Source organism: Buchnera aphidicola (Nurudea yanoniella), assembly GCA_039829995.1.
Classification (GTDB): domain Bacteria; phylum Pseudomonadota; class Gammaproteobacteria; order Enterobacterales; family Enterobacteriaceae; genus Buchnera_B; species Buchnera_B aphidicola_AV.
The window spans coordinates 403,700-519,042 of sequence record CP140036.1 but is presented as its reverse complement, the minus strand read 5'-3'; the positions used below and the strand labels follow the sequence as shown (position 1 = coordinate 519,042).

The 115,343-nt window shown below is 23.9% G+C and carries 102 protein-coding genes, 8 tRNA genes, 1 rRNA gene, 1 other RNA gene, 1 pseudogene and 1 other annotated feature (2 of these 114 running past the window's edge); of the genes and pseudogenes, 52 read left to right on the top strand and 61 right to left on the bottom strand.

The genetic code is table 11. From position 1 onward, the window contains the following. The 14 genes from rpsN to rplQ all read left to right on the top strand — a co-directional run. Window positions 1–35, top strand: the 3' portion of a protein-coding gene (rpsN, locus tag U0T64_02345) for a 30S ribosomal protein S14 (protein ID XBC41191.1). Its footprint begins 271 nt before the window's first position; the window shows 35 of its 306 coding nt (coding positions 272–306); its start codon lies beyond the left edge, outside the window; its stop codon occupies window positions 33–35. A gap of 32 nt (window positions 36–67) precedes the next feature. Further along, on the top strand, window positions 68–463 hold the full coding sequence (gene rpsH / locus U0T64_02340; protein ID XBC41190.1) for a 30S ribosomal protein S8: 396 nt from the start codon (window positions 68–70) through the stop codon (window positions 461–463). A gap of 11 nt (window positions 464–474) precedes the next feature. Next, window positions 475–1,011 carry a 50S ribosomal protein L6 gene (gene rplF / locus U0T64_02335; GenBank protein XBC41189.1) on the top strand — a complete coding sequence of 179 codons (537 nt, stop codon included), beginning with the start codon at window positions 475–477 and terminating at the stop codon, window positions 1,009–1,011. A gap of 4 nt (window positions 1,012–1,015) precedes the next feature. After that, complete coding sequence (gene rplR / locus U0T64_02330; GenBank protein XBC41528.1) at window positions 1,016–1,378, top strand: 50S ribosomal protein L18; 363 nt, start codon at window positions 1,016–1,018, stop codon at window positions 1,376–1,378. Window positions 1,379–1,391: 13 nt separating this feature from the next. Further along, window positions 1,392–1,901, top strand: coding sequence for a 30S ribosomal protein S5 (rpsE, locus tag U0T64_02325; GenBank protein XBC41188.1), 510 nt, complete (start codon window positions 1,392–1,394; stop codon window positions 1,899–1,901). Between the two features lies 1 nt (window position 1,902). Beyond that, a complete protein-coding gene (gene rpmD, locus U0T64_02320) occupies window positions 1,903–2,079 on the top strand; it encodes a 50S ribosomal protein L30 (GenBank protein XBC41187.1) in 177 nt (58 codons plus the stop codon). Window positions 2,080–2,104: 25 nt separating this feature from the next. After that, window positions 2,105–2,542 (top strand): 50S ribosomal protein L15, encoded by a 438-nt coding sequence (rplO, locus tag U0T64_02315; protein XBC41186.1) that lies wholly within the window; start codon window positions 2,105–2,107, stop codon window positions 2,540–2,542. A 12-nt stretch (window positions 2,543–2,554) separates the two neighbouring features. Continuing rightward, window positions 2,555–3,880 (top strand): preprotein translocase subunit SecY, encoded by a 1,326-nt coding sequence (gene secY / locus U0T64_02310; GenBank protein XBC41185.1) that lies wholly within the window; start codon window positions 2,555–2,557, stop codon window positions 3,878–3,880. A gap of 38 nt (window positions 3,881–3,918) precedes the next feature. Continuing rightward, window positions 3,919–4,035, top strand: a complete 117-nt coding sequence (gene rpmJ, locus U0T64_02305; protein ID XBC41184.1) for a 50S ribosomal protein L36 — start codon at window positions 3,919–3,921, stop codon at window positions 4,033–4,035. 104 nt (window positions 4,036–4,139) lie between these two features. Next, complete coding sequence (rpsM, locus tag U0T64_02300; GenBank protein ID XBC41183.1) at window positions 4,140–4,496, top strand: 30S ribosomal protein S13; 357 nt, start codon at window positions 4,140–4,142, stop codon at window positions 4,494–4,496. A gap of 18 nt (window positions 4,497–4,514) precedes the next feature. Further along, window positions 4,515–4,904 carry a 30S ribosomal protein S11 gene (rpsK, locus tag U0T64_02295; GenBank protein ID XBC41182.1) on the top strand — a complete coding sequence of 130 codons (390 nt, stop codon included), beginning with the start codon at window positions 4,515–4,517 and terminating at the stop codon, window positions 4,902–4,904. Between the two features lie 42 nt (window positions 4,905–4,946). Continuing rightward, window positions 4,947–5,567, top strand: a complete 621-nt coding sequence (gene rpsD, locus U0T64_02290; protein ID XBC41181.1) for a 30S ribosomal protein S4 — start codon at window positions 4,947–4,949, stop codon at window positions 5,565–5,567. Window positions 5,568–5,592: 25 nt separating this feature from the next. Beyond that, window positions 5,593–6,582: a DNA-directed RNA polymerase subunit alpha gene (gene rpoA, locus U0T64_02285; protein XBC41180.1), complete on the top strand. Its 990-nt coding sequence runs from the start codon at window positions 5,593–5,595 to the stop codon at window positions 6,580–6,582. A gap of 52 nt (window positions 6,583–6,634) precedes the next feature. Continuing rightward, window positions 6,635–7,039: a 50S ribosomal protein L17 gene (rplQ, locus tag U0T64_02280; protein ID XBC41179.1), complete on the top strand. Its 405-nt coding sequence runs from the start codon at window positions 6,635–6,637 to the stop codon at window positions 7,037–7,039. Window positions 7,040–7,552: 513 nt separating this feature from the next. Here rplQ and fmt read toward each other — a convergent pair. After that, complete coding sequence (gene fmt, locus U0T64_02275) at window positions 7,553–8,503, bottom strand: methionyl-tRNA formyltransferase (GenBank protein XBC41178.1); 951 nt, start codon at window positions 8,501–8,503, stop codon at window positions 7,553–7,555. Window positions 8,504–8,533: 30 nt separating this feature from the next. Further along, window positions 8,534–9,019, bottom strand: a complete 486-nt coding sequence (gene def, locus U0T64_02270) for a peptide deformylase (GenBank protein XBC41177.1) — start codon at window positions 9,017–9,019, stop codon at window positions 8,534–8,536. Window positions 9,020–9,189: 170 nt separating this feature from the next. Here def and U0T64_02265 point away from each other — a divergent pair, with 170 nt between their 5' ends. From U0T64_02265 to cspE, 5 genes are all read left to right on the top strand, one after another. Continuing rightward, entirely contained in the window at window positions 9,190–9,753 is a 564-nt protein-coding gene (locus U0T64_02265) for a Sua5/YciO/YrdC/YwlC family protein (protein ID XBC41527.1), read from the top strand. After that, window positions 9,746–10,573 carry a shikimate dehydrogenase gene (gene aroE / locus U0T64_02260; protein ID XBC41176.1) on the top strand — a complete coding sequence of 276 codons (828 nt, stop codon included), beginning with the start codon at window positions 9,746–9,748 and terminating at the stop codon, window positions 10,571–10,573. Before U0T64_02265 ends, aroE begins: the two co-directional genes overlap by 8 nt. A gap of 131 nt (window positions 10,574–10,704) precedes the next feature. Then, a tRNA-Glu gene (locus tag U0T64_02255) sits at window positions 10,705–10,777 on the top strand. 175 nt (window positions 10,778–10,952) lie between these two features. Further along, window positions 10,953–12,199, top strand: a sequence feature (23S ribosomal RNA rRNA prediction is too short). A 99-nt stretch (window positions 12,200–12,298) separates the two neighbouring features. Further along, window positions 12,299–12,414: ribosomal RNA gene (gene rrf / locus U0T64_02250) — 5S ribosomal RNA — on the top strand. Window positions 12,415–12,667: 253 nt separating this feature from the next. Next, window positions 12,668–12,877: a transcription antiterminator/RNA stability regulator CspE gene (gene cspE, locus U0T64_02245; GenBank protein XBC41175.1), complete on the top strand. Its 210-nt coding sequence runs from the start codon at window positions 12,668–12,670 to the stop codon at window positions 12,875–12,877. Window positions 12,878–13,030: 153 nt separating this feature from the next. Here cspE and ybeD read toward each other — a convergent pair whose 3' ends face one another. After that, window positions 13,031–13,294, bottom strand: a complete 264-nt coding sequence (gene ybeD / locus U0T64_02240; GenBank protein ID XBC41174.1) for a DUF493 family protein YbeD — start codon at window positions 13,292–13,294, stop codon at window positions 13,031–13,033. A 523-nt stretch (window positions 13,295–13,817) separates the two neighbouring features. On the opposite strand from ybeD, the gene cysS reads away from it, so the two are divergent. Beyond that, window positions 13,818–15,218: a cysteine--tRNA ligase gene (cysS, locus tag U0T64_02235; protein XBC41526.1), complete on the top strand. Its 1,401-nt coding sequence runs from the start codon at window positions 13,818–13,820 to the stop codon at window positions 15,216–15,218. A 70-nt stretch (window positions 15,219–15,288) separates the two neighbouring features. Here the strand turns inward: cysS and folD are convergent, their stop codons facing one another. After that, window positions 15,289–16,143: a bifunctional methylenetetrahydrofolate dehydrogenase/methenyltetrahydrofolate cyclohydrolase FolD gene (gene folD / locus U0T64_02230; protein XBC41173.1), complete on the bottom strand. Its 855-nt coding sequence runs from the start codon at window positions 16,141–16,143 to the stop codon at window positions 15,289–15,291. Window positions 16,144–16,364: 221 nt separating this feature from the next. On the opposite strand from folD, the gene U0T64_02225 reads away from it, so the two are divergent. Continuing rightward, a tRNA-Arg gene (locus U0T64_02225) sits at window positions 16,365–16,438 on the top strand. Window positions 16,439–16,469: 31 nt separating this feature from the next. On the opposite strand, the gene U0T64_02220 is transcribed toward U0T64_02225, so the two are convergent. The 4 genes from U0T64_02220 to dnaX form a co-directional block, all read right to left on the bottom strand. Then, complete coding sequence (locus U0T64_02220) at window positions 16,470–17,117, bottom strand: nucleoside monophosphate kinase (GenBank protein XBC41172.1); 648 nt, start codon at window positions 17,115–17,117, stop codon at window positions 16,470–16,472. Window positions 17,118–17,210: 93 nt separating this feature from the next. Beyond that, the gene (gene htpG / locus U0T64_02215; protein ID XBC41171.1) at window positions 17,211–19,088 is read right to left on the bottom strand and encodes a molecular chaperone HtpG; all 1,878 of its coding nucleotides are present in this window, start codon (window positions 19,086–19,088) and stop codon (window positions 17,211–17,213) included. Between the two features lie 245 nt (window positions 19,089–19,333). Continuing rightward, window positions 19,334–19,666, bottom strand: coding sequence for a YbaB/EbfC family nucleoid-associated protein (locus U0T64_02210; protein ID XBC41170.1), 333 nt, complete (start codon window positions 19,664–19,666; stop codon window positions 19,334–19,336). 115 nt (window positions 19,667–19,781) lie between these two features. Then, window positions 19,782–20,945 carry a DNA polymerase III subunit gamma/tau gene (dnaX, locus tag U0T64_02205; protein XBC41169.1) on the bottom strand — a complete coding sequence of 388 codons (1,164 nt, stop codon included), beginning with the start codon at window positions 20,943–20,945 and terminating at the stop codon, window positions 19,782–19,784. Window positions 20,946–21,129: 184 nt separating this feature from the next. Here dnaX and ffs point away from each other — a divergent pair. Beyond that, window positions 21,130–21,228: signal recognition particle sRNA small type (gene ffs / locus U0T64_02200), an RNA gene on the top strand. A gap of 35 nt (window positions 21,229–21,263) precedes the next feature. Here the strand turns inward: ffs and U0T64_02195 are convergent. From U0T64_02195 to U0T64_02160, 8 genes are all read right to left on the bottom strand, one after another. After that, entirely contained in the window at window positions 21,264–23,018 is a 1,755-nt protein-coding gene (locus U0T64_02195; protein ID XBC41168.1) for an ABC transporter transmembrane domain-containing protein, read from the bottom strand. A gap of 1 nt (window position 23,019) precedes the next feature. Continuing rightward, window positions 23,020–24,780 carry an ABC transporter transmembrane domain-containing protein gene (locus tag U0T64_02190; GenBank protein ID XBC41167.1) on the bottom strand — a complete coding sequence of 587 codons (1,761 nt, stop codon included), beginning with the start codon at window positions 24,778–24,780 and terminating at the stop codon, window positions 23,020–23,022. A 261-nt stretch (window positions 24,781–25,041) separates the two neighbouring features. Further along, window positions 25,042–26,115 (bottom strand): SurA N-terminal domain-containing protein, encoded by a 1,074-nt coding sequence (locus tag U0T64_02185; GenBank protein ID XBC41166.1) that lies wholly within the window; start codon window positions 26,113–26,115, stop codon window positions 25,042–25,044. Window positions 26,116–26,240: 125 nt separating this feature from the next. Next, a complete protein-coding gene (gene lon, locus U0T64_02180) occupies window positions 26,241–28,583 on the bottom strand; it encodes an endopeptidase La (GenBank protein ID XBC41165.1) in 2,343 nt (780 codons plus the stop codon). A 194-nt stretch (window positions 28,584–28,777) separates the two neighbouring features. Next, window positions 28,778–30,040 carry an ATP-dependent Clp protease ATP-binding subunit ClpX gene (gene clpX, locus U0T64_02175; protein ID XBC41164.1) on the bottom strand — a complete coding sequence of 421 codons (1,263 nt, stop codon included), beginning with the start codon at window positions 30,038–30,040 and terminating at the stop codon, window positions 28,778–28,780. A 107-nt stretch (window positions 30,041–30,147) separates the two neighbouring features. Then, window positions 30,148–30,771: an ATP-dependent Clp endopeptidase proteolytic subunit ClpP gene (clpP, locus tag U0T64_02170; protein ID XBC41163.1), complete on the bottom strand. Its 624-nt coding sequence runs from the start codon at window positions 30,769–30,771 to the stop codon at window positions 30,148–30,150. Window positions 30,772–30,971: 200 nt separating this feature from the next. After that, complete coding sequence (gene tig / locus U0T64_02165) at window positions 30,972–32,276, bottom strand: trigger factor (protein XBC41162.1); 1,305 nt, start codon at window positions 32,274–32,276, stop codon at window positions 30,972–30,974. A gap of 277 nt (window positions 32,277–32,553) precedes the next feature. Beyond that, entirely contained in the window at window positions 32,554–32,868 is a 315-nt protein-coding gene (locus U0T64_02160; GenBank protein ID XBC41161.1) for a BolA/IbaG family iron-sulfur metabolism protein, read from the bottom strand. Between the two features lie 384 nt (window positions 32,869–33,252). On the opposite strand from U0T64_02160, the gene cyoA reads away from it, so the two are divergent. From cyoA to cyoE, 4 genes are all read left to right on the top strand, one after another. After that, window positions 33,253–34,113, top strand: a complete 861-nt coding sequence (gene cyoA, locus U0T64_02155; protein ID XBC41160.1) for a ubiquinol oxidase subunit II — start codon at window positions 33,253–33,255, stop codon at window positions 34,111–34,113. A 52-nt stretch (window positions 34,114–34,165) separates the two neighbouring features. Next, window positions 34,166–36,157: a cytochrome o ubiquinol oxidase subunit I gene (cyoB, locus tag U0T64_02150; GenBank protein XBC41159.1), complete on the top strand. Its 1,992-nt coding sequence runs from the start codon at window positions 34,166–34,168 to the stop codon at window positions 36,155–36,157. A gap of 2 nt (window positions 36,158–36,159) precedes the next feature. Next, window positions 36,160–36,768: a cytochrome c oxidase subunit 3 gene (locus tag U0T64_02145; GenBank protein XBC41158.1), complete on the top strand. Its 609-nt coding sequence runs from the start codon at window positions 36,160–36,162 to the stop codon at window positions 36,766–36,768. A 350-nt stretch (window positions 36,769–37,118) separates the two neighbouring features. Further along, complete coding sequence (gene cyoE, locus U0T64_02140; protein ID XBC41157.1) at window positions 37,119–37,961, top strand: heme o synthase; 843 nt, start codon at window positions 37,119–37,121, stop codon at window positions 37,959–37,961. A 6-nt stretch (window positions 37,962–37,967) separates the two neighbouring features. Here the strand turns inward: cyoE and U0T64_02135 are convergent, their stop codons facing one another. Continuing rightward, the gene (locus U0T64_02135) at window positions 37,968–38,258 is read right to left on the bottom strand and encodes a TusE/DsrC/DsvC family sulfur relay protein (GenBank protein ID XBC41156.1); all 291 of its coding nucleotides are present in this window, start codon (window positions 38,256–38,258) and stop codon (window positions 37,968–37,970) included. 134 nt (window positions 38,259–38,392) lie between these two features. On the opposite strand from U0T64_02135, the gene U0T64_02130 reads away from it, so the two are divergent. The 3 genes from U0T64_02130 (at window position 38,393) to dxs (ending at window position 42,634) form a co-directional block, all read left to right on the top strand. After that, window positions 38,393–39,565, top strand: coding sequence for an MFS transporter (locus U0T64_02130; GenBank protein XBC41155.1), 1,173 nt, complete (start codon window positions 38,393–38,395; stop codon window positions 39,563–39,565). 281 nt (window positions 39,566–39,846) lie between these two features. Beyond that, complete coding sequence (locus U0T64_02125) at window positions 39,847–40,746, top strand: polyprenyl synthetase family protein (GenBank protein ID XBC41154.1); 900 nt, start codon at window positions 39,847–39,849, stop codon at window positions 40,744–40,746. Window positions 40,747–40,765: 19 nt separating this feature from the next. Continuing rightward, window positions 40,766–42,634: a 1-deoxy-D-xylulose-5-phosphate synthase gene (gene dxs, locus U0T64_02120; protein ID XBC41153.1), complete on the top strand. Its 1,869-nt coding sequence runs from the start codon at window positions 40,766–40,768 to the stop codon at window positions 42,632–42,634. Window positions 42,635–42,639: 5 nt separating this feature from the next. Here dxs and nusB read toward each other — a convergent pair whose 3' ends face one another. The 4 genes from nusB to ribE all read right to left on the bottom strand — a co-directional run bounded on the left by nusB (window position 42,640) and on the right by ribE (window position 45,842). Further along, on the bottom strand, window positions 42,640–43,077 hold the full coding sequence (gene nusB / locus U0T64_02115; protein XBC41152.1) for a transcription antitermination factor NusB: 438 nt from the start codon (window positions 43,075–43,077) through the stop codon (window positions 42,640–42,642). A 49-nt stretch (window positions 43,078–43,126) separates the two neighbouring features. Then, on the bottom strand, window positions 43,127–44,227 hold the full coding sequence (gene ribD, locus U0T64_02110) for a bifunctional diaminohydroxyphosphoribosylaminopyrimidine deaminase/5-amino-6-(5-phosphoribosylamino)uracil reductase RibD (protein ID XBC41151.1): 1,101 nt from the start codon (window positions 44,225–44,227) through the stop codon (window positions 43,127–43,129). A gap of 65 nt (window positions 44,228–44,292) precedes the next feature. Further along, complete coding sequence (gene thiL, locus U0T64_02105) at window positions 44,293–45,279, bottom strand: thiamine-phosphate kinase (GenBank protein ID XBC41150.1); 987 nt, start codon at window positions 45,277–45,279, stop codon at window positions 44,293–44,295. A 98-nt stretch (window positions 45,280–45,377) separates the two neighbouring features. Next, entirely contained in the window at window positions 45,378–45,842 is a 465-nt protein-coding gene (ribE, locus tag U0T64_02100; protein XBC41149.1) for a 6,7-dimethyl-8-ribityllumazine synthase, read from the bottom strand. Between the two features lie 632 nt (window positions 45,843–46,474). Here ribE and U0T64_02095 point away from each other — a divergent pair. After that, window positions 46,475–46,551 (top strand) — tRNA-Met (locus tag U0T64_02095). A gap of 68 nt (window positions 46,552–46,619) precedes the next feature. On the opposite strand, the gene recD is transcribed toward U0T64_02095, so the two are convergent. From recD to U0T64_02060, 7 genes are all read right to left on the bottom strand, one after another. Beyond that, window positions 46,620–48,464, bottom strand: a complete 1,845-nt coding sequence (gene recD, locus U0T64_02090) for an exodeoxyribonuclease V subunit alpha (protein XBC41148.1) — start codon at window positions 48,462–48,464, stop codon at window positions 46,620–46,622. A gap of 16 nt (window positions 48,465–48,480) precedes the next feature. Then, a complete protein-coding gene (gene recB / locus U0T64_02085) occupies window positions 48,481–51,984 on the bottom strand; it encodes an exodeoxyribonuclease V subunit beta (protein ID XBC41147.1) in 3,504 nt (1,167 codons plus the stop codon). Between the two features lie 54 nt (window positions 51,985–52,038). Further along, a complete protein-coding gene (locus U0T64_02080) occupies window positions 52,039–55,365 on the bottom strand; it encodes an exodeoxyribonuclease V subunit gamma (protein ID XBC41146.1) in 3,327 nt (1,108 codons plus the stop codon). Between the two features lie 33 nt (window positions 55,366–55,398). Then, the gene (gene mscS, locus U0T64_02075; protein ID XBC41145.1) at window positions 55,399–56,241 is read right to left on the bottom strand and encodes a small-conductance mechanosensitive channel MscS; all 843 of its coding nucleotides are present in this window, start codon (window positions 56,239–56,241) and stop codon (window positions 55,399–55,401) included. Between the two features lie 144 nt (window positions 56,242–56,385). Then, window positions 56,386–57,465, bottom strand: coding sequence for a class II fructose-bisphosphate aldolase (gene fbaA / locus U0T64_02070; protein XBC41144.1), 1,080 nt, complete (start codon window positions 57,463–57,465; stop codon window positions 56,386–56,388). A 45-nt stretch (window positions 57,466–57,510) separates the two neighbouring features. Further along, complete coding sequence (locus U0T64_02065) at window positions 57,511–58,671, bottom strand: phosphoglycerate kinase (GenBank protein ID XBC41143.1); 1,161 nt, start codon at window positions 58,669–58,671, stop codon at window positions 57,511–57,513. A gap of 373 nt (window positions 58,672–59,044) precedes the next feature. Further along, entirely contained in the window at window positions 59,045–59,638 is a 594-nt protein-coding gene (locus U0T64_02060) for a YhgN family NAAT transporter (protein XBC41142.1), read from the bottom strand. A 497-nt stretch (window positions 59,639–60,135) separates the two neighbouring features. On the opposite strand from U0T64_02060, the gene asd reads away from it, so the two are divergent. Continuing rightward, window positions 60,136–61,251, top strand: coding sequence for an aspartate-semialdehyde dehydrogenase (asd, locus tag U0T64_02055; GenBank protein XBC41141.1), 1,116 nt, complete (start codon window positions 60,136–60,138; stop codon window positions 61,249–61,251). Between the two features lie 140 nt (window positions 61,252–61,391). On the opposite strand, the gene tusA is transcribed toward asd, so the two are convergent. From tusA to ygfZ, 9 genes are all read right to left on the bottom strand, one after another. Next, complete coding sequence (gene tusA / locus U0T64_02050) at window positions 61,392–61,652, bottom strand: sulfurtransferase TusA (protein ID XBC41140.1); 261 nt, start codon at window positions 61,650–61,652, stop codon at window positions 61,392–61,394. A gap of 23 nt (window positions 61,653–61,675) precedes the next feature. After that, window positions 61,676–62,314: a nicotinate-nucleotide adenylyltransferase gene (nadD, locus tag U0T64_02045; protein ID XBC41139.1), complete on the bottom strand. Its 639-nt coding sequence runs from the start codon at window positions 62,312–62,314 to the stop codon at window positions 61,676–61,678. A gap of 22 nt (window positions 62,315–62,336) precedes the next feature. Beyond that, entirely contained in the window at window positions 62,337–63,338 is a 1,002-nt protein-coding gene (gene holA, locus U0T64_02040) for a DNA polymerase III subunit delta (GenBank protein XBC41138.1), read from the bottom strand. A 208-nt stretch (window positions 63,339–63,546) separates the two neighbouring features. Then, on the bottom strand, window positions 63,547–66,138 hold the full coding sequence (leuS, locus tag U0T64_02035; protein ID XBC41137.1) for a leucine--tRNA ligase: 2,592 nt from the start codon (window positions 66,136–66,138) through the stop codon (window positions 63,547–63,549). Next, window positions 66,135–67,643 carry an apolipoprotein N-acyltransferase gene (lnt, locus tag U0T64_02030; GenBank protein XBC41136.1) on the bottom strand — a complete coding sequence of 503 codons (1,509 nt, stop codon included), beginning with the start codon at window positions 67,641–67,643 and terminating at the stop codon, window positions 66,135–66,137. Before lnt ends, leuS begins: the two co-directional genes overlap by 4 nt. A gap of 35 nt (window positions 67,644–67,678) precedes the next feature. Then, the gene (gene corC, locus U0T64_02025) at window positions 67,679–68,554 is read right to left on the bottom strand and encodes a CNNM family magnesium/cobalt transport protein CorC (GenBank protein XBC41135.1); all 876 of its coding nucleotides are present in this window, start codon (window positions 68,552–68,554) and stop codon (window positions 67,679–67,681) included. Window positions 68,555–68,612: 58 nt separating this feature from the next. Continuing rightward, window positions 68,613–69,041 carry an rRNA maturation RNase YbeY gene (gene ybeY, locus U0T64_02020; GenBank protein ID XBC41134.1) on the bottom strand — a complete coding sequence of 143 codons (429 nt, stop codon included), beginning with the start codon at window positions 69,039–69,041 and terminating at the stop codon, window positions 68,613–68,615. Window positions 69,042–69,166: 125 nt separating this feature from the next. Then, window positions 69,167–70,507, bottom strand: coding sequence for a tRNA (N6-isopentenyl adenosine(37)-C2)-methylthiotransferase MiaB (miaB, locus tag U0T64_02015; GenBank protein XBC41133.1), 1,341 nt, complete (start codon window positions 70,505–70,507; stop codon window positions 69,167–69,169). 128 nt (window positions 70,508–70,635) lie between these two features. Beyond that, window positions 70,636–71,595 carry a tRNA-modifying protein YgfZ gene (ygfZ, locus tag U0T64_02010; protein XBC41132.1) on the bottom strand — a complete coding sequence of 320 codons (960 nt, stop codon included), beginning with the start codon at window positions 71,593–71,595 and terminating at the stop codon, window positions 70,636–70,638. A 117-nt stretch (window positions 71,596–71,712) separates the two neighbouring features. Between ygfZ and prfB the strand changes: the two genes are divergently transcribed. The 6 genes from prfB to gmk all read left to right on the top strand — a co-directional run bounded on the left by prfB (window position 71,713) and on the right by gmk (window position 78,274). Beyond that, complete coding sequence (prfB, locus tag U0T64_02005) at window positions 71,713–72,810, top strand: peptide chain release factor 2 (protein XBC41131.1); 1,098 nt, start codon at window positions 71,713–71,715, stop codon at window positions 72,808–72,810. A gap of 40 nt (window positions 72,811–72,850) precedes the next feature. Next, entirely contained in the window at window positions 72,851–74,347 is a 1,497-nt protein-coding gene (gene lysS, locus U0T64_02000; GenBank protein ID XBC41130.1) for a lysine--tRNA ligase, read from the top strand. 126 nt (window positions 74,348–74,473) lie between these two features. Next, window positions 74,474–75,730, top strand: a complete 1,257-nt coding sequence (gene lysA / locus U0T64_01995; GenBank protein XBC41129.1) for a diaminopimelate decarboxylase — start codon at window positions 74,474–74,476, stop codon at window positions 75,728–75,730. Window positions 75,731–75,908: 178 nt separating this feature from the next. Next, complete coding sequence (gene lgt, locus U0T64_01990) at window positions 75,909–76,772, top strand: prolipoprotein diacylglyceryl transferase (protein XBC41128.1); 864 nt, start codon at window positions 75,909–75,911, stop codon at window positions 76,770–76,772. A 4-nt stretch (window positions 76,773–76,776) separates the two neighbouring features. Next, window positions 76,777–77,571, top strand: a complete 795-nt coding sequence (thyA, locus tag U0T64_01985) for a thymidylate synthase (GenBank protein ID XBC41127.1) — start codon at window positions 76,777–76,779, stop codon at window positions 77,569–77,571. Window positions 77,572–77,653: 82 nt separating this feature from the next. Then, a complete protein-coding gene (gene gmk / locus U0T64_01980; protein XBC41126.1) occupies window positions 77,654–78,274 on the top strand; it encodes a guanylate kinase in 621 nt (206 codons plus the stop codon). 161 nt (window positions 78,275–78,435) lie between these two features. Here gmk and typA read toward each other — a convergent pair whose 3' ends face one another. Beyond that, entirely contained in the window at window positions 78,436–80,250 is a 1,815-nt protein-coding gene (gene typA, locus U0T64_01975; GenBank protein XBC41125.1) for a translational GTPase TypA, read from the bottom strand. 279 nt (window positions 80,251–80,529) lie between these two features. Between typA and yihA the strand changes: the two genes are divergently transcribed. After that, on the top strand, window positions 80,530–81,135 hold the full coding sequence (gene yihA, locus U0T64_01970; GenBank protein ID XBC41124.1) for a ribosome biogenesis GTP-binding protein YihA/YsxC: 606 nt from the start codon (window positions 80,530–80,532) through the stop codon (window positions 81,133–81,135). A gap of 20 nt (window positions 81,136–81,155) precedes the next feature. On the opposite strand, the gene U0T64_01965 is transcribed toward yihA, so the two are convergent. The 3 genes from U0T64_01965 to U0T64_01955 all read right to left on the bottom strand — a co-directional run bounded on the left by U0T64_01965 (window position 81,156) and on the right by U0T64_01955 (window position 84,602). After that, a complete protein-coding gene (locus U0T64_01965; protein ID XBC41123.1) occupies window positions 81,156–82,913 on the bottom strand; it encodes a DNA polymerase in 1,758 nt (585 codons plus the stop codon). 11 nt (window positions 82,914–82,924) lie between these two features. Beyond that, window positions 82,925–83,848: a 5'-3' exonuclease H3TH domain-containing protein gene (locus U0T64_01960; GenBank protein ID XBC41122.1), complete on the bottom strand. Its 924-nt coding sequence runs from the start codon at window positions 83,846–83,848 to the stop codon at window positions 82,925–82,927. Window positions 83,849–83,975: 127 nt separating this feature from the next. Beyond that, window positions 83,976–84,602, bottom strand: coding sequence for a thioredoxin domain-containing protein (locus U0T64_01955; GenBank protein XBC41121.1), 627 nt, complete (start codon window positions 84,600–84,602; stop codon window positions 83,976–83,978). Between the two features lie 172 nt (window positions 84,603–84,774). On the opposite strand from U0T64_01955, the gene mutS reads away from it, so the two are divergent. The 4 genes from mutS to ispF all read left to right on the top strand — a co-directional run bounded on the left by mutS (window position 84,775) and on the right by ispF (window position 88,969). After that, window positions 84,775–87,192 (top strand): DNA mismatch repair protein MutS, encoded by a 2,418-nt coding sequence (mutS, locus tag U0T64_01950; protein XBC41120.1) that lies wholly within the window; start codon window positions 84,775–84,777, stop codon window positions 87,190–87,192. Window positions 87,193–87,438: 246 nt separating this feature from the next. Next, window positions 87,439–87,735, top strand: a complete 297-nt coding sequence (locus tag U0T64_01945; GenBank protein XBC41119.1) for a septum formation initiator family protein — start codon at window positions 87,439–87,441, stop codon at window positions 87,733–87,735. 26 nt (window positions 87,736–87,761) lie between these two features. After that, entirely contained in the window at window positions 87,762–88,481 is a 720-nt protein-coding gene (gene ispD / locus U0T64_01940; GenBank protein XBC41118.1) for a 2-C-methyl-D-erythritol 4-phosphate cytidylyltransferase, read from the top strand. Continuing rightward, entirely contained in the window at window positions 88,478–88,969 is a 492-nt protein-coding gene (gene ispF / locus U0T64_01935; protein XBC41117.1) for a 2-C-methyl-D-erythritol 2,4-cyclodiphosphate synthase, read from the top strand. Before ispD ends, ispF begins: the two co-directional genes overlap by 4 nt. A 141-nt stretch (window positions 88,970–89,110) precedes the next feature. On the opposite strand, the gene eno is transcribed toward ispF, so the two are convergent. From eno to glnS, 3 genes are all read right to left on the bottom strand, one after another. Then, window positions 89,111–90,385, bottom strand: a complete 1,275-nt coding sequence (gene eno, locus U0T64_01930; protein XBC41116.1) for a phosphopyruvate hydratase — start codon at window positions 90,383–90,385, stop codon at window positions 89,111–89,113. A 63-nt stretch (window positions 90,386–90,448) separates the two neighbouring features. Continuing rightward, window positions 90,449–92,086, bottom strand: coding sequence for a CTP synthase (locus tag U0T64_01925; protein ID XBC41525.1), 1,638 nt, complete (start codon window positions 92,084–92,086; stop codon window positions 90,449–90,451). A 256-nt stretch (window positions 92,087–92,342) separates the two neighbouring features. Continuing rightward, complete coding sequence (gene glnS / locus U0T64_01920; GenBank protein XBC41115.1) at window positions 92,343–93,998, bottom strand: glutamine--tRNA ligase; 1,656 nt, start codon at window positions 93,996–93,998, stop codon at window positions 92,343–92,345. A 178-nt stretch (window positions 93,999–94,176) separates the two neighbouring features. Between glnS and U0T64_01915 the strand changes: the two genes are divergently transcribed. The 6 genes and pseudogenes from U0T64_01915 to U0T64_01890 all read left to right on the top strand — a co-directional run bounded on the left by U0T64_01915 (window position 94,177) and on the right by U0T64_01890 (window position 96,472). Further along, a tRNA-Met gene (locus tag U0T64_01915) sits at window positions 94,177–94,250 on the top strand. 30 nt (window positions 94,251–94,280) lie between these two features. After that, window positions 94,281–94,363: transfer RNA gene (locus tag U0T64_01910), tRNA-Leu, on the top strand. 31 nt (window positions 94,364–94,394) lie between these two features. Next, window positions 94,395–94,465, top strand: a tRNA-Gln gene (locus U0T64_01905). Between the two features lie 146 nt (window positions 94,466–94,611). Further along, complete coding sequence (rpiA, locus tag U0T64_01900; GenBank protein XBC41114.1) at window positions 94,612–95,289, top strand: ribose-5-phosphate isomerase RpiA; 678 nt, start codon at window positions 94,612–94,614, stop codon at window positions 95,287–95,289. A 257-nt stretch (window positions 95,290–95,546) separates the two neighbouring features. Continuing rightward, a pseudogene (gene zapA, locus U0T64_01895) lies at window positions 95,547–95,765 on the top strand (cell division protein ZapA). 104 nt (window positions 95,766–95,869) lie between these two features. After that, on the top strand, window positions 95,870–96,472 hold the full coding sequence (locus tag U0T64_01890) for a 5-formyltetrahydrofolate cyclo-ligase (protein XBC41113.1): 603 nt from the start codon (window positions 95,870–95,872) through the stop codon (window positions 96,470–96,472). Between the two features lie 110 nt (window positions 96,473–96,582). On the opposite strand, the gene U0T64_01885 is transcribed toward U0T64_01890, so the two are convergent. From U0T64_01885 to alaS, 6 genes are all read right to left on the bottom strand, one after another. Next, window positions 96,583–97,302 (bottom strand): endonuclease, encoded by a 720-nt coding sequence (locus U0T64_01885; protein ID XBC41112.1) that lies wholly within the window; start codon window positions 97,300–97,302, stop codon window positions 96,583–96,585. Window positions 97,303–97,559: 257 nt separating this feature from the next. After that, a complete protein-coding gene (gene gshA, locus U0T64_01880) occupies window positions 97,560–99,080 on the bottom strand; it encodes a glutamate--cysteine ligase (protein ID XBC41111.1) in 1,521 nt (506 codons plus the stop codon). Window positions 99,081–99,197: 117 nt separating this feature from the next. Beyond that, window positions 99,198–99,271, bottom strand: a tRNA-Arg gene (locus U0T64_01875). An 18-nt stretch (window positions 99,272–99,289) separates the two neighbouring features. After that, window positions 99,290–99,377 (bottom strand) — tRNA-Ser (locus tag U0T64_01870). A 228-nt stretch (window positions 99,378–99,605) separates the two neighbouring features. Next, window positions 99,606–99,791, bottom strand: coding sequence for a carbon storage regulator CsrA (gene csrA, locus U0T64_01865; GenBank protein XBC41110.1), 186 nt, complete (start codon window positions 99,789–99,791; stop codon window positions 99,606–99,608). A gap of 148 nt (window positions 99,792–99,939) precedes the next feature. Further along, entirely contained in the window at window positions 99,940–102,579 is a 2,640-nt protein-coding gene (gene alaS, locus U0T64_01860) for an alanine--tRNA ligase (protein XBC41109.1), read from the bottom strand. Window positions 102,580–102,911: 332 nt separating this feature from the next. On the opposite strand from alaS, the gene rluD reads away from it, so the two are divergent. Then, window positions 102,912–103,865, top strand: coding sequence for a 23S rRNA pseudouridine(1911/1915/1917) synthase RluD (gene rluD / locus U0T64_01855; protein ID XBC41108.1), 954 nt, complete (start codon window positions 102,912–102,914; stop codon window positions 103,863–103,865). Between the two features lie 223 nt (window positions 103,866–104,088). Here the strand turns inward: rluD and aroQ are convergent, their stop codons facing one another. Continuing rightward, window positions 104,089–104,550 carry a type II 3-dehydroquinate dehydratase gene (gene aroQ, locus U0T64_01850; GenBank protein XBC41107.1) on the bottom strand — a complete coding sequence of 154 codons (462 nt, stop codon included), beginning with the start codon at window positions 104,548–104,550 and terminating at the stop codon, window positions 104,089–104,091. A gap of 399 nt (window positions 104,551–104,949) precedes the next feature. Between aroQ and tldD the strand changes: the two genes are divergently transcribed. Then, window positions 104,950–106,401: a metalloprotease TldD gene (gene tldD, locus U0T64_01845; protein ID XBC41106.1), complete on the top strand. Its 1,452-nt coding sequence runs from the start codon at window positions 104,950–104,952 to the stop codon at window positions 106,399–106,401. 161 nt (window positions 106,402–106,562) lie between these two features. Here the strand turns inward: tldD and rplS are convergent, their stop codons facing one another. From rplS to U0T64_01815, 6 genes are all read right to left on the bottom strand, one after another. Further along, window positions 106,563–106,916, bottom strand: coding sequence for a 50S ribosomal protein L19 (gene rplS / locus U0T64_01840; GenBank protein ID XBC41524.1), 354 nt, complete (start codon window positions 106,914–106,916; stop codon window positions 106,563–106,565). 36 nt (window positions 106,917–106,952) lie between these two features. Next, complete coding sequence (trmD, locus tag U0T64_01835) at window positions 106,953–107,669, bottom strand: tRNA (guanosine(37)-N1)-methyltransferase TrmD (protein XBC41523.1); 717 nt, start codon at window positions 107,667–107,669, stop codon at window positions 106,953–106,955. 58 nt (window positions 107,670–107,727) lie between these two features. After that, window positions 107,728–108,183 carry a ribosome maturation factor RimM gene (gene rimM, locus U0T64_01830; protein ID XBC41522.1) on the bottom strand — a complete coding sequence of 152 codons (456 nt, stop codon included), beginning with the start codon at window positions 108,181–108,183 and terminating at the stop codon, window positions 107,728–107,730. Window positions 108,184–108,260: 77 nt separating this feature from the next. Continuing rightward, window positions 108,261–108,536, bottom strand: a complete 276-nt coding sequence (rpsP, locus tag U0T64_01825) for a 30S ribosomal protein S16 (GenBank protein ID XBC41105.1) — start codon at window positions 108,534–108,536, stop codon at window positions 108,261–108,263. Between the two features lie 99 nt (window positions 108,537–108,635). Then, on the bottom strand, window positions 108,636–109,979 hold the full coding sequence (gene ffh, locus U0T64_01820) for a signal recognition particle protein (GenBank protein ID XBC41104.1): 1,344 nt from the start codon (window positions 109,977–109,979) through the stop codon (window positions 108,636–108,638). Window positions 109,980–110,339: 360 nt separating this feature from the next. Then, window positions 110,340–111,482, bottom strand: a complete 1,143-nt coding sequence (locus U0T64_01815; GenBank protein ID XBC41103.1) for a chorismate mutase — start codon at window positions 111,480–111,482, stop codon at window positions 110,340–110,342. Between the two features lie 366 nt (window positions 111,483–111,848). Between U0T64_01815 and rplM the strand changes: the two genes are divergently transcribed. Beyond that, a complete protein-coding gene (rplM, locus tag U0T64_01810; GenBank protein XBC41102.1) occupies window positions 111,849–112,277 on the top strand; it encodes a 50S ribosomal protein L13 in 429 nt (142 codons plus the stop codon). Between the two features lie 17 nt (window positions 112,278–112,294). Continuing rightward, on the top strand, window positions 112,295–112,687 hold the full coding sequence (gene rpsI / locus U0T64_01805; GenBank protein ID XBC41101.1) for a 30S ribosomal protein S9: 393 nt from the start codon (window positions 112,295–112,297) through the stop codon (window positions 112,685–112,687). Window positions 112,688–112,916: 229 nt separating this feature from the next. Here rpsI and cgtA read toward each other — a convergent pair whose 3' ends face one another. The 4 genes from cgtA to murA all read right to left on the bottom strand — a co-directional run. Beyond that, entirely contained in the window at window positions 112,917–113,918 is a 1,002-nt protein-coding gene (gene cgtA / locus U0T64_01800) for an Obg family GTPase CgtA (GenBank protein ID XBC41100.1), read from the bottom strand. A 152-nt stretch (window positions 113,919–114,070) separates the two neighbouring features. Continuing rightward, a complete protein-coding gene (rpmA, locus tag U0T64_01795; GenBank protein ID XBC41099.1) occupies window positions 114,071–114,331 on the bottom strand; it encodes a 50S ribosomal protein L27 in 261 nt (86 codons plus the stop codon). Between the two features lie 3 nt (window positions 114,332–114,334). Continuing rightward, the gene (rplU, locus tag U0T64_01790; GenBank protein XBC41098.1) at window positions 114,335–114,655 is read right to left on the bottom strand and encodes a 50S ribosomal protein L21; all 321 of its coding nucleotides are present in this window, start codon (window positions 114,653–114,655) and stop codon (window positions 114,335–114,337) included. Between the two features lie 299 nt (window positions 114,656–114,954). Next, window positions 114,955–115,343: the final stretch of a UDP-N-acetylglucosamine 1-carboxyvinyltransferase gene (gene murA / locus U0T64_01785; protein XBC41097.1), read on the bottom strand. 862 nt of this gene lie beyond the right edge of the window; only the last 389 of its 1,251 coding nucleotides appear in the window; its start codon lies off the right edge, out of view; it ends in the stop codon at window positions 114,955–114,957.

The following is a 115,343-nucleotide window of genomic DNA, read 5'->3' as shown; positions in this document are numbered from 1 at the left end:
GAGAAATTCCTGGCTTAAAAAAAGCTAGTTGGTAAAATTGTAAACGTTTTTTTTTGGAGTTATATATATGACCATACAAGATCCTGTAGCAGACATGTTGACAAGAATTCGAAACAGTCAATTAGCTAATAAAATTTCGGTAATCATGCCTTCTTCCAAATTGAAAGTAGCTATTAGTATTATCCTAAAAAAGGAAGGATATATTAAAGATTATTTTATAAAAAAAAATATTTCTAAACCTAAATTAGAGTTAGTTTTAAAATATTTTAATGGAAAACCTGTAATTGAAAATATAAAAAGAATTAGTTCTCCTAGTTTACGAGTATATAGTAGAAAAAACAAATTACCAAAAATTATGGCTGGTTTAGGTATAGCTATAATTTCTACTTCCAAAGGAGTTATGACTGATAAATTAGCTCGTTATTCTGGTTTAGGTGGCGAAATTATTTGTCATGTGACTTAATTGGAGGGAATATGTCGCGGATTGCAAAAAAAATAGTTATTGTCCCATCTTGTGTTGATATTAAATTATCTGGACAGAAAATAACAGTAACAAATGAAAAAAAAATTCTTGATCGAATTTTAAATAATAATGTAATAGTAAGTTATATCAATGGACATTTAAGTTTTAAAAGTAAAATTAGTTCTTATAAGGGTTGGGCACAAGCTGGTACTGCTCGATCTTTAGTGTTTTCTATGATTGTTGGTGTGACAACAGGATTTTTAAAAAAATTACAATTGTTAGGAGTAGGTTTTAGGATTTCTTTAGTTAATGAAAATGCTTTGCATTTATATTTAGGGTATTCTCATATAATTAAATATTTTATTCCTAAAGGTATTTCTATAGAATGTCCATCTCAAACAGAAATAATTATTAAAGGATATGATAAACAATTAGTTGGTCAAGTAGCTGCTGATATAAGATCTTATCGAACTCCAGAAGCATATAAAGGAAAAGGTATTCGTTATGATAATGAAATTGTACGAATAAAAGAGGCTAAAAAGAAATAATATGATGGTTTTTTTTAATAAAAAACGAGCTCGTATTCGAAGAGCTACAAACACACGGTATAAATTAAAAACGTTACAATCTATTCGTTTGGTTGTTCATCGTACTTCTAGACATATTTATGCACAAATTATTTCTTTTAATAATTCTTCGGTTTTGGCGGTTGCTTCTACTCTTGAAAAAAATTTTTCAAAATTAATTAAATATACAGGAAATAAAGAAGCTGCTTCTATTATTGGAAAAACTATTGCTGAACGAGCTTTAAAAAAAGGTATTGAACATGTTGCATTTGATCGTTCTGGTTTTAAATATCATGGTCGTATTCAAGCTTTAGCACATGCAGCAAGAAAAGTAGGATTGAAATTTTAAGAGACAAAATTTTATGGCAATTTATATTGATAAAAAAAATACTTTAGATTTAAAGGAAAAGTTAATTTCAGTTAATCGAGTTTCAAAGACAGTAAAAGGTGGTCGAGTTTTTTCATTTACTGCTTTAACAGTAGTAGGAAATGGCAATGGAAAAGTTGGTTTTGGATATGGAAAAGCACGTGAGGTTCCGTCTGCTATTCAGAAAGCAATGGAAAAAGCTCGTAGAAACATGATTAGTATAACTTTAAAGAAAAATACTTTACAATATCCTATTTTTGGAACTTTTACGGGTTCAAACATTTTTATGAAACCAGCTTCAGAAGGAACTGGTATTATTGCTGGTGGTGCTATGAGAGCTGTTTTAGAAGTAGCAGGTGTTTATGATGTTTTAGCAAAAGCTTATGGATCTACTAATCCTATTAATGTAGTACGAGCTACTATGTCAGGATTAGAAAATATGAAATCTCCTGAAATGATAGCTGCTAAACGTAATAAGTCAGTCAGAGAGATTATGGTAAAATAACATGGTTAAATATTTAGAAATAACTCAGATAAAAAGTGCAATAGGGAGATTGCCTAAGCATAAAGCAACTTTAACAGGATTGGGATTACGTCGTATTGGACATACAGTAAAGCGTAAAAATACTGCTTCTATTCAAGGAATGATTAAAAAGATATCTTATATGTTAAAAGTTGTTTGAGTATTATAAATGAGGATTTATTAAAATGTATTTGAATACTATCTTTCCATCTTTTGGTTCTCATAAGATACGTAAGAGAAAAGGGCGCGGAATTGGATCAGGTTTTGGAAAAACAGCAGGAAGAGGGCATAAAGGTCAAAAGTCTAGATCTGGTGGAATAGTAAATAAAGGATTTGAAGGTGGTCAAACTCCTTTATATAGACGTATTCCAAAATATGGATTTACTTCTTGTAAGTCACGAAATAAGTCTGAAATAAAATTATCATCATTACTTAAATTTTCCAAACAAGTGATTAATTTGGATTTATTAAAAAATTTTAAGATAGTAAAAAAACACGTTAAGTTTGTTAAAATAATTTTATCAGGAACGGTGGTTACTGCGCCATTAACGATTCGTGGATTATATGTTACAAAAGGAGTTCGTAATATAGTAAAAATTTCTGGTGGAACAGTTCAGGAGTAATCAGTAGGTGTTATGATAAAAAAAAAAATTGTAAAGCATATTAAACCATTTAATACTAAATTATATGAATTAAAAAAAAGAATTTTTTTTGTTTTAATATCGTTAGTAATTTTTAGAATAGGATCATTTATTCCTATTCCTGGAATTGATACTGTTGTTTTATCGCAATTATTACAAAATCAGAAAGGTACTCTTGTTGAAATGTTTAACATGTTTTCTGGTGGTGCTCTAAGTCGAGCGTCAATTTTTGCATTAGGTATTATGCCTTTTATATCAGCATCAATTATTATACAAATGTTAACTTTAGTATATCCAAAATTTATTGAAATGAAAAAAGATGGAGAGGCTGGTCGAAGAAAAATTAATATATACATAAGATATACCACTTTAGTTCTAGCTGGTTTTCAATCATTTGGTATCGCTATAAGTTTGCCAAATATATCAGGGTTGAAACATTTGGTAATTAATCCTGATATATATTTTTATTGTACTTCTATTGTTAGTTTAGTTACAGGAACTGTTTTTTTAATGTGGTTAGGTGAGTTAATTACTAAAAGAGGTATTGGAAATGGAATTTCAATAATTATATTTTCTGGAATTGTTTCTGGTTTACCTGTTTCTATTGAGCATACTTTTGAGAAATTACGGCAAGGAAGTTTAAGTGTTTTTTTATTTTTTTTAATTTCAATAATTATTATTTTAGTGATATTTTTTGTTGTATTTATCGAAAGAAGTTATAGAAAAATTAATGTTAATTATGCTAGAAATTATCAGAATCGTCGTATTCACTCTAAAAACTATACGCACTTACCTTTGAAGTTAAATATGTCAGGAGTTATACCAGCTATTTTTGCTTCAAGTGTTATGTTGTTTCCTATTTCTGTGGCTTCTTGGTTAGGCGGTGGAGATAATTGGCAGTGGCTAATAAATATTTCTTTCTATTTACAACCTACTCAACCAATATATATATTTTTTTATGCAGTAGCTATCATGTTTTTTTGTTTTTTTTATACTGGATTAATTTTTAATTCCAAAGAAACAGCTGATAATTTAAAAAAATCTGGAGCTTTTATTTCAGGAATTCGTCCTGGAATACAAACATCTAAATATATTAATAGGATAATGTTACGATTAACATTAATTGGTTCTTTTTATATGATGTTTATATGTTTGGTACCAGAATTTTTACATATTTTTATGGAAGTTCCCTTTTATTTTGGTGGTACATCTTTGCTTATTGTAGTCGTTGTGATTATAGATTTCATTTCTCAAATTCAAACACATATTATGTCTACTCAATATGAATCTGTTTTAAAAAAATCTAATTTAAATCTTTGAAAATATTAATTTTATACTTTTATTTTTAGGTGATAGTAATGAAAGTCCGTGCTTCAGTAAAAAAGTTTTGTAGAAACTGTAAAATTATTCGTAGAAATAATGTGGTTAGGGTGATTTGTAGTATTGATCCTAAACATAAACAACGTCAAGGTTAAAAATTTTTAATAGAAGTATAATGTTTGGAAAATGTGTATTAAACAACAATTATTTTAACATTTTTTGTTCGTATAATATTAATATATTTATGGGAGATTTTGTAGTGGCGCGTATAGCAGGAATTAATATTCCTAATAATAAACATGTTGTTATTGCGTTAATGAGTATATATGGTGTAGGAAAAAAACGATCGAAATTAATTTGTGGTTCATCGGGTATTTCAGAAAACATAAAAATCTGTAATTTAACAGAAAGTCAAATAGATATTCTTAGAATTGAAGTATCTAAATTTATTGTAGAAGGTGATCTTAGAAGAGAAGTCAATTTAAATATAAAACGCTTAGTAGATCTTAATTGTTATCGTGGATTACGTCATCGCAAAAATCTTCCAGTGCATGGCCAAAGAACTAAAACAAATGCTCGTACTAGAAAAGGTTTTCGTAAATTAATTAAAAAATAATAAGAGGATTTAAAAATTATGATAAAAGAACCAGTTCGTACGAAAAAACGTGTTAAGCAACAAATATTAGATGGTATAGCACATATTCACGCTTCTTTTAATAATACTATCGTTTCTATTAGTGATCGACAAGGAAATATTTTAGGTTGGGCAACAGCTGGTGGTTCTGGATTTAGAGGATCAAGAAAATCTACTCCTTTTGCTGCACAAGTAGCTGCTGAGCGTTGTTCGGAGATTGTTAAAGATTACGGTATTAAAAATTTAGAAGTTATGGTAAATGGTCCTGGCCCAGGAAGAGAATCAACTATTAGAGCTTTAAATTCTGCTGGATTTCGGATCACTAATATTACTGATGTTACTCCTATTCCTCATAATGGTTGTCGATCTCCTAAAAAACGTCGAGTATAAATTAAAATTAGTTATATTTTTTATGTTAGGAAAAATTTCAATATGGCAAAATATTTGGGTCCTAAATTAAAGTTATCTCGAAGAGAGGGAACAGATTTATTTCTAAAGTCTGGAATTCGTTCAATTGATTCGAAATGTAAATTAGATAAATTACCTGGCCAACATGGTTCTAGAAAACCTCGTTTATCAGATTATGGTATTCAGTTACGAGAAAAACAAAAAGTTCGTAGATTATATGGAATATTAGAATCGCAATTTCATAATTATTATAAACGTTCTGTTAGATTGAAAGGAAATACAGGAGAGAACTTATTAATTTTATTAGAAAAACGTTTAGATAATATAGTTTATCGAATGGGATTTGGTGCTACACGATTTGAATCTCGTCAATTAATAAGTCATAAATCAATTTCAGTAAATGGAAGGTTGGTTAGTATTCCTTCGTATCAAGTTACTATTGGAGATACAGTGTGTATTCGGGAGAAATTTCGAAAACATACTCGTATAAAAGCAGCTTTAGAATTACTTGAACATCGCGAATTATCAGATTGGATAGAAGTAAATGTTTCTAAAATGGAAGGTATATTTAAGCGTATTCCTGAACGTTCGGATTTATCTGCAGAAATTAACGAACATTTAATTGTCGAACTTTATTCTAAGTAAAATGTAGATTTTAAAAGGAGACACGATGCAGGGTTCTATGAATGATTTTTTAAAACCGAGATTAGTAGATGTTCAACATATTAATGTAAAACATTCTAAAATTACTCTTGAACCATTAGAACGCGGTTTTGGCCATACTCTTGGAAATGCTTTACGAAGAATTTTATTATCTTCTATGCCAGGTTGTGCGGTAACAGAAGTTGAAATTGAAGGAGTTCTCCATGAATATAGTACTAAAGAAGGAATAAAAGAAGATATTATTGAAATTTTACTAAATTTAAAAGGATTAGCAGTAAAATTATATGGAAAAGATCAAATTGTTTTAACATTACATAAGTCCGGTATAGGAGTAGTAAGAGCTTCTGATATCATTCATAATAGTGATGTAGAATTTGTAGATCCTGAACATGTAATTTGTAATTTGACATATGAAAATGTTTCGATAATTATGCGAATTAAAATAGAACGAGGTCGAGGTTATGTCACGGCGGCTTCTAGAATAAATCTGATAGATAGGGAACATTCTATAGGAAAATTATTAATCGATGCCTGTTATAGTCCAATAGAGCGTATTGTATATAACGTAGAAGCAGCTCGTGTTGCTCAAAGAACAGATTTAGATAAATTAGTAATTGAAATTGAAACTAATGGTACGATTGATCCAGAAGAAGCGATTCGTCGTGCTGCTACCATATTATCAAGTCAATTAGAAGCATTTGTAGATTTAAAAGATATTCATGAACCGGAAGTAACAGAAGAAAAGCCTGAATTTGAACCTATTTTACTTCGTTTGGTTGATGATTTAGAATTGACAGTAAGATCTGCTAATTGTTTAAAAGCAGAATCTATACATTATATTGGAGACTTAGTCCAAAAAACAGAAGTTGAACTATTAAAAACTCCTAATTTGGGAAAAAAATCTTTAACTGAAATTAAAGATGTATTATCAGCAAGAGGTTTATCTCTAGGTATGCGGCTAGAAAATTGGCCTCCTATAAGTATTGTAAATGATTGATTAGTTTATTACTTGTAAATTTAAGAAATTATATATAAAAGGTTATTTTTACATGAGACATAGAAAAATTGGTCGTAAATTTAATAGGAACAATGTTCATGTCAAAGCAATGTTAAATAATATGGTATGTTCATTATTAAATTATGAAATTATAAAAACTACAGTAGCTAGAGCTAAAGAATTACGCCGCATTGTAGAACCATTAATAACTCGGTCTAAAACCAATTCAGTTTCTAATAGACGTTTAGTTTTTTCTAAAATTAGAAATAATTTCATAGTGTCTAAGTTGTTTAATGATCTTGGACCTTATTTTTTAGATAGGCCTGGTGGATATACTCGAGTATTAAAATGTGGTTACCGATTCGGTGATAAAGCGCCTATGGCATATATTCAACTTGTAGATAGATTACAATCTAAAAATAAGTCTAAAACGAAAAATATTGTTAAAAAGACTTAACTATCATATTTTACAATGTTTTTCTTAGTATTTTAAGTAAAATACTTATATTTTTTTATAACAAACGGCATTGCATGCCGTTCTGTTTTTAATTATTTAAAATTTTTTTATTAGTAGTTTAAATATTAAAAATTTTAAATAAGTAAATTTTTTGAACAATATAATATATTTTATTTTTATATATTTTAATGTTTTGATTTGTAGATTTTTTTAATTTTAATATTATTATTTAATATAGATTAATGAAAGGAATATTAGTGGTCCAATATTATATTGATAAATTACTTTATTTTTCTAACAAATTTGTAAGTAAAAGCAATAATTAAAGTATGTATTTTTTATTTTTAGTATTATATTTAACAAAAATTTAAATAAATTAATCATAATTATTATACAATATAATTGGTTTATAAGTCAACAGTAAGAATATTGAATATATAAATTTTAATTTTTACATTTTAGTAACTTTTATAATTCAATATTGCTTAATTGTTTTCAATATTTTATATTACATTAGTCTAATTTTATTTTTGGAATACACCAATATTTTGAAAATTTATTTAAAGCATATATATCTGTTATTTTCTTCCCAGGGAGTTGAATTTTTGTGATGTTTAGTATATTTTTTCCAGTTTGTATTTGTAATCCGTTTTTATTAAACGATATTATTTCTCCTATTTCATATGTATTGATGTTATATTGCATAATAACGTTAGCTTCCCAAACTTTTATATTTTTATGGCATATTGTAAAATAGCTTGTTGGCCAAGGATTAAATGCCCTTATGCATTTTTCTAATTGTGTTGCATCCTGAGACCAATTTATTTGTGCATCAGTTTTTTTTATTTTTTTAGAATAAGTTGTTAATGTACTTTGAATAACAGTGTTATTTGTTTTTAATTCGATTTTTTTTAATGCTAATAACATTGCTTTACATCCTAATTTTATTAATTGTTTTTTTAAGCTGCTACTTGTATCAGATTTTTTTATTTTATAAGTTAATGAGTGCAATATTTTTCCAGAATCTATTGCTTCTTCCATTTTTATAATAGTTATTCCTGTTATTGAATCTCCATGTAATATAGCTGATTGTATAGGAGAAGAACCTCTCCATCTAGGAAGTAAAGAAGCATGTATATTAATACAGCCTATTTTAAATGAATTAAGTATATGTTTTGGAAATATTAAACCGTATGAAACTACGATCATTAAGTCAGCACGTAATTCATGTAGTTTGTTGTATAATTTATAACATTGTAAAGATTTAGGTTGTAATATTAGGATATCATGTTTTTTAGCCGTTTTTTTTACTAAAGATTCAACAATGTGTTGGCCTCTTCCAGAAGCTCGATCAGGTTGAGTAAGTATTCCAATAATATTATATTTACAAGAGATTAATGTTTGTAAATGTTTTTCTGAAAATTCAGATGTTCCGGCAAAAATAATTTTTAAAGGTTTATTCATTTTTATGAGAAGATGATTAGAAGTCATTTTTTATTTTTTTAAAAAAATTTTTATATTTTTTTTGTCGATATCTGATAAATAGTCGATTAGTAATTTTCCAATTAAATGATCTATTTCATGTTGAATACAAATTGACAAAAGCGAAGTTGCTTCAAATTTTATTGTTTTTCCAAAATAATTTAATGCAGTTACTATGATTTTATATGATCGAGGAATCAGAACTTGACAATTAGGAATAGATAAACATCCTTCTTTTATACTAGTATTCCCGTATGTTTTAATGATTTTAGGGTTAATTAGTGTTAGTGGATTCTTTAATGTTGAAATGTTATCGATAACTATGATTTGTAAAGGAATGTTAACTTGAGGAGCAGCTAATCCTATACCATTTTCATAAAACATTGTTTCAAACATATTGTCAACAATTTTTTGAATTGATTTATTTATATTGCAAATAGGTTTTGCAATAATTCGTAAGTTTTCATTAGGATACTTTAATATTTTAAGAATAGACATAGTTTTTTGAAAATTTACTGTGTTAAATTATAATTTATTATAGACGTTTTTTTGATTGAAAAATAAGGATTTTCCCTAATTTTGTAGAAATAAAATAAAAATATTTTTAAAATCAGTAAATAATTTTTAATTTTAAACGATAGTTTTTTAAGTTTCAGGAACATTTAATGATGGTGAAAAGTATATCATTGACTGAGTGTGTAGAAAATTTGAAAAATGATGGTGTTGTAATTTATCCTACAGAGTCAGTGTTTGGACTAGGATGCGATCCAGATAAAAAATGTGTTGTTAAAAAATTACTCAATTTAAAAAAAAGACAATGGAATAAAGGATTAATATTAGTAGCATCTAATTATAGTCAAATTCAAAAATATATTTCTGAAAGTATGATATCTGTTAAAAATAAAAATTTTATGTTGAACAATTGGCCTGGTCCTATTACTTTTTTGGTACCAGCAAAAGATACAGTTCCATTTTGGTTAACTGGAGCGTCAAAATTTTTGGCAGTTCGCATTAGTTCGCATGCTTCGATTATAGAGTTATGTAATAAATTTGGAAAAGCGATAGTTTCTACTAGTGCTAATAAATCTGGTTTAAATCCATGTAAAACGCATACAGAAGTTATAGAACAATTTGGAAAAAATATTCCTATTTTATATGGAAAATTAGGAAATCAAAAAAATCCTACTAAGATAGTAAATATTATTAGTGGAGAATTAATTCGTCATGCTTAAAAAAAATTCAAGCAATTTTTCAGTATTTGGAAATCCAATTCATCATACTAAATCTCCTTATATTCATGAATTATTTTCTAAACAAACAGGAATTATTTATAATTATGATTCTACTTTAGTTCCTTTAAATAAATTTTTTGAGTATATGATTCAGTTTTTTTCGCATAAAGGAATTGGAGCAAATATTACTATTCCTTTTAAAGAAAAAGCATTTTTAATGTCAGATAAATTAACTTATGCTGCAAAAGTTTCACGATCGGTCAATACTTTTAAAAAATTACAAGATGGAAAAATTTTAGGAGATAACACAGATGGAAAAGGTATTTTATATGATTTAATACGGTTAAAATTTATAAAAAAGAATGATACTGTTTTAGTAATAGGTTCTGGAGGTGCTGCTAGAGGAATTATTTTTTCATTACTATTATATGGCTGTTATGTATTTATATTAAATAGAACGATGAGTCGAGCTTTAAATTTAGTCGAAAGTTTTAAAAAATTTGGATCGATTTCTATATTTCAACATACAAAAAGAAAAGATGAACCATTTGATATAGTAATTAATGCTATTGCTAATATTGAAACTAGTTCTTTATGGAATTCAATTGAGTTCTTAATAGACAAAAAAACTTATTTTTATGATATTAATTATTCTATTAATCAAAGAACATTTTTTCTTAAATGGTGTATTGATCGAGGCGTTCTTATTTTTTCGGACGGAATAGGAATGTTAGTTAGTCAAGCTGCATATTCTTTTTATTTATGGCATAATATTTTTCCAGATATTGAGTCAGTTATTTTAAAATTACAGGATGGTTAATTTATATATCTCTCAATAAGTTATTTATTAATTTTAAAATTTAAAAAAACTCTTGACTCTTTCGTGTCATTATGTAACATAAGTAAAAGATATATGATTTAATATTTTTTGTATTATTTTTCAATTATTTGGTCTCCTTCGTCTAGAGGACTAGGACATCGCCCTTTCACGGCGGTAACAGGGGTTCAAATCCCCTAGGAGACAAATAAATTTAAAATCATTAAAATTATTTGTATACTATATTGAATCAATGTGTTATTCTTTTGTAGATTCATATGATATTTATATTTTTTTTAAATTAATAAGTTTTAGCTCTTTAAAAATTCGGAAGCAAGAAATTTTATACTTAAATTATAAATTAAACGTCTGTGGGTTGTAAGATTAAGCGTAAAAGCGTATATGGTGGATGCCTTGGCAGTCAGAGGCGAAGAAGGACGTGCTAATCTGCGAAAAGTATCGGCTAGTTGATATGACGCGATATAAACCGATAATATCCGAATGGGGAAACCCGATGTTTTATTTAAAACATCATTATTAATTGAATTAATAGGTTAATAAAGCAAACCGAGAGAACTGAAACATCTAAGTACCTCGAGGAAAAGAAATCAAACGAGATTCCCTTAGTAGTGGCGAGCGAAAAGGGAGAAGCCTAGAACATAATTATATGTTAGTTTTTAGTAGAATAACTTGGAAAAGTTTACAGTATAGGGTGATAGTCCCGTATACGAAAATTATTAATTTTATAAGTTCGAGAAGTAGAACGGGACACGAGAAATCCTGTTTGAATATGGGGGGACCATCCTCTAAGGCTAAATACTCCTGACTGACCGATAGTGAACTAGTACCGTGAGGGAAAGGCGAAAAGAACCCCGGTAAGGGGAGTGAAATAGAACCTGAAACCGTATACGTACAAGCAGTAGTAGCCTTTTTTTTAAAAGGTGACTGCGTACCTTTTGTATAATGGGTCAGCGACTTGTATTCTGTAGCAAGGTTAACCGATTTTAAAATAGGGGAGCCGTAGGGAAACCGAGTCTTAAACAGGCGATTTAGTTTCAGGATACAGACCCGAAACCCGGTGATCTAGCCACGGGCAGGTTGAAGGTTGGATAAAACTAACTGGAGGACCGAACCGACTGATGTTGAAAAATCAGCGGATGACCTATGGTTAGGGGTGAAAGGCCAATCAAACCGGGAGATAGCTGGTTCTCCCCGAAAGCTATTTAGGTAGCGCCTCCATCCTGGGGCTGAAGCAGGTCCCAAGGGTATGGCTGTTCGCCATTTAAAGTGGTACGCGAGCTGGGTTTAGAACGTCGTGAGACAGTTCGGTCCCTATCTGCCGTGGGCGTAGGAAGATTGAGGAGATCTACTTCTAGTACGAGAGGACCGAGGTGGACGCATCCCTGGTGTTCGGGTTGTCATGCCAATGGCATTGCCCGGTAGCTAAATGCGGAAAAGATAAGTGCTGAAAGCATATAAGTACGAAACTTACTCTAAGATTAGTCTTCCCTGAAGCATTTTTAATGCTTACTGAAGGGACGTTGGAGATTACGACGTTGATAGGCTGGATGTGTAAGCATAGCAATATGTTAAGCTAACCAGTACTAATGACCCGAGAGGCTTAATCTTACAACACCAGAGATGTTTAAGTAATATTTTAACGTATTAGTTTCATGCAATCCGATTTTGATTTATTTAAATATCTAATATATTCAAATGTTTAAACAGCCTGGTAAAAATAGTGTTATGGTACCACCTGAAACCATGTCGAACTCAGAAGTGAAACATTTCAACGCCAATGGTAGTACGGGGTTTCCCCGTGTGAGAGTAGGAAATTGCCAGGTTGTAAAAAAAATCCGAATCAACTTCGGATTTTTTTTTATATTTTTAATTTTAAAATTATATTAGTATTAAATTTTTAGTAATATTATTTATATTTTTAGGAAAATGATGTTACTAAAAAAAATAGTATTTTAAAGTAATTTTAATATATCATTTAATAATGTTTTATTAAGGTTATAAGTAAAACAATTAATCATCGTTGTGCTAGCTTGCAATTTAAGTTTAGTGTATATTTTTCATGTGAAGGTAATATAGATGTCTAAGATTAAAGGTAATGTGAAATGGTTTAATGAATCTAAAGGGTTTGGTTTCATTACACCTGAAGATGGAAGTAAAGATGTTTTTGTACATTTTTCAGCTATCCAAAGCAACGGATTTAAAACTTTGTCAGAAGGTCAAAGTGTTGAATTCGAAATTACCGAAGGAGCAAAAGGGCCGTCCGCTGCTAATGTTATTAGTTTATAGAGTTGTTTCATTGAAGTAATCGTAAATATATTTTAATATTGTAATGCAGCTTTGCTGCTGCATTACATTTTTGTGACATTTAAGTAGATAAAATATGTGAAATTATGTATCTTATATAAGTTTCTGATGATATATATTGCATTAATGTGTTGTTTATAGTACCATTCGAACTGTATTAATGTTACTCAATTCGTGGTATAAGCTTTCTATTTGTTCAAAATTGTTAGCAAAAATTGTAACAGAAATAGATAAGTAATTTCCTTTATTACTAGATTTTATTTGTGGAACATAATCACCTGGAACTTTACATTGAATTACTCTTATTATTTGATCAATCAATTCAGGTTGAGCTAATCCGATAACTTTATAAGTAAATAAACAAGGAAATTTTAACATTTTTTCAAGTTTATTTTTCATATTTATTCCTATATATGGAAGATCTTACAAAATTAAATTGTATTAATAAAATGTAAATATTAAGTAATCTTTTTTGTAATATTTATATCTGCTTTTTAGCTAAAATTTATTTTTTATAATTTTAAAATAGTTACTTGTATTAAAATTTTTTATTTTTTTTGAGATATTTGTTTTTTTAATTTCGGTTTTAATATATAAGGAAATTGTATATTTATTTTAAATTTTTCTGATTTTTATTTTTTGAAAGAGATAAGTAAATTAATATTTTATTAAAAAATTAGTAATTATATTGCTTATATTTTTAAAATATTTTACTTTTTTATGTGTTAAATATATTATTATTTAATAATATATAGTTATTTTATGTTTTAATGTAAAATTATATATAAAATAAATGGATTTTTTATATTTAAAATTGTAGAAATATAAATAAAACATTTTAATAGTGTAACATGAATGTTACCATATAATAAAATTAATTATTTTATAGATTTATAATTTTATTTTTTAAAAGACGATTATGATGTTAGATATTTTTAATTCTTATACAAGAAAGCATGAAATATTGAAAATAAATTTAGATAAAACTATTAACATGTATGTTTGCGGTGTTACCGCGTATGATTATTGTCATATTGGTCATGGAAGAACGTTTATATTCTTTGATATAGTCTTGCGTTATTTACGTTATTGTGGATATAGGGTAAAATATGTACGTAATATAACAGATATTGATGATAAAATTATTTATAAAGCTTTGAAAAATGATGAAAAAATTTCAGATTTTTCTGATCGTATGATCTTTCAAATGCAAAATGATTTTTTAAATCTTAATATTATTACTCCTGATTATGAACCCCGTGTGACAGAAAATATAGATGCTATTATCAAGATTATTTCAAAATTATTAAAAAAGAAACATGCTTATGTATTAAATAATGGAGATGTGATGTTTTCTATTGATACATATCCAAAATATGGAAAATTTTCAAATCAATTTATGCATAAATTGAAAGTAGGAGCACGTGTTTCTAAAAGAGAGGATAAACGTAATCCATTAGATTTTGCTTTATGGAAAATTTCTAAAAAAGAAGAGACATGTTATTGGAAATCTCCATGGGGGATAGGTAGACCAGGATGGCATATAGAATGTTCAGCTATGAGTACATCTATTTTAAAAGATAGAATAGATATTCATGGTGGAGGAAAGGATTTATTGTTTCCTCATCATGAAAATGAATTAGCTCAATCTACATGTATAAACAAAGATTTTTGCGTTAATCATTGGATGCATACTGAATTAGTAATCATACAAAATAAAAAAATGTCTAAATCTTTAGGAAATGTTTTGTTGTTGAAAGATTTTTTAATGCGTTATGATTCAGAAAGTATTCGATATTTTTTGCTATCTACGCATTATCGTCATCCATTATATTTTAGTGAAAGTAATTTAAAGAAATCTGAAAAATTATTAAAAAAGTTATATTCTTCTTTAAAAGATATTGATTTTCATGGATTAAGTTTATCTGAAGATCGATTTTTTAAGGTTATTTTTTGTAAAGCATTAAATACTGATTTTAATACTCCTAAAGCTCTTTCGATATTATTGCAAATTTCTAGAAAAATAAATTTATTGAAGTTAAAATATAAAAGTAATATTAGCGAACTTGTAATTTTAGCTTATACTTTAAAGAAATTAGGTAGTGTTTTAGGAATATTATTGAAGGATTCAAATTTTTTTCTCAAAAAAAATAATACATTTCATTCTTACGAAAAAAATATAATTAATTCTTTAATCAAAAAAAGAGATAATGCAAGAAAATTAAAAAATTGGATATATGCGGATGAAATACGTAAAGAATTACTGAAATTAGGTATTGTTTTAGAAGATTCAAAGTATTCTACTTATTGGAGAAAGATGTAAAATAAAAATTTTTACATAAATTAATTTTACAAAAATGTTATCAATAGGGATTTTAAATTTTTTATAATTTTTAATTATTAAGTTTTATGCAGGCTGTTAAAGTATTTTGTAATAATGTTATTACAGTCATAGGACCTACGCCTCCAGGAACCGGCGTAATATATGATGCTCGTAGAATTGCTGATTTGAAATCTACATCTCCTACTATTTTCCCATTGTTCAATCGATTAATTCCTACATCAATTACTATGGCACCCGGTTTAATCCAACTTCCTTTTAAGAATTTTTCTTTTCCTATGGCAATTACGATTATATCAGCTTGTTTAACAAAATATTTTATATTTTTCGTAAATCTGTGTGTCATAGTAGTAGTACATCCAGATAATAAGAATTCTAAATTCATAGGTCTTCCTACTATGTTAGATGCTCCTATTATAACAGCATGTAGCCCCCGTATATTAATTTTGTAAGATTTTAGTAATGTAATAATCCCTAATGGTGTGCAAGGACGTAAGTTAGGATTCTTTTGACATAAACAGCCTATGTTATAAGGATGAAATCCGTCTACATCTTTTCCAGGAGTAATACTATTAAACATATTTTTAATATTTATATGTTTTGGAATGGGTAATTGTATTAGTATTCCATCGATGTTTTTATCTTCATTTAATGTTTTAATAAGATTTATTATTTTTGTTTCTTCTATAGTTTCAGAGAAATTCCAGATTTTTAGGTTAAAACCTGCTTTTTTGCAAGCTATTCTCTTTTTATTTACATAAATAGTGGATGCTAAATTATTTCCTATTAATATTACTGCTAGTCCTGGAGGTCTTTTTCCTACTGATAATCTCTTTTGCACTTTTTTTGCAATTTTTTCGTGTATTTTTTTAGAAATTTTTTTTCCATTTAAAATTTTTTTAAACATTAAATTAACTCAACTTAGTTTTTTTAAATTGTTGTGTGTTTTTATACTTTAAAAAATAATAAAAAACATTTTTTTAATAAAATTAATAGTATATAATGCTATTTTAATATTATAAAAAATGCAAATAATTTCTTAGTTTATATTAGGTAAAATTAGTAGTTTTAGGAAAGTAATTTTTACTTAGATATAAAACAAAGAAATTTTATTTGAAAAATAAAATTGCGCTCTTAGCTCAGTTGGATAGAGCAACGGCCTTCTAAGCCGTAGGTCATAGGTTCAAATCCTATAGAGCGCAATAAAAAATAAATGTTTATGAACAACAAATTTTATGGAAAATTTTCTATTTTTAAAAATTTTTTGATATTTTTTTTAACATTTAATATCGATTGAGTTCCGTCAATTTCATAAAATTTAATTTTTTTTTCTTTTAAATTGGAAATTAAGTATGTTGTTAAAGATTGTGTGAATTTTTTATATTCTTGTAATCTTATTTTAATTATTTCTTCGCTGTCATCTTTTCTATACATCAAATTTTTATGTTTTTTTAAATATATTTTTTTGTCATTTTCATGATTAATTGATTTTGAAGTGAAAAATTTAGTTTTTCTTTTTAAAATACGATTTATAGTCATTTCAATAGGTATTTTAAGTTCAAAGATATAGTCAACTATTATTTCTTTTTTACAAATTGTTTTAGCTTGAATAATTGTTCTTGGAAATCCATCTAAAACAAATCCGGATTTGCAGTCTATTTGAGAAATTCTATTTTTTACTAAATTTATAATAATTTCATCTGAGATTAATTTTCCATTATCTACAAAACTTTTTATTTTTTTGCCTAGTTCTGTTTTTTCTTTTATTGATTCTCTTAAAATTTCTCCAATTGAAATGTTTAAGATATGATATTTTTTTGAAATTAATTTAGACTGTGTACCTTTTCCTGATCCAGGTGCTCCTATCAAAAGAATACGCATATTTTTTATATTTTTTTAAGATTTAGCATATGTATTTAAAGAAAATCAATACATGTTTATGAAATATAGAACATTATTTTTAAATGTTATAAATTAATGACAATTAATTAAAAAATCATTAATTCTATTTATAAATTTACTTGGATTTTCTAAAGTATTTTGTTCTAACAGAAGTGATTGATCGAATAATATTTGAATCCATTTTTTACTTTTTTCTTCATTTTTTTCTTCATGTATTTTTTTAACTAATTTATGATTTGGATTTATTTCAAATATGTATTTTATTTCAGGAACAGTTTGCCCTGCTGCAGAAAATAATTTTGCCATTTGAGTCGTCATATCATGAGAATCTGTAGTAACCATAGCTGGGGTTTTTGTCAATTTGTAAGTAAATCGAACGTCTTTTATTCTATTTTTTAATATTTTTTTTATTTTTTCTAATAAAGAGTTCATACTTAAGTGTAAATTTTTTTGTTGTTTATCAATGTCATTATTTAATTCTTCAATTGATTCATCATGTTTACTAACTGACTGAAATTTTTTCCCATCAAATTCAGTTAAATAATTCATCATCCATTCATCTATTTTTTCAGTTAATAGTAAAACATCGATATCTTTTTTTTTAAATAGTTCTAAATGAGGACTATTTATAGCAGAAGAGTAGCTATCTGCTGTAATAAAATAAATTTTATTTTGATTTGCTTTAATGTTTTTAATATAATCTTGTAGAGATATCATATTTTTTGAAGAATTATTTTTCATTGAATTAAAACGTAAAAGTTCCGCTATAGAATTTTTATTTTCATAATCTTCAGCAGGTCCTTCTTTTAGCATCGATCCAAATTGATCCCAAAATAATTTGTAAGAATTAACGTCTTTAGATAGATTAGTTAATAAATTTAAAACTCGTTTGGTAAGCGATTTTTTTAAATTTTGCACAATGCAATTTTCTTGCAATATTTCTCGAGAAATATTTAATGGTAAATTATTTGAATCAATAATTCCTTTTATGAATCTTAGATAATTTGGAAGAAATTGTTCTGCTTCGTCCATAATATATATTTGTTTCACATATAATTTTAAACCATGTTTATTATCTCTATTCCAAATATCCCAGGTAGATTTGGATGGAACGTATAAAAGAATAGTGTATTCTTGAATTCCTTCTATTTTATTATGAGTCCAAGTAATTGGATCATTAGAATCGTTTGTAAGTTGTTTATAAAAATTTTTATAATCTTCTTCTGTAATTTCAGATTTTTTCAAAGTCCATAATGCTTTTGCTTGATTAATTTTTTCCCATGTATTTACTTTTTCTTTTTCATCAAACACATTTATTTTTATTGGAACAGAAATATGATTAGAGTATTTTTTTACAATATTTTTTATATTCCATATTTCTAAAAAAGATTCTTCCTCTGATTTTAAATATAAAGTTATTTTTGTGCCACGTGTTTTTTTATTGATTTTACTAACTTCGTATTGTCCTTTTCCTTCAGACTCCCATAATACACCTTCACTATTATTTAATCCTCCATATCTGCTTTTTACAGATATTTTTTTTGATACAATAAACGCTGAGTAAAATCCTACTCCGAATTTTCCGATGAGATTGTTTTTTTCATTATTAGATTCATTGTAAAGTTTTAAAAATTCTTTTGTTCCAGATCTTGCTATGGTTCCTAAATTTTTAATTGCTTCTTCATAAGTCATTCCTATTCCATTATCACTAATTGTTAAAGTTTTATTTTTTTTATCTATTTCAATTTTAATATACATTTCAGTGTTATCTTCATATATTTTTGGAAAAGATATCGATTGAAATTTAAGTTTATCAATTGCGTCGGAAGCGTTTGATATAAGTTCTCTTAAAAAAATTTCTTTATTGGAATACAGAGAGTGAATCATTAAATGTAATATTTCGTTAGTTTCTGATTGAAATTCATATATTTTTTTTTGATTTGAGTTCATACATTTTCCTAATTATTAAATTTTTATATGATAGTTTTTAATATTTACAACATATTTAATATTAATATATTATATATGTTAAATAAAATTAAAAAATTATTTGTATTATTAAAAATAATATCATAATTGTTTGAAAAACTTTCATATATTAAAAATTAATTAAAATGGTTTTAAAAATGTTTTCAAAATTTTAAAAAATTATTTTGAAATATGAAATTTTGATTTATATACTGATTATAGACTTTTTAAAAAGGAACGTTTAAATCATTTGAAAATGGAATATCTGATGAAATAGCAGACATTTTTTGTTTTTTTAGTTCTAGTATTCGTCTTGTTGCGTCATTAAAAGCTGCTACAATTAAGTCTTCTAATATTTCTTTATCATTTTTAGTGATTAATTTTGGATCTATTTCGATTTTTTTGCAATTGCTTGGTCCAATTAATGTAACTTTTACAATTCCCGCCCCTGATTCTCCAGTAATTTCTATGGAAGATACTTCTTCTTGTATTTTAGCCATTTTTTTTTGTATTTTTTGTGCTTTTTTCATTAAATCATTTAATCCATTTTTAGAGAACATGTGATATTTCCTTTTTTACTCGTATTAAAACATGAAGATAAAGTTCTAAAGTTACTGCGTGTATAGTTTTAAATTAATAATTGGTTATGAATATTAATTATTGCAAATTATTGTATTATTTTTTGATTTTACATAGTTTTATTTTAGTATCTTTAATATCATCTATATTAGTTGTTATTGATTTTATATTAAGATTTAATGCACGAAGTAAAGTCATTTCAACTCCAATTCGGAAGCTAGGAGCTACACATAGTTCTTTTTTTCCTGTTAATATGGTTTTATAATATAATTGAATGTCAGAAAATTTAGATATTTTTGAAATTTCATATATTTTTTTATTAATTTCCTGATTTTCAAAAAATAAATAATCTTTGTTTATTGTAGGGAATGTTTGTATCATAGCTATTTGATATAATAATTTAAGAATTTCTGTTAGTATGTTTTCCCAATTGATATCTAATTTTTGTATATATTGAAATAATAAAAACATTTTTTTAAAATCTTTTTTAAGCAATGCTAAAATAATATTTAATATTGTCGTATTATCTAATTTTCCTAACATATTTTGTACTATTTTAGTTAAGATTTTTCCATTTCCTATAGAAATTGCTTGTTCTATTAAATTCAATGTATCTCTAAGACTGCCTTCTGATTCTATTGATAATAATTTGATTGCTTCGTATTCGAAAAATATGTGTTCTTGAGACAATATATGCTCAATTTTTTTTATGATTTTAGTAAAACTAATTGGTCTTAGTTGAAAGTTTAAGCAGCGTGATAAAATTGTTTTTGGAACTTTTTCTAGATTTGTGGTAGCTAAAATAAATTTAATATGATTTGGCGGTTCTTCTATTATTTTTAAAAGAGCATTAAAGCTATTTTTAGAAAGCATATGAACTTCATCTATTAAGTATATTTTAAATCGTCCTTTTATAGGTAAATAATATACATTTTCTAATAATTCTTTCATATCTTCTACTTTTGTGTGAGAAGCAGCATCAACTTCAAATAAATCAATAAATTTCCCTTTTTCTATTTCTTTACAATTTGAACATTTTCTACATGGATTTTGTGTTATTTTTTGTTCACAACTTAAACTTTTTGCTAATAATCGTGCAATAGTTGTTTTTCCAGTACCCCGTATTCCATGAAATAACCATGTATGATGTATGCGTTTTAATTTCAATCCATTGCATATAGCAGAAATAATATATTTTTGTCCAATTACACTGTTAAATTCTTGAGGACGCCATTTATTAGCTAAAATTTTATAATTCATTATTATAAAAATTATTATAATTTAATAAATAATACTAACATATATTACCTTTATAAAAAAGATTTTGAAATAGAATAAAATTAGTTAGTTATTTTCATTTATAGTTTGTAAATTAATAGCATTTGTTTAAAAAACATTTTGTAATTTTTGTTAATTTCGTATAATATATCTTATAAGAATTCTCTTATAGTGATCTAATACTGTTTATCTTGAAAATTTGGTCAGAATTGGAAAATAGCAGCCATATCAGGTGTTAGCAGGTATTATGATATCGCTATAAGGAGTTCTTTTTATATAAAGATATGTTAAAAATTTGTTTTATGATGATTTTGTATTTTCTTTATTTTGATTATTGTACATTTTCCAATAGTTTTTTCGATTTTTTAATAAAGAGTTATGTTTTCCTTTTTCTACTATTTCTCCGTTATTAAAAACAAAAATTTTATCTGCATTTTTTATTGTTGATAGTCTGTGAGCAATCACTATTAATGTAGTTCGATAATTGATCTGTGATAGTATTTTTTGAATTTTTTTTTCAGTTTTTAGGTCTACATTAGAGGTGGCTTCATCTAAGATTAATATTTTAGGATTATCTACTAAAATTCTAGCAATACATAGAAGTTGTTTTTGTCCAATGGAGAGTATATTTCCATTTTCTCCTAAAATTGAATATATACTATTGGGCATAGATCTTATTGTTTTAGAAAGATGTACTTTCTTTAAAATATTCCAAATTTTTGATTTAGAAATTTTTCTTCCTAATGTAATATTATTTAAGATGGAATCATCTAAAATACAAGGATCTTGCTGAACGATAGATATTCCATTTTTTAACACTTCTTTGCTTAATGAATGTATATTTCTTTTATTTAAGTAAATATGACCTTTTGTAACAGGATAATAACCCATTAGAAGTTGTGCAAGGGTGCTTTTTCCACTTCCTGTATGTCCTACTAAAGCTATAAATTTTTTTGAAGAAATATGTAAATTAATATTTTTCAATGTTTCTATATTTTTATTTTCATAAGAAAAACTTAAATTTTTTATATGTATTTCTCCATTATCCAAATTATTAGGGTCTTTTCCGTATATTTGTTTTTGAGCGTCTATTAATTTAAATATTCTTTTTCCTGATAGAATAGATTTTTGTAAAATAGATTGTTGAGCAGTAATAGCAATTAATGGTTCATTGAGACGTCCTAAATATGTTATGAAAGCGTATAAAGTTCCGATTTCAAAAGATCCTCGAGGATAAAATTCAAATAATATAATTAAACTACATAATATAATAGTTGAAAAAAAATTGAGTAATGGTCGTAAAAAAATTCCATCTAATTTTAATACTTTCATACGATTTAAATAATATGATTCATTTGTTTTTTCTATAGAGCATTTGAATTTTTTTTCTAATCCGAATTGCTGAATTACGGTCATTCCACAAATTGTTTCATTAAATAGATTATAAATTCTTGATAAATATATTTGAGATTTTTTCAGTACTGGTTTGCTATAATATTGATATAAAAATGATGTTGTTAATGCTAATGGAAATATAGTTACAGCTATGCTAGCCATTCTCCATTCTAAAGCGAACATAGCTATTAGCGTGACGAGAATTAATACGATGTTTTTAAATAGTATAGTAATGAATGTTTCATATAGTTCTTTAATAATTTCAGTATCATTATTTATGCATGAAATAAATTGACTAATTGGTTTTTTATTAAATGTTTTAATGGGTAATTTTAATATTGATGACATCAAATTAATTCGTAATTTTTCAACTATTTTTATTGATATTTTATTAAAGATAATATTTTGGAAATAATTTAAAAGAGCAGATAAAACTTGTAGTAATATATAAGTAAAAGTTATTAAAAATAATAAAGAAAAGTTCATATAATTATTTATTATACTACTTTTAACGAAACAATTAATTAAAACAGGACCTAATACTTCAAATATTGAAGCTAACAATAATAAAAAACATCCTAATATTAGTGATTTTTTTTGTTTTATTCCATACGATAATAATTTTTTTAGTATAGGATAAAATTTTTCAAAATATTTCATTTCATGAAACTTCTATATTATTTTTATGAACGTTTAGAAAGATTTGATGTGAATATGTAACGTTATACCATTTATCAGTTGCTTTTATTAGCTCTGTATGTTTTCCTTTCTGTATTATTGTACCTTTTTTTATCACTATAATATTATTTGCATCTATTATAGAAGATAATCTATGAGTACAAATAATTATTGTATATCCTTGTTTTTTTAAAATATTGAGATTATTTAATATTTTTGACTCAGTATTTCCATCTACTGCAGATAAGGCATTATCTAATATTAATATTTCTGAATTGGATAACAATGCTCTTGCAATAGAAATTCTTTGTTTTTGTCCACCTGACAAAATTATTCCACGCTCTCCTATTTGAGTATTATATCCTTTTGGAAATTTTTTTATATCTTTATGTAAATGAGCAAGATAGATTGCCTGTTCAATTTCTTTTTTAGAAGCATAATTTTTTCCTATTGCAATATTGTTATAAATAGTATCAGAAAACAAAAAAGTAGTTTGATCTACTATAGCTATTTTTTTTCTCCATTCATTTTTTTTAAAAAGAGAAATTGGAATTTTATTATATAGTATTATTCCATTAGGTATTAAATATTGTTGTTGGATCAATTTGAATAGTGTACTTTTCCCGGATCCAGTTGGTCCACAAATTCCTAGAGTTTGGTTAGGATATAATGAAAAATGAATATTTTTTAATATTTTTTTTCTATGTTTTTTATAGTAAAAACATTTAATATGAACACTGAGTTTTTTAAAATACAATGGAATTTTTTCACAGTTTTTTTTTTCTTGTACATTAAAAGCAAAAATTGATTGTATTCTGTTCCATGCTGCACTCCCTCTTTCTACAATATTAAACATCCAAGCTAAAGCTAGCATGGGCCAAATCATTAATCCAAGGTATATTATGAAACTGGTTAATTGTCCAATGCTAATGCTTTTATTCCACACAAACCATCCTCCAACTGTAATAGCAATTAGATTAGATAAAGAAATAGACAAATGTATGATGGGATCAAAAATAGCATCAATTTTTGCTACTTTAATATTTTTTATTCTTAGATATTTTAAAATTTTCAAAAACTTCTTTTGTTGATAGTTTTCTAATCCAAAAGATTTAATTAAATTAATATTATTTAGGCTTTCTTGTGTATGATTGTTGAGTAACGAAAATGTTTTTTGGACTTCTTGGAAACCATAATGTATTTTTTTTCCTATTTTATTTATTATTATAACCATAATAGGCATTGGAATTAGTGATAATATAGTAAGTTTCCAGTTAATTTGCGTAAACATAATAGTTATGACAGATAAACCCATTACTAGAGAATCAATTAGTGTTAATACTCCTTCACCAGCTGCAAATGAAACTTTATCGACATCATTAGTTATTCGTATCATTAAATCTCCCGTTTTGTATTTTGAATAAAAATTTTGATTTTCTTTGCTAATATAGTTGTAAATTTTTATTCTCAAATCAGAAGTTAATTTATAAGCAGCTCCAAATAAGAAAATTCTCCACATGTATCGAAAAACATAAATTATTATTGAAATACATATAATTTCTATAATCCAAGGAAGTATTTGTGTGCCTCGTATATCTTTTTTTATAATAGAATCTATTAATATTCCTATTAGCTTGGGTGGGAACAATTGAAGAATGGATATAACAATTAATAATAAAATAGATATTGAATATTGTTTCCATTGTTTTATAAAATACCAACTTAGTTTTTTAAATAAACCCACACAATATCCTAGTAGTTAAATTTTTAATGTTTTTTACATATGTTTGTAAATATTAATTTTTATATTTTTTTATATAATTTTTAACTCAAAAAATAAATTTTATAAAATTTTAAATATGTTAACTAATTAATATGTAATAAAAAAAGATAACATAAAATCTTGTAAATATTGTATATTTATTTTCATAAGTATTAGTTTTTGTAAGATTTATAGTAACTTTATATAGTTTTTGAATTTTAAAAAATAATTGATTTTTCTAATTTAAAGTTTATTGTTAAAATCTATTAAATTTCCATATGAGATATGTGCTTTCAGATACAAATCATCTAAAATAGAATTTAGTATTGTTCCTAAATTGTATTTTTTAAGTTGTGAAATAATAACGTTTTTTTGTTTATTTGAAAAATCAATGTGCATGGTTTTATAAAATTTAATTAATAATAAATCACCACTATTTTTTATAATACTAAAATAAATATTTTTATTTTTTTTTAAGTTTGGAAGATTGAATATAAATTTTTTGAATTTATTTTTATCAAATCTGGAAAAAAATAGAGATTTTTGAAATTTCAATTTTATTGTTTTTAATAATTTAACTGGTTTATTATTAAATTCGTATGTTGTTTTTTTTAAAATTAAAAAAGTATTATTTTTATATTTTTTTATTGAAAATAAATTAGAATTATTTTTTTTAAGATAGTTTATAATGTTTTTATTATTAATAATTGTATTTTTGAAAAACTTAGTTAAAGGTACAGAAGCTATTTTAATTATTCTAATTTGGGATAATGATTGAATTAAATTATTTTTTTCATGTTTTGATATGAATATTAAATTAGATATGAAAGAAATAAATTTTTTAATTTTTAAATATGTTTTAATTTTATCAATATATTCATTAGAACTTATATTTTCTTTATTAAGAAAATAATAATATTTTTCTATTTTAAATATATTTTTTTCTTGAAAATCTGAATTATTATGTATGTAGTTTTTTATTTCAGAATCGTTGAGAGATATATGTAATTTTTTTACGTATTGTTTTAACAAAGTTTTATATATTATATCTAATATTGCTTCCTTATATATTTTTTTTATATAGTTTGTATTATGGAAGTTATTTGAATTATATTTGTATTTTGACAATAAAAAAATATATTTTTTTTGAAATTCTTCTAAATGAATTTCATCGTTATTAATTTTTATAATATAGTTTTTTTTATCTTTTATAGAATAGTAATTAAATTTCATAAAAACGAGAGAAAATATAATTATTATTAGAAGTATTAATATAATTAATTTTGACAATATTTTTTTTATCTTTTTTTTAATCATTATAAGAAGTATTTACAAGTTTTAGCTGTAAATTAATTTAAGGTTAAGTGTATATTGACTGGCAAATAACAATTTTATTTTTTGCCAGCCTATTTATAAGTTACAAAAATTTTTAAAAAATATTTTTATTTTATTATTTCATAAGGAGTTCTTTCTAATGATAATTTTAATACTTCTTCAATATATTTTACAGGGTGAATATAAAGTCCTAAGAGAACATTTTCAGGAATTTCTTCTAAATTTCGTTTGTTTTCGTAAGGAATTAATACTTTTTTAATTCCGCCTCTATGAGCGGCTAGTAATTTTTCTTTTAATCCTCCTATAGACAAGATTTGTCCTCTTAAAGTTATTTCTCCTGTCATAGCAATATCTGAGCGTACTGGATTATTTGTTAAACAAGAAACTATTGCTATACACATAGCAATTCCAGCGCTGGGTCCATCTTTTGGTGTAGCTCCTTCAGGAACATGTACATGAATATCATGTTTTTCATAAAAATTATGTTTTATTCCTAATTTTTCTGCACGTGATCTCACTACAGTTAATGCAGCTTGAATTGATTCTTGCATAACTTCTCCTAAAGATCCTGTATAAATTAATTTTCCTTTTCCTGATACGCAAGCAGCTTCAATAGTTAATAATTCTCCTCCAACTTCAGTCCATGCTAGTCCAATAACTTGCCCAATTTTGTTTTTATAGGTTGTTTTTTCGTAATTAAATCGTTTAATTCCGAGATAGAATTGTAAATTTTCAGAATTTATTTTTATTTTTTTTAAATTTTTGTCTAAAATTAAATTTTTTACACATTTTCTACATATTTTTGATAATTCCCTTTCAAGATTTCTAACTCCAGCTTCGCGTGTATAATGTCGAATTATATTTATCATAGCAGAATCTTCGATTTTTAATTCGCATTTTTTTAAAGCATTTCGTTTAATTTGTTTAGGTTTTAAATAGGATGTTGCTATGTGTAATTTTTCCGTTTCAGTGTATCCAGAAATTCTAATAATTTCCATTCTATCTAGTAAAGGTGCAGGAATATTTATAGAATTGGAGGTTGCAATAAACATAATTTCAGATAGATCATAGTCTACTTCTAAATAATGATCATTAAAAGTTGTGTTTTGCTCTGGATCTAATACTTCTAATAAAGCAGATGCGGGATCTATTCGTACATCGTAAGATATTTTATCTATTTCATCTAATAGAAAAAGCGGATTTTTTACTCCTGATTTTGTAATTTTTTGCATTAATTTACCAGGCATAGAGCCTATGTATGTTCTTCTATGTCCTCGGATTTCAGCTTCATCGCGAATTCCACCTAAAGCCATCCGAATATATTTTCTTCCAGTTGCTCGTGCTATGGATTGGCCTAGTGATGTTTTTCCTACACCAGGTGGTCCAACTAAACATAATATAGGTCCTTTCATTTTTTTTATTCTACTCTGTACTGCTAAATATTCTAATATACGTTCTTTTACTTTTTCTAGACCAAAATGATCTGAATCGAGAATTTTTTTTGCTTCGTGAAGATCTTTTTTTGTTTTGCTTCTTTTATTCCAAGGAACTTGTATCATCCAATCTATATAGCCGCGAACTACTGTAGCTTCTGCAGACATAGGAGACATCATTTTTAGCTTATTAAATTCAGATTTTGTTTTTTCTTTTGCTTCTTTTGGCATTTTAGAAGAATCAATTTTTCTTTTTAAAATTTCATTTTCGTCTAAAATTTCGTCCATTTCTCCTAGTTCTTTTTGAATTGCTTTCATCTGTTCATTTAAATAGTATTCTCTTTGGCTTTTTTCCATTTGTTTTTTAACCCGATTTCGAATGTTTTTTTCTAAATTTAATAAATCGATTTCAGATTCCATTATTGCCATTAAACGTTCTAAACGATCATTAATACGATATATTTCTAAAATAGATTGTTTTTCAGATAATTTTAAAGGCATATGTGTAGCGATTGTATCTGATAGTTGTGCTGCGTTATTAATATTAGATAGAGAATTTAATATGTCTGATGAAATTTTTTTGTTTAATTTTGCATATGTTTCAAATTGATTTAATGTTGCTCTTATTAAAACGGTTTGTTCTTTATCTGGAATTTTTGGAGAAATAATAGGTTCAATTTCTGCGATAAAATAATCTCCATTATTCTTTAATGTTTTTATATTTGCTCGTTGTATACCTTCTACCAATACTTTTACGGTTCCATCAGGCAATTTTAACATTTGTAAAATAGAAGCAGTGGTTCCAATAGTAAATAAATCTTTATTTTTAGGATCGTCGATTTCTGCTTTTTTTTGAGCTACTAGCATAATTTTTTTGTCATTTATCATAGAAGCTTCAATACATTTTATAGATTTTTCTCGCCCTACGAATAATGGAATTACCATATATGGATATACTACTACATCTCGTAATGGTAAAACGGGAATTTCAACGTATTCAGAACGTTCTATATTCATAAAACTCTCTCTTAGTTTCAATAATATTTTTAAATTTTAAAAATTGTATTGAATGACCAATATATAGTTTAAAATTACGATAAGCTTGAGTATTTTGGAATGAAAATCCGATATACAATACTAATAGGTTAAGATAATGAAAATAAAAAATTGCATATTGAGATATTAAACAATTTTTTAAATTTTTTCGATACTTATATTGAGTCGCATTTTTTATAAATTATTTCTGGTGTTGATTTTCCGTTAACTACTAATTTATTAATTAATATTTTTTCAACATTTTCTATAGAAGGTAAGTTGTACATTGTATCTAATAGAAAAATTTCTATTATTGATCGTAAGCCTCGTGCACCTATTTTTTTAGTGATAGCCTTTTTTGCTATACACGAAATAGCATCTTCATGAAATGTTAGTTTTACTCCTTCTATTTCGAATAATTTCTGATATTGTTTGAGTAAAGCATTTTTAGGTTTACATAGTATTTCTATTAATGTTTTTTTATTTAGTTCGTGTAATGTTGTAAGTATAGGTAATCTTCCAACAAATTCTGGAATTAGTCCGAATTTTATTAAATCTTCAGGTTGCACTTTTTCTAACCAATTGTTTTTTTTATCCTGTATTGTTATATTTTTAATTTTAGCATTAAATCCAATGTTTGTTTCTTTTTCTAATCTTTTTGAAATTATTTTTTCTAATCCAGCAAATGTCCCTCCGCATATAAATAAAATTTTTGTAGTATTTACTTGGAAAAATTCTTGTTGCGGATGTTTTCTCCCACCTTTCATAGGTACTGAAGCAATGGTTCCTTCTATTAATTTTAATAAAGCTTGTTGTACTCCTTCTCCAGATACATCTCGAGTGATAGATGGATTTTCGGATTTTCGAGAAATTTTGTCTATTTCGTCTATATAAATAATACCATTTTCTGCTTTATTTATGTCGTAATCGCATGTTCTTAGCAATTTTTGAATAATATTTTCAACATCTTCTCCAACATATCCTGCTTCTGTTAGAGTAGTAGCATCTGTTATTGCAAAAGGAACATTAATAAATTTTGCTAATGTTTCTGCTAATAATGTTTTTCCACTTCCTGTAGGCCCTATTAGTAAAACATTGCTTTTTCCTAATTCGATATTTTCTTTTAAATTTGAATTTTGTATACGTTTATAGTGATTATACACTGCTACTGATAAGATTTTTTTAGTTTTGTTTTGTCCTACTATATAATGATCGAGATGGTCTTTAATTTTTTTAGGTGTTGGAATATCATAGTGTGTTTTATTGAAAGTTTTTATGTTTTTTATTTCTTCATAAATAATTTTATTGCACAATTTGATACATTCATTACAAATATACACTGATGGTCCGACTATTATTTTTTTTATTTCTTTTTGATTTTTTCCACAAAATGAACAAAATAATAATTTTTCTTCATTATTTTTTGTATTGTCTGTCATGAGTTTTCCTTATAAATCATAATAATATATAATGAAATTATTTAATATTAGTGATTTTTTATTATTTTAATATTAAACAAGAATATATTATTACTAATTTCAAAAAATTATTTTCGATGATATAGAATAGAGTCTATTAATCCATATTTTATTGCTTCTTCAGCAGAAAAAAAATTATCTCGTTCGGTATCTTTTTCTATAATTTTTAAATTTTTGTTAGTATGTATAGACATTAATTCGTTAATTCTTTTTTTAATAATCATTATTTCTCGAGCGTGAATTTCTATGTCTGAAGCTTGTCCATTATAGCAACCTAATGGTTGATGAATCATAATCCTTGAATTGGGTAAACCAAAACGTTTTCCTTTTTTTCCTGAAGTAAGAATTAAAGCTGCCATAGAACATGCTTGTCCAATACATATTGTATTAATGTCTGGTTTCACAAATTGCATAGTATCGTAAATAGACATTCCTGATGAAATGTTTCCTCCTGGAGAATTAATATATAAAAATATATCTTTTTCTGGATTTTCAGATTCAAGAAATAAGATTTGGGCTATTATAGAATTAGAACAAGTATCTTCAATTATTCCTGTTAAAAAAATTATTCTTTCTTTTAATAATCTTGAATATATGTCATATGATCTTTCTCCATAAGATGTTTTTTCGATCACCATAGGAATTAATTGCGCATTTTTATTTTGTTTTTGATGCATTTTTTTATAGAGCATTATTTTCTCCAGTATTTTAAAGTTTATAGATATATTTTTATATTAAGATAATATATTTTAAGGTTTTTTAAATTTAATTATGTAGAATTATAAATTGCATTTTATAAGGTAATTTATATAATCAATTTATCTTTTTTCACTTCTTGAATTGTATTTTTCAATATAAATTGAATATAATTTTTTAATTTAAAGTAAATTAGTTATTCAATATTACTGTATTTTATGTTACTAAACTGTTTTATAGCTTCGCAAAAATTGTATTCTTTAAAATTTTTAGTAGTTTTTTGTGTAATTTTAGAAATAACTTGTTCTTCTAGATCTATATTATTAAAATATCTTCTAACATGTTCGTTATTTTCATATAGCCAATTTAATTTTTCAATATGATTTTGTGATGTTGCCATTTGTGTGATAAGTGTTTTTATTGCATTTAAATTAGGTTTTAGAAAATTTTCTTTAATAAACTTTTGAATTAAGATTGCTGTAGCAACTTTTTTTTGTGATTGGAGAATTAAATTTTTTTGACAAGTAGTTTTAAAGATGTTTTTTTTGTTTTTTTTATATAATTTTTTGTTTTTCTGTTGCAAAAGTAAAAAATTTTCTTTTATTAATGTAGATGGAACATCTATGGGGTTAGATTTTAATAAATTTTTTATTATTTGTGATTTTATATATCTTTTAATTATTATTTGTGATTGATTTTTTAAAATGTTTTTGATTTTTTCGAGTTCTTTAGCAGTTAAGCACGAAATTTCTTTATTTTTTTCTTTTGCAAGTTTTTTTTGCAGTTCTTCAACTTTATTAATTATGACTTTTATTTCACATTTTTTTCCTGCTACTTTTTTTTCACAGTGATTTTTTAAAAAAGTTATATTAATTAAGAAAGATTCATTTGTTTTATGTTTAAGTAATTTTTTTTCAATTTGTGGTATTATGTCATTTGTTCCAATTATTGTTTGAAAATTGTATATATCGCATTTGTTCTCTTTATTTTTTGCGTTATTGATACAAGTTATTGTTACTTTATCATGTAATTTAATTGTTCGACTTACTTTTATCCAAACATTTTTATTTAAAATACTGTGTGCTATTTCCTGAATGTCTGTTTCAGTAATATTAATTTTAGGTATATCTATTGTAATTTGTTGAATATTGAGTATGAATTTTGGATATGTTTCAAATTCTACTGAAAAATTAAAATCTTTATTTCTTTCATATTTTTTTAAAATAAATGTAGGTGTTCCAGCTACGTGGATTTTTTCCTCTTTTATTTTATTTAAAAATAAATTTTTAATTAACTTTTTCAAAACTATTTGATGTATTTTTTCCCCATATTTATTTATCAAAATATATAACGGTATTTTTCCTTTTCTAAATCCATTCATATTTACTGTATTATTTAACGTAGTAAGTTCTAGTTGTATATGTTTTTGTATTTCGTTATTAGAAATAGAAAAATGAACAATTTTTAGCAAGTTTTTGTTTTTTTTAATTTTAGGTTCCATTTTTTTCCTTAAAATAATTTTCAAATAATAATATTTGTTATTATTAAGTATCGTATGATTTTAAATATTTGAATATTTGTTAATTTATATATTTTAAAAACTTTAAATATTTAATACATGTTCTATTTATAAATAAATTATATAATATCTATATTAGAAATATTTAAGAACGGATGATATGAATCGTAATAATTTCTTATTTTTATTAGAGTATTAACAATATATTGTTTTAAAACAATTTTTTTTAGAACAGATATTTTTTATTTAGAACTAAGTTTTAATTTGTGTTATTTTTTTCACATATAGGAGAAGTTAAACATTTTTTGAATTTATTTTTCCATTCATCAAGGGTATATGTATGTAATGCCAATCCATGAATTTTATATTTAGAAATATATGAAGATAATACATAATATATTTTTCGATGTCTGTTTAACAAATTATATTTTAGAAAATCGTTACTTACTACAATAATTTTAAAATGTGAATAGTTTTTATGAATAAGTGTATGTTTTTTGCTTTCATTAAAAACTTTAACAGTTTTTTCGTTAAATTTTGATTTTAATGAATTTTTTATTATTTCTGTAATCATATTTATGATGTAAGTTTAATTATATGTATTGCAAATATATATCAAATTAGTAAAAATATGAAAATATTTTATTCTTTTATTTGTATGTTAGATTTTTATATATTTATTAACATATATTGGTTGTTTTATAGAGCTATAATATAAAAATTTTTTTAAAATTATAAGATCTACATAGAACTTAAATTGAAGATATTGTTTTAGTGAAGAATAAATAATTTTAGAATATAATTAATTATTAGATTTTTGTCCATTTAAAAAAATGTGATCTAGACTATATACTATGTTTCTTAATTTTTGTATTTTGAAATTTTTATTAATTTATATAGAAAAATAGTTAATTAACTTATTTTTTATAGCATGAGATCTAATTTTTGAGGATATTAAATGTTTTTTTTAAAATGTCGTAAATTTATTTTAAGTTTTTTTTTAATAAATTTTATTTTATTTTTAACTGGATGTAACTGTGGATTTTTACATCCTAAAGGTTTTATTGCTGAAGAACAAAAATTTTTAATAATTATTGCATTTATAACTATGTTGTTTATTATAGTTCCTGTTTTTTTTATGACTTTTTTATTCTTTATAAAGTATAGAGAATCTAATTTAAATGTTCATTATAGACCTAATTGGTCACATTCTAGTGTTATTGAATTATTAATTTGGGGTTTTCCAGTAATTATAATTGTTTTTCTTTCTATATTATCATGGAAATCTACACATGATTTAGATCCTAGAAAACATATTGTTTCTGATTTTAGTCCTATAAAAATTAATGTAATTTCACTAGATTGGAAATGGTTATTTATTTATCCTAACGAAAAAATTGCTACTATAAATGAATTGGTATTTCCTATGAACACTCCAATTATATTCGAACTTACGTCTAATTCAGTAATGAATTCTTTTTTTATTCCTGCTTTAGGAAGTCAAATATATACTATGGCTGGTATGCATACTACATTAAATTTAATAGCTAATAAATTCGGAATCTATAAAGGAATATCAGCGAATTATAGTGGTAAAGGATTTTCTAATATGAAATTTAAAACTGTAGTCACACCTGATATTTCATCTTTTAAAAGATGGATAAATAAAGTGCAATGTTCGAAAAATTATTTAAATTCTATGTTGAGATTTAAAGAAATAGCAATTCCAAATGAAAATAGTATAATTCAATATTATTCAAATGTTAAAAAAGATTTATTTAATATTGTTATAAGAAATAATAAAAACATACATAAATAATTTTATTATATTGGTAATTATTTAAAATTGAAATATAAGGAGTAGTATTAATATGTTTGGAAGATTAAATTGGAGTGCTATTCCATTTGATGATCCTATTATTATGATAACATATTTTATGATCATTTTATGTGTGATATCTATTTCTATATTAATTACATATTTAAAAAAGTGGAGATATATATGGGACGAATGGTTTTGTTCTGTAGATCATAAAAAAATTGCAATTATGTATATTGTTCTTGCTTTTATTATGTTATTTCGTGGTTTTGTAGATGCTATTATGATGCGAGCTCAACAGGTATTAGCTTCTTTAAAAGGGGGAATAGGATTTTTGCCTGCACATCATTATGATCAAATATTTACCGCTCATGGAGTTATAATGATTTTTTTTGTAGCGATGCCTTTAGTCATTGGGATTATGAATTTAGTTGTACCATTACAAATTGGTGCTCGTGATGTTGCGTTTCCATTTCTTAATAATTTAAGTTTTTGGTTAACTGCTAGTGGTGCAATTTTAATAAATTTGTCTCTTGGAATTGGCGAATTTGCACGAACAGGGTGGCTAGGATATCCTCCTTTATCAGAATTGGAATTTAGTCCTGGAGTAGGAGTTGATTATTGGATATGGAGTTTACAGTTATCTGGTGTAGGAACTACTTTAACCGCTATTAACTTTTTAGTTACTATTTTAAAGATGCGAGCTCCTGGGATGCATTTATTTAGAATGCCTGTGTTTACATGGACGTCTCTTTGTACAAATATTTTAATACTTGCCTCTTTCCCTGTTTTAACAGTTAGTCTATTATTACTGACGTTAGATAGATATCTTGGATTTCATTTTTTCACTAATAGTTCTGGTGGAAATGTAATGATGTATGTTAATTTAATTTGGATTTGGGGTCATCCAGAAGTATATATTTTAATATTACCTGCTTTTGGAATTTTTTCTGAAGTAGTTTCTACTTTTTCTAGGAAAAAGTTGTTTGGATATACATCTTTAGTTTTGGCAACTATTTCAATTACTATTTTATCTTTTATCGTATGGCTACATCATTTTTTTACAATGGGTGCAGGAGCGAATGTTAATGCGTTTTTTGGCATAGCTACTATGATTATAGCAATACCTACAGGAGTAAAAATTTTTAATTGGTTGTTTACTATGTATAGAGGACGTATTCATATGCATTCTTCAATGTTGTGGACTATGGGATTTTTAATAACGTTTTCTATAGGTGGTATGTCTGGTGTTTTGTTGTCTTTACCAGCAATTGATTTTGTATTACATAACAGTTTGTTTTTAGTAGCACATTTTCATAATGTTATTATTGGAGGTGTAGTATTTGGTTGTTTTTCTGGAATAACTTATTGGTTTCCTAAGATGTTTGGATTTTCTTTATCTGAAACATGGGGAATAAGAGCTTTTTGGTTTTGGATCTCTGGATTTTTTTGTGCTTTTATGCCTTTATATGTTTTAGGATTTATGGGTATGACGCGTCGTCTTAGTCAAAATATAGATCCTCAGTTTCATTCTATGTTAGTTTTAGCTGCTTTTGGTACAGGATTAATTGCTATTGGGATTTTATGTCAAATTATTCAATTATTAGTATCTATTCGTGATCGAAATATTAATCGTGATATTACGGGAGACCCCTGGAATGGCAGAACGTTGGAATGGTCGATTCCTTCACCTCCTCCATCTTATAATTTTGCAGTTATACCTATAGTGCAATGTCGTGACTATTTTTGGAAATTAAAAACAGAAAAAAGAAGGGATAAAGTATTTTCGTGTATAGCATATTCTGATATTCATCTTCCAAATAAAACTAGTTTAGGTTTTTTGATTGGTCTTTTTTCTATAATACTTAGTTTTTCTTTAGTTTGGCATATTTTTTGGCTATGTATTGTATCATTGTTAGCAATATTATATTTATTGATTTCAAAAAGTTTTTGTATTGACCGCGGTTATATTATTTCTAAAAAACAAGTTGATAATATTGAACGTGAATATATTAATAATCTTAAACATTTAGGGTTTAAATAATTTTGAATAATATAATAGATGTACAGAAAAATATAGTTAAATTTAGTACTAGAATTTTAAATTCTAAAAAAGTATTTGGATTTTGGTTATATTTAATAAGCGATTGTATTATATTTGCTACGTTGTTTTCTGTTTATATTGTAATGGCTACTAATATAGTAGATAAAGTATATAGAAGAGAAATTTTTAATCTTCCTATAGTGATTTTAGAAAGTTTTTCTTTATTATTGAGTTCTTTTACTTATAGTTTTGTTATTTTAGAAATAAAAAAATATAAAAAAAATATAACTATATTTTGGCTTTTTATTACTTCTCTGTTGGGCTTAGTTTTTTTGATGTTGGAAATATTTGAATGTAACAATCTTGTTGGTCATGGATATAGCCCATCTAGAAATGGATTTTTATCATCTTTTTTTACACTTTTAATGGTTCATGGCATACATGTATTTTTCGCGATTTTATATGTTATAGTTATGATTGTACAAGTAGTAAAATTTGGTATTACGTATGAAGTATATATGAAAATTTTTTGTTTGAGTTTGTTTTGGCATTTTTTAGATATAATATGGGTTTTTATATTTTCTGTAGTTTATTTAATAGGGGAAATTTAATGAGTTTTTCATACTTTAAAACGTGTTTTTTTTTAAAAATAAGTATGTTTTCTATATTTTAATTTTTTTAATATTGTCTATTTTAACTATATTACCCTTTTTTATAGTTTTAGAAAAAATTTTTTCTCATTGGATTACTTTGGTTTTAATTTTTTTATGTTTAATTATTCAGATTTTAATTCATATTAGGTTGTTTTTTCATTTAGATTTTTCTTATGAACGAAAGTGGATTGTTATATCAATAATATTTTCTCTTTTAATTATTATTATTATTTTAATGGGAACATTTTGGGTTATGAACAATTTAAATCATAATATAGATATAATTTAATTATATGATAATGTCTTTTTTGGAAATTTTAAAACCAAGAATAGTTTTTGGAAATTTAATATCTTCTTTAGGAGGTTTTTTCTTGGCTTCAAAAGGAGATATTAGTTATAATTTATTATTTTTAAATTTAATAAGTATTTCATTAATTGTTAGTGCTTCTTGCATTTTTAACAATATTATTGATTATAAAATCGATAAGCATATGAATAGAACCAAAAAAAGAATTCTAGTTACTCATCCTTCTTTTTATAGTTTTTCGATATTTAGTGCAATATTTTTAGGAGTATTAGGATTGTTTTTATTCGGATTTTTTGTAAATTTATTATGTATGATACTTGCTTTTTGCGGATTTATGATATATGTTTTATTTTATAGTATTATTTTAAAAACAAGATCAATATATTCTACAATTGTTGGTAGTGTATCAGGTGCAATTCCTCCTGTATTAGGATATTGTTCGGTCGTCAATCATATAAATTTATGTTCTGTTAACTTGTTTTTAATTTTATTTTTTTGGCAAATTCCTCATTCTTATTCTATTTTTATAATGCATTTTAACGATTATAAAAATGCAAATATACCTGTATATCCTATTATAAAACCATTTTTTTTTACTAAACGTTGTGTTAATGTATTTATAATATTATTTTTAATTTCTATTTGCTTTTTCACAATTATAGGTTGTACTGGATATAAATTTCTCTTAATTTTATTATTTTTTTCTATAACATGGTTATATTTTTCTTGTAAGAAGTATAGGTATGATAAAAATAATATTTTATGGTCAAAAAATGTTTTTTATCACTCTATTTTTGTTATGTTGATATTAAATTTTATGATGTCAATTGATTTTGAATGTTAAAATAATTCAAAAACAACGAAATGGTTTAGGAATTCCTGCTATTTTGCTGGCTTGTTTATTTGGTCCTAAAGGAAACAATTTGAATAAATAACAACTTGTCATTTTTTTAAGTTTTTTTTTCTCTATTAATTTCATTAAAATTCTCATAGATGGGGTAATATTAAATTTCAAATAAAAATTTCGAATAATATATATTATTTCCCAATGGTCTTTTGTGATTTTTATAGATTCTTTTTTTGCAATTTCTTTTGCTATTTTTTTGTTCCAAAGGTGATTTTTTTCTAAATATGTATTCATTATTTATTTCTCTATGTTAGTGTTTTGTAATTATTTTAAAATAATTACAGAATAAAATGTTATATGAAGAATTGTTAATGTATATTTATATATATTCAATATATTTTAAATATTATAGCAAGAATTTTTCATTTATGATTAAAAAATTTCACATTCGCATTAAAGAATGGAGAATTATTTTAGGAATATGTATTATTTTTTCTCTTCGTTCGTTGGGAATGTTTATAATTTTTCCTGTTTTTAGTACTTATGGAATTTATTTAAAAGATAGTACAATTTTTTTAGTGGGTTTAGCAATGGGTGCATATGGTTTTTTTCAAGCTATATTTCAAATTCCTTATGGATGGTTGTCTGATAAAATAGGAAGAAAGTTCTCTATCATTTTAGGATTAGTATTTTTTTTAATTGGAAGTTTAATATGTTTAAATAGTAATTCAATTTTTGGAATGTTATTAGGACGTAGTTTACAAGGATCGGGTGCGATTTCTTCAGTGTGTATGGCTTTATTGTCTGATGTAATATCGAAAGAAAATCGCATAAAAGCTATGGGGTGTTTAGGAATCAGTTTTTGTATAAGTTTCGTATTGTCTGTAGTTCTTAGTCCTATTATGGTTCGTATGTTTGGATTGCATTTTTTATTTTTAATTACTTGTTTATGCTCTGTAGTATGTATTTTAGTAGCATTTTATGCTATTCCATATTTTAAGATAAAAAATAGTAATTTATGTGTAAAAACTGAATGCAAAAATATTTTAAATGTTTTAAAAAATCCTAATTTATTTAAATTAAATTTAAGTAATTTCTTTCTTCATTTTATTTTAATTTTATATTTTATAGTAGTTCCAATTCAATTAAGTTTTTATAGGTATGTATTAGATTTTTCTTGGATAATATATTTAGTTTCTATTGTAGTATCTTTTTTTATTGTATTTCCACTCATAAAATATATTCAAAATAATAGTTTTAGAAAAAATTTTATTTTTTCATTAATGATTTTTTTAGTTATATCTGATATTTTTTCTTTTTTTTTCAGATATTATATTTTTTTATTTTTTTTAAATTTGCAAATATTTTTTATAGCTTTTAGTTTTTTTGAAATAACTTTGCCTATTCTAGTTAGTAAAAATTCTCCTAAAAATTACAAAGGTACATCTATGGCTGTATATTCTATTAGTCAATTTTTAGGTTCTTCTATAGGAGGAATATTAGGAGGATTTTTTTTACATTATTTTAATAGTAATATTTTATTTCTATTTAAGTTTATTGTTGTTGTTTTTTGGTTTCTTATTAATATATTATGTTTTTAAATATAAAGTTTTATGTTTTAAGTAGATTTAAATAAATTTAAGATTTAAAACGTATAAAATTATTTTTTAATAATTATGTTTTATATTAAAGCTAAATTTATTATTTTAAAAATTTTTAAAATTGCATTTAAATATTTTTTTTTAAAGTATATATATTAATAAAATATTTTAATAATTTTTATTTTTAAATTTTAAATTTTTAAAAATGTTTTTATGTACAAATTAAAACGATTTCTTTTTATAAATATTTTTGTTTTTAATTGAATTTTTGGGAATTTATAATGGATTGGTTTAGATTTTTTAGTATTAAAAAGAATCGAATTAATAATTTCATGTCTAAATTATTAGATGATTTACCTTTTCAAGATTCTTTGTTATTAGACGCTATGAAATATGGAGTTTTATTAGGAGGTAAAAGAATTAGGTCTGTTTTAATGTATATTTTAGGAAAAAGTTTTCAAGTTAATACAAATATTATAGATGTTTTAGCATCTTCTGTTGAATTTATACATGCATATTCTTTAATACATGACGATTTACCTGCTTTAGATAATGATATTTTTAGAAGAGGATACGATTCATGTCACATAAAATTTGGAGAATCTACTGCTATATTAGCAGGGAATTCATTACAATGCTTGTCTTTTAATATTTTATCTCATTTAAATTCAAGTGAAATATCGGATAATAAGAAAATAAAAATGATTGCAGAATTATCGCATTTTTCTGGATATTCAGGTATTTGTATAGGTCAATTTTTTGATTTAGAATCAAAATACAAAAATTTTGAATTACATGAATTAGAAAAAATGTATTGGTATAAAACTGGATCATTAATTAGTGCTGCAGTTCGTTTAATTTTAATTTCTAGTAATGTATATAATAAGAATATTTTTTTAGGATTAGAAAAATATTCTAAAAATATTAGTTTAGCTTTTCAAATTAGAGATGATATTTTAGATTTTTTAAGTGATACTGAAAATATAATGGAATATGAAAACTGTAATAGAAACTTAAAAAGAAATACATTTCCATTGATAATAGGTTTAAAAAAATCGAAAGAAAAGTTAAAAGAATTATATAAAGATATATTAAAATCTTTGCAAATATTATCTTATGAACATATAAATGTAAAATTTTTAAAAAAATTAGCATATTATATAATTACACGGAATAAATAACTTTTAGAATGAGTTTCTAATGAGCTTTAATTATACAAAATATCCAATATTAAATTTAGCAAGTTCAGTAAAGGAATTAAAATTACTTCCTATCGATAAATTGCCTCAATTATGTTATGAACTGCGTCAATATTTATTAGAAACCATTAGCAAATCTAGCGGTGGTCATTTATCATCTAGTTTAGGAGTAGTGGAAATAACAGTAGCATTACATTATGTTTGTAATACTCCTTTTGATAATTTGATTTGGGATGTAGGACATCAATCTTATCCTCATAAAATTTTAACAGGAAGACGCAATGATATTGCTAGTATTCGTACAAGAAATGGAATACATTCTTTCCCATTCCGAAAAGAAAGTGAATATGATGTTTTAGGAGTAGGTCATGCTTCTACTTCGATTAGTGCAGGTGTAGGAATGGCTATCGCTGCAAAAAAAGAAAATAAAAATAGGCGTACTATTTGTGTTATTGGAGATGGTGCCATGACTTCTGGAATGGCATTTGAAGCTATCAATCATGCTGGATTTAGTGGAATACATTTATTAGTTATTTTAAATCATAATAGCATGTCTATTTCTAGAAATGTAGGTGCTTTAAATACGTATTTTTCTAAATTTTTTTTGAACTATAATTTAATAAAAAAATATAAAAATAAGGAGAATTTTTGTATTAAATCTGATTTTTTAAATAGTAACTCATTATATCAAAAAAAATATTTAAAAGATATAAGATCATCTAATACTTTCTTGAATGATTTAGGATTTAAATATTTCGGGCCGGTAGATGGGCATGATATATTTTTATTAATTGATATTATTAGTCGATTAAATACTCAAAAATATACTAATTTTTTACATTTAATAACTAAGAAAGGAAAAGGGTACTTACCTGCTGAGTTAAACCCTATAAAATGGCATTCTGTTCCTAAATTTGAAGTTTCTACGGGAAAAATGTTAATTAAAAAAAAATCTGTATTTACTTATTCTGAAATTTTTGGGAATTGGTTATGTTCTATAGCAAAAATAGATAAAAAATTAATAGGTATTACTCCAGCCATGAAAGAAGGATCAGGTATGGTACAATTTTCTAAGCTTTTTCCTGATCAATTTTTTGATGTTGCAATAGCAGAACAACATGCTGTAACATTTTCTGCTGGGCTAGCTATTAGTGGATATAAACCAGTACTTTCAATTTATTCTACTTTTCTTCAAAGAGCTTATGATCAAGTCATACATGATGTAGCGCTTCAAAAATTACCAGTTTTATTTGCAGTTGATCGCGGAGGAATAGTCGGTCATGATGGTGAAACTCATCAAGGTATGTTTGATTTAACTTATCTTAGGTGTATTCCAAACATCATTATTATGACTCCTAGTAATGAAAATGAATGTTTAAATATGTTATATACTGGTTATTGTTATAGAAAAGGTCCTAGCGTAGTAAGATATCCTAGAGGTAAAGGTATTGGAGTAATTTTGAAATCAATGAAACTAATTCCAATTGGTAAAGGAGTGTTAAAAAGAATAGGGAAAAAAATAGCTATTTTAAATTTCGGGCCATTATGTATTTTTGCAGAACAAGTAGCAAAAAATTTGAATTCTACTTTAGTTGATATGCGTTTTGTAAAGCCATTAGATATTAATTTAATTTTAAGTTTAACAAAAAATCATAGGTTTTTTGTCACTCTTGAAGAAGGTGTTATAGCAGGAGGTGCTGGAAGTAGTATTAATGAAGTATTTATGCAAAAAAAAATTACTCTTCCTATTTTGAATATTGGAATGCCAGATGTATTTATCCCTCAGGGAAATCAGTCAGAAATGCGTAGTGAATATAAATTGGATGCAGATGGTATTTTAGAAAAAATTTTATTTTGGTTAAATGAATGAAATTATTATTTTTCTTTTTTTTTCTTAGTAGTGTAGTATCTAATTTTTGCTGCAGCTTTGTCCAATACTCCATTTATAAATTTATGACTTTCTTCTGCTCCGAATCGTTTTGCTAATTCAATTCCTTCATTTATTGTTACTTTAAAAGGAATGTCATGTCTTTTTTCCAGTTCATAAAATGAAATTCTCAGTATAGCTTTTTCAATATGTCCTAGTTCATGTATAGTTCGTGATAGATAAGGAATCATTAAAGAATCTAAATATTTTTGATTATTAGTAATTTCTATAATTAATTCATGAAAATATATTTTATCAATATCTTGCAAATTGTCTCTTTCATAAAATTGATTTTCTATTTCATAGATATTATTTTTCGACAGTTGCCATGAGTATAATGCTTGTACGGCACATTCTCGTGCTTTTCTTCTAGCTTGAGGTTTCATATAGTAGAAATTTCCTTTTTTATTATTTAATATTTAATTTTCTAAAATTTTATTTTTTTGTAAGAATTAATTTTATATCATTTCCTATTTTAATAATACTTTTAAAAATAAATTTAGGAACAAAAGATAATTTTTTATAATTTTTTAATATAAATAAGGGTTTTGAATGATGTCCTAATAATTTTGGAGCTATATAAATTATTAATTCATTTACTAAATTTAGTCTTAAGAAAGATCCAGATAACGATGCTCCTGATTCTACTAATACTTTATTTATTTCTCTTTTTCCTAATATTTTTAAAAGATTTGGCAAATCAATTTTAGATGTCTTAGAGCTATGTATAATTATTTGTTCAACATTATTAGGCCAGTGATTATTATCAAGTTTTAGTCTAATTAGAAATATTTTTCCAGGTTCTTTAATTAATTTATGTGAAGGTTGTATGCGATTTTTTCTATCTATTATAACACGAATAGGTTGTTTTATATTTTTATTTAAACTATTTGAATATTTTTGTATTTTTTTAGTTCTTATAGTTAGTAATGCATTATCTGTAATGACAGATTTACTACTGCTAATTATAGCATCGCATTGTCTTCTATATTGTTGAACGTCTTGACGGGCTTTTTTCGAAGTGATCCATTTACTTAATCCATTACTTAGAGCTGTTCTTCCATCGATAGAACTAGCTAGTTTTAATTGAACCCAAGGCATTCCTGTGTGCATTCTTTTAAAAAATCCTTTATTTATATTTTTAGATTTGTGTGAGATAATTCCTATTTTTACTATAATTCCTTTTTTTTTAAGCCAACTTATTCCTTTTCCAGATACTTTTGGATTTGGATCTATTGTAGATATTATAATTTTATAGATGCCTGCTTGTATTAGTTTTATGCAACATGGAGGTGTTTTCCCAAAATGACTACAAGGTTCTAAAGTAACATATACTGTTGCTCCCTTAGCTTTCTCACCCGCTTGTTTTAAAGCATATATTTCAGCATGTGGATAACCAGATTTTTTATGCCATCCTTTTCCAATAATAACATTATTTTTTACTATAATACATCCTACATTAGGATTAGGAGAAGTAGTTAATATCCCTTTTTTAGCTAATTGAATTGCTTTGTTCATATAGAAAATATCATTCATATAGATTTTTTAAATATTTAAAATAATTTTTTTTGAAAATATAAAGAATTTTAAATATTTTAAGTTTAAAATTTATTTTTATGAAAAAAGTGATCATAACCAAATTTTGAAAAATATAGTTTTTTTTCATTGTAAAACAAATTATATCCATTTTTAATATGATTAATTTCTCCTATACAGTGATAAGGAATTTTTAGAGGATCAATGGAACTTTGTAATATTGGTATTTTTTCTTTAGGTACTGTGAAACATAGTTCATAATCTTCTCCTGAATTTATGGCAAATTTTAGCCAGGTTTTTTGTGTAAAATTTGTTTTTAGTGCTTGAGAAATTGGTAGTTTTTCTAAATTAATATTTGCTCCACATTTACTTAGTTCTAAAATTTTTTTTAAATCAGATAGTAATCCATCTGATAAGTCAATAGCAGAACTAGCGATGTTTCGTAATAATTGTCCATGTATAATTCTTGGAATAGGATGTAAATGTTTTTTAATTAGATGATTAAGATCTTTTTTCGAACTTTTTATTCCTTTTTTTAAAAGGAAGAGTCCAGCTGCACTATCTCCTAGAGTACCTGTAACATATATCAAATCTCCAATTTTTGCTCCTTTTCTTAATAAAGCTTGGTTTTTTGGAACAATTCCATAAACGCTTGCTGTGATACTAAGTGGTCCTCGGGTTGTATTTCCTCCAATTAATTTCATATTATAGTTATTGAGTGTTTTAAAAAAACTTTTGCTAAAGTTTTTTATCCAGTTTTCGTTATTATTTGAAAGAGTTAGAGATAGAGTTATCCATTTAGGTTGTGATCCTATTGCTGCGAGATCACTAAGATTTATAGCAATAATTTTGTATCCTAAATCAGAGGGATCTATATTCTTTAAAAAATGTGTTCCTTCTATTAAAGTATCAGTACTAATTGCAAGAATTTGATTTTTTGGAATTTTAATAAGTGCACAATCGTCGCCTATATCTTGAATAATGTTCGTATCATTTTTTTTTAGTGTTTCGCTAAAATATTTTTTAATTATTTCAAATTCGCTTAAGTTCATATGATTTTTTGAAAATTTATTTTTTAATTTTTACTTTTAATAATATTTTTTAAATATAATAATAATTATAAATGTTTAAATAATTATAGTTTGATATTTTAAATTTTACTAATAACATTAATCATTTCTAATACTGCTAAGGCTGATTCTGATCCTCTATTTCCTATTTTAGTTCCTGCACGTTCAATAGCTTGTTCGATATTATTAGCTAAAATAATTCCAAAAGAAATAGGAATTTTGTATTTAATATTTATGTTAAATATTTTATTATAGATTTCGCGTGATAGAAGTGAAAAATGCAAAGTCTTTCCTTTTATAATTGTTCCTAATGTAATAATAGCATGATATCGATTTTTTTGAGCGATTATTTCTGATACAATAGGTATTTCAAATGCTCCTGGAACATATATAATTGTTATGTTTTCATCTTGTACTTGTCCTATTCGTTGTAAAATATCCAGAGCACCATTTAGTAAATTTTTATTTATGAAGTAATTGAATCGACTTATTATTATAGCTATTTTTTTATCTTTTGATAGAGTGGTTTCTTTAATTATTTTCATATTTTATTTTTTAAATAAGTTTTATAAGTTTTTTAAAAATTTTGTTTTTATAATATTGTTTTATAACATATTAATGTTTTATTTTTAATATTAAAACAATTTTATTATGGAATAATTTTTCATACTTGATTATATCAATAATTAAATTATATATATATTAATATTTTTTTGTTTTTTGCAAATAAAGTTGCAAAGTATTTATAATATTACGATCTATTTTTTGAACAAAATTATTCATAATCTAAAATATAAGAAATTCTTTTTAAAATAATTATATATGTTATTTTTAAAAAATAAAATTTTAAATGTTTGGCAGAACGTTTAAGTATTTTTTCAAGTTTACAATATAAATTGTAGAAATTTATTAATAAAAATTTTTATATTACAGAAATTTTTAAAATTTTTATACTATATAAGTATTTTTTATATTTTTAATTTCTTAAGTTAAGTATTATTTTTAATTTTTGTAAATATATGTTTTTATTTGAATGAAAAATTTTAGGATTGGATTCTTGTATAAATATATATTGGAATTTTTAAGATTATTATAGATTTTAAATTTTTATTTTAAAAAAATTTTTAAAAAATAGTTGCATCTTTGTTATATTGGAGTTATAGTCTTAGATGTAGGACGCGGGGTGGAGCAGTTCGGTAGCTCGTCGGGCTCATAACCCGAAGGTCGTTGGTTCAAATCCAACTCCCGCAACCAGAGCAATTTTTATATTTTAAAAATATATTTATATTAATAATTTTTAATTTTATTTATTTTTTATATTTTCAATGAATGCATTCTTTTTTACATAATCCACTATGTCTTATAATTTTTTTTCTTATGGATTTTTTTAATATTTTTTTATCACTATATATTGTTAATTTTTTTTTTGCTCTAGTTATTGCGGTATAAATGATGTTTTTATTCAAGATTTTTATTTGAGTATTAGGAAGTATCAAAGTTAAATTTACAAATTCTGATCCCTGAGATTTATGTGCAGACATTGCCCAACTTGTTTGAAATTTTGGTAACAAATTGATGGGTATTGATCTTGTTTTTTTTTCTTCATTCAAAAAAAATGCTTGTAATTTTTTATTTTTTCCATACATGATTATTCCTATATCTCCATTATATAGTTTTAGCGTATAGTTATTTTTTAAAATCAATATAGGTTGTCCAAAGTATATCTTTTTTTTGTCTTCTAACAACACTGTATTTTTTATAAATTTTTGATGTTTCATTTCATATTCTAGTGCTAAATTTAATCCTTTTATCCCGAACGGACCGTTTTTTAATATACAAATCAATCTGTGATTATTGAATTCTAAAATTGTATCTAATGGTTTTTCTTTTTTTAAAATATTCCAATAATTTGTATAACTTTTAGTTAAATTTTTTATCATTTTTTCATAATTTTTATTAGTACTTAAAGGAAAAAAATTAATATCTTTGTATGCATTGGAAAATAGTTTTTTAAAATTATTAAATTTATCTTCTTTAATTTTTTGAGATATTTTATAAATGTTTGAAGAAATATTAAAACGATAATTTTTTTTTAAAACACATATTTTTTCATTAATATTTGAAAACTTGTCGTTTATACTTTTTCCGATATTTATATTATAAATTTTAAAAAAATTTATTTTTTTTATGGTTTTTTCCCCGTAGCCTTTGCAATAGTAACTATATATATCTTGTAAAATATTTCCACAATTTATGGAAGGTAATTGATTATGATCGCCTAAAAATATTATTTTAGTTTTTTTTGGTATATTATCAATTATTTTTTCCATTATAAATATGTCTATCATGGAAGATTCATCTATAACTAATATATCTATGTCTAAGAAATTGTTAAAATTTTTGTGGTTTTCTAAGTTGTTTCCTAACAAACGATGTAAGGTTATTGCAGGTTTTATTAAAATTTCATTATTTTTATAAAATTGTGTAAGCTTTAGTATAGATTTTTGAATAGATTTAGTTAATGCATACGCTGCTTTTCCTGTAGTAGCAGCTAATTGAATTTTTAACTTTTTAGGAAAAGATGCAATTTTTATTGCAGTTAATATTTTTGATACTATTGTAGTTTTCCCAGTTCCTGGATCTCCTATTATGAATGTTATTTTATTTATAATAGAAAAAATAATAGCAATTTTCTGTGAATTTTCTGTGTTACTAGATAATAATGGGGTTATTTTCTTTTTAATTTCTACTAATTTTTTAAACTCAAAATTTTGAGGTGTGGATATAAAATTAAAAATTTTTTTTTCTGCTATCCACATTTTTAAAAAATATATTTTTTGATCGATAATAACTAATGGTGTGAGATGTGATCCATTACTGCTAATTTTATTTTTTGACATTTGTAATAGCAAATTTTTTAAAATCTTTGTCATCTTCGAAATTTCTTTAATTAATTTTGTATTTTTTATTTCATATAATTTTTCTGGATTTTTGAGGACTGAAATAGGAAGACAAGTATGACCCATTCGTATAAAACAGCTAATGTAAGTAATTAATAATATTGTTTGAGATGATTGATGACCAGCAATTGAAAGAGAGAAATATAAATCTGACTGATTAATTATTTTTTTTTCGATACATTTTGTAAGAAATGATATAATTTTCATATTTTTTATTTAATTTCTAAAAGATATTATTTAATTTTTGTATGGTAGTTAGATTAGGTATGGTAAAAAATATTCCAGAATTTTGGTTTTTATTATCTATAGCTCTCAAAAATAAAATATAAATTCCTCCGAAATGTTTATGAAAAGAATAATTTTTAATACGTTGCATTAAATATTTGTGCAAAGCAATACTATATAATTGATATTGTAAATCATAATAATTTCTTTTGATTGAACGTTTTATTTTTTCTTCAGTATAATCAGATTTTTTATGACCAAGATGAGTTGATTTATAATCGATTAAATAATATTTTGTTTTCCATTTGAACACTAAATCTATAGATCCATTTAAAATTCCTTTTATAGGATTGATTGATATTTTATATGGCGATTGTAAAGATATATTTGATAAATTTATAATTTTATTTATTTTTTTTTCTGTAAGTTTATTTTTTATCGATAAAAAAAAGTTTAGCTCTTTTACATAATTTTTTGGATTTAATTGAGATAGTGAAAGATTATTTTTGTTTAATGATGCATTTAGGATTGTGTAAATCCAATTTTTTAATGGTTTAGATAATTTTTTGTCAAATTTATGTTGTTTAAGTTTCTGTAATATCCACTGTGTATGTATATTTTCGTGAAAATTTATTTCTTTGAAAATTTCGTGCATAAATATTCCAAAAATTTTACCTTTTGGAAAATTATATGGTGTAGTAATTTCTGTTATATTTTTATGTTTTTTTTGGATGTCTATATTAGAAAAAATAGAATCATAATTTTTTCTGAATAATTTTTGATTATTGTATTTCTTTTTTAATTGAGAATAACTTGTAATGTTACAGTTATATTCTAATATTCTAGTAAACTTTTTATTTTTAGGTTTTGTGTATTTTTTTTGAATTTTTACGTGTGAATTATGAAAATTAGGTAACTGGCAAGTAACTTCTATATTTTTATTATTGTAATGTATTTTTGAAAGAATTTCGTATAAATTATCGTCATAGTTTTTTCTTTTTAATTTAATAATGTAGTCTAAAGCATTTTTATAGGAATTTAAATAATAATTTTTAGTTGTTTTTCGTTCATTCTTTATGAGTGCAATACCGATGCAACAATGAACAATTGCTCTTGTTAATGCAACATACAGTAATCGCATATTTTTTGATAGTTCTTTTCTTTCTTCAATAATATATGATTTATTATTATTATTGATTCTCAAAGTATTTTTTTCATATTTCTTAGAAATAATAAAAAAAGGAATTAATACTATTGGATATTCAAGTCCTTTAGATTTATGAATTGTAACAATTTTTATTTGGTTTTTATCATGGTTTAATGGAATATAATCTGTATCAGGAATGTCATTTTTTTCTTTTATTTTTCTTTTAAACCATAAAATTAAAAGATGTTTTTTTTTTATTTTTTCAAATCTTATTTCCAGTAATTCTCCAATGTATAAAATTTTTTTAAGATTTGGACTATTTTCTGTAAAAAAGTTATTTTTTTCTTTTGTTTTAAATTTTATTATAATTTCACGAATTACACATATGATTCCAAATTTATTCCAAATTAATAAATAATTATTAAAAATATTTATTAAATTTGACCAAAATACGTGTTTTTTTGTAATAGAATCAATATCTTCAAAGCTTTTATTTATAATATTAGTCGATATAGCTTTTTTAAGTGTGTACTCATTTGTAGGGTTTAGAATAGCTTGAAATATCCACAGTAATTCCAATGCATCATGGCTATGAAAAACACTTTCTCTTTTTGAAAAATATTCTGACGGAATATTTACTTTATTTAAGGCATTTTGCATAACATATGCTTCTCTTTTATTATTTACTAGTATACAAATATCTTTTAGAGATATATTTTTTCTGTTTTTGTTTTTTTGAATTACAGCATTTCCGTTTTTTCCTTCATTTATCCAGAGTGAAATATAGTTTCTAAAAACATTTATGATCCAATTTATATAGTCGTTTTGTGTTATTTTTATGTCTTTATTAAGGAAAAAACGCATAGCTGGCTGAATTTTTTTGTTTACTTTAAATATTATTTTTTTTTCTTTATAGATTGATTTTGTTGAAATAAATTTTATATCAGGGGATAAAAAAGGATTTTTAGATCTTGAAAACAATAGATTTACGCTGTCTACCATTTCTTTTGAAGATCGCCAGTTAATTTTGAGTTGGTATAGTTGTTTGATGTTTTTTTTAATTTTTATATATGATGAAATGTTGGCTCCTTGAAATTCATAAATAGCTTGTTTGGGATCTCCTATTAGAATAAATAAATCTTTTTCTAGTGCATAAATTTTTTCAAATATTTTATATTGTTGATAGTTTGTATCTTGAAATTCATCGATTAATAATACAGGATATTTTTTTTTAATGATTTTTGAAATATTTTCATTTTTTTTATATAAAGCTTGATAAAGAAATTGAATTAAATCTTCAAATTCAAAAGTTCCTTGTATTTTTTTTTCTTTATTAAATTTTTTTTTTATGTGTAATATTGACTCTATAAGAAATGAAGATTTTAATGAAAATTTTGTTTTGAGAAAATTTTCTGTAATTTGAAATATTTTATTCTGAGGTTTTTCTCCATTAGGAGTTTTTTTCGTCAAGTAACTATTTTGAAAATATTTTAGTTCTTTAGGAAAATCAAAATTTTTTGTTTCTTCCATAGTCCATTTTTTAATGATATTCATCCATCTAGATAAGTTGGATTTGTTATAGCTACGTTTATTTATATCAGAATTTTTAATTGATTGAAATATTTGTTTATAGTTGTCTATCCATTGTTTTTTAAAATTTTTTATGTTTTTAACTAATATTTCATATAGTTGAACAATGTTTGGTTTTTTTGATAGTTCTTTTTTTCTTGAATTATAATTTGAGAGAAATGGATAAATATTTTTTAATAGTGTATTAGGATTTTTAAAGTATTTAATAATAATTTGTAAAATATTTTTTGGCATTCTTGAAAAATATTCATTCCAAAATTCATTACTAAATTTGAGATATAGAGAATATTCGTTTTTTATTATTTTATTTTGAAAAAATATATTAGAACAAAATTTATTAATGTTTAATGATTTATAACAAAATTCGTGTATTGTATAAACTGCTAGTTCATTGATTGATTGTTCTGCTTGAGTTAATATGAAGATAGCTTTTTCTGGATTTTTAATTTTTTTTAATAAGTCTTTAAAAATGATAGTGTTATTATTTTCTTTTTTTTCACATATTTTTTTAAAATGTTTAATGTATTTTTTTATTCTAGTTTTTATTTCTAATTTTGAATGTTCTGTAAATGTTACTACTAAAATTTCTTGAATTAGTAATTTTTTGCATATTTTATTATTTTCTCTTAATCCTAATATTAGTCTAAGATATAATATAACTAAAGAAAATGTTTTTCCTGTCCCTGCTGATGCTTCAATTAAAATTTTACCAGATAAAGGTAAATTGATAATGTCTAAATTAGATATTTTTTGTGTTTTTTTCATTGTTTATTTTAACTAAATAAATATAAATTGTATATATATAAAAATATTTTTGATTTATTCTATATATTGTAATATAGGTAATATCCATTTTTTAGCTATTCTGCAAATTTTAGATATCGTTTTTTCATCTAAAATATTTATAATTTTTTTTAAATATAAATCATGTTTTTCTCCTTTAATCCAATCATTTCCTTCCCATGCTTTTATTATGTTTTTTTTTGAATTTTCTAATATGTCAATATTTTGAGTAATAGTTTTACTTTTTTTGTTGTATACCGAATTTATCCATGTAATGCCTAATTTTGTTAAAAGTAAAGGTGTTTGCATGCCATTTATGTATCCATTTATATATTTTTCTAAAAATTTATTTGCTTTTTTTTTGGTTAATTTTAAAAAAATTAATTTTTTATTGTTTGGACTTATTATAATGCTACGTTCTTCTTTGTACGTAGAACAGTATACTAAGTGTTCTAACCATAAGGAAATTATATCTCTGTAAGTTATAGAAGTAGGTTTCCAACGTAATAATCCTGTTTCATTTATATTTTTTAATGATCCATATAAAATATTTTCGTTAATTTTTAATCGAAATTTTTTTGTTTCTAATTTTTTTTTGAGGGAATTAATTTTTTTATATAATGGTGTAACAAGAGCAATTTGATTATCCCAGAATATTTTTCCTAAATTTCCATATGGTATGATATTTTTATTTGTATAATATGAAAACAATTTTTTAATATCTTTTTTTTCAAGTAAGAAGTTTATTATTTTAAGACTTATTTTATAGCGATTCAGTGTATTTATGTGAAAGTTTTCTGTTTTTAAATCATCATTTTTAATCAAATTTAGTTTGACATTCAGTCGGTTATTAAAAAAGTTTTGAATAGGATTTTTCCAAAAAGCAATTAATAAAAGTATATTAATGTTTTTATATTTAAATTTTTCGAGAGTTTTTAAAGGATTTTTTTGTTTTATTTTTTCTAATTTAGAGATTTTTAACCATTTTTCATTAAAATTTTGATTATCAGAATTTTCTATGAAATTTTTCATATCATAAGGTTCATGTGTGTGATTGTGATATAACATATAAGATATTTTTTTCATTTGATTTTTTTTAATTTTTTCGTTTTCATGAAAAATGTAAAAATTTTTAGATATGTACGAAGATAATTGATTGATTATGAAAGATGGTGTATTGAATTGATTTTTTTTTTTTGAATTTTTGTAATAGCTTATTAAAAAGAATTTTTGTGCTGATAACAAAGTTTCTAGAAATAAATATTCGTATTTGTTTTTTCTATGAGGATCACATATTCTAGGAAACTTATGAATTATATTGAAATTTTCAAAAAATGTTTTTTGTGTGGAAAATTCTTCGTTCATTCCTAATATACAAATTACTTTAAAAGGTATGTTTCTTAGTATAAATCCGTTACAAAAAGTAATTTTTCCAGAAAATAAATCATGTATTTTTTCACTGTTTGGAGTACTTTTTAACAATTCATTTTTTAATAGTTTTATTGAAACTTTTTTTTTATAGTTTTCTTGAATTCCAGATTGAATTATTATATTCCATTGATTTTTAATTGATTTCATTTCTTTTGTTTCATGTTCATGATTTTCAAAAAAGTCGTTCAATAATTTTTCTAGAATTAATTTCCATGATTTTAAATATTTTGAAGTAGAAAGTTTATTTTTCCATTTTCGTAATAATAGTACAAATTGTATCAATTTATTTAAAGTTTTAAAATTTTTTATATTTGAAACATTGCAAGGAACAAGTTTTTTCCATATTGTGTAATTTTCATCATTCATTGCTTGGCCTAGAAAGATTCTTTTTTCTGTATTTTTCAAAAAAATTTTTTTATTATTTTTCTGTAATGTACATTGTTCAGAATTTTTATTAAATTCAAATTCGATCTGAAACTTTTCTATTGTTTTATATAGAAAACTTATTTCTTTTTCTTTTATTTTAGTTTTTTTTAATATAATAGGATTTTCTAATAAATTGAAGATATTTTTATTGTCAAGTGGATTATTAGGTAGACTAAGTATTTTAATAATAGTTTTTATGGCTCTTTCTGTTTTTCGATTAAAATTGGATAAAATTCGAAAAGGAATGTAGTGTTTTGGAGTAATTGAATTAAATATAGAATAAATAAATGGAGTGTAAAGATTTATATCTTTGCTAATTATTAAAATATCATGAAATAATATATCATGGTGAGTATTAAGTATGTTTAATAAATTTTCATGTAAGACTTCTATTTCTCTTCTGATTGTTGTACATATATGTATAGTAATAGATGAATCATCTTTATGTATTTTATTTTTTCGATTCATTTCTTTTTTGTTTTCGTTACAATTTAACTTAATATCAGTTTGAATTATTTTTTTTTGTATTTTTTGGAGTAGATAATTAGGTTTTTTAGTTTTAAACAAATGTATTTCTTTTTTATTTATCAAATACAGTAATAAAGTATATTCGTATCCGTATTTTCCGAGAAAAGAAATTTTGTCAATAATATTTTTTTCTCTCACAGCATTGTCTAAAAGAATTTTATAATTTTGTGTAGCTTGAAAAAAACATGAAGTATATTTTTTAATTAATGTTAGTTCATGTTTTTCAAACTTTATGTGATTTAATAATATTTTTTTTTCATTTTTATATGGTGTGGTATAAAAAAAATATATTGTACAGATTTTACTGATTATTTTTAAAAACATTATATTTAATGGTGTTAAGTTTTTATTTCCAAAAATAAAAATTCTATAGGGTAGTTTATTGGTATTTATATTTTTTTTTTGTATTTCTTTTTCTAAAATAAATAAAAGATTGGAGTAATTTAAAGTTGATTGATTTTTATTTTTTATATATTTTATTAGTTTTTTCCACAATAATTTATGTTTATTGATCAAAGAATTTACATTTTTTTGTTTTTTTATATTTTTTTCCCATTCTTCAATTAAATCTGGACGATATAATAAATATTCTTTAAATTTTTTTGATAAAGAAGATATTATTTCAAATAGTTTTATTTGTGAATGACTTAAACTAATAAAACTAGTTAAATATTTTATATCTTTAATGCTCATCATTTTCCATATTAAATTATATTTTTCAAATTCTAATGTCCAGCGATAATTAGAACTTATATTTTTAGAAAAGTTCCATATAAATTTATGAAATCGGAAGAACTTTATATTAGAGGCTATTGAATATTTTTTACTTATAAAAATTTTTATCCAATGATCTATGTTTTCATTATTTGTAATAAATATTTCACTTTTTAAAGGATTAGATAGTGGAGAATTTATAAAAATAGAACATGCTTTTTCTATGAGGAGTTTGTAATTGTGAGATTTATATATTATTAACATGATTTTTAAAATTAATCTAAAATATTTATTGTATTATTTTTTATAATTATGAATTTTTATTTGAGGATAAGGAATTTCAATGTTATTTAAATCTAAGGCTTTTTTAAATTTTGCCATTAAGTCCCAATAAACTATATTTAGTTCTTCTGTTTTGCTCCAACAACGTATAACAAAATTTAATGAAGATGGTGCCATTTCACTGAGGCCGATAGTAATGTCTTTATCTTTTAAAACCCTATCTTCGTTATCTATAACATTTTTCAAAACTTTTATTACAAAATCAATATCAGAGTCATATGAAACGCTTATTATGAATTCATTTCGTCTAGTTTTTTCTCTAGAATAATTGATTATATTTCCAGATATAATTTTTCCATTAGGTACAACAACAATTTTTCCATCTAAAGTACGAAGCATAGTATAAAATATATGAATGTTTAAAACTGTTCCAGATATATTTCCTAAATTTACATATTCTCCAATTCTAAGTGGACGTAATATAACTAGCAAAACTCCTGCTGCAAAATTGGATAGAGATCCTTGTAAGGCTAGTCCAATTGCCATTCCAGCAGCACCTAATATAGCAATTACAGAAGTTGTTTGTACTCCAATACATCCTAATGAAGCTATAAATGTAAATGTAATTACTATATATTTTGCTAATGCTGCAAGAAATCCAGAAATAGTACTATCTATGTTTCTAGTAATTAAAATTTTGTTAATAATTTTCGAAAGTGTTTTTGCTATGAAAAATCCTACTATTAAAATTGTAATAGCTGACATAAGATTAATAATATAACTGAATAACAGTTCTTGATTTCGTACTAACCAATTACTGGCATGGTTAATATCATGAACTACATTTAATTTTTTCATTTTTATACTTCTTTGATATATATTTTACCGAGTATTAAAGTTATATAATATTTAATATTTTTGATATGATTTGAAATCAGGGAGAATAATAATTATCCTCCTCTAATTTTTTCGAGATATGTAGTTTTATATAACAAATACTTTTTATAGAGTATTACAAGAATTTAATATTTCAAACATTTTTTTTAGGTAATTTGATACTGATCTTTGAGAATAACGAATCCAAATTCTAGGATCGTAGTATTTTTTGTTAGGTGTGTTTAGATTTATTGAATTTCCTAATTGGCTTTGTAGATAAATATGATTTTTTTTATAATATTCTAATATTCCTTTCCAAGTAGACCATTGAATGTCAGTGTCAATATTTATTTTTATCACTCCATATTTTATGGATGTTTTTATTTCATGTGGAGATGATCCTGATCCTCCATGAAATACGAAATTTAATGGATTGTAAGATAAATTATGTTTTTTTTTAACGTAATTTTGTGATTTTTTTAAGATGTTAGGTTTTAAATAAACACTTCCTGATTTATATACGCCATGCATATTTCCAAATGAAGCAGCAATAGTAAAATACGGACTAACGGTAGATAACATTTCATATGCACTATTTACATCCATGGGTGTTGTATATAAAAGAGATTTATCTATATTTTTATTATCTACATCGTCCTCTTCACCTCCTGTACAACCCAGTTCTATTTCTAACATCATATTCATTTTTTTTATTTTTTTTAAATATTTTGCACAAATATTTAAATTAAAATTTAATGGTTCATTTGATAAATCTATCATATGAGAAGTAAAAAGTGGTTTTTTATTAATTTCAAAAAATTTTTCGCTTTCTTTGATAAGTCCGTCGATCCATGGTAGTATATTTTTGTTACAATGATCAGTGTGTAAAATTACAGGGATTTCATAGTGTTTTGCCATTAAATGTACATGTTGTGCTCCTGATATAGCGCCTAGTATTGCTTCTTTGTGTAGTATATTTGTTTTAAGTCCTTTTCCTGAAATGAATTTTGCGCCTCCATATGAAAATTGTATTATTACTGGACTATTAGCCTGTTTCGCTGCTTCTAAAACAATGTTTATAGAATCAGTTCCTATACAGTTTATTGCAGGTATTGCAAAATGATATTTTTTAGCTAAATTAAATATTTTTAGAGCTTCATGCCCATTTATTACACCTGGTTTTATAAAATTTAAAATTTTACACATTATAAGTACTCTATTTATAGGAGAATTTTAATATAAAAAATTGTTTTATTTAGAATGACGTTCTAACAATTTTATTATTGGAAATTCTTCTTTTTCTAAAACTTTTAGAAAAGAACCTCCTCCAGTAGATACATAAGAAATTTTATTTTTTATATTTAGTATTTCTATAACAGATAGAGTGTCTCCGCCCCCTGCTATAGAAAAAGCCTTGCTACTTGCAATAGTTTTTGCTAATGTTTTTGTTCCTTTTTGAAAATTTTTAAATTCAAAGACCCCTATAGGTCCATTCCAAAAAATTGTTTTTGCTTTTGTTAGTATTGGGATCATTTTTTTTATGGTTTTATCTCCAAAATCCATAATTTCTTCATTCGAATCAATTTCAGAAGTATTTTTTACGATACCTATACTATTTTTATTAAACGTAGTGCTGACTCGCGAATCAATTGGTACAAAAATATTGTATTTATCTCGCAATAATTTAGCTTGATGGACGAAACTTTTTTCAAAAAGAGATCTTCCTACGTTATAATCAATAGCTATAAACGTATTAGCAATTCCCCCCCCTACTATTAAAGTATCAGATATTTTTGCTAATGATTTCAGTAATTTAAACTTCGTTGATACTTTTGCACCTCCAACAATTGTAACGGTTGGTTTTTGTGGAAATTTTAAAAAATTTTTTAAAGTTTTTAATTCAAAATCTAGAAGTAATCCGGAACATGCTATTTTAGAATATTTAGAAAGTCCGTATGTAGATGATTCATTTCTATGCAATGATCCAAAAGCATCCATAACAAATATATCGCATAGATTTGAATATATTTTAGATAAAAATATGCTATTTTCTTTTTCTCCTTTATTAAATCTTACATTTTCTAAAATTGCTAATTCTCCTGATTTAATATCTATTCCATTTAAATAGTTTTCTAAAAAATGAACTTTAATTGGTTTTAATATTTCTTTTAAATATTTGAAGATAGGAAATAATGATAAATTAGGATCGTACATTCCTTCTTTGGGTCTTCCTAAATGAGAAGCAACTATAACTTTCGCATTTTTTTTTAATGCTAATTTAATAGTAGGTAGCGATGCTTGAATGCGAGCGTAAGAAGTGATTTTTTTGTTTTCAATGGGTACATTTAAATCTGATCGTATTAATACTTTTTTATTTGATAAATTTAAATCCGTTATTTTTATGATTGACATTTTTTTACCGTCAATTAATATTTAATTAAGTAAAACTTAAAAAAAATGAACTAATTTCAAAATTTTCAAAATTTACACTGATTTTATATATTATAAATGATATTTATTATAGATAAATATATATTTTAAATATGAGTAAAAATAAATTTATATATGTTAAATGTTATTCTTTACTAAACTTATATTCAGTATTTTATGAAAGATGTGTATTTTTTTTTTTTAATTTTTATTGAAAATTTTTTATTAAATTGCAAAATAATTTATATATTTTAGTTGTATTTAATTGTATATTTTTAAAAATTTTTAAAGTTTCATATTTCTAAGTGTTATATATAAGATTTTAATTGTTTTTTATGTATTTATTATGTTATTTTTAAATGCGAAACCAAGATTTTATTCCATCTAAAAACATTTGGGTTGATAACATAATTAAAATTAATCCCATTAATCTTTCTAATGCATCAACTCCTTTAGTTCCAAATAATCGTAAAAATATATTTGATAATAATAAAATAGTTACTGTACAAGTCCATGCTATTAAGAGAGATCCAGTGAGATATATGATATTGTTTAAATATTCATGTGATAATAATATTAATGTAGCTAATAACGATGGTCCAGCTACTAATGGAATGGCTAAAGGTACTAAAAAGGGTTCTTTTTCAATATTTAATTTATTATTCTCATATATATGAGAAGGAAAAATCATTTTTATTGCAATTAGAAATAAAATTATTCCTCCTGATATAGATACTGTTTCGGTCTTTAAATTTAAAAATTTAAGAATTTTTTCTCCTGAAAATAAAAATAATAGCATAATTAATAAAGCGACTATCATTTCTCTTAATAGTACAATTCGGCGGCGTTTTGGTTTTAAATTTTTCAATATAGACATAAATATAGGGAGATTTCCCAGTGGGTCCATTATTAAAATTAACAAAACAGTCGAAGAAATCATTGCTTTCATAATTTACTCTTATTAAAGATATTTTCATAAATAAAATGATATATAAATCATATTCATCAAAATATTAATTATAAACGACCTTTAACTTTTTTTGAAAGATATATTTTAAAGTTTCGAAAAATAAAAATGTTTAGTGTAGAATATTTATTCTTGTAATTATTTTATTAAAAATATTTAGATTGGAAAAATTACTTTTTATATAAATCATTTTTGTATATATATTGTGAAGTGGATTATGTGCATAATTTTCATAATTAGATGTTTAATTTTAAGTTAATTTAAAAGTAATTTAATTTTTTGTAAAACTAATTGAGAAATACTGCAAACAATGGAAATTGCGATTTTTCTTATGATACTTAATTGTTCTTTTGTAAATATTTTTATTAATTTCTAAAAATTTTTTAACTTAATATTATAAAAATATAAAAATTGTTAAAAATATTAAATAATTTTTATTTTTTTTTAAGACAGTTTTAATTAATAGGGTAAATCAAATCATGAAAAGATCTGTGGGTTTAGTTGGATGGAGAGGTATGGTGGGGTCTGTTTTGATGGAACGTATGAAAGAAAAAAAAGATTTTTTTGATTTCAATCCCGTTTTTTTTTCTACATCTCAAATAAATCAAAAAGGACCAATAATTGATGGAAAGTGTTATGGAAATTTAGAAAATGCTTATGATTTAGATGTATTAAGAGAATTAGATATTATAATAACATGTCAAGGAAGCGAGTATACTAGTTCTGTTTATTATAAATTAAGAAAATTAAATTGGACTGGATATTGGATAGATGCATCATCTTTTCTTAGAATGAAAGATGAAGCAACTATTGTATTAGATCCAGTTAATTTATCAATTATTAATAAATCTATTAATGATGGAATTAAGACTTTTGTAGGCGGAAATTGTACGGTTAGTTTAATGTTAATGTCATTAGGTGGATTATTTGTTAATAATTTAATTGATTGGATAACAGTGTCGACTTATCAAGCTGCATCAGGAAGTGGAGCATTGCATATGACTGAATTATTATTGCAAATGAATTTAATTAATAAAAGAATTCACAGTGATTTAAATAATCCTGCTAAATCTATTTTAAGTATTGAAAAGAAAATTCATGATATTAGTTTATCTAAACATTTTCCTATAAATCAATTTCATATTCCACTAGCTTATAATTTGATTCCTTGGATAGATGTTAAGACAAAGTGTGGGAAAAGTAAAGAAGAATGGAAAATTCAAGCTGAAGCAAATAAAATATTGTCATTGAAGAAACATATTTTAATGGATGGACTATGTGTGCGAATAGGATCTTTAAGATGTCATAGTCAGTCATTTTTTATTAAATTAAATAAAGATATTTCTTTATCAGAAATAGAAAATATTTTATCGAATCATAATCGTTGGACACGTGTTATTCCTAATGAAATTAGTGAAACCATCAAATTTTTAACTCCTCTTTCAGTAACTGGAACTTTGTTTACTCCTATAGGAAGAATAAGAAAACTAAATATTGGAAAAAAATACATATCTGCATTTGCTGTAGGAGATCAACTACTATGGGGAGCTTCAGAACCTTTGCGACGTATGTTAAAATTGCTTGTTAAATTATAATATAATAGTTTTTTGGTTTAGATTTCTTATGTTTTATGAATATTTTTTAAATTTGAATTAAATATATATTTATATTTCAAAAATATTATAAAAAAATACTAAAATTTTTCTATTTTAGTATTTTTTATAAAGTGATATTTTTAAATTTTAGATAAAGAATTTAATTTTTTTATTAAATATTTATAAGGAAGTATGTTAGTAGAAATTTTTAGTAATAGATGGTTCATAAATCGACAAAAATTTGGAATGTCTCTTTTAGTGGATAAATCGTCTGCAATTACTAAAAGTATGTCTCCAGATTTGATTTCTCTAATTTTTTTCCGTAATAACATTAGTGGTTCAGGACAGTGTAAATTTCTTAAATCTAGAAATTTGTATTTTTTTAGTTTTATAATTTTCATATATGTTGTGTTTTGAATATGTTTTAAATATATAATTTATATTTTTTTATATAATTTATTATAGAAATAGGAATAAAATTTAGGCAACATAGATTATTTTTTAAAAAATATCTAATTTTTGTTGAAGAGATATTAATGTAAGGCGTATCAGAGAAGAAAATATATCCAAAAGGTTTTTTATATAATGATGTATAGCTAGTAGTTTTATGATCTTTAATCCATTTTTTTAATTTTTTGTTTTTTATATATTTTTTTGTTGAATACCGTGGCAATATAATTAAATGACACCATTCTAACAATTTATTCCATTTATGCCATTTATCTAAATTGATTAAATTATCTAATCCAATAATAAATCCAAGTGGTCTTTTATATCCAAACATATTTCTTAATTTTTGTAATGTTTTTATGGTATACGGAATTTTATTTTTTATTTCTAGGAGATTTACATTAAATAATGGTTTATTTTTTATTGCTAATTTTATCATTTTAATTCTATGTTTTATTAGAATTTTAGGTTGAATTTGATAGAAATTAGTATATTTCGGTAATAAAATAATTTTTTTTAAGTTAATTTTTTGTGCTAGTATTTCCGATGTAATAATATGGCCATAATGAACTGGATTAAAGGTACCGCCTAATAATGCATATAAATCTTTCATTTTCCGTATAATTATAAAATTTTTAACTATTTTTACTCATGATATATGATAAAACTTTTAATTGATTCCAAATAGATCTTTTATAATTTTTTTTTATATTAATTTCTATTGCAGTCAAAAATCTAATTAATTTTTTAATAGTTTTAATATTTGTATTTTTCGAAAATTCAATTAGTAGACAATATTTTTTGTTTTTAGTATTTATTTTTTTTGAAATATGATGGATTGAATTAGATTGTTCGAATTTTATTATTAAGATAGTTAATAAATTATATTGCAAATGTCGTATTAGTACGATTTGATTATAATTTTTTATGAAAAAATTATTTAAAATTCTAATAGATTCGCTGTAATTTTTTGTTAAAATTGCGTTAATCCAATCTTGAGGTTTAAAAATAGATGTATCGCCAATAAGTTGTTGAACTTTTTTTACAGTTATTAAAGTATGAGGCCATGTTAATTTCAAAACATTTAATGTATTACATAAAGATGATATATTTCCTGAATGATATTTAAGAAGTAAGTGTCTAGAATTTTTATGTAGATTAATTTTTAAAATTTTTTCTTTATTTTTCATCCAGATATTTATTTTTTTTTCTGTGAGATCATTGCAATAAACTATTGTACCTTTTAATTTAAATATATTAAGCCATATTTTTTTTTCTTTATATTCTATGGAAGTTTTATAAATAATTAATAGAAGATTAGGATTTATAAACCGAGATAAACAAGATAATTTTGTTTTAATTTTAGTAGTAAGCAAGTTTTCAGATAAATTAAGAATAATAATTCTTTTTTTTAAAAATAAATTATTAGTTTTAAAATAGCTAGATAAATTTTTGAATTGAGAATTATATTCTATTTCTTCTATTAAATCTTTAGAAAACCCGTATTTTTTAATTGCAAAAAATATATTTTTTTTGCTTTCTTGAATAAAGAAGTATTCGGTACCTACAATAATATAATAAGGACTCAATTTTTTAAAAAAAATAGGAAATATTTGTTCTGAATGAATAGTATTCATAATTTTTTTAGTTATTAATATGAAATTTTTATTAAGATAATTTAAATAAAATTTTAAATTTGATATTTTTAAAGATATATAATTTTTTTTCGTGTAAATTGTGATTAATTTTTAAAAACATCAAGAACATTAGTTTTTTATTTTTTTATCTTAATTGTTATATGTATGTTATATGTATTTTAAAAATGAATTGAAATAATTTAAATTTTTAGTTATGAGTAACTAAATTTATTAATTTATTTGGAATATATATTACATTATGAATTTTTACATGGTTAATATATTTGAATATTTTTGGTTCTTTCATAACTTTTTTGAATATTTGCGATTTAGAAAGATTATTTTTTAGTAAAAGTTTATGACGAAATTTTCCGTTAATTTGAACTAATATATATGTATAGTCAAGATTTATAGATTTTTCTTTTTTAATATTTGGCCATGTGAGATTTTCTGTTTTTATCGTATCATTTAATAAATATTGTAACAATGTATGGCTAAAATGAGGAGTAAAAGGATACATTATTTTTATAACAGATACAAGTGATAAGTGTATTAATTCTATATTATTTATATTTTTTTGAATTTTTGAAATTTTATTAACTAATTTCATTATTTCAGAAATTGCTGTGTTGAATGATTGTTTCCTATCAATGTCATGTGTTACTTTTTGGATAGTTTCGTATAAAAATAAATATAGTTCTTTTTCAATATTTGTTAAAGTTTTATAATTTAATTTTTTGTGTGCATGGAAATGGCTTTTAATATGATTATAGCATAGTGTCCATAATTTTTTCAAAAATCGATATATTCCTTTTACACCAGATTCTTTCCATTCTAATGAAGATTCTGTTGGAGCTGCAAACATAATAAATAATCGCACAGTATCTGCACCGTATTTATTAATCATTATTTCAGGTTCTATTCCATTTTTTTTTGATTTAGACATTTTTATCATGCCTTCATGGAATATTTTTTTTCCTTTGTACATAAAACATTTTTTTATGTTTTTATTACAATCGTATTGTAGATGAATGGGTGGAATATTAATCCAAATTTGACGTTGTTGTTCATCGAAATAATAAAAAGCATCCGACAATACCATTCCCTGACATAAAAGTTTTTTCACTGGTTCGTCAGATTGAACGAATCCAAAGTCTCTTAAAAGTTTATGAAAAAATCTAAAATACATTAAGTGCATTGTGGAATGTTCTATTCCTCCTACATATAAATCTACAGGAAGCCAATAATTTGCGGAGTTTTTTTCTATCATTCCTTTATTAAATTTAGGACAGGTATATCTAGCATAGTACCAGGATGATTCTACAAAAGTATCTAATGTATCATTTTCATATATTGCTAATTTTCCATTAATATATATTGACCGTTTATATGATGAGTTTGTAAATTTATTGTTAGAACATATAATTTTTGTATTTTTATGTAAATTTATTGGAAGATTAATATCAGGTATAGGGATAATATCATTATTTTTTAAAGTTGCCATAGGTATAGGAACTCCCCAATAACGCTGTCTTGATACTCCCCAATCTTTTAATTTATAATATGTTTTTCTTTTTACTATGTTAGATTTTTTTAATTTCGAAATAATAGAAAAGCGTGTTTTTTTTATATTTATTTCATTGTTTTCTTTATAATGATAGAATTTTTCTGATTCTATGCTTGAATATTGAGGTTTTATATGTTGGATTACTTGATTGTTTTGAAATATTTCTGGTTTTGTTTTTATTTTATGAATTAAGGAAAATTCACAATCATTTAGATTATAATGTGGTACACCTAACACTGATTGAGTTACTGTTTCTGATAAAACGTAATTTGCTATCCATATAGGAATTTTTTCTTGAGTTAATGGATGTAGAGCAAAAATTTTTGTATCTATTCCTTTATTTTTATCAAAATTATTTTCAAATATATTTTGGCAATACGATTGTTTAATAAATAATTTAACGTTTTTGTTAGAATAAGATATTTCTTTTGCCAACTTATGTAAAGGAGAAATAGCAATGTATGTTGCAAATATGAGTATTTCGGGTTTTTCTGTAAATATTGTAAGTGTTTTATTCATATTAAGTACTTTTATGCAAAATTCAATTCCAGACATACGTCCAATCCAATTTGATTGCATTTTTTTTACTTTCTCGGGCCATTCAGATAATGTTTTTAATCCCTGTAAGAGTTCTTTGGCGTATTTAGTAATTTTGATAAACCATTGAGGAATATTTTTTTTAGTAATTTTTGTGTTACAACGCCAACATAATCCTTCGATAACTTGTTCGTTAGCTAGTACTGTTTGATCAAACTCGCACCAATTTACTAAAGATTTTTTTTTATATACTAACTTTTTTTTATAGAGTTCTATAAAAAACCATTGTTCCCATTTATAATATTCAGGTTTACAAGTGGTAATTTCTCTATCCCAATCGTAACTAAATCCTAGAGATTTTAGTTGTTTTTTCATGTATTTTATATTTTTATTAGTCCATTCAGAAGGGGCAATATTATTTTGCATTGCTGCTATTTCTGCAGGCAACCCAAATGCATCCCATCCTATTGGATGTAGTACATTTTTTCCAATCATGCGTTGATATCTTGCTACAACGTCGCTAATGGTATAATTTCTAACATGTCCCATGTGTAATTTTCCAGAAGGATAAGGAATCATTGCGAGACAATAATATTTTTCTTTTTTTGTATCTTCGATTACTGAAAACGTATTGTTTTTTTCCCATATTTTTTGAATTTCGCGTTCTATTTTTTTTGGAATATATTCTTTTTTCATAATTTTTTTATATTATATTTTTTTAATTTTATTAAGGAGTATATTACAAATATTATTGTAATAATCCAAATCGGAATATTTCCTAGTTTTGAGTAAGGCGTAGTTCCTGATGTAGATGTTACACATTTTTGTAATATAGATTTTTGAAATCTAGGAAGCATTGAATTAATAGTTCCATTAGCATTTACTATTGCTGTTATACCGTTGTTAGAACTATGAATTAATGGTCTTCCAAGTTCTAAGGCTCTCATTCTAGCCATTTGGAAATGTTGCCATGATTGAACAGATTTTCCAAACCACACATCGTTAGAAATAGACAATAAAAAATCTGATTTAAAAAAAAAATTATCTCTTATTTGCTCTCCAAAAATGATTTCATAACAAATAGAAGAAGAAAAATAAAAATTTTTAACTTTTATTGGAAATTGTATATATGGTCCTGAAGAAAAAGGGAAAATAGAAATGTTAAAAATATTTAAAAACATTTTTGTGAACAATATATTTTCGCTGAATGGCACTAAATGATGTTTTTTGTATTTAATTTCATAGTTGTAAATATTTTTCTTATTTTTTTTAAACACAATAATTGTATTATAAAGATATTCTTTTTTATTTTTTTTGTACGATTTTATATATCCACTAATTAACGCATTATTGCTATTTTGAAGTATTTTTTTAAAAAAATTTAATATTTTAATTTCTCCTAACAACGAGTTAGGAATAGCAGATTCAGGTAGTATTATTATGCTATTTTTTTTTATATGTTTTTTTATTAATTGAGCATAACTTTCTAAAATTTTTATAGTGTCTTTAGTATTCCAATTAAGTGTTTGAGGAATATTAGTTTGTATTAAAGCAATATTTATATTTTTTGATTTGTTTTGCTTATACCATGGTATTTTGTATAAAAAATGGGAAACTACTAATATTAAAAAAAAATATGTAATATATGAAAATTTTCTTTGTAAAATAGAGAGTATAAATAGATAGGAAAGAATCATTAATATAAATGTAATTCCTTCTACTCCTAATATTGGACCAATATTTTTCAAAGGACTGTCTATTTGACTATAACCTAATTCTAACCATGGAAATCCAGTTAGAAAATTTTTTCTAATGTATTCAAGAATGTGCCATAATGATGGGGAAAAAAATAATAGTTCAATTGACGAAAGATATCTATTTGCAAAATTTAAAATTATGCAAAATAAAAGAGGATATATAGATAAATATATTATAAGAATAGATACTAATAAGTCATTTTTTATGAAGGATGATGAGTTAATAGAATTTATGCTTGAGTACATCCAATTAATTCCAAATCCGAATAATCCGATACCCCAAAAAAATCCAATAATTCCTGATTTATAGTATGACAATTTATTTGAAAAAAATTGCAATCCTACTAAAGATAGTATAGAACAAGGCCAGTAGTTCCAAGGAGAAAATGAAAAGACTCCTATACCTCCCGATAATATTGATAATATGGTTTTAAAAAGAAACATAATAATGAAAAGAATTATATATTCTATGTGTCATATTAATTTTTATTTGTAATTATGAAAGTTTTTTTATTTTCTGGAATAGTAACTTTTAATTGGACAATCCTTCTATTATTAGCAATATGTACTTTAAATATATATTTTGAAATATTTATCACTTCGCCTTGAACTGGAAGATGTCCTATAACTTTGATAACTAAACCACCAATAGTATCTACTTCTTCATTGTTGAAATTAGTTTTAAAATTTTCGTTAAATTCTTTTATAGAAGTAAAAGATTTTATCATAAAAGTATTTGGATCTAATTGGCGAATATTTGGTTCGTTTTTATCGTATTCGTCGTCGATATTTCCTACAATGAGTTCTAATATATCTTCAATTGTTACCAAACCAGAAACAGCTCCAAATTCATCTATTACTACTGCCATGTGATTTTTATTTGATCTAAATTCTTTTAACATACAATTTACATATTTACTTTCGGGAACAACAACAGGAGGTTGTAGTATATTTCTTATACAAAAATTATTTTGTTCATTTTTTACAAAATGTAAAAAATCTTTAGCTACTAAAAATCCTTCTATATAATTTTCATCATAGTTCATAACGGGAAAACGTGAATGTGAAGACTTTATAATTATGTTTAAACAATCATTTAATGAACAACTTAATTTTAAAGTTGTCATTTGAGTTCTTGGAACCATGATATCGCGAATTTTTTTCTGTGTTATGTCAATTACTCCTTCTAACATTTCACAAATGTCTTTTTCTAACAATTTATTTTTTTTTGAATAGTATATTAATTTTAACAGTTCTTCTTTATTTTTGGGTTCATCATGAAATATTTGTTTTAGTAAAATAGAAAAAAAGTTTTTTTTATTATTATTACTATTTTTTAAATGATCGTCATTCATTACGTATTAATATAGATCTCTTATATGTTATTTTTTGAATGAATATTTTAAAAACATTTTAGTATTTTATATAAGGATTGCAGTAACCTAGAGATACCATTGCTTTTATTTCTAGGTCTTTCATTTTTTTGAAATTTTTCAGGTTTTTATGGTTATATCCTAACAAATGTAATGTTCCATGTATTACTACATGTGCCCAATGTGATTCTATTGTTTGTTTTTTCATTTGTGCTTCTTTTTTTATAATAGTTCCGCAAATTACTAAATCCCCGATAAAATGTGATTTAATTATTTTATTTGTAGTAGATGGAAAAGACAATATATTTGTAACTTTATTTTTATTTCTATATTTATAATTTAAATATTTCATAGAAGATTCTTTTACAATTCTTATTGTTATTTCAAGATTAGTTTGTTTTTTTTTAATATTAGCTTTTATCCAACTTATATATTTTTTTTTTTTGGAAAATATAGTTTTTTTAAACAAGCTGTTTGTAAATTAATAATAATTGACATGGTTAAAATGTATAATATTTTTATAAACGTTATATATTTGACTATAATACAGTGAGAATCATTTTTGAATAAAAAATATTTATTATTTTTCAAAATTTAACTATTGAATTTTTTAGAAAAAAATCCTTTAAGAGAATTGGAATTTATTTTTGTTATTTCTAAATTAATAAATTGACCAATCATATTTTGATTTCCTTTAAAATTTACAACTCTATTATGTTCTGTTCGACCTGATAGTTCCATTGGATTTTTTAAAGATGGGCCTTCTACGAGTACTGATTGTATACTTCCTAACATTTTTTTATTCCATAATTTTACATTTTTATTAATAAGTTTTTGAAGTGTATAAAGTCTTTGTTTTTTTGTATTGATTGAGGTTTTATCTAATAGTTCTGCTGCTGGTGTACCTGGTCTAGGAGAATAAATAAAACTAAAACTCATATCGAACTTTATTTCTTCAATTAAATGTAAAGTTTCTTCAAAATCTGTTTGTGTTTCTCCTGGAAATCCAATAATGAAATCTGAACTAATTTGAATATTTGGTCTATTTTTAGTTATTTTTTTAATGATTTTTCTATATTCTTGAACAGTATGAGCTCGTTTCATTAATTTTAATATTCTATTGGATCCACTTTGTATAGGTAAATGAAGAAAACTAACTATTTTTCTTATGTCTAAATAGGTATCGATTATATCGTCTGTAAATTCTATAGGATTATTTGTTGTGAATCTTATTCTTTCAATTCCATTTATTAGAGCTACTAATCTTAGTAGTTCTGAAAAGGTACAAATTTTTCCATCAAAAGTTTTCCCTTTATATGCATTGACATTTTGTCCAAGTAAATTAATTTCTCGAACTCCTTTTTTTGACAAAATGGAAATTTCTAATAGAATATCATCAACCGGGCGGCTAATTTCATAACCTCTGGTATAAGGTACTATACAAAATGAACAAAATTTATTACATCCTTCTATTATAGTTATGTATGCTGTGACTCCTGTTTTGTCAGGATATTCAAGAGAATCAAATTTTTCTATCAAAGGAAATTCGATATCAATAACGTGCTTTTTATTTTTTTTTACTTTTTCAATCATTTCTGGAAGTCTATGTAAAGTTTGTGTACCAAATATGATATCAACATAATGTGCACGTTTATAAATTTCTTTTCCTTCTTGAGTGGCTACACAACCACCTATTGCTATAATTATACTAGGATTTTTTTCTTTTAATTTCTTCCATCTTCCTAATTGATGAAACACTTTTTCTTGTGCTTTTTCTCGAATAGAGCATGTGTTTAAGATCAAGATATCTGCTGATGTAGGTGTATGAGTGATTCTGTATTTGTGTTTTTTTTGTAATAGGTTAGTTATCATAGATGAATCGTATTCATTCATTTGACAACCCCAAGTTTTTATGTATATTTTATTTTTAATCATAGTTTCTTTGTTTTAAAATAGACGAATAAAATAAATATAAAAAATGTGTTTTTATATTGATCAAATTAAAGAATACATAATTTTGTTGATAAAATATTTTTGCATTTAAATTATTTATTAAAAATATTTTATGCTATTATTTTTATGTTTTCATTGAAATCGTTTTTAATACGAATTTTACTATTAATTTTAATATTTTTTTTAATTATTGCTTGTATCCATATAGTTTTATGATTTACTTGAGAAGCTGCTAATACGTAACCAACGTTATTCCATTGTTTATTTTCATCTTTTGATTCTATTATTTCGCCTATTTTTATCATTTTATTGGATTTTTGAGATATCCAAAATAAGATATATTTATTGAGATTTTTAAAATGTATTTTCGAAATCATTTCTTGTCCATGATAGCATCCTTTTTTAAGATCTAATCCATTTAAATTTTCTAAATTTAGTGACTGCGGAAGAAACTTTCCACTCGTTATTTTTTCTATAATTGGAAATTGAGAGGCAATGTCTAAAGTCAACCATAGATTATTGTTTATTTCTTGCGATAATTTTAATATTTTTTTTACAATGATATTTTCTTTTTTTGAAATTAATAAAAATCTTGTACATGGAGAATTAAATTTTAGTAATATAGCATTGTTTTTATGATATACAGAAGAATTTTTTTCTGAAAAGTTTCCAAAATATTTGGATAATTCTATTTGTGCTTTTTTTCCAGTAACTCCTATAATAAACATGTCAGAATTTTTGAAAATTGTTACTTTAGAAAAAATAGAATATTTTTTCATTTTTTTAATTTGATAATCGGCTATACTACGTCTTTGAAGATACATATAAGTGTTTTCATTAACTTTAAATATACGTAAACTACTCCATACTTTTCCGTTAATATTGCAATGAGCACATATTTTGTGATTTTTATTTAATTTATTTACATTAATAGTGATTTGATTTTGTAAATATTTTTTACTATCGCAACCTGTTATTGTCGTTAATACCCATTTATTTAAGTTCATGAGTATTATTTCTTTTTTAAAAAAATGAGGAAGATATTTTTTTATTAATTGGGTTCTTTTCATGTAATTTGTGTTATTTTTTGAGTTAGAATTAATATATTTTCTAGATTTTGAAATAGTGTATATTTTTATTTTTTAAGTATGTAATTTTATACAGAAATTTTTGAGAGATTTTTAAAAATGTGCGAAATTAATTTAATACAACGTCATTTCAAAATATGTATTGAAAAAATTAGAAATTTAAAAAATTTTTTAAATTATCATAAAAAAAAAGAAAGATTGTTAGAAATAAATTCTTTGTTTAAATCGGCTGATATTTGGAAAAATCCTGATTTAATAAAAAATTTAAATAAAGAAAAAAATTTTTTACTTCCTATTATTAATTCAATCAGTGATACGGAGTCTGATTTCAATATCATAACAGAAATTTTCGCATTATCAAAACAAGAAAATGATAACAATTTACTACATGATATTATTCATGAATTAAAAAGATTAAAATATTCTATTGATAAATTAGAGTTGAATTGTATTTTTTCTAAAAAACACGATCATTTAAATTGCTATTTAGATATACAATCGGGTTCTGGAGGTACAGAAGCGCAAGATTGGGCTAATATGCTATTTAGAATGTATTTAAAATGGTTTGATTCTAAAGGTTTTAAAACTGAAATTATTGAAAGAACATATGGAGAAATAATTGGAATAAAATCTGCTACAATAAAAGTATTAGGAAAACATGCGTTTGGATGGTTGCGTACTGAAACAGGAGTACATAGATTAGTTCGAAAGAGTCCATTTAGTTCTAATAATCAACGTCATACTTCTTTTTCTTCTGCATTTGTTTATCCAGATATTGATAATTCTATAGAAGTTAAAATTAATTCTTGTGATTTAAGAATTGATGTATATCGTGCATCTGGAGCAGGAGGACAACATATTAATAAAACCGAATCTGCAGTAAGAATTACGCATATTCCATCAGGATTAGTAACTCAATCTCAAAGTAGTCGCTCTCAACATAAAAATAAAGAAAAGGCATTTCAGCAATTAAAAGCAAAATTATATAAAATTACTATGGATAAAAAAAATAATGCAAAAAAAAAATTAGAAGAAAAAAAATCAGATATAAGATGGGGAAATCAAATCAGATCATATATATTAGACAGTTCTAGAATTAAAGATTTAAGAACTGGAATTGAAACGAAAAATATACAATCAGTTTTAGATGGAAATTTAGATTTTTTTATTAAATCTAGTTTAATTCGTGGTTTTTAATAAAAATATAATATCTATTAAAAAATACTTAAAGGTTAGTATGAATATTTTTAACAATGAAGAAAAACAAAGACGTAAAAAGTTAGATGTTTTAAAAAAATGTGGTTTCAATTTTCCAAATAATTTTAAACCTAAGGATACTTCTACAAATATTAATGAAAACTATTCATCTTACAGTAATGATCAGTTAAAAGAATCAAATATTTTTGTTAGTATAGCTGGTCGAATTTTAAAAAAACGAATTATGGGAAAGAGTTCTTTTTTTATTGTGAGAGATTTTGAAGGAGAAATTCAGCTATATGTTGCAAAACATAATTTTATGGATGAATTTTATTTAAACGTAGTAAAAAAGTTAGATTTAGGTGATATTATAGGAATTAATGGATATTTGTTTAGAACGAAAACTGGAGAGTTATCCATTTATTGTACTAAATTACAATTGTTGACTAAGTCATTAAAGTCATTACCTAATAAATTTCATGGATTATATAATAAAGAAATAAGATATAGACAAAGATATTTGGATCTTATTAGTAATAAAAAATTAAATTTTATTTTTAAAATTAGGTCAAATATTTTTATAGGTATTCGAAAATTTATGTTAGACAATAAATTTTTAGAAGTTGAAACTCCTATGATACAAAATATTCCTGGAGGAGCATCTGCTCGTCCTTTTATAACTCATCATAATTCTTTAGGACTGAATTTGTATTTAAGGATTTCGCCTGAATTATATTTAAAACGATTGATCGTTGGAGGATTTAGACGAATTTTTGAAATTAATAGAAATTTTCGAAATGAAGGAATTTCGAGGTGGCATAATCCAGAATTTACAATGATGGAAGTATATATAGCATATTCAGATTATAAGGATATGATGGATTTTACAGAAAGACTTTTAAAAAATGTTGTTCAAACAATAATAGGTAGTTTGAAATTTAAATATGGGAAATATGAATTAGATTTTACAAAAAGTTTTAAAAAGTTAACAATGAAACAAGCAATATTGCATTTCAATTCGAATATTTCACTATCTGATTTCGATAGTTTAGATAAGTTAAAGAAAATAGCTAATTTTTTTGAAATAAAAATAAATGAAAAGTGGGGTATAGGCAAATTAATTTCAGAAATATTTAACAAAACTGTTGAAAAGAAATTGATTCAACCTACATTTATAACTGATTATCCTATAGAAATTTCTCCCTTATCTAGAAGAAATGATATTGATCATGAAATTGCTGATCGTTTTGAATTGTTTATTTCGGGTTATGAATTAGCAAATGGATTTTCAGAGTTAAATGACTCAGAAGATCAAAAGAAGAGGTTTTTGAGTCAAGTTAAAGAAGGACGTGTAACATTTTCAGATGATGCGATATTTTACGATGAAGATTATATTACTGCACTTGAATATGGATTGCCTCCGACTTCTGGATTAGGTATAGGAATTGATCGGTTAATCATGATTTTAACTAATCAGAAAAGCATTCGCGATGTTATATTTTTTCCTATTCTCAAACCTACTAATTCTGTATCTTAAGTTAATTCTATTATTGATTAAAATTTACTTTATAATTTTATATGTTTTAAAACTTTTTTTTAATTATATTAATTCTTATAGAAATATTTTTATATAAATTTATATATTACTTGTGAGATTGTATTTATGTTTGAAAATTTAAGTAAAAAAAATATAGTGTTTAAAGAAAGCAATATATTAGAACTAATAAAAAAATATAATTCACCATTATGGATATACGATTCTAACATAATGCTAAGAAATATTAAAAAATTACATCAATTTGATATAATTCGATTTGCTCAAAAATCTTGTTCTAATATTCATATTTTAAGTTTATTTCGAAAAAATGGGCTAAAAATTGATTCGGTATCTTTAGGAGAAATTGAAAGAGGGTTAATTTCTGGTTATAGTCCTTTTAACCAAGAAATTGTATTTACAGCAGATGTTATTGACAGATGTACATTAGAAAAAGTAAGAAAATATAATATTACGGTTAATGTTGGATCAATTGATATGTTAGAGCAAATTGGAAAAGTATCTCCTGGTCATAATATCTGGTTACGAATTAATCCTAAATTTGGGTCTGGGTATAGTAAAAAAACTAATACTGGCGGAGAAAACAGCAAACATGGAATTTGGGATATTCGTCAAGCAATACCATTTATTAAAAAATACAATTTAGAACTTATAGGTTTACATATACATATTGGATCAGGAGCCAATTATAAGTATTTAACATATGTCTGTAAGGAAATGGTTAAACAAGTATTATATTTTAATTGTGATATAAAAATAATATCAGCAGGAGGAGGTTTAACAGTTCCTTATAAATCTTATGACAGTCCATTTGATATTAATAAATATTTTATTTTGTGGGATATAGCACGAAACAAAATTTCTCGTTATTTGAACCATCCTATTCAGTTAGAAATAGAACCTGGAAGATTTTTAGTAGCAAACGCAGGAATATTAGTTGCTGAAGTACGGTCGATAAAGCGTACTAGTTCTAAGTTATTTGTATTAGTAGATGCTGGATTTAATGATTTAGCCAGACCAGTTATGTATGGAAGTTACCATTATATATCTGTTATTTCTGGTGACGGACGTATAATAGATGACACTGATATTATAGAAACAGTTGTAGGTGGACCAGTATGTGAATCAGGAGATATATTTACTCAGAATGAACAAGGTGATATAGAAACAAGAATGCTTCCTAAAGTAAAAATTGGTGATTATTTAATTTTTCATGATACAGGAGCATATGGAGCATCTATGTCATCTAATTATAATAGTCGTTTTTTGATTCCAGAAATTTTATTTGAAGATGGAAAATTTCGCATAATTAGAAAACGCCAAACTGCAAAAGAACTGTTAAAATTAGAGACAGATTGTTTTTAAATGTTGTGTTTTATAATTAACGCATATTTTTTCAAATATTATTGATGGTTTTTTTAAAAGTAAAATAAAAGCATATCTGATGATCAATTTTATAATTATTTTTTAACAATAGTTGAATTAGTTTTTCAAGATAGATATTATTTTTAGTAAAAATATTTTAAGTTAGAGTGAAAAATTAATGTATAATACCTATATATTATGTCCTAATTTTAATCCTATAATATTTCATATATTTAATATACCAGTACATTGGTATGGAATTATGTATTTGTTGGGATTTATTTTTGTTTTATACAAAGGTAAAATGTGTATGAGACAAATAGGATTAAAAATAGAAGAGATAGAAGATATTTTATATTTTAGTTTTTTAGGACTATTAATTGGTGGACGATTAGGATATATACTATTTTATAATCCATTATTCTTTTTTAATAATTTTTTTTATGTATTTAAAATATGGGAAGGCGGGATGTCATTCCATGGAGGTTTATTAGGAGTAATTGTAGTAATTTTATATTTTTCAAAAAAATTTGATAAAAATTTTTTTTTAATTTCTGATTCAATTGCTCCTTTAGTGCCTTTTGGATTGGGTATGGGAAGAATAGGAAATTTTGTAAATGGAGAATTATGGGGTCGTATTGCTCCAAATTTTTATTTCTCTTTTTTATTTCCTAGTTCTAAGTTTTTAGATTTAGAAGTATCTAAAAACAACATTCAATTACAATTGTTAATAAAAAAATTTGGGGTTCTTCCAAGACATCCATCTCAAATATATGAATTTTTTTTAGAAGGAGTGGTTCTATTTGTTATATTAAATTTTCTAGCTAAAAAAGTAAATTTTCCTGGATTTATTTCAAGTTTATTTTTAATTATTTATGGAATTTTTCGTATATTAGTTGAATTTTTTCGTGAACCAGACTATCAGATAGGATTGTTAAAAAATTTTTTTACTATGGGACAAGTATTATCTATTCCCATGATAATATATGGATTTTTAATAATGATTATTTTAAATAGTAAAAACAAAAATTTTAAGAATTAAATAAATGAAATCTTACTTATTATTATTAAAAAAAATATTAAAAAAAGGTAAAAACAAAGAAGATCGTACTGGAGTTGGAACTTTATCTATTTTTGGTCATAATATGAAGTTCGATTTGACACTAGGATTTCCGTTAATTACAACTAAAAAATGTAATTTTTATTCTATTGTTTATGAACTTTTATGGTTTTTAAAAGGTGATACAAATATTAAATATTTAAATGATAATAAAACATTTATTTGGAATGCATGGGCAGATAAATTAGGAAATCTTGGTCCTATTTATGGCCAACAATGGAGAAGATGGAGAGCTGTCAATGGCGTAGAAATTGATCAAATAAATAATGTCATTAGTCAAATAAAGAATAATCCTAATTCAAGAAGAATAGTAGTATCTAGTTGGAACGTAGGAGAATTAGATCAAATGGCTTTATTTCCATGTCATGTATTATTTCAATTTTATGTTGTAAACAATGTATTGAGTTGCCAGTTGTACCAACGTTCTTGTGATGTATTTTTAGGTCTTCCATTTAATATTGCTAGTTATTCTTTATTGACTTGTATGATTGCACAACAGTGTTGTCTAAAAATAGGAAAATTTTTGTGGACAGGAGGTGATGTTCATTTATATAAAAATCATATTAAACAAGCTAAAATACAATTGTTGCGAAAACCGTATGATCTTCCAATTTTAGAATTTAATAGAAAACCTGAAAATATATTTGATTATTGCGTTAAAGATTTTAATTTATTAAATTATAAATGTCATCCCTTTATAAAAGCAAAAATAGCAGTGTAAAGTGAATTTATAAAATTTTAAATATACATTTGTTTCTTAAAAATTTCCGAAAATTTTAAAATTATTTAGATTTCTAAAAGTTATGATAAAAGGAATATTATTTATTATTTCTGCTCCTAGCGGGACAGGAAAATCTAGTTTAATTCGAGAAATATTAAACTTTGATTTTTCTTTTAATATACATGTATCGATATCTTATACTACTCGTATAATTAGACCAGGAGAATATCATGGAAAACATTATTATTTTGTTTCTACTGATCAATTTAAAAATATGATTAAAAAAGGAAAATTTTTAGAATATGCAAGAGTATTTAATAATTATTATGGTACATCTCAACAGGAAATATATAAATATTTATTTACTGGAGTCGATATTTTTTTAGATATTGATTGGAAAGGAGCTCAACAAGTGCGTAAAAAGTTCCCAGATTCTAGGAGTATTTTTATACTACCGCCATCTAGAAATGAATTACGAAGAAGACTGTATAAACGAGCACAAGATAGCGATAGTGTAATAGAGAAAAGAATGAAACAGGCAGTTTCTGAAATGAAACATTATGTTGAATACGATTATTTAATTATAAATGATAATTTTAAATTGGCTGTATTAGAATTATATCGAATTATTCAAGTGGAACATTTATCTAAAGAATATCAAAAAAGAAAGAACAATGTTCTTATTAAAAATTTATTAAATTAAAATACAATGTTTTATTAAATGCAGTAAAAATGTAAAATTATTTTTTTTAAAGCAATATAGTATAGTTTTATTTTCTAAGAAAATCTGTAATTTATAGATGAAATTTTAAATCATTTAAATAGATTTGGTTTTTATAATCTTTACGTATTTTTAAAAGATCATTATTTTTTTCGTAAAGATAATTTCCTTTTGTTTTCTTGTAAAATTGCTTTTCTTAATCTAATAGATAACGGAGTTACTTCTATTAATTCGTCATTATTAATGAAATTAATGGCATATTCCAAATTAATTTTTAAGGGTGTAGTTAATGTAATTGCTTCATCAGATCCTGAAGCTCTCATGTTTGTTAGTTTTTTACCTAAAAGGCAATTTACAGTTAAATCATTTTTTCTGTTATGGATTCCAATGATTTGTCCTTCATATATTTTTTCTCCATGACCAATAAATAATTTTCCTCGGTTTTGCAAATTAAATAACGAAAATCCTACTGAATGTCCTGTTTTGTTTGAAATTAATACTCCGTTTTTTCGAGGACCTAAATTTTTAGATTGTATATTCCCGTAGTGGCTAAAGGAAGAATAAAATATTCCAGATCCTGAAGTAATTGTTTCAAGTTCTGATTTGAATCCAATTAAATAATGGCTGCTGAGAACACATTCAATTTTTATTCTACTGATTTTATTGGGAGTAATATTAGAAATTTTTCCTTTTCGTTCTCCTAATAATTTCATGATAGATCCATGATGTTTTTCTTCAATGTCGAGTACAACAATTTCAAACGGTTCTTTTTTTATTCCTTCAATAGTTCGGAGAATTACTTTTGGACGTGATACTTCTAATTCGAAACCTTCTCTTCGCATATTTTCAATCAATATTGATAAATGTAATTCTCCACGTCCGGATACTGAAAAGGTATTAGAATCTTTTGTTTCTTTAAATCTTAAAGAAACATTATGAATTGTTTCTTTTTTTAATCGATTTAATATGTTCTTTGATGTAATGTATTTTCCTTCTGTTCCTGCAAATGGAGAAGTATTCACAGAGAATGTTATTTTAACAGTAGGTTTATCTACTTTTAAAATTGGTAAGGGATTGATGTAATTTGGATCGCAAATGGTATCAGATATATTCAAGTTATTAATTCCTGTAACAGCTACAATGTCACCGGATTGTGCTAATGTAGTATTTATTTTTGTTAAACCTAAATAATTTAATACTTTTTTTATTTTTCCAGTAGTTTTAAAACCCTGAGCATTAATAATTGTTACAGTTTGATTAGGTTTCACAGATCCTTGATGAATTCTGCCAATTCCAATTTTTCCTAAATAGTTATCGTAGTCTAATTGTGAAATTTGCATTTGAAAAGGATCATTAAAATTAGTTTTTGGAGGAGGTGTGTGTTTTATTATTATTTCATATAGAGATGACATATCAGATCCTATATTTTCATAGTTAGTACCTGAAGTTCCAAGTAATGCTGAAGTATATATGATAGGAAAGTCTAATTGTTCATCAGTAGCATTCAAATTAACAAATAAGTCAAAAATTTGATCGATTACCCAATGTGGTCGAGCATATTTTCGATCAATTTTATTTATGACTACAATAGGTTTAATTTTGTAGTCAAATGCTTTCTGGGTAACAAATCTAGTTTGTGGCATAGGTCCATCTAACGCATCTACAACTAATAAAACAGAATCTACCATAGATAGTATTCTTTCTACTTCTCCTCCAAAATCAGAATGCCCGGGTGTATCAATAATATTAATTCGATAATTTTTCCATTCAATTGTAGCATTTTTTGAAAGAATAGTAATTCCCCTTTCTTTTTCTAAATCATGCGAATCCATAATTGATTCAGAAATTTCTTTTTTGTTTTTAAAGGTATCTGATTGTTGTAATAATTTATTAACTAATGTAGTTTTTCCGTGATCAACGTGAGCAATAATTGCTATATTTCTTAAATTTTTATTCATTTTATATATCGTATTTAAAAAATAGTAAAAGTAACTATAAAAATATAATTTTTAATTATATTATTAAATTTCAATTTTAACATAGTTATTTGTTAATAGTAATTATTTCATTTCATATTGGAAATATATAAATGTTTGAAAATAGTAATATATATTGTTTAAAGATGTTTTTTGATATAGATTAGACATGATATCTCTTAAAAAGCTTAAATTTATAAAACTGTTTTAGTTTTATAATCGAAATTTTAAATAGTTTTATACTGCTAGGAAAATGCTATTGTGTGTGGAATAAATTATCATAATACTGTGTTTTTAAAAAGTATTTATAGTTTGCAAAAAGAAAGATATAAATATGGGTTCGAAATTGCATTTTTAGGATATTCTAATTCTGGAAAATCTACTGTGATTAATACTTTAACAAATCAAAAAAAATTAACTAGAGTTAGCAAAACTCCAGGAAGAACGCAGCTAATTAACATTTTTGAAGTTTATCCTGGGATGCGTTTAGTAGATTTTCCTGGGTATGGCTATGCTAAAATTTCTAAAAATATTAAATCCAATTTTAAAAATATGATATTTCAGTATTTAAAAATTCAAAAATGTTTAAAAGGAATTATTTTATTAATAGATATCCGGAGACCTATCAAATTTTGGGATAAAGAAATAATTAACTCAGCAAGAAATTATGATATTCCAATTTTGATGTTGTTAAATAAATCAGACAAAATAGATATATTAAAAAGAAAACAAAAGTTAATTTATATTCGTACCAATCAATTAGTATTATCTAATAATATATCAGTAGAATTATTTTCAAATTTTAATAAAATTGGATTAGATAAATTAAAGGATCATATAAATTTTTGGATTACTAATAAGATGTAATTTAATTTTTATATTAAAAACTAATTCATTTCTAGCCAGTTTTTCCCTATTTTTGTATTGATTATTAAAGGAACGCTAAGTTTTATAATATTTTCCATTATATATTTTATTTTTTTGCAAAATATATGTATTTTTTCTTTTTTTACTTCGAATATTAATTCATCATGAATATGTAGTATCATTTTTGCGTTCTTATAAAAATTATTTTCTATTAAATTATTAATTTGTATCATAGACATTTTCATAATATCTGCAGTAGTTCCTTGTATAGTAGCACTTATAGCTGTTTTTTCGGCTGTTTTACGATTTTTTTTATATTTAGATTTTATATTAGGTATAAATAGTTTTCTTCCTTCTAATGTTAATATAAATCCATATTTTAGTGCTATATTTTTAGTATTTTCAATATATTCAAATATTTTTTTATATTTTTTTTTATATATTTCAATATAATTTTTTGCTTTATCTATATTTATATTTAATTTTTGAGACAATCCGTAGGAAGACATTCCGTAAATGATTGAGAAATTTATTAATTTAGAATGATATCTTAAATTTTCGTCAACGTCTTTAATAGGAATGTTAAATATTTCTGATGCTGTAATAAGATGTATATCCCCATTGTTTGAAAATATATTTAAGAAATTTTTATCTTGTGAAAAATGAGCTAATATTCTTAATTCAAATTGAGAATAATCTGCTGATATTAAAAGATAATTTTTTGGTGCTATAAAAGCTTTTCTTATATGTTTTCCTTCTTTATTATGAATAGGAATGTTTTGTAGGTTAGGATTAGAAGATGATAATCTGCTAGTAATTGTATTTGTTTGATTATAAGAACAATGAATACGATTAGTTTTTTCATTTATTAGATTTAAAAGTTTATCGGAATATGTATTTTTTAGCATATATAAATTTCTATATCTTAATATTATTTTAAGTAATAAATGTTTCTTTGATAATATATTTAATATTTTTTGAGTTATTTTTTTTGGTGATGCAAGAGACGGAAATACTTTTGTTAATTCTAAATTAGATAATAGATTAAATTTATTTTTTGATATAACATATGCTTTTTTTTGTAGATAAAATAATTTTGCATTAAATGTATTTGAAATATTTCTTAAAATTTTTTTTCTAACGTATATTCCATTATTTTCTAGATTGTTTAGAACTTTTATTAAATTTAAATCTATATTTTTGAAAATTTTTTGTGTTTTTTTATTTTCATTAATTTTTTTTTGGGTCTGTTTATATGTGATTAAAAGTATTCTGACTTTTTTTAAAGAAAAATAAATATTTTTTTTTTCGACAGTAGTATAGTTCTGTTTTATTTTTAAAAAATTATTATTTTTAATTAAATTTTTATTAATGTTATGTAATAACATTGATTTCTTAATTGTATTATTTAGAAAATATTCAGCTATCATAATGTCATATGTATTATTTGATAGTGTAATATTGTAACTTTTAAGAATTTTTATAATAGATTTTATATTGTATCCTATTTTAGTAATTTGTGTGTTTTCAAATAATTTTTTTAAACATAAAAATATATCTTTTAAAGTAATATTATATGTTTCTCTATGAGATTTTAATTTTAATGGTAAATAAATAGAATTATTTATATTTATTGAAAATGCTATTCCTAAAATAGATGAAGTATTATTTTTAGTAGTACTTATATGTAAAAAAAAGGCAAAAAAATTAGATTTTTTTAAACTAAATATTAATTCATTGAGTTGTTCTTTTTTTTTAATAATTGTGTATTTTTCCATTTATATATATATTATTTTATTTTTTGATTGTGTATATTTATTAACCATTTTCCTTCTTTTAATGATTTTGTCCAACTGTAAAACTCATAATATTCAAAAAAATATAGCAACTTTGGTAACGATGGTGGAGACATTTTAAATTGATCTATGGATTTATTTATTGATATATTAGTTTTTATAGTTGCAAGATTTTTTGAAAGAAAAGCCAATTTTTTATTTATAATTAATTGTTTAATTATCATTTTAGAATTTCTAAAAGAATATTGTGATATTTTTTCAAAATTTTTGTATACATTATTCAGAGATCCAAATTTTTCAAGTAAAAAAAGAGCTGTTTTTTTTCCTATTTTTGGAACTCCAGGGATATTATCTGATCGATCTCCCATTAATCCTAATAAATCAGGTATTAACGAAGGAAATACTCCATATTTTTGTTTGATTTCTTGTTTTCCTAATATTTTTTTAGAAATATTTTCTAATATATGTGTGTTTATGTTAACTAGTTGTGCTAAATCTTTATCATTAGTACTAATTAAAGTAAATTTGTTTTTAGAATTGGCTTCATAAGATAATGTCCCTATAATATCATCAGCTTCATAACTAGGTATTGTTATAATAGGAAATCCTATAGACTGAATTATTTTATATAATGGTTTGATTTGAATTTTTATATTTTGAGGCATGGAAGGTCGATTTTTTTTATAATCTTGAAATAAAATATTTCTAAATGATGGAATGGAAGAGTCGAATATTATAATAATTTGAGTATACGGATATCTAAATGACAAATTTTTAAGCATATTGATTACTCCGTATATTGCTCCAGAAGGGACATTTTTTTTATTTTTAAAATAAGGAAAAGAATAGTATGCACGATAAATATAAGATGTCCCATCTATTAATAAATAATCGATATTTTTTTGGTTAAAATTCATAAAATAAATTAAAATAATTGATATAAAATTTTTTGTTAATAAGTGTTGTTTTTGTAATTTTGATTTAATTTTTTAATAAAAATAGTGAAATAGTTTCAATTAAAACTATAGTTTTTAACTAAAATTTTTACTTTTTTTTAAGTAAAAATTTTATTACATGTATATAATCTTTAATAAATTCTTTTTTTGAGTTGTAGTTTATTTTTTCATTATCTATAGAATATTTTCCATTTATTAAAATTGAAGGTATGTGATCTAAATTGATAGTATTTTGTATTATGTTTTGATTATATATTATTGATTTAATAACAAAACAATTCCATAAAAATTTTAGTTCTTTTTCATTTATTAAAGTTAATTTTAAAAATTCATTTTTTAAAGTATGAAAGTTAGTAATAGTTTTTTCATCTTGAATTTTTTTAAATAACGGAATAAGAATCTTATTGTCTAATCCTATCATTTTTGATATTTCCCATATCTGAGTTAATGCTTGTCCAAATTTTCCACCTAAGAAGTTAACATGATATCTCTCTATTTTAACAGAATGCGATATATGTTTTTTTATATAATGATTAAGATTATAAATTTTTTCTAGTTCGTAGCAATGTGGACATAAAAAAGAAAAAAATTCTATGATTGGAGGAGCATTGATAATTTTTTTTTCCAGTACATTATATTTTTTTTCTATTATTGCAGCTTGAATATTATTTAAGAAAAATAATGGTAACAATAAGATTGCTAAAATTTTTTTCATATTTTTACGTTTTTTATTATTTTCAAAATATATATTATAATAACGTATAGTGTAAAATTAAATAATTTTTATTAATTAACAACTTAAACATATACTGTTTGTTTTTTGGTAAATTCAATAGTACTACTAAATTTAATTTTTGTCATATTTTATTTATGGTTGTTTTTATTTAATGAGTGACGTTATGGATAAAAAAAAAGTTTTTTTAAATCATACTCCCATGATAAAACAATATTTTTCAATAAAATCTAATTATTTAGAAATGTTTTTATTTTATAGAATGGGTGATTTTTATGAATTGTTTTATGATGATGCTAAACGTATTTCTGATTTATTGAATATTACTTTAACTAAAAGAGGATATTCTTCTGAATTAGAAATACCAATGGCAGGTATACCAGTTAATTCATTGAACTATTATTTAAAAAAATTAGTAGATTTAGGAGAATCTATTGCGATATGTGAACAAATAGGAGTTAAGAACAAAACTACAGGTTTAATTGATCGTGCAGTAGTTAAAGTTGTGACTCCAGGAACTGCAGTAGACGATTTTTTATTAGAAGAAAATGAAGATACTTTATTAGGATCTATTTACTATAAAAATGAAAAATTTGGGTATTCTACGTTAAATTTATGTTCTGGAGAATTTTATATCTCCGAACATTACGGCATTGAAAATTTATCTTTAGAATTACAAAAAACTGATCCTAAAGAGCTTTTAATTCCTGAAAATTTTTTAAAGTATTCGTTTGTTATGGAAAGACAAGGTGTGAGATATCGGCCATTATGCGAATTTGATTTTAAAAGTGCATATCAACAATTGAATGATCAATTAAATTCTAAATGTTTATTAGATATTAATGTTAAAACATTTGATTTATCTATTCGAGCAGCAGGTTGTTTGTTAAAATATGCTAAGTTGATACAATTTTCATCGCTTCCTCATATAAAATCAATACATGTTAGACATGATAGTAATTATATTTTTATAAATTCTGATACTAGAAAACATTTAGAAATTTTTGAAAACTTATCTGGGAAAAAAGAATATACATTGTTTTCTATACTCAATAATACTTCTACACCTATGGGAAGTAGATTATTAAAAAAATGGTTAAATTATCCTATCAAGGATATATCTACGATTAGAGATAGACATATAAAAATTAATTCATTACAAAATATCTATTTTTTTCTTAAACCATTATTAAAAAAATTAGGTGATTTAGAGAGAATTATTTCTAGAATTGCTTTGCGAATTGCTTCTCCGAAAGATTTAGTACTGATGCGTGTAGCTTTAAAGCAATTTTCTAAAATTAAACATGTATTGAATTCTACAAAATTAGTGTGTTTGAAAAAAATTAGTCAATCAATTCAAAAATTTGATTCTATAAAAAAATTATTAAAAAATTCTATAAAGGAATTTCCTTCAAATACTATTCAAGAAGGTAATGTAATAAAAGATAACTATGACAATGAGCTAGATAAATGGAGAACAATCAAAAATAATGCATTGAATTGTCTTACATTAATTGAAGAAAAAGAAAAGAATAACTTAAAAATTAAATCTTTAAAAATTGGATATAATAAAATTATAGGTTTTTATATACAAATTAGTAAGAGATATTTCCATTTAGTGCCTAAAAATTATATTTTAAAACAAAAATTGAAAAATTGTGAGAGATATTCTACAAAGAAATTGATAGAGTACGAATGTAATTTAGCTAATGCTACAACAAAAGTATTAGAAATTGAGAAATACTTATATGAAGGTATTTTTAATTTTATTTTTCCATATTTGAAGATATTACAGGATAATATTTTTATTCTTTCAAATTTAGATGTTTTGAATAATTTATCTGAAAGAGCATGTGTTTTAAATTATATTTGTCCTACTATGACTAATAGATGTGAAATATTTTTGAAAAATAGTAGACATCCAGTTATTGAGACTATATTAAAAACTCCTTTTATTCCAAATTCTATCGATTTGTCAAAAGAAAATAATGTTTTGATTATAACTGGGCCTAATATGGGTGGAAAAAGTACTTATATGCGTCAAATTGCATTGATTATAATCATGGCATGGATAGGTAGTTTTGTTCCCGCAGAGTATGCTAGGATTGGAATTTTTGATAAAATTTTTACTAGAATTGGTGCTTCAGATAATTTGACACAAGGACAATCTACTTTCATGATAGAAATGTTAGAAATGTCTAATATATTAAGATATGCTAACAAAAATAGTTTAGTTTTGATTGATGAATTAGGCCGTGGAACATCTGTGCATGATGGAATATCTTTAGCCTGGGCTTGTATGATTTTTTTAATTCAAGAAATTCAATCTATAACATTGTTTTCAACTCATTATTTTGAAATGACTAGTTTGAAGGATATGTTTAAAAACGTTAAAAATGTATATTTTGATGCAGTAGAACATGATGAAAAAGTTTCTTTTATGTATTCAGTAAAAAATGGATCACATTACAAAAGTTATGGATTAGTTATAGCTGCATTAGCACAATTTCCTGAATTAGTACTTTCTACAGCTAAAAAAAAGTTTAAGGAATTATTAAAAAAAATTAAATAATTTATTTTAAAAAGTTTTAAAAATTGTAAAAAATATCATTTTGAAACTAAACACTATAAAAATGTTTAAAAACATTATTAAATTTTAATGTTAAAAATTTTTAATTTTGTACCAATTAGTATTGAATCGAGTTTTTTTGCTTATTATTTTTTATATTTTTATATATTATATTAAAAATAATTTTTATGTAAAATATCGCGAAGTTATTTTTTTTGTAATTAATAAAAAGTTTAGAGTATATGTATAATGTTTACAAAAACAGGATTATTGACGTTATTGCTATTTTTGCAAATTAATTTTTTTATAGGATCAAATGGTTTTTTTAAATATATCAAATTGTATAAAAAAATTTCAGAGAAAAAATTGGAAATTTTTTATCTAACCGAGAGAAATATAAAATTATCAATAGAAATACAGTTGTTAAATGTAAATGACGAATTAATAGAAGAATACGCGAGAAATAATTTAGAAATGATAAAAAAAAATGAAACTTTTTATAGAATTATAGATAGTAATAGTCATTATTTTAATAATCTTAACTAATATTTTAAAATAATTTAATAATTTTTATGAGACCTATTAATTCTATATTTACTAAAGTTGTAGCTGTTATTCCTGCTGCTGGAATTGGTAGTAGGATGTTATCCAAAATTCCTAAACAATATATAAAAATACAAGGGTGTACTATTCTTGAACATAGTATAAAATTTTTATTAATACATTCTAGTATAAAGAAAGTAATAATTGTTTTGCATAAAAAAGATAAGTTTTTCTACAAATTGCCTATTTCTACTCATCCTCGAGTATTTTCAGTAATTGGAGGTGGATTTCGCATTAATTCTGTATTGTCTGGTTTATTAGTTATTCGTGATACAGAATGGGTAATTATTCATGATGCAGTAAGACCGTGTTTGAATTTTAACGATTTAAATAAAATAATTAATATAATTAAATATAGCACGTTTGGAGGAATATTAGCTACACCGGTAGTTAACACTATTAAATATAGTATAAATAATTTGAATGTTTTATGCACGATTAATCGAAATAAATTATGGAATGCATTAACTCCACAATGTTTTCCTTTAAAGTTATTATTATCTTGTTTAAAAAAAATTATAAAAAAAGGTATATATATCACTGATGAGGCATCTGCTATGGAATATTTTGGATATTATCCGGAATTAGTACGAGGAAATAGTAGAAATATTAAAGTAACTTATAAAGAAGATATAGATCTTGTTGATTTTTACCTAAAACAACAATATTGTAAGAGAACTTATTTATGAAAATAGGACATGGTTTTGATGTTCATGCATTTGGAGGTACAAAACCATTGGTTATTGGAGGAGTTATTATACCTCGTGTTAAAGGATTAATTGCTCATTCTGATGGAGATATTTTAATACATACTATTATTGATGCATTGATAGGTGCTACTGCAATGGGTGATATTGGTTCTATGTTTCCTAATAATGAAAAGTATAAAAATATTGACAGTCGAATTTTGTTAAGAAAAGTATGGAAAATAGTTGTACGAACAGGATATATAATATCTAATTTAGATGCAACAGTAATTGCACAATTTCCAAAAATGTTTTCTTACAGAAATGAAATGAGGAATAATATTGCTGTTGATCTTTCTTGCTTAATAGATAATATAAGTATTAAATTCACTACTACTGAGAAATTAGGATTTATTGGAAGACAAGAAGGTATAGCATGCGAATCAGTAATCATTTTAAAACATCGAAATAAAAAAAAACCATATACATAATATTTTTTCAAGTTATATTTTTAAATTATAAAGTAATTTAATATTTTTCAAATAGCAGGCAAATTAAATAGAGTAGTATTATAATTTATTGTAATTTCTGCTATTTGATTGATATTAGTTATATATTTTAAAACAAATTTTTTATAAGATATTTATATTAGTGTTTAGATGTTCTTCTATTCTGATTAATCGGTTATATTTAGATGTACGTTCAGATCTACACATAGAACCTGTTTTAATGTACTTCGAATTTGTTCCTACAGACAAGTCAGATATAAAAGTGTCTTCTGTTTCTCCTGATCTATGTGATATTATTGTAGTATATTGTGAATTTCTAGCTATTTTTATAACATTTAAAGTTTCGCTCAATGTTCCAATTTGATTTAATTTTATTAATATAGAATTGGCAATTCCTTTTTTTATTCCTTTTTCTAATAATTTAGGATTTGTTGCAAACAAATCATCTCCTACTATTTTAATATTTTTCCCTAATCTTTTAGTTTGATATGAAAATCCATTCCAATCTGATTCATCTTGACCATCTTCTATAGAAGTAATAGAATATTTTTTTGCAAGAGTTTCTAGATAGTGAGTGAATTCGATTGATGTAAAATTTTTATTTTCTCCAATTAGCACATATTCTTTCGTATTTTTGTTGTATAATTCTGAAGCAGCGCAATCTATAGAAAGCAAAATATCTTTTCCTAATGTATATCCAGATAATTCAATAGATTTTTGTATAATATGTAGTGCTGATTCATTAGAATCTAAATTTGGAGCATATCCTCCTTCATCTCCGACAGATACGCTGAATTTTTTTTCTTTTAGGATCATTCCTAACGTATGAAATATTTCTGATCCTATTTGAATTGATTTTTTTATCGTATTAGCACAGATTGGTTGTATCATAAATTCTTGGATATCTATGTTATTATTTGCATGTTTTCCTCCATTGATAATATTTATCATTGGTATAGGTATAGAAAATTGACCTTTAGTTCCATTTAGTTCTGAAATGTGTTGATATAAAGGTATTCCTTTATATGATGCTGCAGCTCGTGCTATAGCAAGAGATACTGAAAGAATAGTATTTGCTCCTAATTTCGATTTATTATTTGTTCCATCTAATTGAATCATAATTTCATCAACATTTTTTTGATCAGTAGCATCTTTATTTTTTAGATTTTTTGAAATAATATTTTTGATTATTTCAACAGATTTAGTTACTCCTTTTCCAAAAAATCGTGATTTTTCATTGTCCCGCAATTCTATTGCTTCTTTAGATCCTATTGAAGCTCCAGAGGGAGATGATGCTAATCCAATACATCCTCCTTGTAAATGAACCTCAGATTCAATTGTTGGATGTCCTCTAGAATCTATTATTTCTCTAGAAATTATTTTTTTTATTTTAGACATAATTTTCTCTTTTTTGGGATAATATATATTATAAAATATTTAAGTATATATGCTTCGAACGTATTAGTTAAAATGGCATTTTTTATATTTTAAAGCGGCTTTTATAAAACTAGAAAACAGTGGATGACTGTCTCTTGGAGTTGATGTAAATTCTGGATGAAATTGGCATGCAAGAAACCATATATGATTCGACAATTCTATAATTTCTACCAATTTATTATTTTTAGAAATACCTGTGACATATAATCCGTGTTTTTCTATTTTTTCTAAAAATTTGTTGTTTACTTCATATCTATGTCTATGTCTTTCTAATATAGTTTTTGTTTGATATAATTTTCTTGACAAACTATTTTTTTTTAAATAACATAACTGACTGCCTAATCTCATTGGACCTTTAAAATTATCAATATTTTTTTTTGTTATTTTTTTATTTGATATTATTTGTTGTTCTTTTATTAAAGAAATTACAGGATATTTACATTTTGGCGAAAATTCTGTAGAGTTAGCTTCTTTCCAACCTATGACATTTCTAAAAAATTCTATCAATGCGATTTGCATGCCTAAACAAATTCCAAAAAAAGGAACATTTTTTTCTCTAGCATATTTTGTAGATATTATTTTTCCATTTATTCCTGTTTTTCCAAATCCACCAGGAATTAAAATTCCATGTAGAAGTTTTAACAAATTTGTATTTGATTCGTCAATATGTTTAGAATTAATTAGTTTTATTTTAATGATAGTTTGGTTTTTTAAACCACCATGTTTTAATGCTTCTATAACTGATTTGTAGGCATCTGGTAATTCTACATATTTTCCAATAATTCCAATAGTTACTTTTTTTTTAGAATTATTTTCGTTATATATAACTTGATCCCATTCTGATAAATCTGCTTTTGGGACTTGTAATTTAAAATGGTTACAAATTAAACTATCTACTTTTTGTTTATTTAAAATTTTTGGAATAGCATAAATAGATTGAACGTCGTGTAAAGACACTACTGATTTTTCTGATACATTACAAAATAAAGCAATTTTTTTCCGTTCAACATGAGAAATGGTTTTTTTTGAACGACATATTAATATATCAGGTTGTATTCCAATGGATAGTAGTTCTTTTACTGAATGTTGAGTAGGTTTAGTTTTAATTTCTCCTGTAACGGATATATAAGGAATAAGGGTTAAATGAATATATATAGTGTTTTTTTTCCCTACATCTACCGCCATTTGCCGAATGGCTTCTAAAAAAGGCAATGATTCTATGTCTCCTACTGTTCCTCCAATTTCGACAAATATAATATCTTTATCTTTAGAACATAATATAATTCTATTTTTAATTGCATTAGTAATATGAGGAATCACTTGAATAGTTGATCCTAAATAATCTCCATTTCTTTCTTTTTGCAATACTTCTGAATAAATACTACCTGTAGTAAAATTATTTTTACGAGTCATTTTATTTCGAATGAAACGTTCATAATGTCCCAAATCTAAATCTGTTTCTGCTCCGTCTTCAGTAACAAATACTTCCCCATGTTGTATAGGACTTATCGTTCCTGGATCTACGTTAATATACGGATCTAGTTTTATAATAGTTACATTAAGATTTCTTGCTTCGAGAATAGCTGCTAAAGAAGCTGTCGTAATACCTTTTCCTAGGGATGATACCACTCCCCCAGTTATAAAAACATAATGTGTTGTCATATCTAACCAAAATTGAAATGAAATATCAAATAAAATCATTATGAAAATAATAATATGGTTTTTGAATTTTATAATTTTTTGATTTTTTGTTAATGTAAAAATTAAATTAGCTACAATATTTTTAGATGTGTATATTAGAATTAAGTTTTAAACTTATGATATAGAATAAAAATAGTTCATAAAACTGTTTAAATTTCTTTTTTTCATAACTGTTTATTGAAAATTTTTTAAAATATTTAATATTTTTAATTTTATTCTATATAATTTTTTTTTTGGTTTTATCTTTTAAGGAGACTATTCTGTTAAATATTAATTTATTTGTAGAAAAATATTTTTTATCAATGCAAAAATATCCTTCTCTTTCAAATTGATATTGTTTTTTTGAAATGTTTTTTAATATTCCAGCTTCTATAAAACCGTTTTTTTTAATTAAAGAATTTTTATTAATATATTTTAAGAAATTTTTATGTGATTCAGGATCTTTTATTAAAAATAATTTATCGTATAAATTAAATTGCGCTGATAATGCATTATTAGAAGAAATCCAATGAATGACTCCTGATATTTTTTTATTAATAGGATTATTTCCTAATGTGTTTTTATCATATGTACATACGATTTCTATTATATTTGCATTATTATCTTTTATGATTCTTTGTGCATTAATAGTATATGCATATCGCAATCTAATTTCTCTTCCTATGGCTAATTTTTTATTTAATATAGTATTATTTTCGCAAAAATCTGTACGATCTATGTATATTTCATTACTAAAAATAGATTTATGGGAGCCCATTATTTTTATTTTTGGATGGTTTGGAATTGTGAGTATTTCTTTATGATGTTTTGGAAAATTACAAATACGTAATTTTATTGGATTAATAACAGCCATATAGCGGCAAGCATGAGAATCTAAATCTTTTCTAATGCAAGATTCTAAAAAAGATAGTTCTATCATATTTTCTTGTTTCGTAATTCCAATTTTTTTACAAAAGTTTTTTATAGAATAAGGAGTATATCCTCGTTTTTTTAATCCAGAAATCGTAGGCATTCTAGGATCATCCCATCCATTTACAATATTATTAGATACTAAAGTGTTAAGTTTTCTTTTTGATAGAACAGAGTATTCTAATTTTAATCGAGAAAATTCATATTGATGTGAATGATGATGAATACTAATATTGTTCAGAATCCAGTCATATAATTTACGATTGTCTTGAAATTCTAATGTACATAAAGAATGTGTAATTTTTTCTAATGAATCAGAAATACAGTGTGCGAAATCGTATGTAGGATATATACACCATTTTTTCTTGGTTTGATGATGTTCAGAAGAAATAACGCGATATAAAACAGGATCTCGCATTATAATTATAGGAGATTGCATATCGATTTTAGCTCTTAAACATGCTGATCCTTCTGTGAAATTTCCATTTTTCATTTTTTTAAATAATAATAGATTTTCTTTAACTGTTTGTGCTCGATATGGACTATTAACTCCGGGAGTAGTTAATGTTCCTCTATATTTGCGTATTTCTTCTTTGTTTAATTGATCTACATAAGCTAATCCTTTCGTAATAAGTTCTTTTGCAAATTTATACATTTTTTCAAAATAAGAAGAAGCATAAAAAATATTTTTTTTCCATTCACTTTCTAACCATTCCACATCTTTTATGATATTTTTAATGAAATGAGCATTTTCTTTTTTAGGATTTGTATCATCGAATCGTAGATTAAATGTTCCTTTAAATTTTTTAGATAAATAAAAATTTAAAAAAATTGATTTTGCATGTCCTATGTGTAAATAACCGTTTGGTTCAGGAGGAAATCTTGTTTTTACTTTTTTAATTTTTTTATTTATTAAATCATTATAAATTATTTTTTGAATAAAATTGTATGCTTCTTTTTTCATCTTATACTCTATATATGTTTATACGAAGTAATAAAAATATTTTTATAAAAAATGTTAAATATCAATATTAGTAAGTTTATTAAAATTAAGTTTTACAAATTTTAATTTATTTTAAATCATTATTGACATTATTATTATAACACAGCATAATTTAAACTATAAAGTTATTTTGCAAAAAGGCTACGTAGCTCAGTTGGTTAGAGCACAGCACTCATAACGCTGAGGTCACAGGTTCAAATCCTGTCGTAGCTACTTTTAAAATCATAAATCTTTAATATGATTGCGGAAGTGGCGGAATTAGGTAGACGCACCAGATTTAGGATCTGGCACCTTTAGGTTTACGAGTTCGAGTCTCGTCTTCCGTATTTAAATAATTTTAATATAAGCATTAATTTTTGGGGTATAGCCAAGTGGTAAGGCACCGGTTTTTGATACCGGCATCCCTGGTTCGAATCCAGGTACCCCAGTAAACTGTTATTATTATATAACTTTGAAATTGTTAAAATATAAATTAAAAATTTTATATTAAAAATTTTTAAATAAAATATGTACTTAAAACATTTGAAAGGTACATTATAATAAACATTAAAAATTTAGTATGGATTCTTAAATAATGAATTTGAATGAATTAAAAAAATCTGTGGCATTAGCTGCTATTGATTATATTTTTCCTGGATCAATTATTGGAATTGGTACAGGATCTACTATATCATATTTTATAAAAGCTTTAAGTTCATTCAAAAATTTAATTGGTGGCGTAGTATCGAGTTCTAGTCTTTCTACCTCTTTTTTAAAAAAATACGGAATTCCTGTATGTAATTTAAATGATATAAAATCGTTAAATTATTATTTTGATAGTGCAGATGAAATCAATTTAAATTTGCAAATGATTAAAGGAGGGGGTGCAGCATTAACAAGAGAAAAAATCATTGCTTCTGCAGCTAAAACATTCATTTGTATTGCTGACGAAACGAAATTAGTTAAAGTCTTAGGAAAGTTTCCATTACCAATAGAAATTATTCCAATGTCTGCTTATTATATATGTAGAAAGTTAAAAAGACTAGGAGGTACACCTAAGATTAGGAAAAATGTTGTTACAGATAACGGAAACATAATCATCGATGTATATAATTTTGAAATATTTGATCCTGTTATCATGGAAAAAAAAATTAACTGTTTTCCTGGTGTAGTAAGTGTAGGATTGTTTGCAATACGAACTGCTGATATTGCTTTAATCAGTACACAATCAGAAATAAAGGTTATAAAAAAAAAAATTAATGCTTTTTTGTAAATTTTATTATTTAGTAAATATTTTTAAGCACATAAAATTATAAAATATAAAGTTTGAAAATAAATTTTTATTTATATTTTTAAATTTTTTATTTTTGTTTTTTGTTAAAAATTTGTTTTTATATAAATAATTATTATTTATTGAAAACATTATTTTTATAAATATTTTATAAAAAAGTAGTGACAGTTTTTATCAATATATAATAAATTAACATTGTCAATAATATTTTTATTAATTATATTAGGTATAATTATAAAATGTCAGTTCAATATATAGATATAAAATTATTCGGTCGATCGTTAAAAGTTAATTGTCCTACTGAATTGAGTAAAGATTTAAAACATGCAGCTGATTATTTAAATATGCGTTTACAAGATTTAAAAATCAAAACTGGGGTTTCTAATACAGAAAAATTAATATTTGTAACAGCATTAAATATATCTTATGAATTAGAAAATGAAAAATTAAAAATTAAAAAAGTTATTTCTAGATTGAATAAAATTATTTCATATTTGAAAAAGATACACATAATTAAAAGAAAATAAATTAATATATTGTTATAAAATATAGGATAAAATTTTTGCATTCTAAAAATTTTTTTATAAACCGTAATATTCAAAGAATATATTTTAGAAAGTTAAGAAAATTACTTACATTAGAAGAAAAGTATCTGTATTCTATAAAAATTTCCCGTATGATATTTGATTCAAAAGTTCTTAGTTTTTGTAAAAATATTGCAGTTTTTTTATCTTTTGATGGAGAAATTGAAACTAGTGTATTAATATCAAAGTTGTGGCAGAAAAAGTATAATGTTTTTGTTCCTGTTATTCATTCATTTCGTAAAAAAATATTGTTATTTTCTGAATATCTTTATAGTACTAATCTTGTATTAAATAAATTTAATATTCTTGAACCTATAGTATTTGATAAAAATTCTTGTTTTTCTTGTTATGAAATGGATATAATTATTTGTCCATTGGTAGCTTTTGACAAATTTGGATACCGTTTAGGAATGGGAGGAGGATTTTATGATAAAATTTTATATAATTGGAAAAATAAAAATTTTTTTCCCATTGGATTAGCTTATGATTTTCAATTAATAAATAGACTTTCTCCAGCTCCTTGGGAAACCCCCCTTCCAGTGATTTTTACTCCTAGTAAGTTATGGAAGCAATATAATTAAAATTTTTATATTTTAGAATATATTTAAGTTTTTGATTGTTTAGACTTATTAAATTATGTTAAAAATTTAAGTAATAAACGTGATAATTTTTTATTTCATAGAATATATTCTCAATGTTGTTTTTTAATGTTTGCACAATTATGATAAACATATGGATTATGATTGCCTTGAACATTAGATATTAAATTGTCTCTTTTGCATTCCCAGGAGCTAACTGGGTATTTTTTGTCCCATTCATAAAATAATTTCATTTGTTTTTTTGAAATATTCAATTGATATTTTTCATTCATGTAAAAATAAGTTCTCGCAATAGCTCCTTTAGACGCATTTGGAGGTTCAGCTATTTTGTTTTTAAAGTCAATTTTCATTGAGCAATAGCCATATTGATATTTTGTTTCATTTTTTAATTGTCCGTATTCAAAATTGCTTCGATCAGCGTTAATCTCACCTATTACAGGTTGTAAATTGTGAAGGTCTGTTTCTATTTTTTCGTAATTTTCGTTATTAGAACAATTTTTCCTTCCACCCTTTTTCCAACATGCTTGTAAATGTCCAAATTTCCATGCGGGTACAACATGTTCCCATTCTATTCTATGAGCTCTTATTGCATTTTTTCGAATTTTATAACCGCATGATTTAAGTTGAGGTGTGCCTCTTTTCTTTATCCATGATATTTTACATCCGCAATAAAAAGAACTAGGTGCATAAAAATTAATTTTCTGGGCTTCTAATTTAGCATGATAAAAATTTTTATAATTTCTATCGTGTATTTTATGTTTTTTACAAGATAATGAAAATAATATAATTACAAAAATAAATAGTATTTTCATTGGAATCTTTTTTAGTTGTAAGTACGACATTTAATTAATATACAAATAAGTTTTAAGTGAAATAGTTATGTGTTAACAAATATGTATTAAATAGTATTTCATATTTGTGTAATTTATTTTTTTAGTTTACGTCTTAATAAATTAGTATTTCAAAAATGTATATTGTTTTGTTAATTGAATTAATAATGGAAATATTGAATATACAATAATACTTTTTTTATTGTCGATTTTATTCATTTTTAATAAAGTGTATATTTTTATTCTTCTTTATTTTCCATTTTTTTTTGCATACAATGTGAACGTAATACTTCCTTGATAAAATCTTTTTCTTGAAATTTTGAAAATGGTTTTTTCATAACTTTATTTTTGTTTTTTATAGCTAATTGTATTCCAATGTCTATAATGTTTTTGTTCATGTATCTTTTCAAGATTTTTTTAGAATATGTTAAATTTACATTATCAAAATATTTAAATATTTTTTGACATGATTTTTTGTATATATTTTTTTTTAACTGATAGTCTAAAATTTCTGCTATATGAAAAAAGTCTTCTATTAAATATTTTCCTACAGACTCTAATGTTTTTTTTTGGCCGTATGTAGTTGTGTATACGGTTTGTTTAGGTTTTCTTCCTTCGAGACTAACAATTTCCCAGTTTTTAGTATAATGTTGTAGTTCTTTATTTGTCATTTTAGGAGAATGTGATATGACACACCAAATTAAAAATAGATCTAATAATAATATTTGTGTTTTGTTAATACCAATACATGAAAAGGGGTTAATGTCTAATGATCGTACTTCTACGTATTGAATACCTTCTTTTATCAAGTTATTTAAAATAGAACTTTTATAGTTTAATGCTGTTTTAGGACGGATGTGAGTATATAATTCATTTTCTATTTGTAGTATATTCGTATTGATTTGTTTTCGTTTTCCATCTAGATCGGTTAATCCTAATTTTTTAAATTTTTTAGATGGTGTTTTTAATCCATATTTCAGCGAGGATATATAGCTGTTTAAGGAGTTAAATGTTAATTTTAAATTTTTTATTGATTCGTTAGTATGGCCTAATTGGCTTAACCGTAAAGATGTAGACCATGGTAAATATAATATTCCATTTTTTTTTTTAAATTTTAAATCGGTTTTTTTGTTTTTAATAAAGTGTGGTTCAATAGCTGGAGATGCTCCAAATAAATAAGGTATAATCCATCCAAATTTATAAAAATTTCTAATTAAGTTTAAATATCCGACAGATATAAAATTTTTTTCATAAATTTTATTATTTTTTTTCCATATTTTCCAAAATGTTATAGGTAGTGAAAAATTATAATGTACTCCAGATATAATATTCATTAATGCACTATATCTATTTTTTAGACCTATTCTATAAAGTGTTTTCATGTTTCCAAGTTGAGATGTTCCATATTTTGCTAAATTTATAGAATTATTTAAATTTGTACATGGTGGAATACTAAATGGCCATAAATATTCAGTTTTTATGTTTTTACTAACAAATTTATGAATATCATGTAAAATAGAAAGTAAACAATTTAAGTTTTTCACAGGAGGAGTTATAAGTTCTAATAATGATTCAGAAAAATCAGTTGTAATCCATTTATTAGTTAAGGCGGACCCTAAGTTATAAGGATGATCTTTTTTTGAAATTTCTCCATTTAAGTTGATACGTAATGTTTCGCGTTCAATTCCCCTGAGTATGTTCTGAGAAAGGTTTGGAATAGATTTTAGCCATTCAATTTTATGAAGTATTTTAGGAATCAAATTAACCTCTTATATTTCATTTTAGCAATATGAAAAATTTGTATTTTCTTAAAAACTTTATAAAAAGGATAAATGAAAAAATTACGAATATACAGATTGAATTTGAAAAATATTTTTTGCATCCGGAAGGATTTGAACCTCCGACCTCTCGGTTCGTAGCCGAGTGCTCTATCCAACTGAGCTACGGATGCTATTCTAGAATTTAAGCATGGTGAGAGAGGGATTCGAACCCTCGATGCAAGAAATTTACATACTCCCTTAGCAGGGGAGTGCCTTCAACCACTCGGCCATCTCACCTAAAATATGTGCTTATAATATTTTAAAATAATATTTAATAATTATATTTTATTCGAATCAGATTATCATATTGATTTTATATTGTATAGCAATTTTAAAAAAATGTTTTAGTTATATTAGTTATTTTAGATTTCAATTACAAATTTATATATTATAAAATATAAAATAAATAATACTGAGTTTTTCAGCACCTCGCTTCAATAAAAGATAGCAAGATGCTGATATAATTTAAAAATTAGGTTTTTGATTTTTTTCAGCTTGAATTCTTTGATATATTTCTTCACGATGTACTGAAATTGTTTTAGGAGCATTGACACCAATACGTACTTGATTTCCTTTTACACCTAATACTGTTACAGATATCTCATCACCAATGATGAGTGTTTCTCCCACTCGGCGAGTTAGAATAAGCATGTATTTTCCTTAAAAATCTTTAAAAAGTTGTGACTTATCCAAATTATTGGAATGATGCCTAATATTAGGCTAAATACAAGTTTTAATGTGTTATATTATTTTAAAAATTATAAAAATTTTATATTTTTGGATCATTTAATTGTTAATTTCATAAATGATAGTTAATCCAATTTTTTATATTAATAAGTTCTTTTGAAAGACATGTTAGTTTATTTATTCCACCCTCTGCTATAGAAGTTTTTCCGCCTCCTTTTCCATCTAAGTTTTTTAAAAGTGCATTTAATAAATTTTTAGCAGAAATTTTTTTTGATATGTTGGGTGTAACTCCTATAATTATGTTTGCATGATCTTTTAGCATATTTACTAATATGATTATGGCTGATTTTAATTTAATTTTAATTTTATCTATTATACTTCTTAAAAATTTAAGATCATGATTATTAAAAGATTTTATAACAACTTTCGTATTTTTTATTAGAACAAAATTTTTGCTAATTTTATCAACTATTCTACATGTTTCTTTTTCATTTATTTTATTTATTTTTTGTTTTAGTTTTTTATTGTTTAAAATAAGAACTTTAATAGAGTCTACGATATTTGTATTTTTGGTTTTTAGTATTTCAGAAATTTCTTGTAATTTTTTTTCATTTTTATGAATGTTATATAAAGCTATTTGACCAGTAGTAGCTTCTATTCGTCGAATTCCAGATGATATACTTCTTTCGTTAGTAATTTTAAATAAACCAAGATCTCCTGTTCTTTTTGCATGAGTTCCTCCACATAATTCAATCGAAAAATTGTTAATTGAAAGGACGCGAACTATTTCATCATATTTTTTGTGAAATAAAGCGATAATGTTCTTTTTTTTAGCTTCTTCTAATTTCATAATATTTGTTTTAATTAATATGTTTTGGCTAATTTTCATATTAACTATATTCTCAATTTTTTGTAAATCATCTCGAGTAATAAACTTTTGATGAGAAAAATCAAATCGTAAGAAACGATCAGTGATATAGGAACCTTTTTGAAATATATGATTTCCTAAAACTTGTCGTAATGTAGAATGTAATAAATGAGTAGCAGTATGATTAGATTGAATTAAAAATCGACGAATATAGTTAATTTTAGCTATTACTTTATTTCCGACTTTTAAATGTCCTGATATTACTTTTCCTATATGTCCAATAGTTTTGTGGAATTTTTGAGTATCATGAACTTCAAATGTTCCGTGATTGTTTTCAATGAATCCGATATCTCCTATTTGGCCACCTAATTCTGCATAAAAAGGAGTATTTTTTAATATTATTATACCAAATTCGTTTTTTTTAATTATCGTATTAAAGTTGTTTTCATAGATAATTTTAGAAATGTGTGATTCTGTTTGTTTTTCTGTATAACCAACAAAATTAGAGGGTATATCATAAGTATTTAAAATTTCAGTATTAAAATTGTTTGTTTTATAAAACTTTTTATTTTTTGCTTCTTTTTTTCTATTTTCTGTTTTTTTTTTAAATTCTTCAAGATTTACAATAATATTTTTTTCGCGACAAATATCTATAGTTAAGTCTGGAGGAAATCCATATGTATCGTATAAATCGAAGATTATTTTTCCATTTAAAACATTATTTTTAAGTTTTTTAATTTCTATATTTAGTAATTTTAATCCTATTTCAAGAGTATTAGTAAATTTTTCTTCTTCTAATTTTAATATCGTTTCAATATATTTTTGTTTTTTTTGTAAAATATGTGCATTTTCCCCCATAGATTGTATTAGAGCAGGAATAAGTTTATGTAAAAATAAATTTTTTATTCCAATGTAATGTCCATGGCGAATTGCTCTCCTAATAATTCTTCTAAGTACATAGCCATGCTTTTCATTTGAAGGAATAATGTTTTCGGATATAATAAATGCGCTAGACCTAATATGATCGGCAATAACATATACGTGTTTATAATTTATATTTGTAACATCACTTATTTTTACGATTAATTTTATTAGTGGTTGAAATATATCGATATCATAATTAGAATTTACTTTTTGTATGATTCCTGAAATTCGTTCTAATCCCATTCCTGTATCTACTGAAGGAGTTTGCAATTTTGTCATATTATTATTGTCAATTTTATTAAATTGCATAAATACAATGTTCCAAATTTCAACAAATCTTTCTCCGTTATTTGCATTTTTTCCGGGAGGATTTCCAAAAAAACGTCTTCCTTTATCGTAAAATATCTCTGTAGATGGCCCACATGGTCCAGTATTTCCCATTTGCCAAAAATTATCAGAAGTATATTTACAATTTTTTTCGTCCCCTATTTTAATAATTTTTTCTTTTTCTACATCAGTATTTTTTTCCCATATGTTGTGTGATTCTAAATCGTTATCATAAACAGTGATCCATAATTTTTTTTTAGGTAAATTTAGCCATTCGCGTGATGTAAGAAATTCCCATGCATATGTAATTGCTTCTTCTTTAAAATAATCTCCAAAACTAAAATTTCCTAACATTTCAAAAAATGTATGGTGTTTGAATGTATATCCTACATTTTCAAAATCATTATGTTTTCCTCCCGTTCGTAAGCAATTTTGTACAGTAGCTATTCGAGTATATTTGAAATTAGGATCTTTTTTCAAAAATAAATTTTTAAATTGATTCATTCCAGAATTTGTAAATAATAGGGAGGAATCATCTGAAGAAACTAATGAACTCCCTGGAACAATGATATGTTTTTTTTCTTTAAAAAACTTTAGAAATATTTTTCTTATTTCATCAGTGGTTTTTTTCATTTTTAAGTGTATTTTAATAGTTTGAGAGAAGTTAAAATATATAATTAGTTGTAATTTTTTATATTGAAATATTTTTATGTATTGTACGCTTTTATTGAAAAATTTTCTTTAGTCAAAGTAATATAAATTATTTTATGTATATTGCAATTTGGTTTTTTATTTAAAAAAATAAATAAATTTAAAATTTTTTATTAAGTAATAGATTTAATTTTATATAATACTAAATATTTATAATAATTATATTGTATTTTTAATACAGTAAATAATTTTTTAAATTTAGGTATAATTAAATAAGTTACAAATATTTTTTATAACTATTTTTTGGAAGTTTTATGACTAATACTAAAATTTTAACAGCTGTTATTCCTAATGTATTTCAGGTGGATATGCGATTAGATAGAGTGTTAGCAAAGTTATTTTTTGAATATTCTAGAACTTATTTAAAAAAATGTATTTTAAATCGTCAAATTTGTATTAATGGTATAGTTTTTAATAAACCTAATATCAAGGTGTCATGTGGCGATATAGTTACTGTTAAAATAATAAGCAATGCAAATATAAATCATCCCCAAGATATTCCTTTAAATATAATTTATGAAGATAATGATATTTTAATTATTGATAAACCAGATAATTTGGTTGTACATCCAGGAGCTGGTCATAAAGATGGAACTTTGTTAAATGGATTATTATACAAAAGTAATAAATTTATAAATGTGCCTCGTTCTGGGATAGTTCATAGATTAGATAAAAATACTACAGGTTTGATGGTAATTGCAAAAAATATTTTTTCTTATAATACTTTAATTAGATCTATGAAATCTAGAGAAATTATTAGACAATATGAAGCAATAGTTCATGGGAAAATGATTTCTGGTGGAAGTATTTCTTTTCCAATTAAACGGCATTCATCCCGGCGTACTATAATGACTATTGGAATTAGGGGAAGAGAAGCTATTACGCATTATAGAATCATAAAACGATTTTCTTTTTGCACTCATTTAATGGTTAAATTAGAAACAGGACGAACTCATCAAATTCGAGTACACATGTTAAATATTAATCATCCTTTGATAGGAGATCGTGAATATGGCAATAAATATAAGTATTGCAGATATATAAATTCATCAACGCATAATATAGTTAAAAATTTTCCGAGACAAGCTCTTCATGCAAGTAAATTACTTTTAAAACATCCAAGAACGTGTTCATGGATGGAATGGAATAGTTCTATTCCAGAAGATATTTTAAATTTATTAAATCATTTAAACAAAAATAATGTATAAAAATATAATTGTAGTAACTATTTTAAATTATTTTTATTAAAAAATTTTTAATTTCATGTGATTGTATCATATATATTTGTATAAATTTCTGTATTTATAAAAAAATTTTTTAAATTTAAGATTACTTTGTTTTTATATTTTACAAATTTATACATAAAAGTATTTCCTTGGAAAAATTTTTATATATTTTAAGTGTATTGATTTATTTATGAAATTATAAAGATCATTTGTTTTTCTTTATTTTTTTAGATCTTTTTATCGCTGTTTTTAGAGCCCAGAGATAACCATCTAATCCGAAACCACAGATTACTCCAGATGAAATATCTGACAACCATGAGTGAGATCTAAAACTTTCACGAGAATAAATGTTAGATATATGTACTTCTATGAAAGGCACATTAGTACTAAGAAGTGCATCTCGTATAGCTATACTAGTGTGCGTATAGGCGCCGGCATTTATTATAATATAATCTATATTATTTTTAGAATCATGGATAGCATTGATTAAAGTACTTTCCGAATTAGATTGAATATGATGTATTTTTGCATTTAGAATTTTTGCTTCTTGATTTAATTTGTTGATTAGTTCATTTAATTTAATATTTCCATAAATATTAGGTTCTCTTTCTCCTAATAAGTTTAAATTAGGTCCGTTAATTACTAAAATATTAAGTAAATATTGCATATAGTTTTTCTTTTTATTAGTTTATGTACAATATATAATTTATGAATTTTATATATTATTATGTTTTGACTCAAAATATTTTTTGTATATAAGAATATTTTAATAGAGATATAATTTATATTACAAAATAATTCATAAAAGTTTTTAGTTAATTATTGTGATATAAATGTATTAAAAATTTTTATAAAATAGTTTTTAAGATTATTTCATGATAAAAATGTATGATTTTTATGAAGATGTTATTTTTATTTGTTTTAATTAACATTAAACTAATTATATTAGTTTATTTTTTATATTATGAAAATAAAATGTTAATAGAAATATGTTAATAACACAATATTATTTTTATAATAATTTTTAATTACATTGATATTTTTATATTTTAATAAGAGAGTTATAATGGTTCTTGATTTAGTGACTGAAAATTTGTTGTCTTCAAATAATATTTCTTATAATAATTTATTTGAAATTTTAAGTAGCATTTCGAAAGAACAAGTAGATTATTCTGATCTTTATTTTCAATCGAATAATAATGAATTATGGATATTAGAAGATAATATTGTAAAAGAAGGGATTTTTCATATTAATCAAGGCGTAGGAGTACGAGCAATATTTCAAGAAAGTACTAGTTTTTCGTATTCAGATGATATTTCTCTGCATTCTTTAAAGGAAAGTGCATACTTAGCAAGTAGTATTTTAGAAAAAAATAGTCATGGTACTCGTGTCAAACCTTTTTTAAAAGTTAAAAAAAAACCTTTATATGCTTCAAAAAATCCATTAATACAGTTTAGTTCAAAAGAAAAGATAGATATTCTTTATCAAGTTAATGCGATTGCGCGAAGTGTTGATTGTCGTGTAATTAGTGTTAACGCTACCTTGAGTAGCGAATATAGCCAAATATTAATTGCTTCTACAGATGAAACTTTATCTGCTGATGTTCGGCCTTTAGTTCGTCTTTCAGTTAATGTTATAGTAGAAAGTAAAGGAAAACGCGAACATGGTTCTAGTGGAGGAGGCAGTAGAGATGGCTATAATTTTTTTTTAGAAAATTATATTTCTGGAATTTCTTTGGTAGAATTTTATGCTAGAGAGTCTGTGAGAATTGCTTTAGTTAATTTATGTGCTAAAAGTGCTCCTTCAGGTATGTTTCCTGTTATTTTAGGCCCGGGTTGGCCTGGAATTTTGTTACACGAAGCAGTTGGTCATGGATTAGAAGGAGATTTTAATCGTCAAGGAACATCGGCTTTTTCTGGGAAAATAGGACACAAAGTAGCTTCGAAATTATGCACTATTGTAGATGATGGAACGATAAAAAAAAAGAGAGGTTCATTAACAATTGATGACGAAGGAGTTCAAAGTCAATATAATATATTAATAGAAAATGGAATTTTAAAAAACTATATTCAAGACAAGTTTAATTCTCGTTTAATGGGGGTTAAATCTACTGGAAATGGAAGGAGGGAGTCATATGCACATTTACCGTATCCACGTATGACAAATACATATATGTTACCAGGAAAATCAACTCCTGAAGAGATTATTGATAGTATAGAGTACGGAGTATATGCCCTTAATTTTAGTGGAGGACAGGTAGATATTACTTCGGGACACTTTGTTTTCTCTACTTCTGAAGCATATTTAATAAAAAATGGAAAAATTTTAAATTCTATTAAAAATGTTATGTTAATTGGTTCGGGAAGTAATGTAATGAAAGAAATTTCCATGGTAGGAAATGATTTCAAGATAGATGAAGGAGTTGGAACATGTATAAAAAATGGACAAAGTGTTCCCGTTGGAGTGGGTCAACCAACAATAAAGTTAGATAAAATTACAATAGGAGGAACATCATAAAGAATTATAATATTGAGATATTATTGTTAATATTTAATATTTTTAAAAAATCATAGGTTAAATTAATTTTTATAGAAATTATGCAGTCAAGTTGTAATTAATATGACTGCATGACAATTGCGTTTTATAAAAAATTAAAAGGAATTTTTTCTTAAATAATATTATTTCTTTATTAATAGTTCTTTTATTTTAGCCGCTTTTCCTATTTTTTTTCTTAAATAATATAATTTTGATTTTCTTACATCTCCATATCTTTTTATATTAATGTTTTCGATATGGGGCGAATTAGCATGAAAAACGCGTTCTATAGCATCTCCATGAGATATTTTCCGAATACAAAATGAGAAGTAAGCATTTCTATTACGTTTAGATATAACTATTCCTTCAAATGATTGAAGTCTCTTTTTCGCTCCCTCCACTATCCATATTTTAACCTCTATAGTATCTCCTGATCTAAAAAAAGGAAATTTTTTTTTAATTTGTTCTTTTTCTATTGTTTGAATAATATTCACAATAATAAGTTTCCGATATATATTTTAAGGTGAATTGATTTAATTTTTTTTTAAAAATTCGATTTTAAATTGTTTCAGTAAGTTTAGTTCTTTTTTTGAAAGTTGTATTTTTTTTAATAAATCTGGTCTTTTTATCCACGTTTGACCTAATGATTGTTTTAGCTTCCATATTGCTATTTCTTTATGATTTCCAGATAACAGAACGTATGGAACTTCTATATTATTGAAAATCCTAGGTTTTGTATAATAAGGACAATCTAATAATCCATTATAAAATGAATTATTTTTTTTTGATTGATTTTTTTTTAATACTCCAGGAATAAATCGACACAACATATCTATTAAGATCATCGTAGGTAACTCTCCTCCGCTGAGAATGTAATCTCCAATTGATATTTCTTCATCTATTATTTTACTACTGATTAAGCGTTCGTCTATACCTTGGTATCGCCCACATAAAAAAATTATGTGTTGTATTTTTGACAATTGTTTAATTTTTTTTTGATGTATTTTAGATCCTTTAGGAGATAAATAAATGACTTTTGATTGAGAATGTATTATAGATTTAGCGTGTTCTATTGCTAATTTAAGTGGTTCTGCCATCATTAGCATTCCAGGACCACCCCCGTAAGGAAGATTATCAATGTTTCTATATTTATTTTTCGTGTAATTTCTTGGATTTAATATTTCAAGTTTTATTATTCCTTTTTTGATTGCTTTTCTAGTAATTCCATAATTTATAATGGAATGAAACATATCTGGAAAAATACTTATTATTCCTATGTGTAAAAAATTTTTTGTATTTTTTTTTACGTTATATTCGTTCAAAACTTTGATTCCATTTGACTATAATCATCTTTTTTGCAATATTTATTTTTTTTATAATTGTTTTTGTAATAAAAGGTATTAAGATATTTTTGTTTTTCATGATGTTTTTAATTATAAGTATATCATTAGATGGTGTTTTAATAATTCTGCTCACTATACCTAATTTTTCATTACTTTCATTTATAACATTGCAATTTATTATGTCTTTCCAATAATAATCATTTTTTTTTAATTGTGGTAGTACGTTTTCGTCAATGTTAATATATTTATTAGTTAATGTTTTAGCACTAGACCGATCATCTACGTCTTTTATTTTTGCTATGAAATATTTATTTTTATTTTTCCAATTGCAAATATGAATAGTTTTTTTTGTTTTTTCTTTCATTATGTACAAAGGAAAATATTTAAAAATATTTTTTTTATTTTCTGTAAAAGAAAATATTCGAATCCATCCTAATATTCCATACGGTATTCCAAATTGTGCGATAACTAAACTTTTACAGTGTTTATTTTTCGTATTTATAATTTTAACTCTTTATTTGCATGTAAATATTTTGAGGATTTTTTCATTAAACTTTTTACTCTATCCGACATCGAAGCACCATTTTTTTTCCAATATTGTAATCTTTCGAAATTGAAACGTAAAATTTTTCTAGAATTTTTAGGTAAAATAGGATTAAAAAATCCTATTTTTTCTATAAATTTTCCATTTCTAGGTGATCTGCTGTCAGCCACAACTATTCTGTAAAATGGACGTTTTTTAACTCCTAATCTTGCTAAACGAATTTTTACCATGATAATTTTTCTTTTGTTAAATATTTATAATAATTTCATATATTATAACTTAAAAAAGATTTTGTAAGAAATATTTTATTTCTTTGTAATTTTTTTTTATTAACCTATAATATTGTTCATGCCTTTCATCATTTTATTGATTCCATTTTTTTTAATGCTCTTCATGATTTTTTTTATATTGTAAAATTGTTTTATTAATAAGTTGATATTTTGTATAGATAATCCTGATCCTTTAGAAATACGCCGTTTTCTTGATCCTTTAATGAGTTCTGGTTTATTTTTTTCTTCGGGAGTCATAGAATAAATCATTGTTTCCATTTGTAATAATATTTTTTCGTTTATATTATTTTGAATGTTTTTAAACATTTTTTGAGTTTGCGGTAATTTCCCTAATATTGAAGAAACATTTCCAATTTTTTTAATTTGTTTAATTTGAGTTAGTAAAGAATTATAATTAAATTCATCTTTGTGTTTTATAAAATTTGTCATTTTTTGGATATTTTTTTTGCTTATTTTATTTTCAATATTTTCTATTAATGACAGCATATCTCCCATTCCCAGAATTCTATTTACCATTCTATCGGGATAAAAAATTTCAAATTCTTCTAGTTTTTCTCCTGTACTTATAAATTTAATTGATTTTTTTGTGATGTATTTCATTGAAAGCATAATGCCTGCTCTAGAATTGCTATCTGTTTTGGTTATAATAAATCCAGTAATTGGTAGATTTTCTTTAAATTTATGGGCTATGTTTACAGCATCTTGCCCTATCATAGCATCAACTACTAATAAAATTTCGTTAGGTTGTATCGATTTAGTGATTTTAATTATTTCATCCATCATATGTGTATCGATATGAAGACGTCCAGCAGTATCAATTAATAATATGTCATAAAGTTTTGATTTAGCAAAATTTAAAGCTGAATGTGCTATATCTATTGGATTATCACTAATTTTAGACGGATAAAAATCGATTTTTGTTTTTTTTGACAATATTTCTAATTGTTTGATGGCTGCAGGTCGATAAATATCTATGGATACTGCTAGTATTTTTTTATTTTTTGTTTTTTGAATTAAATGTCCTAATTTTATAATGTTAGTAGTTTTTCCTTGTCCTTGTAATCCAACTAGCATTATTATTGTTGGAGATTGAGTTGATAAATTTAAAGTATTATCATTGTCTCCTAATATTTTTTTTAGTTCTTTTTTAACTATTTTTATTAATTCTTGTCCTGGAGTAAAACTATTGTTTATATTTTTTCCAATAGATTTTTTGGTTATAGAATTTGTAAAGTCTTTTACTACTGATAGTGCTACATCTGCTTCTAATAAAGTTTTTCGTACATCTCTTAATGTATCTTTTATATTTGATTCGGTTAATCTTCCTTTATTGGAAATTTTATTAAAAATTTTTAAAAATTTGCTAGTCAAGTTATGAAACATAATTTTTCTCTGTAATTAGTTTTAAAATTTTTTAAATAGATTGTTATATAAATAAAACATTTCCAATTTTTATTGTTAACATCATTTAAAATTAAGAAAGTAGTTATTTTTTATTTTTAAAAATAAAAGAATTTTAAGAATATTTAATAAAACATATATAACTTTATATATTTTTTAATTCAAAATTTTCAAGAAATATCTAAGAAAATCAATATTTTATTTTTAGTTAATATATATAAATTATTTGAATTAATATATTTATTTTTGATAGTAGAAATAATTTGCTCTATTCTCCATATTTTATCAAATAGAGCTTTCTATATTAGTGTTGTATAAATGAATTATAATTTAAACATTAAATTACAAAGGATATTTATCTAGTGGATAACATCCTAATATTTTAATTAAAGTAACTTCTTTTAATTTTTTAAGAGTTTGTTGCATTTGATTGGTATTAATATGACTGTTTATATCAATAAAAATTGCTATATTTGATGATAATTTTGAACATATGTGAGATTTTAATTGTCTTATTTTTAAATTATGTTCTTTAAGTATTGTAACTATTATTTCAACTATTTTTTTATTTTTTTTAATTAATACCATAATAGTTGTTATTGATGGAATGTATATAGGGATATTTTGTTTTTTTTTTCTTAATATTATGAATCGAGTTATATTTTTTTTAATATTAGAAATATTTTTAGCTATAATTTTTAATTGATATATTTTTGCACAAGATTCGCTTCCTAACGCTGCAAAAAAAAAGTTTTTATCTTGAGAAACTTTTTGTATTGCTTTAGTTGTACTTTCTGTATGTTTTAATTTCCAATTAGGAAAATGTTTTATAAATTCATTGCATTGTATAAAAGGCTGTTTATGACTGTAAATAACTTTAATATCTATAAATTGAGTATTTTTTTGAGATAAAAGGCAATGGTTTATAGGCACATTAATTTCATCAACAATAAATAATTTAGTATTTTTAAGGACGGTATATGTTTCGTCAATTGATCCTGAAGAATTATTTTCTATTGGAAGTATTGCATAATCAGATTGTTCATTCTCTACATTTTTTATAATTTCTTGAAAATTTTTACAATAGTTTCTAGAAAAAAACTTGAGTTTTTTATTAGCGTACTTTTTTGCAGCGTAATAAGAATATGATCCTAAATCGCCAAGAAAAGAAAAAGTTTTTAGTTTTTTTGTTTCATAGTAGTTATTTTTTATCCAGTTGTTTTGGACAGAAATTGAATTTTTTATGATAATTTGAAATAAGTTATAAATATATTTTTTTTCAAGATTGTATGTTTCCCCGAGCGTTATAAGGTTATTTAACAATAATTGTTCTCTTTCTATATCTTTAATTGGATATTTTTCTTTTATCTTTATTTTTGCTATTTTTACAGCTATTTTTTTTCTTTTAGACAGTAGATTGATTAAGTTTGTATCTAAGTCATTAATAATATTTCGTAATTTTAATAAAGTATTAGCAGATTTCATATTTTATTTCCTGTGTGTTTTTAAAATATGTTGTTTTAAAATAACATTATTTCTATTTTTTAGATTTTTCGATCTGTAATAGTTATTCAGTATGAAAAAACAATTAAAATAGAAACAGACGAGTTATAATTATTTAAATTTTTTAATTTATAATTATATATACAATACTCAATTATTATAAATCGGTGATAATAAAATATATTAAATATAATAATTTTTTTAATTTAATTAAATCAAGTATATTTTACATACATCAATGTGTTTGTAAATTTTACAATACTATTAAATTATTAGTATTTAATATATTATTTACATTATAAAATTTTATAAAAATTGAAAAAATTAAATTTATGTAGGTAGTTAAGTATGAAAAGTTATTTTGCTAAAACTGAAAATTTAGAAAAATCTTGGTATTGTATTGATGCTACAGGAAAGATTTTAGGAAGATTAGCTTCTTTTATAGCCAGTAGATTACGTGGAAAAAATAAAGTGGAATATACTCCACATGTTGATGTAGGTGATTATTTAATTGTTATTAATGCTAGAAATATAGTAGTTACAGGAAAGAAATATACTGATAAAATTTATTATCGTCATACAGGTTATATAGGTGGAATTAAAAAAATAATTTTTAAAGATATGATATCTAGCTTTCCGACTAGAGCCATTGAAATTGCAGTAAAAGGTATGTTACCAAAAGGCCCTCTTGGCCGTAAAATGTTTAAAAAACTTAAAGTTTATCCTGATGATAATCATACTCATATAGCACAAAATCCAAAAATTTTAATTGTTTAGTGAGGGAATATATAGTAATGAATCAAATATATAATTATGGAACTGGTCGTAGAAAAAGTTCTTCTGCTCGTGTTTTTCTTAAACTTGGAGAAGGAATGATAACGATTAATAATCGTTTGTTAGAAAACTATTTTTGTTGTAAAACTACTTCTATGATCATTAGACAACCTTTAAAAGCTGTTAATATGTTAAACAAGTGTAATTTATATATTACTGTAAAAGGAGGTGGAATTTCGGGTCAAGCTGGTGCTATTCGCCATGGTATTACTCGTGCACTAGTAGATTTCGATTCTTCTTTTCGTAAAGAGCTTAGAAGATTAGGGTTTATTACTCGTGATTCTCGTAAAGTAGAAAGAAAAAAAGTAGGTCTGAGAAAATCAAGAAAACGCCCTCAATTTTCTAAACGTTAAATTATTTTTATCGCATAAATTTTTTATAGTGATAATTTTTAGTTGCCCGGAAAAGCCGGGTAAAATTCATTTTATTTATAATATTTTTTAAAATATATGATTATTTTTTGTTCTTTTAAAAAATTTTAAAATGTATTTTTATTAATTAAATATATTTTTTAATATTATATAATTATTAACGTCTTATAGTGCAGTATTTATAAATTTAGTTTTCATATTTTAAAAATTTTTATTTCAAAAATTTAAAAATATCTTGACATAATATTTGAATTCCGTTTTTTTTAATTGATGAAATTAAATACATTGGTTGTGTGTTTTGTAAGTTATTTTTAATATATTCAACAATATTTTTAATTTCATTTGTACTTATCAAATCTATTTTGTTAAATACAATCCATATTGGTTTTGTGAATATTTTTTTGTTGTAATTTTTTATTTCTTTTAAAATAATTTTAATATTTTGAAAAATGTTAAATTTATTTTTAATAGAAATATCAATGATGTGTAATAATAATCGACATCTCTCTAAATGTTTTAAAAATTGAGTTCCAAGCCCATAGCCTTTGGATGCCCCCATAATTAATCCTGGTATGTCAGCAATAACAAATTTTTTATTTTTTTCAATTTGTACAGTTCCTAATATTGGCTGAAGTGTTGTAAATGGATAATTTGCTATTTTAGTTTTCGCTCGAGATACTTGGCTTACCAAAGTGGATTTTCCGGAATTTGGTAATCCTAGCGTTCCTACATCGGCTAATAATATTAGTTCTAATCGAATTTCTCTTTTTTCTCCTGAAGTTCCTAGAGTACATTTTCTAGGTGTTCTATTTTTTGAAGATTTAAATCTTGTATTTCCTAATCCGTGCCATCCACCTTTAGCTACTAAAACGAGTTTTTTATCGTCTGTTATGTCTTCTATTATTTCATTTGTATTTTTATCGATGATTCTTGTTCCAATAGGTATCTGAATTATTATATCTTTTCCTTTTCTTCCAGATTTTTTTTTATTTTTTCCGTTTTCTCCATTGTTAGCTTTGAAAGTTTTTTTGTGTTTAAAATCTATTAGGGTATTTAAATTTTTATTTGATTGTAACCAGATACTACCTCCATTTCCTCCATCACCTCCATCAGGACCTCCTTTTGGAATGTATTTTTCTCTTCTAAAACTGATACATCCATTTCCTCCGTCCCCTGCTATAATACAAATTGTTGCCTGATCTAAAAATTTCATTTTAGTGTCCTATAAATATTTTTTTTTGATGGTTTGCGTTATTTTATTCTAGTTTAAAAGAAAAATATTTAGACATTACCCTTGTTTCACGTATAAATAAAAATATTTTTGATTTTCAAGATATTTTATTTTTACGCAAAACAAGAAAATTATTATTGACTTTCAATAATACTTACATATTTTTTACGTTTTATTCCTTTTATTTGAAATTTTACTTTTCCCCGTATTGTAGAGAATAAAGTATGATCTTTTCCACACTTTACGTTTTTTCCAGCATGAAATTTTGTACCTCTTTGACGAACTATAATGTTTCCTGGAAATATTAATTCGCCTTCAAAGTGTTTTATTCCAAGTCGTTTGGAATGAGAATCTCTTCCATTTCTGGTTGATCCCCCTGCTTTTTTATGAGCCATATTTTACTCCTTTTTTGTGCAAATATTTGTAATTAAAATTTTAGTAAAATATTGACGATGACCTTGGTGTTTTTTATAATGTTTTCTTCGATTAAATTTTATTATATTAATTTTTTTATCACGGCCATGACTTATAACATTTGCTAATATAAAACTTTTAAGCAGTTCTTTTTTTTTTACTATTATTTTTTTTTCATGAGAAATTAATAAAATATCTTTTATTTGTATTTTTGTTTCAGATTTGCAATTTAATTTTTCTATTTTTATAATTTTTCCCGTTTCGGCTTTATATTGCTTTCCACTATGTGTAAAAATTGCGTACATGAATTTTATCCATTTGTTTTTGTATGTTTCAATGATTTCATTTAATGTTTAGTGAATTTTATATTTATAATTTTTAATATATGTTTATATTTTATATGTATAGAACAAAATTTTATAAAAATGTAATTTAAAAAATGTTTTAAATGTAAAAAGTGTTATTTTTTTAATAATTTTAAAAATTAAAAATCATTAAAACATAAAAGATAGTATTTTAATTTTATTAATATGTATATAAATTTAATAATTAATAATATTTATGAATATCATCTTTATAATATTAAAAATTTTTCATAATCAATTTATTGATTTGTAATTTTAGCACCTAACATTTTAAGTTTTTTATAAAAATTCTCATATCCTCGTGTAACAATATCAGAATTTTTTACAATTGTATTTCCATTTGCGATACATCCAGCGAGTATCAAACTAGCAGATCCTCGTAGATCTGATGCAATAATTTTAGCTGATCTTAATTTTTTTACACCATGACAGAAGATTGAATTTTTTTTAATTTTTACTCGTGCACCCATTTTTTTAAGTTCATGAATATGTATAAAACGATTTTCAAATATAGTTTCGGTTATTGTGCTAATTCCTTCGGATATTAAATTTAATAATGTAAATTGTGCTTGCATATCAGTCGGAAAACCTGGATATGGGAAAGTTATGATATTGGTAGCTTTAGGAT

Coding starts and splice junctions, on each gene's coding strand:
- U0T64_01960 (XBC41122.1), bottom strand. CDS start 83,848: ATGAATTTTAACCAAAAAAATATCGATTATTTATTAATAGATGGGACA.
- asd (XBC41141.1), top strand. CDS start 60,136: ATGAAAAGATCTGTGGGTTTAGTTGGATGGAGAGGTATGGTGGGGTCT.
- rplF (XBC41189.1), top strand. CDS start 475: ATGTCGCGGATTGCAAAAAAAATAGTTATTGTCCCATCTTGTGTTGAT.
- aroQ (XBC41107.1), bottom strand. CDS start 104,550: ATGCAATATTTACTTAATATTTTAGTAATTAACGGACCTAATTTAAAC.
- prfB (XBC41131.1), top strand. CDS start 71,713: ATGTGCGAAATTAATTTAATACAACGTCATTTCAAAATATGTATTGAA.
- lnt (XBC41136.1), bottom strand. CDS start 67,643: ATGTTTCTTTTTAAAACCATATTATCAATATTATCGGGAGGTATAGGA.
- ygfZ (XBC41132.1), bottom strand. CDS start 71,595: ATGAAAAGAACCCAATTAATAAAAAAATATCTTCCTCATTTTTTTAAA.
- lysA (XBC41129.1), top strand. CDS start 74,474: ATGTTTGAAAATTTAAGTAAAAAAAATATAGTGTTTAAAGAAAGCAAT.
- rpmA (XBC41099.1), bottom strand. CDS start 114,331: ATGGCTCATAAAAAAGCAGGGGGATCAACCAGAAATGGAAGAGATTCT.
- U0T64_02080 (XBC41146.1), bottom strand. CDS start 55,365: ATGTTAATAATATATAAATCTCACAATTACAAACTCCTCATAGAAAAA.
- thiL (XBC41150.1), bottom strand. CDS start 45,279: ATGAACTTAAGCGAATTTGAAATAATTAAAAAATATTTTAGCGAAACA.
- rpsP (XBC41105.1), bottom strand. CDS start 108,536: ATGGTAAAAATTCGTTTAGCAAGATTAGGAGTTAAAAAACGTCCATTT.
- U0T64_02220 (XBC41172.1), bottom strand. CDS start 17,117: ATGCGTATTCTTTTGATAGGAGCACCTGGATCAGGAAAAGGTACACAG.
- U0T64_02135 (XBC41156.1), bottom strand. CDS start 38,258: ATGAATACATATTTAGAAAAAAATCACCTTTGGAACAAAAAAATAGCA.
- U0T64_02125 (XBC41154.1), top strand. CDS start 39,847: ATGGATTGGTTTAGATTTTTTAGTATTAAAAAGAATCGAATTAATAAT.
- htpG (XBC41171.1), bottom strand. CDS start 19,088: ATGAACTCAAATCAAAAAAAAATATATGAATTTCAATCAGAAACTAAC.
- rplR (XBC41528.1), top strand. CDS start 1,016: ATGGTTTTTTTTAATAAAAAACGAGCTCGTATTCGAAGAGCTACAAAC.
- rpmD (XBC41187.1), top strand. CDS start 1,903: ATGGTTAAATATTTAGAAATAACTCAGATAAAAAGTGCAATAGGGAGA.
- recB (XBC41147.1), bottom strand. CDS start 51,984: ATGAAAAAAACACAAAAAATATCTAATTTAGACATTATCAATTTACCT.
- clpP (XBC41163.1), bottom strand. CDS start 30,771: ATGCTCTATAAAAAAATGCATCAAAAACAAAATAAAAATGCGCAATTA.
- rpoA (XBC41180.1), top strand. CDS start 5,593: ATGCAGGGTTCTATGAATGATTTTTTAAAACCGAGATTAGTAGATGTT.
- alaS (XBC41109.1), bottom strand. CDS start 102,579: ATGAAAAAAACCACTGATGAAATAAGAAAAATATTTCTAAAGTTTTTT.
- U0T64_02160 (XBC41161.1), bottom strand. CDS start 32,868: ATGATTACAGAAATAATAAAAAATTCATTAAAATCAAAATTTAACGAA.
- rpmJ (XBC41184.1), top strand. CDS start 3,919: ATGAAAGTCCGTGCTTCAGTAAAAAAGTTTTGTAGAAACTGTAAAATT.
- recD (XBC41148.1), bottom strand. CDS start 48,464: ATGAAAATTATATCATTTCTTACAAAATGTATCGAAAAAAAAATAATT.
- secY (XBC41185.1), top strand. CDS start 2,555: ATGATAAAAAAAAAAATTGTAAAGCATATTAAACCATTTAATACTAAA.
- rplQ (XBC41179.1), top strand. CDS start 6,635: ATGAGACATAGAAAAATTGGTCGTAAATTTAATAGGAACAATGTTCAT.
- ribD (XBC41151.1), bottom strand. CDS start 44,227: ATGAATGATATTTTCTATATGAACAAAGCAATTCAATTAGCTAAAAAA.
- cysS (XBC41526.1), top strand. CDS start 13,818: ATGTTAGATATTTTTAATTCTTATACAAGAAAGCATGAAATATTGAAA.
- rpsK (XBC41182.1), top strand. CDS start 4,515: ATGATAAAAGAACCAGTTCGTACGAAAAAACGTGTTAAGCAACAAATA.
- def (XBC41177.1), bottom strand. CDS start 9,019: ATGTCTATTCTTAAAATATTAAAGTATCCTAATGAAAACTTACGAATT.
- U0T64_02060 (XBC41142.1), bottom strand. CDS start 59,638: ATGAAAGCAATGATTTCTTCGACTGTTTTGTTAATTTTAATAATGGAC.
- cspE (XBC41175.1), top strand. CDS start 12,668: ATGTCTAAGATTAAAGGTAATGTGAAATGGTTTAATGAATCTAAAGGG.
- csrA (XBC41110.1), bottom strand. CDS start 99,791: ATGCTTATTCTAACTCGCCGAGTGGGAGAAACACTCATCATTGGTGAT.
- rpsE (XBC41188.1), top strand. CDS start 1,392: ATGGCAATTTATATTGATAAAAAAAATACTTTAGATTTAAAGGAAAAG.
- rluD (XBC41108.1), top strand. CDS start 102,912: ATGACTAATACTAAAATTTTAACAGCTGTTATTCCTAATGTATTTCAG.
- ispD (XBC41118.1), top strand. CDS start 87,762: ATGAGACCTATTAATTCTATATTTACTAAAGTTGTAGCTGTTATTCCT.
- miaB (XBC41133.1), bottom strand. CDS start 70,507: ATGATTAAAAATAAAATATACATAAAAACTTGGGGTTGTCAAATGAAT.
- cyoB (XBC41159.1), top strand. CDS start 34,166: ATGTTTGGAAGATTAAATTGGAGTGCTATTCCATTTGATGATCCTATT.
- dxs (XBC41153.1), top strand. CDS start 40,766: ATGAGCTTTAATTATACAAAATATCCAATATTAAATTTAGCAAGTTCA.
- aroE (XBC41176.1), top strand. CDS start 9,746: ATGCTTAAAAAAAATTCAAGCAATTTTTCAGTATTTGGAAATCCAATT.
- rpsD (XBC41181.1), top strand. CDS start 4,947: ATGGCAAAATATTTGGGTCCTAAATTAAAGTTATCTCGAAGAGAGGGA.
- lgt (XBC41128.1), top strand. CDS start 75,909: ATGTATAATACCTATATATTATGTCCTAATTTTAATCCTATAATATTT.
- thyA (XBC41127.1), top strand. CDS start 76,777: ATGAAATCTTACTTATTATTATTAAAAAAAATATTAAAAAAAGGTAAA.
- lon (XBC41165.1), bottom strand. CDS start 28,583: ATGAATATAGAACGTTCTGAATACGTTGAAATTCCCGTTTTACCATTA.
- glnS (XBC41115.1), bottom strand. CDS start 93,998: ATGAAAAAAGAAGCATACAATTTTATTCAAAAAATAATTTATAATGAT.
- U0T64_02130 (XBC41155.1), top strand. CDS start 38,393: ATGATTAAAAAATTTCACATTCGCATTAAAGAATGGAGAATTATTTTA.
- corC (XBC41135.1), bottom strand. CDS start 68,554: ATGAATGACGATCATTTAAAAAATAGTAATAATAATAAAAAAAACTTT.
- ribE (XBC41149.1), bottom strand. CDS start 45,842: ATGAAAATAATTAAAGAAACCACTCTATCAAAAGATAAAAAAATAGCT.
- cyoA (XBC41160.1), top strand. CDS start 33,253: ATGTTTTTTTTAAAATGTCGTAAATTTATTTTAAGTTTTTTTTTAATA.
- holA (XBC41138.1), bottom strand. CDS start 63,338: ATGAATACTATTCATTCAGAACAAATATTTCCTATTTTTTTTAAAAAA.
- rpiA (XBC41114.1), top strand. CDS start 94,612: ATGAATTTGAATGAATTAAAAAAATCTGTGGCATTAGCTGCTATTGAT.
- leuS (XBC41137.1), bottom strand. CDS start 66,138: ATGAAAAAAGAATATATTCCAAAAAAAATAGAACGCGAAATTCAAAAA.
- rpsH (XBC41190.1), top strand. CDS start 68: ATGACCATACAAGATCCTGTAGCAGACATGTTGACAAGAATTCGAAAC.
- nusB (XBC41152.1), bottom strand. CDS start 43,077: ATGAAACCTCAAGCTAGAAGAAAAGCACGAGAATGTGCCGTACAAGCA.
- folD (XBC41173.1), bottom strand. CDS start 16,143: ATGTTTAAAAAAATTTTAAATGGAAAAAAAATTTCTAAAAAAATACAC.
- rplM (XBC41102.1), top strand. CDS start 111,849: ATGAAAAGTTATTTTGCTAAAACTGAAAATTTAGAAAAATCTTGGTAT.
- U0T64_02065 (XBC41143.1), bottom strand. CDS start 58,671: ATGTCAATCATAAAAATAACGGATTTAAATTTATCAAATAAAAAAGTA.
- U0T64_01815 (XBC41103.1), bottom strand. CDS start 111,482: ATGAAATCTGCTAATACTTTATTAAAATTACGAAATATTATTAATGAC.
- tldD (XBC41106.1), top strand. CDS start 104,950: ATGGTTCTTGATTTAGTGACTGAAAATTTGTTGTCTTCAAATAATATT.
- trmD (XBC41523.1), bottom strand. CDS start 107,669: ATGTTTCATTCCATTATAAATTATGGAATTACTAGAAAAGCAATCAAA.
- U0T64_01925 (XBC41525.1), bottom strand. CDS start 92,086: ATGACAACACATTATGTTTTTATAACTGGGGGAGTGGTATCATCCCTA.
- U0T64_02210 (XBC41170.1), bottom strand. CDS start 19,666: ATGTTCTCTAAAAATGGATTAAATGATTTAATGAAAAAAGCACAAAAA.
- ybeD (XBC41174.1), bottom strand. CDS start 13,294: ATGAAAAATAAACTTGAAAAAATGTTAAAATTTCCTTGTTTATTTACT.
- tig (XBC41162.1), bottom strand. CDS start 32,276: ATGGAACCTAAAATTAAAAAAAACAAAAACTTGCTAAAAATTGTTCAT.
- mutS (XBC41120.1), top strand. CDS start 84,775: ATGAGTGACGTTATGGATAAAAAAAAAGTTTTTTTAAATCATACTCCC.
- U0T64_01955 (XBC41121.1), bottom strand. CDS start 84,602: ATGAAAAAAATTTTAGCAATCTTATTGTTACCATTATTTTTCTTAAAT.
- U0T64_02195 (XBC41168.1), bottom strand. CDS start 23,018: ATGAAATATTTTGAAAAATTTTATCCTATACTAAAAAAATTATTATCG.
- tusA (XBC41140.1), bottom strand. CDS start 61,652: ATGAAAATTATAAAACTAAAAAAATACAAATTTCTAGATTTAAGAAAT.
- clpX (XBC41164.1), bottom strand. CDS start 30,040: ATGACAGACAATACAAAAAATAATGAAGAAAAATTATTATTTTGTTCA.
- mscS (XBC41145.1), bottom strand. CDS start 56,241: ATGAAAAAATTAAATGTAGTTCATGATATTAACCATGCCAGTAATTGG.
- fbaA (XBC41144.1), bottom strand. CDS start 57,465: ATGTGTAAAATTTTAAATTTTATAAAACCAGGTGTAATAAATGGGCAT.
- nadD (XBC41139.1), bottom strand. CDS start 62,314: ATGAAAGATTTATATGCATTATTAGGCGGTACCTTTAATCCAGTTCAT.
- gmk (XBC41126.1), top strand. CDS start 77,654: ATGATAAAAGGAATATTATTTATTATTTCTGCTCCTAGCGGGACAGGA.
- cgtA (XBC41100.1), bottom strand. CDS start 113,918: ATGAAATTTTTAGATCAGGCAACAATTTGTATTATAGCAGGGGACGGA.
- lysS (XBC41130.1), top strand. CDS start 72,851: ATGAATATTTTTAACAATGAAGAAAAACAAAGACGTAAAAAGTTAGAT.
- ffh (XBC41104.1), bottom strand. CDS start 109,979: ATGTTTCATAACTTGACTAGCAAATTTTTAAAAATTTTTAATAAAATT.
- U0T64_01945 (XBC41119.1), top strand. CDS start 87,439: ATGTTTACAAAAACAGGATTATTGACGTTATTGCTATTTTTGCAAATT.
- rplO (XBC41186.1), top strand. CDS start 2,105: ATGTATTTGAATACTATCTTTCCATCTTTTGGTTCTCATAAGATACGT.
- U0T64_01965 (XBC41123.1), bottom strand. CDS start 82,913: ATGGAAAAATACACAATTATTAAAAAAAAAGAACAACTCAATGAATTA.
- typA (XBC41125.1), bottom strand. CDS start 80,250: ATGAATAAAAATTTAAGAAATATAGCAATTATTGCTCACGTTGATCAC.
- U0T64_01885 (XBC41112.1), bottom strand. CDS start 97,302: ATGAAAATACTATTTATTTTTGTAATTATATTATTTTCATTATCTTGT.
- eno (XBC41116.1), bottom strand. CDS start 90,385: ATGTCTAAAATAAAAAAAATAATTTCTAGAGAAATAATAGATTCTAGA.
- ispF (XBC41117.1), top strand. CDS start 88,478: ATGAAAATAGGACATGGTTTTGATGTTCATGCATTTGGAGGTACAAAA.
- dnaX (XBC41169.1), bottom strand. CDS start 20,945: ATGAATTATAAAATTTTAGCTAATAAATGGCGTCCTCAAGAATTTAAC.
- fmt (XBC41178.1), bottom strand. CDS start 8,503: ATGAATAAACCTTTAAAAATTATTTTTGCCGGAACATCTGAATTTTCA.
- U0T64_02185 (XBC41166.1), bottom strand. CDS start 26,115: ATGATTAAAAAAAAGATAAAAAAAATATTGTCAAAATTAATTATATTA.
- rplU (XBC41098.1), bottom strand. CDS start 114,655: ATGTACGCAATTTTTACACATAGTGGAAAGCAATATAAAGCCGAAACG.
- U0T64_02265 (XBC41527.1), top strand. CDS start 9,190: ATGGTGAAAAGTATATCATTGACTGAGTGTGTAGAAAATTTGAAAAAT.
- rpsI (XBC41101.1), top strand. CDS start 112,295: ATGAATCAAATATATAATTATGGAACTGGTCGTAGAAAAAGTTCTTCT.